The following is a 113,606-nucleotide window of genomic DNA, read 5'->3' as shown; positions in this document are numbered from 1 at the left end:
GCGGGGGCGGGAAGCCAGTCGAGGTTTGTTCCCGTCAGCTGGCGGGGTCGTACGCGAACTGCCGGACTTCTTGCGGACAGCGGCAGGCAACGGCGATCTTGGCGGCCCACTCGAGTGCCGCCTCCCGAGACGGCAACTCAAGAACTGTGTAGCCGCCATTGGGCACCAGGTGGCCCGGGTATATTTCCTCGGTGACGGTGCCGTCACCGGCGACGAGCACCGGAGCTACGCCCTCATCAATCCCGCCGCCGAAAACGTAGACGCCCGCCGCCTTGGCCTCGTCGATGACGGCGTGCGAGGCTTCGACCACCGCCTCGAACTCCTCCTCCGGGACCACCATCGCTTCACTGGGGAACGAGATCAGGTACTTCGTCATTCGAGGACTCCTCTGCTGTGGCAGTGTTATTGCTTGTCCTTGCCCCGGCGCTTCAGGTACCGCTCAAACTCCCGGGCGATGGACTCCCCGCTGGCCTCAGGCAGGTCAGCAGTGTCCTTCGCTTCCTCAAGCTGGCGCACGTAGGCCGCGATCTCCGGATCTTCGGTGGCGAGTTCATCCACGCCGCGTTCCCAGGCATCAGCTTCCTCGGCCAGTTCATGGGTGTCCAGCGGCACCTGGAGCAATTCTTCAATGCGGTGCAGGAGGGCCAGCTGCGCTTTGGGCGACGGCGCCTGGGCCACGTAGTGCGGCACGGCAGCCCACAGGGAGACTGTGGGGATCCCGGCCAGCAGCGCCACTTCGGCCAAAACTCCCACTATGCCCACGGGTCCCTCGTACTGGGAGGCCTCCAGGTTCAGCCGTTCCCGCAGCGGCGCATCGTCCGAGGACGTGCTGACCGGGATGGGGCGGCTGTGGGGCACATCAGCCAACAGGGCTCCGACCAGCACAACGTAGTCCACGTTCAGGGCTTCCGCGTGGACCAGCAGCTCGGCCGTATAGGCACGCCACTTATAGGACGGCTCGGTGCCCTGGACAAAGATGACGTCCACGTTGGAATCGGGCGCGCTGGCCTTGTAGATCCTGGTGGATGGCCACTTGATCTTCCGTTCGCCGGCCGCGTTGCGCCGTACCGTCGGCCGGGTGAACTGGAAGTCGTAATATTCGTCGGCGTCGATGGACGCAACTTTCTTGCCGCCCCAGAGCTTGTTCAGGTACCGCAGGGAATCGCTTGCCGCTTCCCCCGCGTCGTTCCAGCCCTCAAAGGCGGCCAGCATTACGGTGATGCGTTCACCCTCAGCCACTGGCTGCAGGAACCGCTCCGGCCCGGCCTCGGCACCCGGTTCGGTGGTGTCTCCGTCGAAGCTATTCATCCCATCACCCTACGTCCAAGAACCCGCGTCACGCATAGAATGAAGCGCCGAAAAATGATCGGCGCCGCGCCACGCCTGCCTGCGGGATGCCATGTATTCGCCGAGGGCGTAGCCCACAGCCCGCGTCCAGCAGGGCACCGTAGACTGAACACATGCGATCCCCAGCCACAATTTCCCCCCTCAAAGCAGTCCTCTGGGACATGGATGGCACCATTGTGGACACGGAGCCCTACTGGATTGCGGCCGAACATGCGCTGGTGGAAGCCCATGGCGGCACCTGGTCGCACGAACAGGCCATTCAGCTCGTCGGCCAGTCGCTGACCTACTCGGCTGACATCCTCCAGAACGCCGGTGTGGACCTGGAAGCCCGTGAAATCATCGACACACTCACGGCAGAAGTCATCCGTGGCGTGCAGCGCCGTGTGCCGTGGCGGCCCGGCGCCCGTGAACTCCTGGACGAGCTCCACCAGGAGGGTGTCCGGTGCGCCCTGGTCACCATGTCCGAGGGTCCACTGGCCCGGGAAATCGTTGCGAACCTCCCCAGGCCCTACTTTGAATTTGTGGTGACGGGGGACACCGTTACCCAGGGCAAGCCGCACCCGGAGGCGTACTTGACCGCGGTTGAACTGCTTCAGGGCTCTGATCCGGCCCTGACCATCGATCACTGCATCGCCCTGGAAGATTCCGCGCCCGGCGTGGCAGCTGCAGTGGCTTCCGGCGTATCCACGGTAGCCATTCCGCACATCGTGCCTATCCCAGACAGCCCCCGGCACACCACCTGGGAGTCCCTGAAGGGCCGGACGGTGGCCGAACTGGTCGCCATTGCCGCGGACCGCAACGGAACAGGCGGCACCGGGCGTCTGCTGGAAGCGGCGCAGGGGAGCCCCGCAGATGGGTGAGAAAACCACGCCGGCACGCCGCGAAGGAATCCCCCTCGGCAGGATCGCCGGCATCCCGGTCATCCTGGCCTACTCATGGTTCGTCATCGCCGCCTTCACCGTGATCGTTTACGGACCGGTCCTCCGGGAGAACAATCCGGCTCTCGGCGTGGCTGCCTACACGGTGGCCTTTGCCTATGCCATCCTGCTCCTGATTTCCGTGCTGGTGCACGAACTCGCCCACGCACTGACCGCGAAAATCTATGGCTGGCCGACGCAAAAGATCGTCCTGAACCTTTGGGGCGGGCACACCCAGTTTGAGAACTTCACAGCCACTCCGGGCCGGTCCGTGCTTGTGGCGCTTGCAGGACCAGCCGCGAACTTCGCGCTGGCCGGTGGCGCGTGGCTGGTCCTGTCCGGCTCCAGCCTTCCCAGCGTCGCGGAACTCCTGACCAACATCTTTATGTGGGCCAACCTGTTGATCGGTATTTTCAACGTCCTTCCCGGGTTGCCCCTCGACGGCGGCAGGATCGTCGAATCCGCCGTCTGGAAAGCCACGGGCAGCCAAGCCAAAGGCACGGTCGCGGCAGGCTGGGCAGGCCGCGTCATCGTCGTCGCCCTGGGCTTCTGGTTCCTGGCCCGCCCCGTCCTGGCCGGAGAAACGCCCGAACTCAGCCTGCTCATGATCACCGTCCTGGTGGGTGGATTCCTCTGGATGGGGGCATCGGCGTCTATCCAGCAGGGAACCATGCGGGGGCGGCTGCACCTCGTCAACGCTGCCGCACTGGCCAGGCCCGCCGTCGGAATTCCCAACACCTCCACGGTGTCGGACGTCCTTCGGCTGTCACCGACCGGTGTCCCTGCCGTTGTGGTCTGCGGACCGGATGGACGCCCGCAGGCCGTGGTGGACGCCCCGGCAGTGGCCGCAGTTCCGCCGCACGCCACAAGTTCCACTCCAGTAACGGCGGTGTCCTATGCCCTTGGTGCAGGCGCCTACGTGCCTGAGTGGTCAAAAGGCCAGGAGCTCATCCAGTACCTCGGCCAGTTGGAAGGCCAGGAGTATGCGGTGGTGGACCACCGCGGCACAGTGACCGGCCTGCTGGCCCAGGATGTTGTGGTGGCAGCCATCACCGGTAAGAGCGTGCGCCCCAATAGGTATCCACAGCGCCAGAACCGGTAGAGTTACCTGCCGGTCGCGTTTAGCTGCCACACGGTTTCCGTTGCGGGGCCTGGCCGGACAGGACAGCCCCCACCAAGTGCGCAGCCCCACAGTTTTACAGGAGCGAGGAAAATTCATGAGCAGCGAATCTGCCGCCACCGAAGCCGCAGCAAAACCCCAGACAGGTGTTGCCGCCAACGGAGCCCAGCCGGTGGGAGCTGCGCGGCGCCGGGGACCCTTCCGTGAGGGCGAACGCGTCCAGCTGACCGACGAGCGCGGCCGCATGAACACCATCACTCTTGAGGTGGGTGGCGCCTTCCACACCCACCGGGGATTCCTCAACCACGACGAGATCATCGGCAAGGTTGACGGCTCCGTTGTGGTGAACAACGTAGGCCAGCAGTACCAGACGCTGCGCCCCCTGCTCTCCGACTTTGTCCTGTCCATGCCCCGCGGCGCCGCCGTTGTCTACCCCAAGGACGCCGGCCAGATCGTCACCATGGCGGATATCTTCCCCGGGGCCAGGGTGGTTGAAGCGGGCGTCGGCTCGGGAGCACTGTCCATCTCCCTCCTGCGGGCGGTGGGCGACAACGGTTACCTGCACTCCTTTGAACGGCGGGAAGAATTCGCCGACATTGCCCGCGGCAACGTTGAAACAATCTTCGGCGGACCCCACCCGGCGTGGAAAGTTTCACTCGGTGACTTCCAGGAGGAAGTTGTCCGCAGCGAAGCCCCCGGATCCGTTGACCGGGTGGTTCTGGACATGCTGGCCCCGTGGGAGTGCCTCGACGCCGTAGCAACAGTGCTTGCTCCGGGCGGCGTCTGGATCAACTACGTGGCCACAGTGACCCAGCTTTCCCGTACGGCTGAAGCTATCCGCGCCGACGGCCGTTTCACCGAGCCCGACGCCTGGGAGTCCATGGTCCGCGGCTGGCACCTTGAAGGCCTCGCGGTCCGCCCCGACCACCGGATGGTTGCCCACACAGGTTTCCTGCTGGTCACACGGCGCTTGGCCGACGGCGTGACCGGGATCTCTGTCAAGCGACGCCCGTCGAAAACCGACTTTGACGAAGCCGATGTGAATGCCTGGACACCGGGAGCAGTGGGGGAGCGGCTGGTCTCAGACAAGAAGCTCCGCCGAGCCGCCCGCGACGCAATCGCGGGGACCAACGTCAAGGACGATCCGGAGATCACGAACTAGTCCAGATTTCGGGAGTCTTCAGCTGTACCTGCCAACTTGGGGCTAAGGTCTTAAGAGAAGCGCAGGAAGGGGCTGATGCATCATGGAGACTCCGAACCAGGACTCCGGGCGTACACCGGCAGAGCAGTCTGCCGTTAATGATTTGTCTGTTGCTGACAGGCAGGTCAACATCCTCCGGGACAAGCTCAGGCACATTGACCGCCAACTCGCGGCCGCAACACAGAACAACGCCAAGCTGGTCACCATGCTGGAAGCCGCGAAAGCGGAGATCCTGCGGCTCAAGAACGCCCTCGACCAGGAGGGGCAGCCGCCATACAGCTTCGGCACCATTCTCCAACTCAATCCGAAGCGCCAGCCGTCCGCCGGCAACAGCGGCCAAGCCGCCACCGAGGAATCAGCGGACATCTTCAATGCCGGCCGGAAGATGCGGGTAGGCATCAGCCCCTTGGTCAACATCAGCCAGCTGGCCGTTGGCCAGGAAGTCCTCCTCAACGAGGCCCTTCTGATTGTTGCCGGCCTTGGCTACGAACGCGCCGGCGAGCTGGCAACCCTGAAGGAGATGCTGGGCACGGACCGGGCCCTCGTCGTCGGACGCGCCGACGAAGAGCGGGTCATCAGGCTCTCAGGCGCCCTGCTGGGCGAAAAGCTCCGGGTTGGGGACGCGCTGTCCATTGATTCGCGGACAGGCTACGCGCTGGAGAAAGTCCCGCGGTCCGAGGTTGAGAACCTGGTCCTGGAGGAAGTACCCGACATCACCTACGAGGACATCGGCGGGCTGGGCCCGCAGATCGAACAGATCCGCGACGCCGTCGAATTGCCGTTCCTTCACCCCGATCTGTACCGCGAGCATGGACTGAAGGCCCCCAAAGGCATTCTGCTGTACGGCCCCCCGGGCTGCGGTAAGACCCTGATCGCGAAGGCGGTGGCAAACTCGCTGGCAGCCCGGGCAGCCGAGCGGTCCGGGAACGTCGACCTGAAGAGCTACTTCCTCAACATCAAGGGCCCCGAACTGCTGGACAAGTACGTCGGTGAAACCGAACGCCACATCCGGCTGATCTTCTCCCGTGCGCGTGAAAAGGCCTCGGACGGCAGCCCCGTTGTGGTGTTCTTCGACGAAATGGACTCCCTGTTCCGCACACGCGGTACGGGCATCTCCTCCGACGTCGAAACCACCATCGTGCCCCAGCTGTTGAGCGAGATCGACGGCGTGGAGCGCCTGGACAACGTCATCGTCATCGGCGCGTCCAACCGCGAAGACATGATCGACCCCGCGATCCTTCGTCCGGGGCGGCTGGACGTCAAGGTCAAGATCCAGCGGCCGGACGCCGAAGCAGCCGCGGACATCTTCAACAAATACATCACCACGGACCTGCCCTTCCACGAGTCTGACCTTGCCGAATACGACGGCGATGTCCAGGCCACCGTGGACGCCATGGTCCAGCGCACGGTGGAAGCCATGTACTCCACGGAGAAGTCCAACGAATACCTGGAAGTCACGTACGCCAACGGGGACACCGAGATGCTCTACTTCAAGGACTTCAACTCCGGTGCGGTGGTCCAAAACGTTGTAGACCGGGCCAAGAAGTACGCCATCAAGGACCTGTTGACCCTCCACCAGAAGGGCCTGCGGATCGAGCACCTCCTCCGGGCCGTCGTGGACGAGTTCCGCGAGCATGAGGATATGCCGAACACCACCAACCCGGATGACTGGGCCCGTATCTCGGGCAAGAAGGGCGAGCGGATCACCTATATCCGGACCATCGTCCAGGGCAAGGCCGGACAGGAACCCGGGAAGTCCATCGAAACGATGCCCAGCACAGGACAGTACCTGTGACGGCTGCTGCGGAACCCGCCAGCGGAGGATCACTCCCCGTCGGCGGGGCCATGCGGGTTATGGGCGCGGAGACGGAATACGGGATCCATGCTCCGGCTGCTCCCTCGGCTAACGCCACCATGATGTCGGCCCGGGTGGTGCAGGCATATGCGCAGGTGACACGCCAGCGCGCGGCCGGCGGAGCGGAGACGCGGTGGGACTACACGGATGAGGAGCCGCTGCACGACGCCCGCGGCTGGACCCTTGACCGGGCCTCGGCGCACCCGAGCCAGCTCACGGACCAGCCGCCGGTCCTGGATGCGGAGGCCGTCGCCCTTGCCTATGGCCGCGAAGAACTGGAACTGGACGGACAGGACGAGTCCGGGACGCTCCTGATGAACATGGTGCTCGGTAACGGTGCCCGCCTGTATGTGGACCACGCCCACCCGGAGTACTCAAGCCCCGAGGTCACCAACCCCCGCGACGCCGTGACGTGGGACGCCGCCGGAGACCTGGTGGCATTGGCCGCGGTACGCCGGCTCGCCATGGACCCCGAACTGCCGGCGGTAAACCTGTACAAGAACAATACGGACAACAAGTCCGTGTCCTATGGCTCGCACGAGAACTACCTCATGCCACGGTCCGTTCCGTTCGGGGACATCGTGCGCGGGTTGACCCCCTTCTTCGTTACGCGGCAGATCTTTTGCGGCGCGGGCAGGGTGGGCCTGGGCCAGGACAGTTCTGTTCCGGGGTACCAGATCAGCCAGCGGGCCGATTTTTTTGAGGCGGAGGTTGGCCTTGAAACCACCATCCGGCGGCCCATTATCAACACCCGCGATGAACCGCATGCCACGGCGGACAAGTACCGCCGGCTGCACGTCATCATCGGCGACGCCAACTTGAGCCAGGCGTCCAACTACCTCAAGTTCGGCACTACTGCCATGGTCCTCAGTCTCATCGAGGCGGGCCTGGCACCGAAGCTGGAAGTGCATGAACCGGTCGCCGCGCTGCAGGCCATCAGCCATGACACGTCCCTGACCACCAAGCTGCGGTTGCTGGACGGGCGCCGGGTCACTGCGCTGGACCTGCAGTGGATCTACCACGAAGCAGCGGCAAAGCTCGCCCAGGACACCGGGGTTTCCGACGCCCTCGACGGCGACGGCCACACGCACGAGGTGCTGGAGCGCTGGGCCAACACCCTGACGCAGCTCGACAGCGACAGGCCGGCAGCGGCTTCCTCGGTCGAATGGCTCTCCAAGCTCTCCCTCCTTGACGGCTACCGGGATCGGGACGGACTTGCCTGGGACGATGCCAGGCTGGGCCTCGTGGACCTCCAGTGGGCGGACATCCGGCCAGAGAAGGGCCTTTACTACCGCCTTCTGGCGAGGGCCCGGATGCAGCGGATTGTGAACGACGCCGACATCGCCGCAGCGGTCACGGAACCGCCGTCGGACACCCGGGCCTACTTCCGCGGCCGCTGCGTCAGCAGCTTCGGAAAGGACGTCGTGGGGGCCAGTTGGGACTCGGTAATCTTCGATGTGCCGGGCTACGGACGTCTCCAGCGGGTGCCCACCCGCGAGCCGCTGAGGGGGACCAAAGCACTGACAAGTGGCCTGTTTGCCCGGCACCGGGAAGCTGGTCCTTTCCTGGCGGAACTGCTCGGACATAACACCAATCCGCCGGGGGCGTAAACCACCCCGGCAGCCCCGGAGCGTGGCAATATGGGCGTATCGGATGTTCCACCCGGACCCGAGCTTTAAGGAAGAGGGAGATAACAATGGCAGGCCAGGAGCAACAGCAGCCGCAGTCGCACGACAGCCAGGTCGAAGAGGACGTGCCGGAGGCCCCTCCCGCGCCGCCCGAAGCGCAGGCATCCGCAGCGACCCAGGGCGTGGATGACCTCCTTGACGAAATCGACGGCGTCCTGGAATCCAACGCCGAAGAATTCGTCCGGGCGTTCGTCCAAAAGGGCGGTCAGTAACCGGTCCGATAAGGCGGCGGGAGCCGCGGACGGCCGCAGATCTGGCAAGACGTTGACTTACTACGTTGAAGGAGTGCATCAGTGCAGGAACCGACCGCCCACCAGGTAGCCGCCAACGCGACATCCTCGTTCACCGAGCATCTGCAGCGGGATCGGCCGGAACTGCTTCCGTACAACCGGGACTTACCCGCCGGGGCAGCCGCCACGCCGCTGCAGGTGCCGCACGCCACCACTATCGTGGCTTTGAGCTACGAAGGCGGAGTCCTGATGGCCGGAGACCGCCGGGCGACCATGGGCAACGTCATTGCCAGCCGCCACATCGAGAAGGTGTTTCCGGCCGACCACTACTCGGTGCTGGGCATTGCGGGCACGGCCGGCATCGCGATCGACCTCACCCGCTTATTCCAGGTTGAACTTGAGCACTACGAAAAAATAGAGGGCACGCTGCTCAGCCTCGAAGGTAAGGCCAACCGACTGGGGGCCATGATCCGGGGGAACCTGCCCATGGCGCTGCAGGGGCTGGCGGTGGTGCCCCTCTTCGCCGGATTTGATACTGCCGCGGGGTTGGGCCGGCTGTTTTCCTATGACGTGACCGGCGGCCGGTACGAAGAACGCGAACATCACACGGTCGGTTCCGGCTCCGTGTTTGCCCGCGGCGCCCTGAAGAAACTCTGGCGGCCCAACCTGACCGAAGCCGAAGCCGTCGCTGTCGCCGTCGAGTCCCTCTACGACGCAGCCGACGACGACTCCGCCACAGGCGGCCCCGACCCCGTCCGCCAGCTGTGGCCCGTGGTATACACAGTCAGCCGGAGCGGAGCCCGGCGAGTACCCGAGTCCGAGCTCGCTGCGGTTGCAGGCAGCATCATTGAAGCGCGGACCATCGCCCGGCGGGAGGCCTAGAAATGACCCAGCAGTTTTATGTTTCCCCCGAGCAGCTGATGAAGGACCGTGCGGACTTCGCACGGAAAGGCATTGCCCGCGGCAGGTCCGTCGTGGTGGTCAGCTGCCAGGACGGCATCGCGCTGGTGGCCGAGAACCCCTCGCCGTCCCTGCATAAGATCGGCGAAATCTACGACAAAATCGCTTTTGCCGCCGTCGGAAAGTACAACGAGTTCGAGAGCCTCCGGCAAGCCGGGGTGAGGTATGCCGACGTCCGGGGCTACTCCTACGACCGCGAGGATGTCACCGCCCGCGGACTGGCCAGTGTCTACGCCCAAAGTCTTGGCGCAGTGTTCACTGCGGAGCAGAAGCCTTTCGAGGTGGAGCTGGCGGTCGCCGAAGTCGCCCAGACCCAGGAAGAGGACCACCTCTACCGCCTTACGTTTGACGGGTCCATCGCAGACGAACAGGGGTTCATCGTGATGGGCGGCCAGGCGGACCGGGTCTCAGCCGCCATCGCGGACGGCTGGCGCGCTTCGCTGCGTTTCCCGGGAGCGATCCGCTTGGCGATGGGAGGACTCGTCACCGACGCCGAAGCCGGCGCGCTGCCGGCCACGGCGGTGGAAGTCGCTGTCCTGGACCGGCTCTCGGAGAGCTCGCGCGGGTCCCGGCGTGCATTCCGACGATTGAACGACGCCGACATCACGGCGCTGCTGGCTGAGGAGGACTGAGATGGACAAGAGGATCTTCGGTATCGAGACCGAATTCGGCATTTCGTATTCGAGCCCCGATTCGCGGCCGCTGGCCCCGGAAGAGGTGGCCCGGTACCTTTTCCGCAAGGTAGTCAGCTGGGGACGCTCGTCCAACGTCTTCCTGACCAACGGCTCACGCCTCTACCTCGACGTGGGATCGCACCCCGAGTACGCCACCGCCGAGTGCGACGACCTCGCGCAGCTGATCGCCCATGACCGGGCCGGCGAACTGATCCTCGATGACCTCGTGGACGAAGCCCAGTCCCGGCTGGCGGCAGAAGGCTTCAACGGCACCGTCTACCTGTTCAAGAACAACACCGATTCCGCCGGCAACTCCTACGGCAGCCACGAAAACTACCTGATTCCACGGCGTGGGGAATTCTCCCGGCTCGCCGAAATCCTCATTCCGTTCCTCGTGACGCGGCAGCTGATTGCCGGCGCAGGAAAAATCCTCAAGACCCCGCACGGCGCGACCTACGCCTTTTCCCAACGTGCAGACCACATCTGGGAGGGCGTGTCCTCGGCCACCACCCGGTCCCGTCCCATCATCAACACCCGGGACGAGCCGCACGCCGACGCCGAATTCTTCCGCAGGCTCCACGTGATCGTGGGCGACTCGAACATGTCCGAGACCACCGCCCTCCTCAAAGTGGGAACGGTGGACCTGATCCTCCGCATGATCGAGGCGGGTGTGATCATGCGCGACATGCGTATGGAGAACCCCATCCGGAGCATCCGGGAGATCTCCCACGACCTCAGTGGACGGGCCTTGGTCCGGCTGGCCAACGGACGCCAACTCACAGCCCTGGAGATCCAGCAGGAGTACCTGACGAAGGTCACTGCTTTCGTCCAGGAGCATGGGGCGCACAACCCGCACGTGCCGCTGATACTGGACCTGTGGGGCAGGACGTTGAGGGCCATCGAGAGTGGAGACACCAGTTCGATTGACACCGAGATCGACTGGGCCATCAAAAAGAAGCTGATGGACAACTACCGGCAACGGCACGGGCTCGGCCTTGATGCACCGCGGATCGCACAATTGGACCTCACTTACCATGACATCTCCCGGACGAGGGGGCTGTACTACCTCCTACAGTCCAGGGGCGCCGTCCGCCGCGTGGTGGACGACACCGTGGTCAAGGATGCAGTGGACGCTCCGCCGCAGACCACGCGCGCCAAACTGCGCGGCGACTTCGTCCGGCGTGCCCAGGAACTCGGCCGGGACTACACAGTGGACTGGGTGCACCTGAAACTCAATGACCGCGCCCACCAGACCATCCTCTGCAAGGATCCGTTCCGCAGCGTGGATGACCGTGTGGATGCGCTCCTGGACTCTATGGGCTGACACCCAGCTTCAGGGGCTATTCTGGATGGGGCCGTTCTTCGGTCCTGAGCTGCGCCGAGCGAAATTTTACGGTGCAGCGTCCATCCTGCCCCGACGAAAGTTCTTACGTGCGCCGACTACTAGCAATCCTTATCCCCGGTCTGCTGCTGCTTACCGCCTGTGGAGGCGGGACGCCCGCAGCACCGGAGCCCACCAGCCAGTCCGCAGGTGATACTGCCAAGTTCGACTCCCTGAAACTGACGGACAACGGGGACAAAAAAGCTCCCGGTGTTGAGTTCACCAAGCCGCTGGACGTAGCGGAGCCCACCATCAAGGTCGTCACCGAAGGCACCGGCGATTCCCTCAAGGCGAACCAGGTGGCCAACATTTCCATCCTCGCCCTGAACGGCACTGACGGGGCCACGCTCGAAGACACCTACGCAGGCGAACCCGAGCCCCTGGAACTGAACGAGGAGCTAAAGACCGGCGGCGCCGTCATCTATAACGCTTTTGTCGGTTCCAAGATCGGCTCGACCCTGGCCCTGGCCATTCCTGGCAAGGCGGCAGCCGCTGAAGGCGCCGCAGCGCAGCCCACCCAGCTGCTGCTGATTAAGGTACTTTCAGCCACGGATGTAACCCCGGTGCTCGAAAAGCCCGAGGGTGAAACAGTAACCCCGCCCGCCGGCCTCCCCACCGTCAAGGACAACGACCAGGGCGTGCCGGAAATCTCCGTTGAGGGTGTCGCAGCCCCGACTGCCCTCGTGTCCCAGGACCTGATCAAGGGCACCGGCGCGAAAGTCAAGGAAACCGACACACTGACGGTGAACTATGTGGGCGTCACCCTGGTTGGCGGCACCAAATTCGACTCCAGCTTTGACCGTGGCGAGACGGCCAGCTTCGCGCTGACCGGCGTCATTCCGGGCTGGACCAAGGGCCTTGCAGGCAAGACGGTGGGCTCCCGGGTCCTTCTGGTCATCCCCAAGGACCTCGCGTATGGTGATGCAGGCCAGGGCGAAGCCAAGGGCGACCTTGTCTTCGTCGTGGATATCCTCGGCGCCAAATAGCCCCATCGAGGGCCCCAAACCGGGCCCGGCAAGACTTCAGGCAAAACTTCACCCGCCCAACAAATAAAAGGAGCAAGCATGTCATTTGGTCAGCGCGAATTCGACCGCCAGAAGCCGGAAATTGACTTCCCGGAAGGCGATGTTCCCACGGAACTGGTCATCACCGACCTCATTGAGGGCGACGGTGCCGAAGCGAAAGCCGGCGACACCGTGTCCACCCACTACGTAGGTGTCGCCTGGTCCACGGGCGAGGAATTCGACGCCTCCTGGGGCCGGGGCGCTCCGCTGGACTTCCGGGTCGGAGTTGGCCAGGTCATCCAGGGTTGGGACCAGGGCCTGCTGGGCATGAAGGTTGGCGGCCGTCGTCGCCTCGAGATCCCCTCGGAGCTGGCTTACGGCTCACGCGGCGCCGGGGGAGCGATCAAGCCCAACGAAGCCCTGATCTTCGTGGTTGACCTCGTGGGCGTCCGCTAAGCGGAGCCCTCCAGGCCCCAGGGCGCGGTAATGATCGGATGAGCTCATCCGTTCATTACCGCGCCTTCTGCTTTCCCCCGCGGATTTTAGTAACGTAGCGAGGGTGTCCCCATCCCGTACAGAACGCCTGCTTAATCTCCTGATAGCCCTCCTGAACACCAGGTATGGCCTGCACCGCAGCGATTTGCGCGAAACGGTCTACCGTGACGTTGCCGGCAACGACGTGTCTTTCGGGCGGATGTTCGAACGGGACAAGACTGACCTGCGAAACTTCGGGTTCGACGTCGAAACCGTCACCGACCTCGGATGGAGCGAGGACGACCCCGCAACCACGCGATACCGGATCGGCAAGGAGTCCAACCGGCTTCCGGACGTCGAACTCAGCCCAGGGGAGTGGACGGTGATTCTCTTGGCCTCGCAGCTCTGGGAGCGTGCGGCCCTGGGCACCGCCGCGGCCAATGCCCTGCGAAAGCTCCAGGCGTCCAGCCGCCTCACTGACGTTGAACTGCCTCTCGGGGTCCAGCCGCGGATCAAACCCGCAGGAAAGGCCTTCGACGACCTCGTCGCAGCCATGCACGCCCAGCACCCGGTCTCCTTTTCCTACCTAGCGGGAAGTACAGGGAAAGAAGAACAGCGGACCGTTGAACCGTGGGGCCTGGGCAGTCGCTTCGGCCAGTGGTACCTTGCCGGCTACGACCGGACCCGACAGGCTCCTCGGCACTTCCGGCTGTCCCGTCTGACCAGCGCCATCACCGTCCTGGATAAAGAGCGCTACTCGCCGCCGGCGGACTTCAACATCCGGGCGGAACTGGACCGGCTGCCGGAACTGCCGCTCCGGACCGCCGAGGTGGATGTGCGGGCCGGCCGCTTGCTGGGGCTTCGCCAGCGGGCCCTGCCAGGCGACATTGGCCCATCGGGAACGCCCGATGCCGGCTACGACCGCCTGAGCGTCCAGTACCGGGACGTGGAGGTACTTGCAGAGGAACTGGCCTCCTACGGTCCGGACGCCACCGCTGTGACGCCTGATGACCTCGTCACGGCTGTCCGGCGCCGGCTGCGGGCCGCGGCCGACTTCTGTGCGGCCCCGATTCCGGTCATTGACTTTCCGAACCAGCCCCGGCCGGGCAGCGTCCGGACCCGGACTTCCGAAGACCAGCTCAAACGCATGCTCCAGCTTGTTCCGTTCCTCGTCCACAATCAGGGATTGCACATCCAGGAGGTCGCTGAACGGTTTGGCGTCACGCGCAAGGAACTTGAAGGGGACCTGCAGATCCTGATCTGCTCCGGGCTGCCCGAGGGATATCCTGACGACCTCCTGGATATCCAATGGGAGGACGACCACGTTTACATCACGCAGGACCTGGACCTCAAAAGACCGGTCAGGTTCACCGTGGAGGAAGCCTGCGCACTCCTCACGGGCTTGGAAACACTGAACGGGCTGCCGGAACTCGCTGAAGGCGGCGCTCTGGAGTCGGTCACCCTGAAACTGATGGCTGCAGCCGGAGAGGAAGGGCTGCGCGCGGGAATGTTGGCCGGGCCGGAAGTCGGCCCCGCTGATTCGGCCACGCTGGACGTCGTCCGCCAAGCAATCGAGTCCCGGTCGCAGCTTCGCCTGGTATACCTGTCACCGCTGCGGGACCGCGTTTCCGAACGGAACGTGGACCCTCTTCGGCTCTATTCGCTGGACAATACGTGGTACTTCGAAGCCTACTGCCACTCCGCCCAGGGCCTGCGGAACTTCCGTCTTGACCGCGTGCAGGAGCTGCACCCGAACGGCAACGCGGCGTCGACAAGGCTGCAGCCCAACGAAGGTTTCCCGGCCAAGTTGTTTACACCGAACGACGACGACACGACTGTGACAGTCCAGCTCACCAGGCGGGGCGCCGGGCTGGCAGAGGACTACTACGCCGAGCGGACTTCGCCCCTTCCCGACGGCGGTCTGCTGGCTGAAATCCGCTTTGGCAACACGGCGTGGCTACCAATGTTCGTGGCGCAGCACGGCGGGGCGGTGCGCATCCTGGAGCCACGGGAGCTTGCCGACCAGTCCCGCGCCTGGGTCGCGGCGGCACTTGCCCGATACGGCGGCTAGACTTCTCAGCATGCCTTGGTGGTCTTGGATCCTTATCTGGATAGCGCTTGTTGCGGTATCTGTGCTGTTTTATGTCCTGTTGGGCATCCGGTTGTTCCGCCAGTTCATGGCGACGCTCAAGGATCTGGGGGCAGCCGGTGAGAAGCTGGGTCATTTCAGCCCCGCCCCTGCGCCGGTGCAGGCTCCTCCGGCAACCCTTCCGGGTGCAGCGGTTTTTGCCTCTCCTGTGCAAATGCGACATGATTACCACACATCCAAATCAGCCCGCCGGGAAGACCGCCGCCTGAGGCGGGTCCAGCGCAGGACTGACCGTGGCCAGCGGCAGTCGCTTGGCGATCTGGACTTCACTTAGACGTAGGATGTTTTAAGAGGAAAGGAATTCCCGTGGGAAGACTCTTTGATGGCCCCTGGCCGATCGTCATTATTATCGTTGTTGCTTTGCTGCTCTTCGCCGCCCCTAAGCTTCCTGCCATGGCTCGCAGCCTTGGCCAGTCCATGCGGATCATCAAGTCCGAGGTCAAGGAAATGAAGAACGACGGCAAGACCGAAACCCCCGCTGACACGACCGGACCGGTGGAGGGCAAGATCGTCAACCACCCGCAGGCAAAGCCCGGTGACGCGACGGACGGTACTGATGTACCGCCGTCGAACCGCGCCTAACCCACGGTGGCACTGACGAGGGGCCGCAAAGCCAACCCAGAGGGCCGCATGGCCCTTTGGGACCACCTCAAGGAACTCAAGAACCGGCTGATCAAATCCGGGATCGGTGTCCTGGTCGGCGCGATCGGCGGATGGATTCTTTATAACCCGCTGCTGTCGGCGCTCAAGGAACCGGTGGACCGGATCGCACAGCAGACCGGTGGCGTATCGTCGGTCAACTTCTCGAACATCGGGTCGGCATTCGATTTCCAGCTGCAGATGTCTCTCATCATCGGCTTGGTCATTTCGAGTCCCATCTGGATCTACCAGCTGTGGGCTTTCATCACCCCGGGACTGACCAGCACTGAACGCCGTTACACCTTGGGCTACATGGCTGCCGCCGTTCCGCTCTTCCTTGCCGGCATTTGGGCAGGCTGGCTTGTGGTCCCACAGGTCGTCCGCGCCCTCACACAGTTCACCCCCGCCGGGTTCTCCAACATCATCGACGCCAGGGACTACATCGACTTTGTCACCCGGATGGTCCTTGTCCTCGGGTTTGCCTTCCTGGTCCCGGTGGTTTTGGTAGGGATCAACATGGCCGGCGTCGTCACCGGTCGGACCATCCTTAAGGCTTGGCGCATCACTGTATTCCTGGTGTTCGTCCTCGCGGCCATCGCCGCCCCGGGTGCTGACGCTATCTCCATGTTCATGCTGGCAGGGCCCTTGCTGGTGCTCTTTTTCGCAGCCATCGGCCTCTGTCTGCTGAACGACAAGCGCCGTGCCCGGCGAGTGGCCAAGCGCGAAGCCGAGACCGAGGCAACAGCCGACGTCGCGACGCCCGGAAACGAACTGAAGAACCTGTAGCCCCGCGCCCACTAGGCTGGAGTCATGTCCTCTATTTCCGGGCCGCCCCCCGCGGGTCCGTTCCCTTCCCGGCCGACCGTTCCAGAGCAGCTGTCGCCCTCTGAAAGTTACCGGGCCAGCACGGAGCGGACAGCCGAGGCCGCGAGCTATCTGGGCGGCTTCGTCCGCACCCTCGATTTTGAGCTGGACGACTTCCAGCGCCAGGCCTGCAGATCCCTGCAGGAAGGCAGGGGCGTATTGGTCGCCGCACCCACCGGCGCCGGAAAAACCATCGTGGGTGAGTTCGCGATCTATCTCGCACTCGAGCGCAACCTCAAAGCCTTCTACACCACGCCCATCAAAGCCTTGAGCAACCAGAAGTTCGCCGAGCTTTCGGAAAAGTATGGACCCGAAAACGTTGGCCTCCTGACGGGGGACACCAGCATCAACGGCGAAGCGCCGGTGGTGGTGATGACCACCGAGGTCCTCCGTAATATGCTCTACGCCGACTCCGCGTCCCTGGATGACCTTGGCTTCGTGGTGATGGATGAAGTGCACTACCTCGCGGACCGCTTTCGTGGCGCCGTCTGGGAGGAAGTCATCATCCACCTGCCCAGTGAGGTTCAGGTAGCTTCGCTGAGCGCCACGGTCTCAAACGCGGAAGAGTTCGGGGCCTGGCTGGACACCGTCCGGGGCGACACCGACATCATCGTCTCGGAGCATCGGCCCGTGCCATTGTGGCAGCACGTCATGGTGGGCAAGGAAATCGTGGACCTCTTCGCCGGCGAGACCACTTTTGACGAGATCGCCCCACCTGCAGACGCGGAGACCGGAGTACCGGCCCCTGCAGCAGTGCCGGAGGAGTTGCCCGGCCGTGGATTCGAGGTCAATCCGGACCTGTTGGCCATGGCAAGAAGCGAGAGCCAGCAAAGTTTCCGCGGACGCTTCGGCCACGGCGGCCGCAGCCAACGCCGACAACACAGGCAGCGCGGAGACGACAGGCCGGGCCAGGGCCCCCAGCCAGTCGGCGTCCGGAAGGCCAGCCGCCCCCAGGTCATTGCCAGCCTCGACCGGCAGGACCTGCTGCCGTCCATCACCTTCATCTTTTCCCGTGCCGGCTGTGATGCAGCCGTGGCACAATGCGTCTCCTCCGGGCTGTGGCTGACCACGGAGAAAGAGCAGCGCATTATTGCCCAGCGCGTTGACGAGGCCGGGCAGGACATCCCCTCCGAAGACCTTGATGTGCTTGGCTTCTGGACGTGGAGGGACGGCCTGCTCCGGGGCTTTGCGGCCCATCACGCTGGAATGCTGCCCACCTTCAAGGAGGTCGTGGAGAAACTGTTCGTTGAGGGCCTGGTCAAAGCGGTCTTCGCCACGGAAACGCTCGCCCTGGGTGTAAACATGCCAGCGCGGTCCGTAGTCCTGGAGAAACTGGACAAGTTCAACGGCGAAGCCCACGTGGATATCACAGCAGGGGAGTACACCCAGTTGACGGGCCGCGCGGGCAGGCGCGGAATCGACGTCGAAGGCCATGCGGTAGTGCTGTGGCAGCCAGGAACGGATCCGACGGCGGTGGCCGGGCTCGCATCGCGCCGGACATATCCGCTCAACTCCAGTTTCCGCCCGACTTACAACATGAGCATCAACCTGCTGGCGCAGTTCGGCCGCGCCCGGGCCCGCGAAATCCTGGAATCCTCCTTTGCACAGTTCCAGGCGGACCGCTCGGTGGTGGGCCTCGCCAGGCAAGTGCGCAGCAGGGAGGAATCGCTGGCCGGCTACGCCAAGTCGATGACCTGCCACCTGGGGGACTTCACCGAATATGCAAGGCTGCGCCGGGAGCTCTCAGACGCCGAAAACATGACCTCCCGGAGCAAGTCGCGGGCAAGAAAGTCACTCAGTGACGACTCCTTGGCGCGGCTGCTGCCGGGGGACGTTGTGGATGTACCCGGCGGACGAGCCCCAGGGCCGGCGATTGTGCTGAGTGCCGATCACAGCAGCCGGGAACCGAGGCCGGCCGTCCTGACGCTGGACAACCAGCTGCGCCGAATCGGGACCGAGGATCTGGAAGGGCCCATTGCGCCCATGACCCGGATCCGGATCCCGAAGTCCTTCAACGCCAAAGTGCCCAAGTCACGGCGTGACCTTGCCTCGTCAGCACGGAATGCCCTGCGGGAAAACCGGCCACCGGCGGCCACCAGCAGCCGGAACAATGACTTCGGCCTGGCTACGGCGCTGCCCAACCAGGAAAAGCGCATCGCTGACCTCCGGCGGGCGCTCCGCGCTCACCCCTGCCATGGCTGCAGTGAGCGTGAAGACCACGCCAGGTGGTCCGAACGCTGGTGGAAGCTGCGCCGGGAAACCGACGCCTTGGTCAGGCAGATCCAGGGCCGGACCAACACCATCGCCAAAACGTTCGACCGCGTCTGCGACGTGCTCTCGGCCTACGGCTACCTGGAAACCACGGCTGACGGACGGCAGTCCATCAGCGCGGACGGCCAGCGGCTGCGGCGCATATATGGTGAAAAGGATCTGCTGATCTCCCAGTCCCTCCGACTTGGTGCTTTCGATGACCTGGACGCCGTCGAAGTTGCGGCCCTTGCCAGCGTGCTGGTGTACCAGGCCAAGCGCGAGGACCGGGGGCTCCGGCCGCGGATGCCCAGCATCTCGCTGGAGTCATCCGTGGACGTCGTCATCCGGGAATGGTCCTCGCTTGAGGATGTGGAGGAACAGAACAAGCTTCCTTTGACCGGCGAGCCGGAACTGGGCCTGGTGTGGCCGATGTACAAGTGGGCAAAGGGCAGGCACCTGCAGGAGGTGCTTAACGGCACGGACCTTGCCGCAGGCGACTTCGTACGGTGGGTCAAGCAGGTCATCGACCTGCTTGACCAGCTCGCCAAGATTCCCGGGCTGGAACCCCGCCTTGCCCGGCTCTGCACCGAAGCCATTTCCTTGGTCCGCCGTGGCGTGGTGGCCTACTCGTCCGTCGTCTGACCTACCTGCCGCTGCCACCTCCGCGCGCGGCGCACTATCTCAAGGAGCCTTACAACACATGACCGAAGCAAAGTCTGCCACGCCGTCCCCGAACGAGCGCAAGGTGGTGCTTTACCGCAACGGTTCCGTGTACACGGCGGCGGATCCTTTTGCCACTGCCATGCTCGTGGACGGCGAAACAGTGGCGTGGGTGGGATCTGAGCAGGCGGCGTCATCCATCGCTGACAGCACCATGGAGGTCATCGACCTCCATGGTGGCCTGGTGGCGCCGGGATTTGTCGACTCGCACATCCATTTGACCGAAACGGGGATCGCCCTGGACTCCCTCCAACTTGGCCTGGTCAGATCCGCCCGGGAGTTGCTGGACGCAGTCCAGTCTGCGCCCGGGGAGGGTACCGTGCTCGGACACGGCTGGGACGAATCCACCTGGCACGATCCTTCCCTGCCCACCGCCGATGAACTTGAGCGCGCTGCGCAGGGCCGGCCTGTCTACCTGTCCAGGGTGGACGTTCACTCAGCCCTGGTGTCCCGTTCCCTCACCGCCACGGCCGGCCTGGCACAACTGGACGGATTTTCGCCGGAAGGCCACCTAAAGCGTGCGGCCCATAGCGCTGCCCGGCAAGCCACCCGGAACCTGCCGGAGGAAGCCTTGCGCAACTACCAGCGGCGCGCACTGGCTGAGGCGGCAGCGAACGGCTACGTCGCGGCCGCCGAAATGGGGGCACCCCACATTGGCGGGATGGCTGACCTTCGACTGGCTGCGTCCTGGAACCTTGGCTGGCCCGGAACAGAAGCGTTCCCGGAGGTACTCCCGTACTGGGGAGAACTGGCTCTGACCCCGGAACACGCACAGTCGATCCTCGATGAACTGGGGGTGCCCGTCCGTGGACTTGCGGGCGACTTGAACATCGATGGATCCATCGGTTCCAGGACCGCGGCGCTCCGTTCCGACTACAGCGACGCGACGGGGGAGCGGGGCAGCCTATACCTTTCGGTGGACCAGGCTGCTGCCCATCTCGCCGCGTGCTCCCTCCTTGGAATCCAGGGCGGGTTCCACGTCATAGGCGACGCCGGGCTGGACACCGCCCTCGCGGCCCTTGACCTTGCCGCCGATGAAGTGGGGGGACAACGTATCCGGTCTGCGGGCCACCGGTTTGAGCACGTCGAGATCGCAGATTCCAAGGCAGTGGAGCGGCTGGCGCATTACTCCGTCACGGTCAGTTCGCAGCCTGGATTTGACGCCGCCTGGGGCGCAGACGGAAGCCTTTACGCTCAACGCCTTGGCAGCCGCAGCAGCAGCATGAACCCCTTCGCCTCGTTCTACTCAGCCGGTGTGCCCATCACTTTCGGAAGCGACAGCCCGGTAACGCCTTTGCGCCCCTGGGCGAGTGTCCGCGCATGCCTGGAACACCACAATGCCGATCAGCGGATCTCGGCCCGCGCCGCCTTCCTTGGCCACACCCGCGCCGGCTGGCGGGCTGCGAAGTACCACAACCCCATGGCCGGGCAGTTGGTTCCGGGGGCACCGGCAAGTTTTGCTGTGTGGGACGTCGAAGAACTTATGGTCCAGGTGGCTGACGGCAGGGTCCAGTCGTGGAGCACCGACCCCCGTGCCCGCACCCCCCTCCTCCCCGCCCTGGACACGGATACGGACCCCGTTTGCCTGCAGACGGTCCGTGATGGAGCCGAGTTGTACTGCAACCCGGCCCTCCGCTCCTGAACACGGCCCACCGGGCATCACCCTATAATGGGAAGTTGCGCCTGCCAGTGCCTCCGCTGCGCACCAGGTGCTCTGACCGCTTTCATCCAGGAAAGGCTCTCCGTGCGCGTCCTCACCATCATTCCTACTTACAACGAGCTGGAATCGCTTCCCAAGACCCTCCAACGCCTTCGGGCAGCCGTGCCGGCGTCGGATGTACTGGTGGTCGATGACAACAGCCCTGATGGGACGGGGCAGTTGGCTGACGGCTTCGCTGCCGAAGACTCCCAGGTCCACGTTTTGCACCGCAAGGGTAAGGAAGGCCTTGGCGCTGCATACATTGCGGGCTTCAAATGGGGTTTGGACGCCGGCTACGACGTCCTGGTGGAAATGGACGCTGATGGCTCCCACAAGCCGGAACAGCTGCCGCTCCTTCTGGACGCCATTGACCAGGGCGCAGACCTGGCGATGGGTTCGCGGTGGGTCGCTGGCGGCAGCGTGGTCAACTGGCCGTTGTACCGCCAGGCCATTTCCCGGATCGGCAGCACTTACGCCCGCATCATGCTGGGCCTGAAGATCAAGGACGTCACCGGCGGTTACCGGGCCTTCCGCAGGACCACCCTGGAAAAGCTTAACCTCGACCAGGTGGACTCCGTGGGTTACGGTTTCCAGGTCGACCTCGCCTGGCGCGTCGCGAAGATGGGGCTAAGGATTGAGGAACGGCCCATCACCTTCGTGGAGCGTGAGCTGGGTGCGTCGAAGATGAGCGGTAACATCGTTGTGGAAGCAATGATCAACGTCACCAAGTGGGGTCTGCTGGCCCGCTGGAACAAGCTGACCGGCAAGGATTCTTCCCAGACATGACCGCCGCGCTGGGCGGCGGCCGCCGCCCGGCTTTTGGTCAAACCTGAAAAGGGCCGTCCGGCACCTGTTGGTGCGGGACGGCCCTTTCAGTATGCCGCTCGGCGGCTCTTACTGGTCTGCGGAGTTAGGCTGTGCGCCGTTCGCCACGGCGTTCGCGCAGGATTGTGAGACGGTCTTCAAGAATCTGCTCCAGCTCGGGGAGGCTCCGCCGCTCAAGCAACATGTCCCAGTGAGTGCGGACGGCCTTTTCGTTGCTGGTGTCGGGACGCTCGCCGTCAACCAGAAGCGCTTCCTTGCCGGTCTTGGAAACCCAGACCGGGGGGATTTCCGCCTCGGAGGAGAAGGTGACAAAGACCTGCTCGCCATCCTCGCACCTGTATTCGACACGCTGACGCGGAGCCGGCTCCACGCCTGACTCGGTCTCCATGCTCTGCGCGCCAAGGCGCATACCCCGCAGGCTGCGATCGCTCATGTTTTCTCCCTCTGGTCGGTTCGCGGAGCAAGGCCCCACGCTAGCCGGGGGCGGTACAGGCCGCCCGGACTACTGTGTGCACTGTGCTGCATCAATAGATTCAACGCATTGCGAAGCTTTCTTGTTCCGTCGGTTCTCACCGGACCGGACAAATATTCAATTATACGGGTTTTGGGGACCGGTCACCAAACTGATGGGGATCCGCGCCAAAGCACGGATCCCCATCAGTATGTGGTGTTTCGGGTCAGGACCCTGGCTGCTTGGCAGCCACCTCATCGAACAAACCCCCGCTGGCCTGAGGGTCGGGGTTGGTGCCGCCGAGTGCATTCCCGATTCCCTTCAGTGCTTCGCCGACTTCACTGGGGATAATCCACAGCTTGTTGGAGCTTCCCTCAGCGAGCTTAGGCAGGGTCTGAAGGTATTGGTACGCCAGGAGCTTCTGGTCGGGATTGCCCTTGTGGATGGCATCGAAGACCTTTTGAATGGCCTGCGCTTCACCGTCAGCACGGAGGATGGCCGCCTTTGCGTCACCCTCTGCGGCCAGGATGGATGCCTGGCGCTGGCCTTCGGCAGTGAGGATCGCCGACTGCTTGGTGCCTTCTGCAGTGAGGATGGCAGCGCGGCGGTCACGTTCGGCGCGCATCTGCTTTTCCATGGAGTCCTGGATGGAATGCGGCGGATCAATGGCCTTCAGCTCAACGCGCGAGACCCGGATGCCCCATCGGCCGGTTGCCTCATCCAGCACACCGCGCAGCTGTCCATTGATCTGGTCCCGGGAGGTCAGGGCCTCTTCCAGGTTCAGCCCACCGACGACGTTTCGCAGCGTGGTGGTGGTCAGCTGCTCAACGGCCTGGATGTAGTTCGCGATCTCGTATGTGGCAGCGCGTGGATCGGTGACCTGGAAATAGACCACGGTGTCGATGGATACCACCAGGTTGTCCTCGGTGATGACCGGCTGCGGCGGGAATGACACCACCTGTTCCCGAAGGTCAAGGAGGGGCAGTAGTCGGTCGACGAAGGGAATCAGGATGGTCAGGCCGGGGTTCAGCGTCCGTTGATACTTACCGAGGCGTTCTACAACACCGGCCCGCGCTTGCGGGATGATACGCACCGAGCGGACCAGAACAATTATCACGAACACGATCAGGACCACCAGCACAATGGCCACTGCGGCTCCTCCTGCGTTATCCATACATCTCCTCTTATCCCCAGTTGTTATTGAAGCTGTATCTAGGCCGGGCCGGCAGGTTCCGGCTGGGCTGTAACCACAGCGGTGGCGCCGTCGATAGCGGAAACCACTACCTTCTGGCCGGCCGCCAGAACTCCGGCTGCCGAGCGGGCGGTCCAGACGTCGCCGCCGATCTTTACGAGGCCACCGGTGGAACTGACTGGTTCCATCACCAGCGCCTGCTCGCCGATGAGCCGGTCAACGTTGGTGCGTTGTTCGCTGGGCCCTTTTTTCAGGTGCGTGAGTGCCACTGGCCGCACGAAGGCAATCATCAACAGTGACACCACGCAGAAGACCACGATCTGCAGCCAGAGGTCGGCGCCGGCGAAGTCTGCGACCAGGGCAGCGAGGGTACCGCCCCCGAGCATGATGAAGAACAGGTCAAGTGTGATCATCTCGATCACTGCAAAAGCGAGGAAGGCGGTGAGCCACAGTGCCCACCAGTTCTCGCCAAGCCACTCAAACATTCCGTCCCCCTTCGACAGCCTTCGGTCGTGCAGCGTGCAACGACGGCAGGCCCTCAGTACTGTCCTCCAATCGTAGTCCGAAGGGCAGCAGGGCGTTAGGTTGCGCCGACTTTCGCGGGGATAGTGGCCAAGTCGTTACCGGGACGGTGTCAGGCGGAAGACGCTGATGCGGAACCGCGCCGCCACAGCGGTGTTAGATTCCAGTTTGGCCAGACGTGCGGACAGCTCCGCGCGGTCCAGGTGATGACCGGCCGGACCCATGTAGGCGAGGTCGGCAACTTCCTCGGGTGAAAGGACCAGTGGAATGTCGAGGTCGTGGACGGCTTCGAGGCTGAACTGGGCAGACATCGCATCAACGAGCTTGTCGTCTTTGCCCTCTTCGATCCCGAGCATCCCCGTCTGCCCGGCTATGGCCGCGAGGTGGCCGGTCCTGGGCGTGACCACCACCAGCCGTCCGCCGGGCCGGAGGACGCGGGCGAATTCCGCCGGGTTCCGGGGCGCGAAAATCACCGTCACGACGTCGATGGCATGGTCCGCCACGGGCAGCGGCTGCCACACATCGCATACGAGATTGACGGCTTCGGGATTAAGGCGGGCCGCCCGCCTCAGGGCGAATTTTGAGATGTCCAAGCCGATGGCCGTGACATGGGAGGACGCTGCCGTGGCCGCGTCAAGCATCACCCGCAGGTAGTAGCCAGTGCCGGTGCCGGAGTCCAGCAGGGTCGCCGCTTCCGTGGGAAGGAAGGGAACGACGGCGGCAGCCACTGCCTCGGCGAGCGGACCGTAGTGGCCGGTCGCCAGGAAGCTCACTCGGGCGGCCACCATTTCGGCGGTATCGGCCTCGAATGCGGTGCCTTTCCCGACGAGGAGATTGAAGTATCCCTGTTTGGCGGCGTCGAAGCTGTGTCCCTCAGCGCAGGCCAGGACTGGCGTACCGGCGTCGCGGGTCATGTTCAGCTGCGAACGGCAGACTGTGCAGCGCAGCGCCAGTACAGGGGAGGAGAGCATGTCCACCATCTTATGGCGGCTGGCCGGGCAGACACCGCGCGCGGGGACCACCCGGCGTTCTTCTCCCGGGGAGGGGCGCAGGTTAGGCTCACGGGGTGATGCCAGAACACCTCCCGCTGTTAAACACCGTATCGGCTCCGGCCGTCCACCCTGACGGGAGCCGTGCCGTGGTTTCGGTCACCAGACCCGACTTTGATGCCGACGCCTATGTCGGACAGCTATGGACTGTCCCCCTGGATCCCGGGCTCCTGCCGCGCCGGATCACCCGGGGCTTCAAGGATTCGGCACCTTCCTTCTCCCCGGACGGCCTGGCATTGGCTTTTCTGCGCGCAACGGGGCCGTCCGCGAAGCCGCAGCTGTTTGTTGTGGAAGCAGGTGGCGGTGAACCGCGGGCGTTGACTGACCGGATCCTGGGCGTCGACGGCTTTTCCTGGTCACCGGATTCCCAGCGGATTGTCTTCAGCTCCCGGCAACCTGCCGCAGGCCGCTACGGTACCTGGGAGAACGTAGGACACGCAGCTGAGGATCCGCGGCTCGTCACCGAGTTCCAGTACCGGCTCAACGGGGTGGGGTACACGAAAGACAAACCTGCCCAGCTTTTTGTCCTGGACGTCCCGGAATTTGGCGAGGAACCGCGCGTTGTTCCGCGCGGACGTGCCCAGCAGGACCACAAGCCAGCTGGCGACGTCCCCCTCGCCACGCAGTTGACTTCCGCAGCCACCGACCATGACAGCGCGGCATTCAGTGCCGACGGTGCCTTCGTCTACTATGTTTCCGCACCCGCCGGGAGCGACGAATCGCTGGAGACGGGCATCTACCGTGTGCCGTCCGGGGGTGGAGAACCACTGCACGTGGAGCAGGACGGAGCGCCGCGGCAAACCGTTCACGCCGTCCGGCAGTCCAGGGACGGCAAGTGGCTGTTCTTTGTCGCCAGGGATGTCGGTGAATCCGGAACGGACTTCGTCGCCCGCAACGCGGCACTTTACTGCATGCCCACGGGGGGCGGCGAAGCAACAGCGCTCACAGACCCGGAGATCATGGACGTTGCCTGCCCAGGCGACCGCCTCGAACTGCGCGGGCCGGCCGGAGCCCTAGTGCTGAACAACGCCCAGGGCACCGTGGAACTGCTGGAGTTGCATGCCACAGGTGAGCATGCATTGCTGGTTCATGGGGACCAGGTTGTTACCGGGGCCGCCTGGGCCGGCGGATCCATGTTCGTCTCGTTCAGCAGCCCTTCCACCGCCGGCGATGTGGCCATCCTCGAGGACGGGCAATTGCGGCTCCTCACGGATTTTTCCGCTGCGCTTCGCCGGCAGGCGGAGCTCACCATTCCCCAGGAGCTCACGTTCCCTTCAGCGGACGGATATCCGGTACACGGCTGGCTGTTCATGCCTGCGGGCAAGGGGCCCCATCCTGTACTGCTGTCCGTTCACGGCGGGCCGTTCGCCCAGTACACGGTGGCCATTCATGACGAAGCCCAGGTTTATGCGGGTGCCGGCTATGCGGTGCTGATGTGCAACCCGCGAGGCTCCGCAGGCTACGGCCAGGACCACGGACGCGCCATCAAAGGGGCCATGGGCACCCTCGACATGCAGGATGTCCTGGCGTTCCTTGATGGGGCGCTGGAGAAATTTCCGGGCTTGGACACCGGCAGGCTTGGTATGGTGGGTGGCTCCTATGGCGGTTATCTCACCGCGCTGACCATTGCCCGCGACCACCGTTTCACAGCTGCCATCGTGGAGCGTGGATTCCTCGATCCGGTCAGTTTTGAAGGATCGGCGGACATTGGGTGGTACTTCGGTGCAGAGTACGTGGGCCGGTCGCGCTCTGCCGTGGCGGCGCAGAGCCCAATGGAACATGTGGACGAGGTCCGGACTCCCGCGCTGGTCATTCACAGCGAGGATGACCTGCGGTGCCCGGTGGAGCAGGGCCAGCGCTACTTCACTGCCCTGAAGCGGAACCGGGTCCCGACCGGGCTGCTCCTGTTCCCGGGCGAGGACCATGAACTTTCCAGGACAGGTACGCCACACCACCGTCGCCTCCGGTTCGAGCACATCCTCCGCTGGTGGTCCCGATACCTGCCGACGGCGGCGAACCCCGCTGGGACCGACGCCTGAGGGCCCGGCGGCAACAGATCTAGTGCCGTGGCAGGTCCGGGAGGCCAGGGAGGAAACCCAGCGCAGCGCGTGCCTTGCCGATGCCGGGCTCCGCCCAGTGGGCCGCATATTCGGCATTGCCACTCAGGGACCTCAGCTCGGCCCGGTCAACATACAGCGTCCCCTGGAGGTGATCGGTCTCGTGCTGGACGATCCTGGCCTGCCAGCCAGTAAATTCCCTTTCGGCCGGCAAGCCGCCGGGCTCAACGAAGTTCAGCCGGACTCGTTCTGGTCGGACCACCACGGCCTGCAGGCCGTTCAGCGAGAGGCAGCCTTCGAAAAAGGCAGCAGCTTGCGTGCCCACCGCTCGGTAGCGCGGATTCAGGACCGCGAGGAACTCAAGCGGTGTCCGGTTCCGCACGGCCGCAGCTTCCGGATCGACGTCGAACTTGTCCTCCATGACCGCGAGCTGGAGGGGGATGCCCAACTGCGGGGCGGCCAGACCAACTCCGGGGGCTTCGTGCATCACCCGCCGCATCAGATCAATGAGCTGGTCCAGTTCGCTGGACGTTATCTGGCCCTCAAAAGCGGCTGCCTGCTGCCGCAGCACTGGGTGCCCGGCCTGCACGATCGGCGGCAGCGGTCCTGCCGCAAGGATTTCCTGCACGGTCTCCTGGATGCGGGCAGGACTGAAAGGCGTCGGCAACGATGCGTGACTCATGGGGAACAGCCTAGCGGCGCAAAAGAAGCGGCTGCAGCAGCCATCGGTTAGTGTCGGTTCCATGGCTGAAAAGACGTCGTCGGAAAAACCACCGCTGGAACTGGTCCTTGATTTTGTCCGGACTTTGGAGGCGGGAGGCGTGGGTGCCGACATCCGGCCCTTCCTGGCGGACGGGTTTGTCCTCGTTGAGGCGCCGCACCTGCTGGCGCCCGAAGGTTCAACCCGGAGCCGGGATCAGGTCCTGGCGGGTGCCGATCACAGCGGCGGCGTCGTTGCCAACCAGAAGTTCGAGATCCGGCGGACCACCTGTGAACAGGGGCGCGTTGTCCTGGAGGCTGACTGGTCAGCGACTTCCCTGATGGACTTGCGGTATTGGGATGCCGGGGACACCATCCGGGCGCGCACGTCGTCTGTTTTTGAGGTCCGTGACGGACTGATCGTGAGCCAGGACAGCTACGACTGCTACTTCATCGATTCCTGAACGCCACCTTCAAACGGCCGCTCCACTCCGGCTGCGTGAGGACCTCACTGCATCGACCTCACTGCATCGTGAAACGGCGTGCCACTGCCCTGTTGAGTGGCTGCACGGAAGCGACCGCCCCCATGGCGGAGTTCCTCAGGCGGAGCCAAGGCTCCGTAAGGGGACGCCCCAGCATCATGTTGACTTCGGACTGCCGGCGCGCAATACGTGCTGCCCGGCGGCGCAGGACCTCAAAGTCCCGAAGGCGGCGCTCAACGGTCCCGCCCGCCATGCCCCCACAGATGATGGGGGCCAACGCTTCGCCGTCCAGCCATCCGAGGTTCATTCCCTGACCCCCGATCGGGCTGACCTCATGGGCGGCGTCACCAATCAGCACAGTCCTGCCGGCCACCATGCTGCGTGCCAGAGCCGAGCGGACACTGAAGCTGCTGAGCATCGTACTGCTGCCGGCATCGAGGCCTATTCCCGTCCGTTCCTGCACCAGGGAAGCAAGGTCTGCGGCGGAGGCAGTGCGGGGCTCGCCGACGCGGACGACCCAGCGCCGTAAGCCACCTGGCAGCGGGAAGGACTCCACGATCCCGCCTTCCTCCAGGAACAGGACGGCGTCCGTGCCAAAAATCCCGGCGTCGGCGAAATCTCCCATCACGTAGTGGTCCGGGTATCGTCTCGCGGTCACCGGAATCCCCAGCAGCTGGCGCACCGTGGAGTGGGTGCCGTCCGCTGCCACGGCGAGTGCGGACGCCAGGTGCGTGGAAGCCCCGCCGGAAGTCACTGCGAGAGCCAGCCTGTCGCCGTCGTCCGTTATTCCAGTGACGCGGGCGCCCCTGGCCAGCGCCGTGGGATCCAGGTCCTGTACACGGCGCTCAAGGTGCGCTTCCGTGCTGCACTGCGGCAGGGACAGCACAAAGGGGAAGTCCCTTGAGACCGATTCAAACGACATAGTGCCCACAAGTTTCCCGCCGCTGTAGGCCCGGCCGCGGCGGATCGGCACCCCGTCAGCGACCAGAGCCCGGGCAACCCCGGCGCGCTCAAGCGCAGCGAGGGCGGGCGGATGGATGCCTATAGCGCGCGAATGCCGGTCACGCTCAGACCGTTGTTCCAGGACACGCACACCCACCCCTTCCTGCAGCAACAACGCGGCCAGGTAAAGGCCCACCGGGCCGCCGCCCACTACCGCGACGTCAGTCATGGGGTTCCTTGCGGCAGACCAGCAAGTGGTGGAAGGCAGAACTGGATTCCACATGCCAACCCGGCGGAGCCAAAGCCCCAAGTTCCTGCTGCGTATAGCTGCGGCGAATGGAGGTCAGGCCGTCTTCCCGGATAAACGAACCACGGAATGGCAATGCGGCAACGGAGAACAGTGCATAGGCAGCCGGGCTGCGGCGCAGGTCGTTGTGCAGCACCTTCGTGCGCGCGAGTTCTTTCGAGTCTGACAGCAGTTGCTGCAGCTCGGCCGGTTGAAGGTGGTGAAGGACATGGTTGGAGATGACTACGTCGAAGGTCAGTCCTTCCCCGAGGAGCTCTGTGGTGTGCGCGCGCCGGAATTCGACCCCGGGAACAGGCGGGCGGGAGGACGCGAAAGCATGGGCGCGGCCGTCAGGATCTATGCCGGTGACGTGCAGCCTCAACCCGTCCTTGGCCGCCCACCGGGACAGTCGGACTGCGAGGTCGCCACCGCCGGAGCCGACGTCCAGCACGGTGGTGGTACTCCCGGCGTGTAGTAGGGGTCGAATTTCCTGCACATACAGCCGGTGCCAGCCTGATAGTGCGCCGTTGACCAGAGCGAACTGCCGGTAGGTCCGTTCAAGCCGGTTTGGATCGCAGTCAGGCAAGTCCATCTGTTCAACAGCATCGGAGGCGCGTCGGCGCATCAACCACACCTGGGGCTCAAGCCAGCGAAGATTCTGCGGCTTTTTCCCCTACGGCTGAGGCAGGTGAGGGGGTTCGTCCTGTGCCCTGCCGCAATTTGGTGAACAGGCCGGTTTCCACCGTAAGCCCCGGGCCGAAAGCCATGGAGCAGATACGCTCGCCACCTCCGTCCAACGGCTGGTCGAGGATGTATTTGAGGACGAACAGGACAGTGGCGCTGCTCATGTTGCCATAGTTCCGCAGCGTCTCCCGTGCCGGCACGAGTTGCTCATCGGTCAGTTCCAGCCTCGATTGGACCTTGTCCAGGATGCTCCGGCCGCCCGGGTGGATGCCCCAATGCTGGATTTCACGGTAGGGGAGTGCCTGCACTGACGGGTCGCGGGCGAGTAGGGGCCCCAGTGCCCCGATGATGTGGTCATCAATGATGTGGGGCACGTAGTTTCCCAGGATCATTTCGAATCCGTGATCGCCGATATTCCAGGCCATGGATTCCTCGCCCACGGGTGTCAGCACGGTTTCAAAGTGGTCCAACTGCATCAGCGCAGGGGCGTCCGGTGCTTCGCGGGCGGTGACGACGGCGGCCGCTGCGCCGTCTGCGAAGAGCGCCGACCCCATGATGGTGTCCGGATCGTTGGAGGTTCGGACGTGCAGGGAGCAGAGCTCGGCGCAGACCACAAGGACCACCGCCTCCGCATCGGCCTCACAAAAGGATTTTGCGGCACGGAGGGCAGGAAACGCTGCGTAACAGCCCATGAACCCGAGGTGGTAGCGCTGTACGGAAGGGTCCAGCCCCATCGCGCGGACGATCTTATAGTCAGGGCCAGGATTGTAGAACCCGGTGCAGGAGACCGTAATGAGGTGGGTAATCTCCTGTGCTGCCAGGTCCGGGCAGGCGTCGATGGCGGACCGTGCAGCCTCGATGAACAGCTTGGTGGCTTCGCGGCCGAATATCTCATTGCGGACTTTAGTGCTGGGGTTCAGCAACAGGCTGGTTGCCGGGTCGAAGAACTGCGGATCATCAGCCCGGAAGTCCCTCGTCATTTCCTCGACGGCGGTGTAGCGGGTGTCGATTGCCGCCGAGTCGAAGCATGTGCTCACCAGCCTCGAGCCAAGACGGGTCAGTCCAGGCTGGGCGGCGAAAACGTCACGCGCTTCTGTTTGAACCAGCATCGTTGGCGGGACAGCTGTTTCCAGGGAACGCACATAGACCGTCATTGGTTTATTCTTGGCGAGGTCCGCAGATATGACAATGGGTCGGGTCGCGGGAACGGCCTCTGAAGAGCGCAAATACCCTTCGACAGAGTGGGGGAAGCTGGTTAGATAGACCCAGGGCACGCTGCAGGGGGCTGCCGGGGCGCCGCCGCGCGAAACCGCGGTAAAACAGGGAGACAACAATGAGCATCGCCACGAGGTCGGAGAAGCAGTCGTCTGAACTGCACGTTGCCGACAGCCATGATCTGATCCGCGTCCAGGGCGCGCGGGAGAACAACCTGAAGGACATCAGCATTGAGATCCCCAAACGCCGTCTAACGGTATTCACCGGTGTCTCGGGATCCGGGAAGAGCTCGCTGGTGTTTGCTACCATCGCCGCGGAGTCGCAGCGGATGATCAACGAGACCTACAGCGCCTTCGTGCAGGGGTTTATGCCGTCGCTGGCGCGGCCCGACGTGGACTTTCTCGAAGGACTGACGACGGCGATCATCGTCGACCAGGAGAGGATGGGAGCCAACCCCCGCTCCACGGTGGGCACTGCCACTGATGCCAACGCCATGCTCCGGATCCTCTTCAGCCGCCTGGGCAAGCCGTACGTTGGGCCACCCACGGCCTTTTCCTTCAACGTCCCGACGCGGAAGGCCAGCGGCGTGATGAGCACCGAGAAGGCAGGCGGCCGGGTGGAGAAGGCCGTTGTCCAGAATGCTGTCTATCTGGGCGGCATGTGTGCTCGTTGCGAGGGCATGGGTTCGGTCTCCGACTTCGACCTCACCGCACTGTACGACGACAGCAAGTCGCTTGGCGACGGTGCACTCACCGTCCCCGGTTACAGCATGGATGGATGGTACGGCCGGCTGTTCGAGGGAATGGGCCTGCCGATGGACAAGCCGATTGCCACGTTCACGAAAAAGCAGCTTGAGACGATGCTGTACGCCGAGCCCACCAAGATCAAGGTTGAAGGCATCAACCTTACGTTCGAGGGCATCATCCCCAAGATCCAGAAGTCCATGCTGTCCAAGGACGTCGAGGCGATGCAGCCACACGTGCGGCGCTTTGTGGAGCGCGCCATCACTTTCCAGGCTTGCCCCGAGTGCGAGGGAACGCGGCTCAGCCCTGAGGCCAGGTCCTCGAGAATCCAGGGCAAGAACATCGCCGACCTCTGCGAGATGCAGATCAGCGACCTGGCCGAATGGGTCCGCGACTTCGACGAACCATCGGTGGCGCCGCTGCTCAAAGGCCTGCGGCACCTGCTCGACTCGTTCGCAGAAATCGGGCTCGGCTATTTGTCGCTGGACCGGCCGGCCGGGACGCTGTCCGGGGGAGAGGCCCAGCGCACCAAAATGATCCGCCATCTCGGGTCCTCCCTCACTGACGTTACCTATGTCTTCGACGAGCCGACCATTGGCCTGCACCCGCATGACATCGAACGGATGAACCAGCTCCTGCTGCAGCTCCGGGACAAAGGCAACACCGTACTCGTCGTGGAGCACAAGCCTGAGACCATCGCCATAGCCGACCACGTCGTCGACCTCGGTCCGGGTGCTGGAACCCAAGGTGGAAGCGTCTGCTACGAGGGAAGCCTGGAGGGGCTGCGGGGGAGCGACACCACCACCGGTCACCACCTCGACGACCGGGCGGCATTGAAGGACGCGGTCCGTTTGGCCACCAGCAAACTGGAAGTCCGCGGCGCCTCCACGCACAACCTCCAGAACGTGGACGTCGACGTCCCGCTCGGCGTGCTCTGCGTCGTGACCGGTGTCGCCGGCTCGGGAAAAAGCTCGCTCATCCATGGCTCCGTGGCGCAACGCGACGGCGTCGTGGTGATCGATCAGGGTGCCATCAAAGGCTCACGGCGCAGCAACCCGGCCACGTACACCGGACTGCTCGAGCCAATCCGCAAGGCGTTCGCTAAGGCAAACGGCGTGAAACCGGCGCTTTTCAGCTCCAACTCCGAGGGCGCCTGTCCCACGTGCAACGGCGCCGGCGTCATCTTCACCGAGTTGGGCGTCATGGCCACCGTCGAATCCACCTGCGAGGACTGCGAAGGCCGCCGGTTCCAAGCATCAGTGCTGGAGTACACGCTCGGCGGGCGAAACATCTCCGAGGTGCTGGCAATGTCCATGACGGAGGCTGAGGCCTTCTTCAGCGACGGCGAGGCGAACACGCCTGCCGCCCACAAGATCCTCGACCGGCTCGTCGACGTGGGGCTCGGTTACCTCACGCTCGGACAGCCACTCACCACGCTCTCAGGCGGTGAGCGTCAACGCGTCAAGCTGGCCACCCAGATGGCTGAGAAGGGCGACGTTTACGTACTCGACGAGCCGACCACCGGCCTCCACCTTGCCGATGTCGAGAACCTGCTGGGGCTGCTGGACAGGCTGGTTGACTCCGGCAAGTCCGTGATCGTCATAGAGCATCACCAGGCGGTCATGGCGCACGCTGACTGGATTATCGATCTCGGTCCCGGTGCAGGTCACGACGGCGGCAAGATCGTTTTCGAGGGTACGCCCGCCGAGCTGGTGGCCGCCCGTTCCACGCTGACGGGCAAGCACCTCGCGGCTTACGTCGGTTCCTAGGACTGAACAGCCAAGGGATTTTGCCGGACTGAGTTATCTCAACTTGGGCCTGTGCCCTGGCGAGCATCAGACGCGGTCGAGCTCCTCGTCGAAGCGGTCGCGTGCCGCCTCAATGCGCGGCATGTTCTGCTCCGCCCACTCCAGCAGCACGTCAACCGGGTGGCGGAGCGTCTTGCCGAGCGGGGTAATCCGGTAGGTGACCGCGACCGGTCGCGACGAGGTCACCTCACGTTCGACGATGCCGTTGCGTTCCAGCCGCCGGAGCGTCCCGGTGAGCGATTTCTGCGTGACCTCCGGGACGGCGCGGCGGAGCTCGTTGAAGCGGGAAGGCCGTTCGCACAGCTCGTTCAGGACGCTGAGCGACCACTTGTCGAGCACCTGGTCGAGGAGGTCTCGGTGCGCGGTCGCGATGCGGAGCTCAGTGGGGGTATCCATGGTGAAACCTGGTCTCGTTGAAGTGTCCTTTGGCGCCTAAGTATCTTGATGATACCTAGTTTAGGCACTATGACGATACACATTGGACGAGAAGAGGCGTTTCGATATGACGGTCCAACGCTTTACCCCTAAAGGCATGCTTCAGCCGGTCCCGTACCACCACGTCGCCGTCGGCACGGGTGCCAGGCACGTGCATGTCAGCGGGCAGGTTGCGCGCCAGGCCGATGGCACGCCCGTCGCGGTGGGCGATTTGGTGGGGCAGGTCGCGCAGGCCCTGCGGAACACAGCCACAGGCCTGTCAGGTGCCGGCGCGACGTTTGCGGACGTGCTGCGGCTAACGTTCTACGTCACGCAGTGGCGGCCCGAGCGGATCGGCGACTTCATGGCCGGCGTGGAAGCCGTCGCCGACGAGATCGGCCTCGAACTCCCGATGCCGCCCACGTCCCTCATCGGTGTCGAGGCACTGTTCGAGAAGGACGTGCTCGTGGAGGTCGAGGCCACCGCGCTCGTCGACTGAGGACGGAAAGCCCAGTCGGCGTTGGGGTGCGAGGCGGTGGGTCGTGGCCAAGATTTGCGGCGAGCTTGTGGCGGCCAGGTCCACCCTGACAGGCAACCACTCTGCGGCCTGCATCAGGTAGGCAAATAACAGGGGGGGGTGAAGCCGGGTTGAGTTATGTCAACCTGGTGCGGCCGCGAGATGGCAGTTCGAGGCAATGGTCAACGGCTGCATTGCCTCGAACTGCCATCTCGCACGCATCCCTGCGGCTCAAACCGTACGGCGCGTATTTAGAAGCGACAGATTTGAGTCGGCATTGAAGGCGAAATTAGTGCGTGGACTCTGGCTCGGTAGTGTCGACTCGCGCCTCACCGGCAGTTCTCGCAGCCACTTCCTCTCCAATGCTTTTTACGCCGATAATCTACATTATGTAAAGTAAAGGGTGATTCTCTTCGGCATCGCAGTCCTCGTAATGGGCGCCCAAATAACCAGATTCTCGCTATGGCAGAGGGACGAGTACTGGCGAGAACGAGGAAGAGATCCTAAACATCCGGAGCGGTTTCCGTCGGCCGACGCTGAATAGTTCCACCGCGTATCTCATCAGATGAATCATTCAGGCCCTGCAGCTACCCAGGTCACCCCAAAAACACGCCGCTGCCGAGCTTTGGTCCCGCTACATTGCCAAGCGACTAGGATCAGCGCGAGAGGCCGCGCTGTATCGGGCCAAGACATCGTTACAACCCGGAAGTACTAGTGATGATCAGGATAATGATACTTGTGACGTTCCTGATATTCGGATACTCGCTGGGCTGGAGCGGACGCTTCAGACTGGATCTGAAAAGTGGTTCGACAACGGAACTGGTCCTAGAGACCATCCATCTCGGGCTGATGGCGCTACTTGCGGTTTTCATGTTTGCGTTGCCACCCATGACTGACTTTCATGGTCGTCCTGAGCTTGCCTACTCCTCCGGAGCTGTACTAATAGCAGCCCTCGCGCTCTTCAATCTCAAAACGAAAAGCCTTATCCTGTCGCTCAGTCCTGCGTCGGGCTCAAGGGCGAAGCCGGCGCCAGAGCAGCGTCGGACTAAATGGCCATATTCCTTTGCGTGGGCCACAGGCTACTTTCTGGCTGCATGGTATGTGGCAACGATCTACGCAAAGTTCGTGTGAGCGTCGCGCCCGTGTGAACCCGGCGTTTCACAAGCGCACCGTCCGGCCAACCATCCCGCCAGCCCCGTATGGAGTCCTTCGCTGCGGCGTGTTTGTCTTCGAGTAGTGCCGAATTGAATATGCACACTTACCAGTAGGACTCTGCGTATCTCATCAGATGAATCAATAAGCCTGGAACATCCCCGTCTTCTCGGCTGCAGCACGGTGGGTCCGCGCACAACTAAGGTCGGTCTTGTGACGGGTGGTCTGCACAGTTTCTCCCCGGGGACGTGGCCGTGTGCAGCGCGTGTCCCGAATTCATGATCGCGATGCCCCGACGACACGCAGGAGGTGACCCGAATGGAACGGTTTCTGATACTGCTGGCCATAGTCCTAGCTTTAGTGGCAGTCTGCACAGCCGGACGCTATCGATACCCCATCAAGGAAGGATCCCGTGCAGATCACTTCTTCGAACGGCTCCAGTTGGCAGGGAACGTAGTTGCCATCGGAGTGGAACTCCTGCTTCCCGCCGTCACAGGTTTTCTTGGTCAGCCCTTGCTGGCCTACGCGGCCGCAATCCTCCAAGTTTTGGCTGTGAGCATCTTTCGAGTCCAGCTGCCTCCAATTCGGCCGCTCCGCCCCGGGACGGCCGCGAAGCACTCAGTAGGTGAACCTGGACTTCGCCGCACTCGATGGCCCTACCAAACGGCCTTCGCACTGGGATACGTCCTGCTCCTTGCTTACGTGGCGTCCATATTCGGTACGTATTTCTAATAGCCGACGGCAGCAAGGAACGATCGGGAAACCGACAGCTAAGCGGGATCTGCAGCGCCCAGCGCCCGCATAGGACTCGGCGGCTCGCATGCTCAAAGCCTGCCTCACCGGCAACATCGACACCCCGCTGGTTGCCCAAATGCTCGGCTACAGCTACCAAGTCACCCAGAAACACGCCGCAGCAGCGGCAGAACCGTGGTCGCGTTACGCAGGCGCAGAGATGGCATGGATAATGGCCGAACAGATACTCCGCTAGTATGGAGAACGCATGACGCCCGGAACAATATTCGGCTTGGCATTGGTAGGGGCAGGATTTATTCTCTTCGCTACTTCAGCTGGGCTGACGGAACGGGTGGCGAGGATCCGCGTCGAGTGGTTTCAGCCAAATCTGAACCGGCTGGCATTCAAGGGCGAAACGTCAGAATACTGCGGATCATGGCCGGGGCTTGGGTTGGGATCGGCGTCGCCATTGCGATCCTTGGGCTTGTCTCGGCCAGATAACCTCGGTGGCAGAGTTCCTCAACTAGCCATCACCGGACCGCTTGGCGGCACTATCGGCTCTACCGGTTAAATGCGGGCTCTGTAGCCAACTGAGAATAGTTCTAACGCGCCGGGCACCGTTCGCTTCACGTTCGTCGTCGACGCGGTCGCGACGTCATCAGGCAGGTTGAGGAGCTCCGCTGAACGACACTCCTGGAATCGGCATCACCGCGTGACGGCCCCCGGTCGGTGGGTGGCGCCGGCTCACCGTCGCGGTCGAACCCCGACACCGATGACGGCTCCCAAACCGGCTCCAACGCCACGCCAACAAAAGGACTGTCGAAATACGCCAGTCCAACAGCTATGCCAACGGCAGCTCCCAGCAGCGTCCCGATCCACAAAGCCTTGTTCATCGGCGCGTCACAGGAAGGCCGTTAGCCCTCATAGGCGCTTCGAAGTGCGGCAATATCCAGCTTGCGCATTCCCAGCATGGCCTGCATGGCGCGCTGTGAGCCCTCGGGATCCGGTCCGGCGATCAGGGACGACAGGACTGAGGGGACGATCTGCCACGACACGCCATAGCGGTCCTTGAGCCATCCACACTGGCTCTCCGCTCCCCCAGTCGTCAGGGCCTCCCAGTAGCGGTCCACTTCCTCCTGGTCTGCACAGTCAACAACAAACGAGACAGCCTCGGTAAAGTTGGACGCCGCTCCCCCGTTCAGAGCCAGAAACCTGCGCCCCTCGATCTCGAACTCGGCGGTGATTGCCTCCCCAGCCGGTCCGGGACCACCCTCGCCGTAGCGCGACACGTCCAGGATCCTGGAATCATCAAAGACTGAGACGTAGAACTCGGCAGCCTCTTCCGCCTGGTTCTCGAACCACAGGCAAGTGGAAATCTTCTGCATGGGTGCTCCCTTCCGGCTTGAGCCTAGTCCGGGGGCGTTTATGGCACAACGGCGGGGGGAAGCCGGCTGACCAGACCCACAGTGTTCCCTTCAGAGTCCTTGATGAAGGCCATCCATTCGTCCGTTCCGGCGGGGCCCAGTTTGTCGTCAGTATGGTGATAAATCACCTGCGGCGGGGCAATAACCTCCACTGCCCTGTCCTGGAGTGACTCGATCGTGGAGCGGACGTCGGTGACCTCCAAATAGAGCATTGACGACGGCGCCCCGCGCTCGAGGAGCAGCCTGACGCCGTCGAGATCGAAAAACAGCAGCCCGGGCGGGTCGTAGACAGCGGTTGGCTGCACCCCGAGCAATTGGGCATAGAAGGCGGAGGCGCGTTGCAGGTCCTTGGCCTGCTGGGCCACCTGAATCAAGCGCATGCTGCCTCCCTGGTGGTATGCCCACGGTCTTGTCCCTGCAATCTTCCGCAATCGGGAAGCAGGGAGCAACCATGGGTTCCCGAACGTCCTGGCCGCAACGCTAGGCTCGAAGTCATGACTTTCAAGACCTCTCCCCGCCCTATGTCCGGCAGCCGGCAGGCCGTCATCGCCGCAGCCCTGTCCGACGTGGTCCTGATCCTGGTTTTTGCGGCGATAGGGAGGGACGCGCACCAAAGGGGTGACATCGTCACAGGAGTGTTTCTCACTGCCTGGCCCTTCCTCGCCGGGGCAGCGCTCGCATGGATGTCGGGCAAGGTACGGCGGCGTCCCTTGTCACTTTCAACGGGTGTGGCCGTGTGGCTCAGCGCCGTTGCCGGCGGCATGATCCTACGGGCTCTCACTGGCCAGACAGTGGTGGTGGCCTTTGTGATCGTGGCCTTGCTGAGCCTGGGACTCTTTCTGGTGGGCTACCGGGCACTGCTGGCTTTGGTCCGCAGGATGAGGAAGTCCTGAGGCAGGCGAAACAAGGGCCTGCCGCCGGTGGCCATGTAATAGGCTGGCAGCACTGACCAGTCTTGCCGGGCACTGCTACGGCGCAACAGATCCGGAAGGATTGAAGTGATCACCGCATTCGTTCTGATCAAAACAGACGCCGCCCGCATCCCTGAAACCGCCGAGGAAATCTCCGCGATCCAGGGCATCAGTGAGGTGTATTCGGTAACTGGGGAATGGGACCTGATTGCCGTCGCCAGGGTGGCCAAGCACGAGGACCTCGCCGATGTCATCGCCGACCGGCTCTCCAAGGTCCCGGCGGTGGTTCACACCACCACGCACATCGCCTTCCGCGCGTACTCCCAACACGATCTCGACGCCGCTTTCTCTCTCGGTTTCGAACAGTAGCGTCAAAAGTTAAATGAGCAGGGCCCGGCTTCCAGCCGGGCCCTGCTCATTTCCGGGCATTTCTAGCCGTGGCTCAGCGACACCCAGCGGTCGAGGACGGCCGCCGCGGCGCCCGAGTCCACAGACGCAGCCGCACGCGCAAGCGCTGAACGCATGCGCTCCAAAAAGTCGCCGTCAGCCGAAGGGTCAAAAGCCACGAGCCCGGCGGCGGCGTTGAGCAGGACCGCGTCTCGGGCAGGCCCGGGATGGCCCGCAAGGACATCACGCACGACGGCGGCATTCACCTGCGCGTCTCCCCCGCGAAGCTCCTCCACGGTTGCGCGGCGGATACCCAGATCGGACGGCGAAAACATCAGCTCGGTCACGGCGCCGTCCCTAATTTCCCACACAGTGGACGGGCCCGTGGTGGTCAGTTCGTCAAGACCGTCATTCCCCCGGAAAACCAGGCCACGGCTGCCCCGGCGGGCCAGCACCCCTGCCACCAGCGGCGCCATCCTGGCATTTGCCACACCGACAGCCGAGGCTTGGACACCGGCAGGGTTGGTCAGCGGGCCGAGGAAGTTGAAGGCAGTGGGGATGGCCAGTTCCCTGCGCGGAACTGCCGTGTGGCGGAACGAAGGGTGGAACACCTGCGCGAAGCAGAAAGTGATTCCAGCCTCCTCGGCGTTCCGTGCAACCTGGCTGATGGGCAAGTCCAGCCGGACGCCCAGCGCCTCCAGAACATCGGCGGAACCAGAGGAGGACGACGACGCCCGGTTGCCGTGCTTGACCACCTTGGCGCCTGCCCCGGCCGCCACCAGTGCGGCCATGGTGGAGATGTTTACAGTGTTCAGCTGGTCACCGCCGGTGCCCACAATGTCCAGCTTTTCACCGGAAATGTTGACGGGATTCGCGTGGCCCAGCATGGCTTCCACCAGGCCGGACAGCTCTTCCACAGTCTCACCCTTGGCACTGAGTGCAACCAGGAACCCGGCGATCTGGGCGGGCGTCGCTTCGCCCGACATGATGGTGTCCATTGCCCACGCCGTATTGTCTGCAGTGAGGTCCGTGCCGCTGATGAGTGCCGAGATGAGCCGTGGCCAAGTATTGCCTGCCGCCGGTGCGGATGCGAGTGAAGTCACTCCCTGATGCTATCGACCGACGCCGCGCCCTGACCAATGTGAACCCCTCCGGGAACTTTTCCCAGTGATTTCGCGTCTTTGTAGAAAAAGTCCCCCCAAAAGGCGGTTTGCGTTGGGAAGTACGGACTTTTATAGACATAATGTCTATGTGACATCTGCGACCCATGCCCCCAGTACCCCGGCGCACCCCACGCTGAACCGCCCCAATATGGTTTCCGTTGGAACCGTAGTGTGGCTCTCCAGCGAGTTGATGTTCTTCGCCGGTCTTTTCGCCATGTACTTCACACTGCGCTCCACGAGCGGACAGATGTGGGCGGAAGAGACGGCCAAGCTCAACTTCCCCTTTGCGCTCGTCAACACGATCGTCCTCGTGGCCAGTTCCTTTACTTGCCAGATGGGCGTCTTCGCCGCCGAACGGCTGCAGCCCCGCAAGACCGGTGGCCCGTTCCAGTTCTCCCGCTGGGGCATGAATGAATGGTTCACGCTGACCTTCCTCATGGGCGCATTCTTCGTTGCAGGCCAGGCCACCGAATACGCAATGCTCGTCTCCGAGCACGTCTCGTTGTCGTCCAACGCCTACGGCTCCGCCTTCTACATCACGACGGGCTTCCACGGCCTCCACGTCATCGGCGGCCTGATTGCGTTCCTCTTCATCATCGGCCGCGCGTTTGCGGCCAAGAAGTTCGGCCACTTCGAGGCGACGTCAGCGATTGTCACGTCCTACTACTGGCACTTCGTGGATGTCGTGTGGATTGGCCTCTTCCTGGTCATCTACGTCCTCAAGTAGCCACGCTTTGATTCTTTTTCTACAAGAGGCAGAATTTCAAGAAGCGGCTCTCGGAGCCGGCGCACGATCGAAAAAAGGAACCACCACGTGAAGGCACTCTCGCAAAAGCGGCGTCACCCACTAGCAGCAATAGCGCTGCTCCTGATGGGGCTACTCGTCACGGGTGGGCTCTACGCCGTCGCCACTACCGTCAACGAGGCGAAGGCATCCACCACGAGCTACAGCGCCAACGACACCGCTGAGGGCGAGAAGCTCTTTGCAGCGAACTGCGCGACCTGCCACGGCATGGGTGCCAGCGGCACGCAGGATGGTCCCTCCCTCGTCGGTGTAGGTGCAGCAGCGGTTGACTTCCAGGTCGGAACCGGGCGCATGCCGATGCAGATGAACGGACCACAGGCTTACAAGAAGCCGGCCCAGTTCAACGATGAGCAGACCCACCAGCTTTCAGCATACGTAGCCTCCCTGGGAGCCGGCCCGGCAATCCCTGAAGAGCACCTGCTCGATGGCAAGGGCAATGCCGCCGAGGGTGGGGAGCTGTTCCGCGTGAACTGCGCAATGTGCCACAACGCCGCCGCAGCAGGCGGTGCCCTGACACGAGGCAAGTTCGCTCCTGCCCTCGCAGATGTTTCTGAGAAGCACATCTACGAGGCCATGGTCACCGGCCCGCAGAACATGCCAGTGTTCAGCGACGCCAACGTTTCCCCTGAAGGCAAGCGCGACATCATCACCTTCCTCAAGCAGATTGAGTCCAACGGCTCCCCCGGCGGCGCTGACCTGGGCTCCCTCGGCCCCGTCGCTGAAGGCCTGTTTGTCTGGGTTGCCGGCCTGGGCGTCATCATTGCGTTCACCATCTGGCTGACGTCCCGGACGTCCTAGGCGCTCCGCGACACATTAGAACTCCTGCTGATCCGTCAGCAGTTTGAAATTGCAAAACTAACTCGGCATAAGCCGGGACGAGAGAAGGATGAGGCGAATTATGGGCAACCATAGTGACGGCAGTCCGAACCACTCGGGCACCGTAGCTACGGCTGGTCAGAATGAGGTGGAGAAGTTCCAGGATCCTGGGCTTCCTCCGCACCGTTTGCGCCTGGCTGACACGGACCCGAAGGCCGCCAAGCGTGCAGAACGGCAGGTCGCGCTACTTTTTGGCACCTCCGTTGTCGGCACACTGATCTTCCTGGTGGCATATTTCGCCATCGACCTGGGTGAAGGCGCCGATATCGCCACCATCCGGCTACAGAACGCCCTGCTCGGCGTGGGCACCGCCTTCGCCATGCTTGGCATCGGTACGGGCATCGTGCACTGGGCGAAGGCCCTGATGCCTGACCACGAAGTCTCCGAGGAACGCCACGCGATCCGCACAGAGGACGACCGCCAGGCCGCAGTCCGCATCGTCGACGACATCGTTGACGAGACGGGCATCAAGCGCCGCCCGCTGATCCGCAACACCCTCCTGGGAGCTGTCGCACTGGCACCGCTGCCCGCCCTGGCCATCTTCGGCGACCTGGGCCCGCGCCCGGATAAGGTGCTGTCGCACACCATGTGGGCACCCGTGGAAGGCAAACTCAAGCGCCTTACCCGCGATCCTGACGGCACCCCAATCAAGGCTTCCGATGTCACCCTTGGCTCGGCCTTCCACGTTATTCCGGAAGGGCTCAACGAGCTCCATGAGGGAAAGCTCAACGAAAAGGCCAAGGCCGTTGTGCTCCTCATGCGCCTCGACCCCGCGTCGCTGAACCCGTCACCGGGCCGCGAAGACTGGGGCTACAACGGAATCGTTGCGTATTCCAAGATCTGCACCCACGTTGGCTGCCCCGTTGCTCTCTACGAGCAGCAGACGCACCACCTGCTGTGCCCGTGCCACCAGTCCACCTTTGACCTCACGAATGAGTGCAAAGTGATCTTTGGCCCCGCCAGCCGGCCACTCCCCCAGCTGCCGATCGCAGTTGATGACGAGGGCTACCTGGTCGCTACCAGCGACTTCAAAGAACCTGTTGGACCGAGTTACTGGGAGCGTGATGAGCATGAGCGCATCATCAACAGCTAAAGCCCCCGCCTTCGTCGCCACGACTAAAGCCGGACGCATCACCGATTTCGTGGATGCACGTGTGGGAGGCTCTGGAATCCTGCGGGAATTCGGACGCAAGGTCTTCCCCGACCACTGGTCGTTTATGTTCGGCGAGGTGGCGCTGTATTCCTTCGTCATCCTCTTGCTGTCGGGCACGTTCCTGACGTTCTTCTTCGATCCGTCCATGGCGGAAACGCACTACGACGGCTCGTACATTCCGCTGCAGAACGTCGAAATGTCCGTAGCGTACAGCTCATCGCTGGACATCTCCTTTGATGTTCGCGGCGGCTTGTTCATGCGCCAGGTCCACCACTGGGCAGCCCTGCTCTTCGTGGCGTCCATCGCAGTCCACATGCTGCGTGTCTTCTTCACCGGTGCTTTCCGCAAACCCCGTGAAATGAACTGGGTTGTCGGCGGCGTCCTGCTGATCCTGGCCATGGCAGCCGGCTTCACGGGCTACTCCCTCCCCGATGACCTGCTCTCCGGCAACGGCCTGCGCATCATCGACGGCGTCATCAAGTCCATCCCGGTGATCGGTACGTACACGTCGTTCTTCCTCTTCGGCGGCGAGTTCCCCGGCACTGCCGTGATCGGCCGCCTCTACATGCTGCACATCCTGCTGGTGCCTGCCCTCATCCTGCTGATGATCGTGCTGCACCTCTTTATGGTGGTTGTGCACAAGCACACCCAGTACCCCGGTCCGGGCCGCAACGACGGCAACGTCGTCGGTTACCCCCTGGGTCCTGTCTACGCGGCGAAGGCCGGTGGCTTCTTCTTCATCGTCTTCGGCGTCGTCGCCCTCATGGCGGCCTTCTTCACGATCAACCCGATCTGGAACTACGGCCCGTACGACCCCTCACCGGTGTCCGCGGGTACCCAGCCCGACTGGTACATCGGCTTCGTTGACGGCGCACTGCGACTGATGCCCGGCGTGATCGGCGATTTCCACTTCGAGTACGTCATCTTCGGCTACACGCTGACGCTGAACGTCCTGCTGCCGGCCCTGGTGCCGGCTGGCATCCTGTTCACAGTGATGTTCATGTACCCGTGGATCGAAAGCTGGATCACCAAGGACAACCGCGAACACCACGTACTGGACCGTCCGCGAAACGCCCCCACCCGCACCGCCATTGGCGTGGCAGGCTTCGTTTGGTACTGCGTGATGTGGGCAGCGGCAGGTTCGGACCTCATCGCCACGCACTTCCATGTGTCGCTGAACGATGTCACCTACTGGCTCCGCGCGCTGTTCTTCATCGGCCCCATCATCGCGTTCATTGTTGCAAAGCGCGTTGCACTGGCCCTTCAGCGCAAGGACCGCGAAATTGCACTCCACGGCCGCGAAACCGGCCGCATCGTGCGCCTCCCGCACGGTGAGTTCATTGAGGTGCACGCTCCCCTCGATGAATACAAGCGCTACAAGCTGGTCGGCTTCGAGTCGCCGGTGCCGCTGCCTGCAGTCCCCAACGACCACGGCATCGTCACCCGCAAGGAAAAGCAGCGTGCGTTCCTGTCCAGGTGGTTCTTCGAGGACCGGGTAGCCCCGGCCACCCCCGCAGAGCTGGAGGCCGCCCACGGCCACCATGCCCGCCCTGCAGTGGAAGCTGCCGAGGAAAGCAAGAGCCTCAGCCACTAAGGGACACCTTCGGTGTCAACGAGAAAGGCCCGGTCCGTTTGGACCGGGCCTTTGTCGTAGATCCCTGTTTCGTTCGGGCCGCCGCGACTAGGTGTTGCGGTAACCGGAGCCGTGATGCCTGGCAGGCCTGGCCCCCGGGCGCTGCAACGGTACCCAAAGCTTGTAACGGTCTGCCCTGTAGTAGGACACCGAATAGTCCACCATGGAACGGGCAACGAAGGCATGGCGCTGGATCTTGAGCAGCGGTGCACCGACATCGACGTTGAGGAGGCGTGCGGTAGACGGTGATGCGGCGGTAGCTTCGATCATGTCCTCCCCCCACTCCATCACCAGACCAAACTGTTCACTGAGGACGTTGTACAGCGACGTTGGCGGTTCGCCGTCCAGCAACCCGGGAACGCGGTGGGCCGGGATGAAGTTTTCGTCTACGCTCATGGGCTCACCGTCGGCAAGCAGGAGCCGGCGGAACCGGACGAGGGGCGTGCCCTCATCGAGCTGGAGTTCGCGGGCCAGGAAGGCGCTGGCGCCAATCTGTTCGAAACTGAGGACCTTGGCCGCGGGAACCATCCCGCGACGCTGCATCTCCTCGCTGTAGGAGGTCAGCTTCACCTGCAGGTCGAGCTTGGGCTTCCGCACAAAGGTGCCAAGTCCGACCACGCGTTCGATGACTTCTTCACCCACCAGGGCATCGATGGCCTGGCGTACAGTCATCCGTGCCAGCCCGAAGCGCTCCGCAAGATCCCGTTCCGACGGCAGCGCAGATCCGGGCGGACAGGAGTCCGCTATGTACTGCCTGAGAATTTCACGGAGTTGGACGTAGATTGCGGTCCCACTGCTGCGATCAATTTCACCGGCAACGGCGGCCGCGCTAGCAGCCATGATGCAGGTTCCCTGCTTGTCTCTTCACCCCTCAATCTTAAGTCAAACGCCGGCAGGTCTAGACCAGCGGCGATCCTCTATGCTTCGGTTTGGGCGCAGCCGCATGCGGACGGCTATATTGGACAGGAAATTTGTCGTCAGACGGAGGGGGCCGTCAGGGAAAAGGAGTTGCGTTGCCAGTTCACAAGGCAGTGGTTTCGGCATCGATCGGGCTGCACGCCCGTCCCGCCGCAGTGTTCGTCCGGGCAGTAACGGATACGGGACTGCCCGTCACCATCCGCAAGGCCGGTATCGAAAGCGTTGACGCCCGCTCGCTGCTGGAAGTAATGACCGCGGACTTCCACCACGGCTGCGAGGTTGAGCTGAGCATCAATGAATCGGCTGTGGACGCCTCTCATGGCCTTCTCGCCGCCGACGCAGCCCTCCAGGCCCTCGTGGAACTCTTAGAGTCGCAGGGGGCTCAGTAAGGGCCGTGCAGCCCGCGCCGAGGCAGCGCGGCGCTCCTGGCGGCTCAGTGGCGCCGCCCCTCCCCCAACGACTTAACGCATAACGACGGCGGGCCCCACCTTAAAAGGTGGGGCCCGCCGTCGTTATTGAGCCTTTGCTGCGAGTCGGGGAGGACCTAGTGTGCGTGGTCTCCGCGGCTGTACTCGTAGACCCAGCCAACGAGCGCTACCAGAGCAAGTCCGGCCGCGACGTACGTAATCCAGAAACCAATGGCCAAGCCAAGGAACCCGCCCGCGCAGGCAAGGCCGAGTACCAGGGGCCACCAGCTCCAGGGGCTGAAGTGCCCCTGCTCGCCGGCACCCTCGTGGATCTCGGCGTCGTTGCGGTCCTCAGGACGCATGCCGATCCGCTTGCCGGTGAAGCCCAGGTAGCCGCCGATCATTCCGGCGAGCCCGCCCACCAGCAGGATGCCCAGCGTGCCGACCCATTCATGCCAGTTGGTCAGGAAACCGTAAACCAGGGAGACCGGCACGAAGAAGAAGACTCCGGCTCCAAAAATCCATGATTCGATCTTCACTTGGCAGTGTCCTTCTGGTCGGCGTTACCGAGCACCGCTGCAGCCGCAGACGGGGACTCGACGGTGTGGATTTGCGCCAGCTCGGGGTGGTGCAGGTCCAATGCGGGACGTTCCGAGCGGATCCGCGGCAAGGACGTGAAGTTGTGGCGCGGCGGCGGGCACGAGGTAGCCCACTCCAGCGAAGCTCCGAAGCCCCACGGGTCATCCACCTCAACACGCTCCGAGCTGCGCCAGGTGATGTAGACGTTCCAGAAGAACGGAATCAGCGAGGCGCCCAGGACGAAGGAGGAGATGGTGGAGAACTGGTTCATCCAGGTGAAGTTGTCCTCCACGAGGTAGTCAGCGTAACGACGGGGCATGCCCTCGACGCCGAGCCAGTGCTGGATCAGGAAGGTTCCGTGGAAGCCGAGGAACAGGAGCCAGAAGTGGATCTTGCCGAGCCGCTCGTTGAGCATCTTGCCAGTCCACTTGGGCCACCAGAAGTAGAAGCCGGCGAACATCGCGAACACCACGGTGCCGAAGACGACGTAGTGGAAGTGCGCCACCACGAAGTAGGAATCAGAGACGTGGAAGTCCAACGGCGGCGAGGCCAGGATGATGCCGGTCAGGCCACCGAAAAGGAAGGTGATCAGGAAGCCAATGCTCCACAGCATCGGGGTTTCGAACGTGATAGACCCCCGCCACATGGTGCCGATCCAGTTGAAGAACTTCACTCCGGTGGGCACCGCGATCAGCATGGTCATGAAGGCGAAGAACGGCAGGAGCACCGAACCGGTCACGTACATGTGGTGCGCCCACACAGTCACGGACAGGGCGGCGATGGCGATCGTAGCGTAGACCAGGCCCTTGTAGCCGAAGATCGGTTTCCGGCTGAAGACCGGGAAAATCTCGGAGACGATGCCGAAGAACGGCAGGGCGATGATGTACACCTCGGGGTGGCCGAAGAACCAGAAGAGGTGCTGCCACAGGACGGCGCCGCCGTTCTCAGGATCGAAGATGTGGGCGCCGAACCGGCGGTCCGCACCGAGGGCGAACAGAGCCGCGGCGAGCGGCGGGAAGGCCATGAGAACCAGGATGGCCGTGACCAGCGTGTTCCAGGTGAAGATCGGCATCCGCCACATCGTCATGCCCGGGGCGCGCATGCAGATGATGGTGGTGATGAAGTTGACCGCACCGAGGATGGTGCCGAAACCGGACAGCGCCAAACCGAAGACCCAGAGGTCACCGCCGATACCCGGGCTGAACGTGGTGTTCGACAGTGGTGCGTAGGCGAACCAGCCGAAGGATGCAGCACCCTGCGGGGTGATGAAGCCCGAGACGGCGATAGTGGAGCCGAACAGGAAGAACCAGAAAGCCAGTGCGTTCAGCCGCGGGAACGCGACGTCAGGTGCACCGATCTGCAGGGGCATGATGACGTTGGCGAAGCCGGCGAACAGCGGGGTGGCGAACATCAGCAGCATCACGGTGCCGTGCATCGTGAACAGCTGGTTGTACTGCTCCTTGGTCTGCAGGATCTGCATGCCGGGCTCGAACAGCTCGGCGCGGATCAGCAGGGCCATGACGCCGCCGAGGCAGAAGAACACGAAAGAGGCGATCAGGTACATGTACCCGATGGTCTTGTGGTCTGTAGAGGTGATCCAGTTGACGACGATGCGTCCCTTGGATTTAGGAACCACGGGAGCGGTGAGCACTCCGGTGGGTGCGGATTGAGTGTATGTAGCCACGTCGCTCCCCTTACTTAATTTCGTTCAGGTTCGGGTTGCGGTCGTACTCTTCGCCGAGGAGACCCGTGTTGCCAGCATCGCGCAGTTCATCCATGTGGGCCGCGAATTCGGCCTCGGATACTACCTTCACGCGGAACAGCATTTCGGAGTGGTACTCGCCACAGAGTTCGGCGCACTTGCCGTCGTACGTGCCCTCTTTGGTGGGGGTGAACCTGATGTAGTTGGTCTTGCCCGGGATCATGTCGCGCTTCTGCAGGAAGGCGGGAACCCAGAACGAGTGGATGACATCGCGGGAGTTCAGTTCCAGGTCCACGGACTTGCCAACGGGCAGGTACAGCGTGGGGAGCTTCTCTTTATCGATGGTGTCGCCGGTGAGGTGTGCCTGCACCCCGGCCTCATAGACGTCGTCTTCGACGACGTCGCCGGCCTTGTAGTTGAAGTCCCAGGCCCACTGCTTGCCGCGGACGTCCACAACGACGTCGGCGGGCTGTGAGCGGTCATCGATGGCCTGCTGGTCGCGGTCGGTGAAGTAGAAGAACACCAAGACCATGAACAGCGGGATGGTCAGGTAGAAGACCTCAAGCGGCAGGTTGAAGCTGATCTGCTTCGGGAAGCCCTTGGTCCCCTTGCGGCGGCGGTAGGCAACCAGGCACCAGACGATCAAACCCCAAGTAATGATGCCTACAACAAGTGCGGCGATCCATGAGTTGACCCAGAGGTCCATGATCCGGTCAGTGTGATTGGTGGTGCCACGCTCGGTGGGCAGCCACCCCTTCTCTACCTCTGGCGAACATCCAGTCAAAACCAACGCGCCGGCAAGTGCCAAGCCTGAGATCGAAGTGATCGTTTTGCGTCGGCTGCCGGTTCGGTTCTGCGAACTCACAGACGGCCCTTCCTACTTGTTGCTGTTACCCGGCAACGTTGGCTGCCCGGGCACACTAAAAGTTTTACTACTCGGTGTAGAGCTTACCGCTCCGCCGGGCGTTTCGCCCACATGTCGGCACAGTGCGGCCGTGCCGTTTCGGGCACGGCCGCACGAGGTGCCGCCATCGGGCGAAAAGTCCGGGTCAGTGGAACGAATCCCCGCAGGCGCAGGAGCCGCCGGCGTTGGGGTTGTCGATGGTGAAGCCCTGCTTCGAAATGGTGTCCTCAAAGTCAATGCTGGCGCCGCTGAGGTAGGGCACGCTCATCTTGTCGACGACGACTTCAACGCCGTCGTAGTCGCGGACGGCGTCGCCATCGAGCAGGCGCTCGTCAAAGTAAAGCTGGTAAATGAGTCCCGAGCAGCCGCCCGGCTGGACAGCGACGCGGAGGCGGAGATCGGTCCGGCCCTCCTGTTCGAGGAGGCTGCGTACCTTGCCTGCGGCGACGTCAGTCAGCTTGACCTCGTGGGCGGCCAGTTCATCGCTGGCAGCGCTGGTGGTTTCGGTGCTGTTCTCATTGGTTGCGGTGCTCATTGGCCTACCTTCTTAGGACGGTCCTCGGCGGCCCCGCATCAGCGGTGCCTGCCCCTACGGAAACGGTATGGGCTATAGCTACATGCTACGTCGGTCAGACGTATAGCTCTAACTCCTGACGTAACCATGGGAGGCTGATTGTTGTTCCCGGGGCGTGGCTCGCACCCCCCGACGGCGGCAGTGGACTCCGCGGCCGCCGTCGAAAGTTCAGTCCAGCCCGTCGGCATTCAGGCGGGCAAGCAGCAGCGCCTCCGCCACGATGGCATTCCGGAAATCCTCCAGGTGGAGGGATTCGTTGGCGCTGTGCGCCCTGGAATCCGGGTCCTCCACGCCGGTGACGAGGATCTGCACGTCTGGGTACAGCTCGGTCAGGTCTGCGATGAAGGGAATGGAACCACCGATTCCCATTTCCACGGCAGGCACACCCCAGGCTTCGCGCAGTGCCCAGAGTGCCAGGGAGGCTGCTTTGGAGGACGTGTCAGTCAGGAACGAACTACCGCTCTCCCCCGGCGTAAACGCGACCTTCGCGCCAAACGGCACGTTGGCCTCGACGTGCCGACGCACGGCGTCCATCGCGTCGGCGGGAACCTGCCCCGGCGCGATCCGGAGGCTGAACTTAGCCCTTGCTCGCGGCAACAGCGTATTCGATGCCATTTCCACGGCAGGGGCATCAAATCCGATGATGGACAGCGCAGGCTTGGTCCACAGCCGCGAGGCGATGCTGCCGGAACCCGCCAATTGGACACCCTCCAGCACCGAGGCGTCCGCCCGGTATTCGGCTTCTGTGAGGTCCACGGCCACGTCGTCACGGGACACCAGGCCGTCGATGGCCACGTTGCCCTCTTCATCGTGGAAGGTGGCAATGAGGCGTGCCAGCAGCGTAGGAGCGTCCAGGACGGGGCCGCCGAACATCCCCGAGTGCACTGCGTGCTCCAGCACCTGGACTTCGATGGTGCCGTCCACCAGTCCGCGCAGGCTGGTGGTCAGGGCAGGAACGCCCACTTTCCAGTTGCTTGAGTCAGCCACCACGATCACGTCGGCGCGAAGCAGTTCCCGGTGGGCTTCGAGGAAGGACCGGAAGGTCGGTGATCCCGCCTCCTCTTCGCCCTCGAAAAAGAACGTCACGCCCAGGCCAAGATCGTCCGCGAGGACTTTAGAGACGGCCGAGTAGGCTGCCACGTGCGCCATGATTCCCGCTTTGTCGTCGGCAGCGCCGCGGCCATAGAGCCTGCCGTCCTTTTCGACCGCGGCAAACGGCTCCGTCTCCCACAACGCCGGATCTCCAGGTGGCTGAACGTCATGGTGGGCGTACAGGAGGATGGTCGGCTTGCCGTTCGAGGCCTCGCGGCGGGCGACGACAGCGGGCCCGCCCGGAGTCCCGTCTTCCTTGTCGCACCGGAGGATCCGGACGTCTTCCACGCCCGACCGCGTCAACAGATCCGCCACGGCCTGGGCGCTGCGGTCCAGGGGTTCGGGGTCGAAACTTGGCCAGGCGATGCCGGGAATGGACACCAGTTCCTTAAGTTGGGCCACGGTGGCCCCAAACGCCTGGTCTATAAAACGGCGGAGTTCCTCGGCGTGGATGGTGCCTGCAGGACTGCCGGAGTTGTGCGGGGTCGCCGCTGTGGGAGAAGTCATGGCAAAACCCTACCTGCGCCGGGCAAGGCGTGGGCCACACCACAACCCGAAGCTGTTACGCACTTTCGGCGACGGCGGGCACAAAGATATGGGACTGCCCGCGCGTGACGCCGGACCCCCGCCGTCACGGGGCCGGAGGCACCCCGCCGCAGGGTATTCTGTTGGGGTGTTCGGACGTAAAAAGGAAGCGCCCTCGGCGCAGGAAATCATAGACCAGCAGGCCGCGGAAGCAGCCGCCCGGCAGGACGCCGCGGCAGGCAAAGGTGTGCCCACTCCCAAGCGCAAAGCGCAGGAAGCAGCCCGCAAACGCCCGCTGGTGCCGGAGGACCGCAAGGCCTCCAAGGCGGCTGAACGCCAGGCAATCCAGGACCAGCGGCTGAAGATGAGGCAGGCACTGGACACCGGTGACGAAAGGTTCCTGCCGCTGCGGGACAAGGGCCCGCAGAAGCGCTTCGCCCGCGACTACGTCGATGCCCGCTTCAGCCTGGGCGAGTACTTGATGTTCGGCGCACTGGTTTTTGTCATCATTTCGCTGCTGGTGCCGTCCACCAGTGATCAGATGATTTACGTCCTGGGCGGTTTCTGGGTGATGTTCCTGGCCGTTTTCGTGGACGTCTTTGTCCTGTCCCGCAAGCTCCGTAAGCGGCTGGCCGCGAAATTCGGCGAGGTGGAGCGGGGCGTTGTCTGGTACGGCTCCATGCGGTCGCTGCAATTCCGCAAACTGCGTTTGCCCAAGCCGCTCGTCAAGCGCGGCGAATACCCCTCCTGAACTTTCCGGCCTGTGCACACGCGTCGGCCCTGAGCTACGGAAAACCCCGGCGGTGATACCGCCGGGGTTTTTTGTCTCTGCGGAGCCTCAGGCCCGGCGGTTCTTCGCGAGCTGCCGGTTGATCCGCGCCGCCCAGAAGGGCCCTTCATAAAGGAAGGCTGTGTAGCCCTGGACGAGGGTGGCACCGGCATCCAGGCGGTCCTGGACATCCTGGGCATTCTCAACGCCGCCAACGGCCACCAGTGTGAGGGCACCTCCCGTGGCTTCCCTCAGCCGGCGAAGCACTTCGAGCGAACGCTGCTTAAGTGGGGCGCCGGACAGGCCACCGGCACCGCATTTTTCAACACTCTCGGGCGGCGAGCTAAGCCCGGAGCGTCCGATGGTGGTGTTAGTGGCAATGATGCCGTCCAGTCCAAGGTCAAGCGCCAGGCGTGCGACGTCGTCGATATCTTCGTCGCTGAGGTCAGGCGCAATTTTGACCAGCAAGGGAACGTGCCGGCCTGCAGCCCTGTCAGCTTCCTCCCCCACCGCTGTCAGCAGCGGGCGAAGGCTGTCAACGTCCTGCAGCAGCCGCAGCCCCGGGGTATTGGGCGAACTGACGTTGACTACCAAGTAGTCGGCAGCGGGCGCGAGGCTCCGGGCACTGACCAGATAGTCCGCGACGGCGTCCTCGAGTTCAACGACCTTGCTCTTGCCGATATTTACGCCGATGACGGGACGGACGCCGGGGTGCCTGCGCTGAAGCGCGGCACGCGCAGTCTTCAGCCGTGGCTCAACGGTGGCAGCGCCGTCGTTATTGAAGCCCATTCTGTTGATGACCGCCCGGTCCTGGACCAACCTGAAAAGGCGGGGCTTCGGATTGCCCGGCTGCGCCTGGCCGGTGATGGTTCCTACTTCCACATGCCCAAAGCCCAGTTCGGTGAGCGCCTCTATTCCGTGGCCTTCCTTGTCAAAGCCCGCCGCGAGGCCAAACGGCGAGGGGAAGGTAATCCCGAAGGCCGTGGTCTGCAGCGACGGCGACGGTGCAGTGAACTTCTGCAGGATCCTGCCGGCACCGGAGGAATGCGCAAGCCGGATGCCTTTGAATCCGATCTTGTGGGCGCGTTCGGCGTCCATCCATGAAAAGGCCAGCTTGAAGAATGTGGGATATACGCGCATGCCTCTAGTTTTCCGTCTGCGACGGCACAGACCAAACCGGAACCGCCATACCGGCCAATACGCGGCGGCTGGGTGCCGGCGCAAGCGGCTACTCATGAGTAGGGACGCGGGACTAGCATAATTCCATGATCTGGCACCCGGATATCCTTGGTGACGACTTTGAAGCGTGCAGCTTCGAGGCGGCCGGTGATGACGGTGTGGCGCGCACCGCGACGCTCGTGAGGCACCGCCCGGCTGGTGCACCGATCGCAAAGGCTTCCAGCCGCCGTCGGGCAGTGCTCTTCCTGCACGGCTGGAGTGACTACTTTTTCAATGTGGACCTCGCCCGGTTCTGGACAGAGCGAGGCTACGAATTCTTTGCCCTGGACATGCACAACCATGGCCGGAGCCTGCGCCCGGATGCCCCCGGCGGCTATGTGGCAAACCTCGCGGACTACGACGCGGAGATCAGCAAGGCAATCGGCATCATCAGCGGCGATGGGCCGGAGCCGGAGCTCACCATGATGGGGCATTCCACCGGCGGACTGGTTGCCGCGCTGTGGGTGAGCGACCACCCTGGGGCCGCCTCGCATCTGATCCTCAACAGCCCATGGCTGGAAATGCATGGCAATTCGTTGGTCCGCCGTGCCGCCTCCACCATGGTTGGACCCATGGCCCGCTTCCGGCCCGAGGCCATATTGCGCCTTCCCGAACGGGGCTTCTACTGGCGCACGATCAGCAGTTCGGCTGAAGGCGAGTGGGCCCTGGACGACCGGTACCGGCCGCCGATGGCATTCCCGTTGCGTGCCGGTTGGCTAAGCGCCGTCCTTGCCGGGCACGCGAGGGTGGCGCGGGGCCTGGGCATTGAGATCCCCATCCTTGTCCTCCTTTCGGGAGGAAGCGCGAATGGGCCCTTCTGGACGGAAGAAATGCGGCGCACAGACGCCGTCCTCGACGTTAACATCATTGCCCTGCGGGCATTGACGTTGGGGCGCACAGTAACGGTGGAACGGATCGACGGCGCCCTGCACGATGTCTTCCTCTCGCCGGCCCGGGTCCGCGCCGATGCGTACGCCCGGCTGGAGCGATGGTTGCGCGGTTACGCCGGGGCAAGCTCCAATGACACCGCTCGGGATTCCTACCCGGGCTGACCCTTTGCAGCGCTGCCCGGCGACGCGGCATCCACCGCACCACCGTAGCGCCGGTCCCGCTGGGCGTAGATTTCGACGGCGTCCCAGAGGGTCCGCCGGTCCACATCAGGCCACAGCGTGTCCATAAAGACAAACTCGGCGTACGCAGACTGCCACAGCAGGAAGTTGGACAACCGCTGCTCCCCCGAACTCCGCAGGAACAAGTCCACGTCCGGCAGGTCCGGTTCGTCGAGATACTTCTGGATCGTCTTCTCGGTGATGGCGCCAGGCTTGAGCCGTCCCGCCGCCACCTCGGCGGCAATCGCCGATACGGCATCGGTGATCTCGGCGCGTCCGCCGTAATTAACACACATGTTCAACGTGCACGTGCTGTTGCCGGCGGTGTATTCCTCCGCCTCTTCCAGCTCTCGAATGACCGAACCCCACAGCCTGGGCCGGCGTCCCGACCAGCGGACCCGCACGCCCCAGGCGTCCAACTGGTTCCGCTGGCGTCGTAGCACATCCTTGTTAAAACCCATCAGGAACCGGACCTCTTCGGGCGAGCGGCGCCAGTTCTCGGTGGAGAAGGCGTAGACACTCACATACTCGATGCCGAGTTCGATGGCACCTGCCATGACATCCAGCAACGCTGGCTCCCCCGCTTTGTGCCCCTCAATCCGGGGCAGTCCGCGCTGGTTGGCCCAGCGGCCGTTGCCGTCCATCACGATAGCCACGTGCCGGGGAATGAATTCGGCAGGGATCGACGGCGCCACCGCACCTGAGGGGTGCGGGTACGGTGCTACCACGGGGGTAGTCCGCTTTCGGGACGGGCTGTTCTTTCTTCCCAAGGCCACAGTCAGCTACGCTCCACATGTTTGAGTGATTTCACGACACGTTCCAAGTGCCATTGCAGGTAGGCCGCTACCAGTCCGGCAGCTTCCCGTCGATGAGCGGGCAGCGATCCATCCGCCGTCGGCCAATCCCCTGTCAGCAGGGCACCCAGCAGTACAACGGTTTCCGCTGCCGGCGCGGGAGAGCCGGGCGGGCGGCAGTTGCCGCACACCATCCCGCCTACGGGGGCCGAAAACGCCGTGTGCGGTCCAGGGGCGCCGCAGCGGGCACAATCCGTAAAGCTGGGAGCCCAGCCGCCGGTGGCTAGAGCCCGCAGAAGGTAGGAATCCAGAATCAGCCCGGCGGAGTGTTCATCCCGGCTCAGCGATGCCAGCGCCCCTACGAGCAGGTTGTACTGGGCCGTCCCCGCTTCGCCGTCGACGTCGGTAAGCTTTTCGGCGGTTTCCGTCATGGCCGCGGCCACCGTGTAGCGGCCATAGTCCGCTGCGATACTTCCGCCGTAGGCGCCCTTGGCGACGGCCTGGGTGACGATGTCCAGCGTTTTCCCGGACACGAGCTGGAGGTCGGCCACCATGAACGGTTCAAGTCTGGCGCCGAAACGGCTGCTGGTCCGTCGCACACCTTTGGCGACGGCCCGGATCTGCCCGTGGTGTTTGGTCAGCAGCGTGATGATGCGGTCGGCCTCGCCCAGCTTGTGGGTGCGGAGCACCACGGCGTCATCCCGGTAGGACCGGGCAGCGAAGGATTGTTGGACCACGCTTAATCTTCCCATTGTCTGGCGAAATGCCGCCCATTGGGACGGGCAGGCGTTGCGCGCCGGGTGCCGGCGCGCAACGCGTTCCGGGTCAGGCGCGGGCGTCCCTGATGGCGCGGTTGACGGCGGAGATGACTGCCTTGAGAGAGGACATGCTGGTGTTGGCATCGATGCCGATTCCCCACAGGACCCGCTCCCCCACTGCACACTCGACGTAGGCTGCGGCCATGGCGCTGCCGCCTTCGGACAAGGCGTGCTCGCTGTAGTCGAGGACCCTGACGTCCACGCCATCCTGGCCGAGGATGTCCAGCAGTGCGGCGATGGGGCCGTTGCCGGTCCCGGTCCGGCTGACCTGGCTGCCGTCGATGCCGAGGGACGCGTGCAGCGTCATGCCGCCGTTCTCGTCAGTTTCGGTGCGGACAGTGCCAAGGGAATAGCGCCCCCACTGCCCTTCGGATTCACTCGCAGGCAAGTATTCGTCCTGGAAGACCTGCCACAGCTGGGCTCCGCTGACCTCGCCCCCCACGGTGTCGGTGCGCTTCTGGATCACTCCGGAGAATTCGATCTGGGCGCGGCGCGGCAGGTCCAGGCTGTGCTCGTTCTTGAGCAGGTAGGCCACGCCGCCTTTGCCGGACTGGGAGTTGACCCTGATGACGGCTTCGTAGCTGCGGCCCAGGTCCTTGGGATCCACCGGCAGGTACGGGACCTGCCACGTGAAGTCGGCTACGTCCTTGCCTGCGGCGGCAGCGTCCCGCTCCAGCGCTTCGAAGCCCTTCTTGATGGCGTCCTGGTGCGAGCCTGAGAACGCGGTGAAGACCAGGTCCCCGCCGTACGGGGAACGTTCGGCCACGGGCAGCTGGTTGCAGTACTCCACGGTGCGCCGGACGTCGTCGATGTCCGAGAAGTCGATCATCGGGTCAATGCCCTGGACGAAGAGGTTCAGCCCCAGCGTCACCAGGTCGACGTTGCCGGTCCGTTCGCCGTTGCCGAAGAGGCAGCCTTCAATCCTGTCAGCACCGGCCATGTAGCCCAGCTCAGCGGCAGCGACGCCGGTGCCGCGGTCGTTGTGCGGGTGCAGGGACAGGATGATGCCCTCGCGTGGGTGCAGGTGCCGGCTCATCCATTCGATGGAATCGGCGTAGATGTTAGGAGTGGCCATTTCGACCGTGGCCGGCAGGTTAATGATGACCTGGCTGTCTGCGGAAGCTTCAAAAACATCGGCGACGGCGTTGCACACGCGGACCGCATACTCCAGTTCCGTGCCGGTGAACGATTCCGGGGAGTATTCGTACGTCACGTGCGTATCGACGAGCGTTTCCTCGTACTTCTTGCACAACCGGGCGCCCTGGAGTGCGATGTCCAGGATTCCGTCTTCGTCCTGGTTGAACACCACGCGGCGCTGCAGGACGGACGTGGAGTTGTAGAGGTGGACGATGGCCTGCTTGGCGCCTACCAGGGACTCGTACGTCCGCTCGATCAGGTGTTCACGGGCCTGGGTCAGGACCTGGATCGTGACGTCGTCGGGGATGTGGTTGCCCTCGATGAGCTGGCGGACGAAGTCAAAGTCGGTCTGGGACGCTGACGGGAACCCGACCTCGATCTCCTTGTAGCCCATGCGGACCAGCAGGTCGAACATCTTCATTTTGCGGGCGGGGCTCATCGGGTCAATCAGGGCCTGGTTGCCGTCGCGCAGGTCCACTGCGCACCAGCGCGGTGCCTTGGTGATGATTTTGTCCGGCCACGTGCGGTCCGGCAGTTCAACCGTGATTTGTTCGTGGAACGGGCGGTACCGGTGGGCGGGCATTCCAGAGGGCTTCTGTGCGTTTCGCATTACTATCGGGGCCTTTTCTATGGTTCTTATCTGAAAGGTGGCCGGGCAACACAAACTCCGCGACGAGGGTGGGCCTTGCGCTAGATCGCGTCTGAGGCCTCGCCGCGGCAGATAAGAAGAAGGAGTTCTGCGCGCACCTTTTGAGGGTAGCACGCGTGCGTAAGATGAGAGTGCACCACCGTCCTTATCGTCCAGCATGCAGACGCTGCGCCAGTGCCGGCACCGGCACGGACCGTCGCACGAAGGAGCTTACGTGCCCATCTCGGGGATCGATCTGTCCAACTTTGACCACAGCGTCCGGCCGCAGGATGACCTGTACCAGCACGTGAACGGGTCCTGGCTCAAGTCCACCGAAATTCCTGATGACCGCCCACTGGAAGGAACATTCACTGCCCTGCGGGACGGAGCAGAGATCGCAGTCCGCGACATCATTGAGGAAGCCGCCGGCAAGGGCGAAACAGCCAGCGGCATTGAACGGAAGGTCGGGGACCTCTACAACAGCTTCATGGACGAAGCAACGGTGGAGGCAAAGGGCATGGAACCTATCCGCGACCGGCTGGCCCAAGTGTTCGCCACCAGCACGGCGGCGGATCTCGTGGCACTGGCCGGCAGGCTGTTTCGCGCCGATGTCTCAGGGCTTTTCTACATCTACCCCGCCCCGGATGCCGGGAACCCGGACCGAATCCTGCTGTACACCGGCCAAGGCGGCCTCGGATTGCCGGATGAGTCCTACTACCGCGAAGAGAAGTTCGCTCCGATGGTCTCGGCATACAGTGAGCACGTCCGCACGATGTTCACCCTTGCAGGCATCGACAACCCCGGGGACGCCGCCGCCCGGGTGGTAGCGCTGGAAACCCGGCTGGCTTCGCACCACTGGGACAACGTCACCCTTCGCGACCCGCAGAAGACGTACAACCTGAAGACCGCAGAGGAGGCCGCCGGACTGTTCCCCCTGCTGGGGACCTGGTTCGACGCCGCCGGAATCGATGCCGACAAACGGCAGGAAATTGTTGTCAGCACACCGGACTTCTTTACCGGGGCCAGCGGACTGATCGAGTCGGAGCCCCTCGCGGTGTGGCAGGAATGGCTCGCGATGCGGGTTATCGGTGCGGCCGCACCCTATCTTTCCCAAGCCTTCGTGGATGCCAACTTCGCGTTCTACGGAACCACCATCAGCGGCACGCCACGGAACAAGGACCGCTGGAAGCGGGGTGTCGGCGTCGTCGAGGCAGCCCTCGGTGAAGCCGTAGGCCAGATCTATGTCTCCCGGCACTTCCCTGAGACGCACAAGGCACGGATGCAGACCCTGGTGGCCAACCTCATCGAGGCCTACCGGCAAAGCATCACAGGCCTTGACTGGATGGGCGAGGACACCAAAGCCGAAGCGCTGCGGAAGCTCGCCGCGTTCCGCGCGAAGATAGGCTACCCGGACAAGTGGATTGACTACTCTGCGGTGGAGATCGATCCGAAGGATCTGTTGGGGAACATTGAGCGGGCCCACAATGCCGACGTCGACCGCCATCTCGATGAGGTAGGCAAGCCCGTGGACCTGAACAAGTGGCTGATGACCCCACAGACGGTCAATGCCTACTACCACCCGATGCTGAACGAGATCGTCTTCCCGGCAGCCATTCTCCAGCCGCCGTTCTTTACCGCGGACGCCGATGACGCCGTCAATTACGGTGGCATCGGGGCTGTCATCGGCCACGAGATCGGCCACGGTTTTGACGATCAGGGATCCCAGTTCGACGGCGGCGGCGCGCTGCGCAACTGGTGGACAGAGGAGGACCGAAAGGCGTTTGAGGAGCTAACGGCCAAGCTCGTAGCCCAGTACGATGCGTTGTCCCCATATGCCGCGCCCGGCCACAACGTTAATGGCAGGCTGACGCTTGGCGAAAACATCGGCGACCTCGGCGGTTTGACCATCGCCTACAAGGCCTACCTCATCAGCCTTGACGGCAAGGAACCGGAAGTCCTGGACGGGCTGACCGGACAGCAGCGCTTCTTCGCCTCATGGGCTGCCGGGTGGCGGCAAGTCATCAGGTCGGAGGAGGCCATCCGGAGGCTGGCCACCGATCCCCACTCCCCCAACGAGTTCCGGACCAATGCCATCGCCAAGAACCTGGATGCCTTCCATGATGCCTTTGGCGTGACCGAAGCGGACGGCATGTGGATGCCGCCCAAGGACCGCGTCAGTATCTGGTAACCACCCCTGAGCAAAGGCGGGCCTGCACGTCAGTGCGGCCCGCCTTTGCTTGTTTTTGAAGCGTCCGTCAGCCGGAGACGATGAGTTCCGGATTGGCCTGCTGGCAGACGGCGTCGCCAGCAGTCTGGTTCACGATGTCCTCAGGCAGGGCAACGGCCCCGTACGTGGCGCCGCTGGTGAAGTCGGTTCCAAGGTAAACCTCCACACCCACCAGGGCCGGGGCGGGCAGGATCTGTCCAGCAGGAATCCCAAGCAGCGCAGCCACGTCCGTGGCCACGTCCTCGAAGCCAGGTCCGTAGTACACCACAGACTGTGCCACTGCCTGGGCTTCGAGTTGTCCGGTCTGGGTGAAGCCGCCTGAGACCAGCGCCTGGACAATCTCCTGCGCGCGCCCGGGAACGCCGGTGCCGTTTGCCACCGTCACGGGCTGGAGTGTTTTGTCGTAGGGCGGCAGCGGCGTCGTCGTTTCTGTCGGTGCCGCAGTGGGCGGAGCGGTTGCCGTGTCAGTGGGTGATGGCGACGGCGTGGTGGGCGCCGTGGGATCGGTGAGGTCCACGTCCTTGCGGAGGGCCGAGAACAACTGGGCGCCTGCCGGCTCAGCGATCTCCAACCGGTTCACGTCCAGCCGCGCGGCGGTAGTAGGTACGGCCACGAAGGCGACCTTGCTGATGTCAATGTCCTTGAGCCGGTTCCCGATGGTGAGCAGTGACGGCACAGATGCCAGTCCCTCGTCCACGGTCAGGTTCTGCGTGACCACGTCAGCGATGCGAAGCATCTTGGAAGGATCGGACAGGGTGCCTTCGTCTTTGATCTTGCGCGTCAGGGAGGAGAGGAAGCCCTGCTGCGCCTTGATGCGCCCGAGGTCCCCGCCGTCGGCGAAAGCATGCCGGGTGCGCAGGAAGGCGAGGGCCATTTCGCCTTCCACAGAGGATGTGCCCTTTGGGAGCCGGAGGCGTGAATCCGGATCGTAGACGGCGTCACTAATACAGACTTCAACACCGCCCACGGTGTTGGAGAGTTCCTTGACGGCGTTGAAGTCCGCCATCATGAAGTGGTCGACTTCGAGCCCGGTGAGCTTGTTGACGGTGTCAACGGCACAGCCTATGCCCGCTTGGGCCATGGCCTCATTAATCATGACTCCGCTGCGGGCCGGGTAGACCTGGTTCGTCTTCTGGTCCTTGCACTGGGGAATGTCCACCAGCAGGTCACGGGGGAAACTGATGACATTGACGCGCTTGTTGTCGGCGGAAATGTCCATCAGCATCATCACGTCGGATTGTCCATACCCGCTGGAGTCCTCGGCCGTGCCGTATTCGGAGTTCTTGCCGTCCCTGGTGTCAGAGCCGAGGATCAGGATTTGCATCCGGTCGTTGGAGTCGCTGACAGGCTGGGCGGTGCCGTCCCCTGCGGTGAGCGGTGCTTTGGAGATGTTTGACTGCAGGCGGAAGTACCAGTAGCCGGCGAAAGCCAGGCCGCCTACCACCACAACGGTGACGAGCGCGGTGGCTACTTTCAGCCATACCGGCATCCCGCGCTCTGGCCCAAGGTGGCGGGCGGCGCCCACCGCGGCATCTTCCGCGTGACGGGAAACTGGTCCTGATCCGGCTGACAGATCAGCTCCGTACTCGCGCTTGTCGCGGCCTCGCACCACAGGATGTACCTTCCTCTAAAAATCTGAATCCGGCCCATTTTAGTAGTCCAGGCTGGGAAAAAGCCGGGTGCCGCCGTCGGGGCACCGGCCAAGACGTTCTCAGAAGCCTAGCTTGACCAGCTGTTTGGGGTCGCGCTGCCAGTCCTTGGCTACCTTCACATGGAGGTCAAGGTAGATCCGGGTGCCCAGCAGGGCCTCGATTCCCTTTCGGGCATTCGTGCCCACTTCGCGGAGCCTGCTGCCTCCCTTGCCGATAATGATTGCCTTCTGGGAGGGCCGTTCCACATAGAGGTTGACCCGCACGTCGAGCAGTTGGTTGTCCTCTGCCCGTCCTTCGCGGGGTACGATCTCGTCCACGACCACCGCCAGGGAGTGGGGCAGCTCATCGCGGACTCCCTCCAGGGCGGCCTCGCGAATCAGCTCAGCCACCATTACGGCTTCGGGCTCATCGGTAAGTTCGCCGCCGGGATACAGCGGAGGCGACGGCGGCATGTGGCTGATGAGCACATCGGCCACAGTTTCGACCTGGAAACCGTCAGCGGCTGAGACCGGAACGATGTCCTTCCAGCCTTCGTCCCCGAAGACCTCACGGCCGAGGGCGGCGACGGCGAGGAGCTGTTCCGTCAGCGCCTGGCGATCAACCAGGTCCGCTTTGGTGACGATGGCGATGACCGGCTTGTTGCCCACTGCGGCCAGCTGGGCAGCGATGTACTTGTCGCCGGGACCGATCTTTTCGTTGGCCGGGAGGCAGAACCCGATGGCGTCCACTTCGGCCAGGGTGTCTGCCACAAGATCGTTAAGGCGTTTACCCAGCAGCGTGCGGGGACGGTGCAGCCCGGGGGTATCCACCAGGATCAGCTGGGCGTCGTCACGGTGGACGATCCCGCGGATCGTGTGCCGCGTGGTCTGGGGCTTGGCCGAGGTGATGGCCACCTTCTTGCCCACCAACGCGTTGGTCAGCGTCGATTTGCCGGCGTTCGGGCGCCCCACCAGGACCGAAAAGCCGGCGCGGAAGCCACCGAAATCTTCATTGGAAGGGGCTTTACTTTTCTTGCTCACGTGGAACTCCCTGCTGGGTTGTTTCCGCCTCGTCGAGGAGGTCTTCAAGGTCAGTGTCTACTTTTGGTACGGCTGCCGCAACGATGTGGCTGACGCGGTTGCGGCGGCCTTCAAGCCGGTCGGCGCGCAGCGAGATGCCGCCCACCTCGACTGTGCTTCCCACGATCGGCACCCGGCCGAGGGCTTTTGCCAGCAGCCCGCCAACGGTGTCCACTTCGTCGTCGTCGAGTTCAATATCAAAAAGCTCACCGAGGTCATCGATGCTCATGCGGGAGCTGACCCGGTAGGAGCCATCATCCAGTGCCACGGCTTCGGCACTTTCGGTGTCGTATTCGTCCACGATTTCCCCGACGATCTCCTCGATGAGATCTTCCAGCGTGACCAGGCCCGCCGTGCCACCGTATTCGTCGATGACGATGGCCACGTGCGTGGATTCTTTCTGTAGCTCCCGAAGCAGGTCGCTGACCGGCTTGGACTCCGGAACGTACCGCACCTCACGGGCCAGGGACTCGACAGGCGGCGGTTCCTCGTCCGGCGCCAGTTCGTGCAGGGTGGCTGCGACGTCCTTCAGGTAGACGATTCCCAGGATCTGGTCCGTATTGTCCTGGATCACCGGAATCCTGGAATAGCCGGAGCGCAGGAACAAGGACATTGCCCGCCTGAGGCTGGACCCGGCGTCGATGCTGAGGATGTCAGTCCGGGGAACCATCACGGCGCGCACCAGGGTGTCGCCAAAGTCGAAGACGGACTGGATCATCTCCGCCTCGGTGTCCTCAATCATGTCCGATTCACTGGCCCGGTCCACAAGCTCGCGGAATTCCTGTTCGCTGAAAAAAGCCTCGTCCCCGCCGGGCGCACCGGGCGCCGCAGCACTGCCCAGTGCCACCAGCCATGCCGGAATGGGACCAAGGACCCAGGTGAGGAACCGGATCAGCGGGGCCGTGAACCTCACGACAGCTGCCGAATGGAGCCGTCCGAGTTGCCGGGGAGAGACGCCAACGATCACGAAACCGAGCAGGGCCATGATGCCCGTGGCTGCCAGCCCGGCGAGCCAGACGTTGTCCAGCAGGCTGTGCAGCAGGACGGCCACGGCCACGGCCGAGGCCATCTCGAACCAGATCCGCCAAAACCTCAGCGCGCGGATGTGCGCCACCGGGTGGGCCATGATGCTTTTCATGGCGTTTCCGCGGCTCCTGAGGAGAGCCTCTTCGGCGTCGTGCCGTGGAAGGAAATTGAACGCAGCCTCAGCCGCGGTCAGGATGGCGGCAATGCTGAGGAAAGCCAGGGCCATGCCAACAAGGAGCAGGGGCGTCACTGCGTGGTCTCGGCGGGAGCTTCTTTGCCGGTGAAGCCGGACAGCAGTTCACGCTGGAGCCCAAACATTTCAGCTTTTTCTTCGGGCTCTGCGTGGTCGTACCCCAAGAGGTGGAGGATACCGTGGGTGGTCAGCAGGAGCATCTCATCCTGGAGGGAGTGGCCCGCATTCTTCGCCTGGACTTTGGCAACCTGCGGGCAGACTGCAATGTCACCCAGCATTCCCTGCGGAGTGGGCCGGTCCGGAGTTCCAGGAGTCAGTTCATCCATGGGGACAGAGAGCACGTCTGTGGAACCGGGCTCGTCCATCAATTCAAGATGAAGTTTTTCCATCGCTGGTTCATCCACCAGGAGAATGGACAGTTCAGCCTGGGGGTGGATATAAAGCTGGCCAAAGATGTACCTGGACAGCGCAACCAGCTCCGCCTCGTCCACTTGGATACCGGATTCGTTGTTCACTTCAATGCTCATGCCCGCTCCCCCTGCTTTTCACGGCTCACCGAGTGCTTCACCCGGTTCCGTTGGACATCGTCCCAGACGCTGTACGCCTGCACAATGTCACCGACAAGGCGATGGCGTACGACGTCCGTCGCATCCAGGACGGAGAAATTGATGTCCTCGATACCGCGCAGGATCTCCTCCACGATCCGCAATCCGGAACGCGTCCCAAACGGCAGGTCCACCTGGGTGACGTCCCCGGTCACCACCATTTTGGAACCAAAGCCGAGCCTGGTCAGGAACATCTTCATCTGTTCGGGTGTGGTGTTCTGCGCTTCATCAAGGATGATGAACGCATCGTTGAGGGTACGTCCGCGCATATAGGCCAAGGGTGCCACTTCGATGGTGCCTGCGGCCATCAGCCGCGGGATGGACTCCGGGTCCATCATGTCGTGCAGCGCGTCGTAGAGGGGACGGAGGTAGGGGTCGATTTTGTCGCTGAGCGTGCCGGGCAGGAAACCAAGCCGCTCCCCCGCTTCGACGGCCGGCCTGGTGAGGATAATGCGGCTGACTTCCTTCTGCTGAAGCGCCTGGACGGCCTTCGCCATGGCGAGGTAAGTCTTGCCGGTTCCGGCAGGACCGATGCCGAAAATCACTGTGTTGGCGTCGATCGCGTCTACGTAGTTTTTCTGGTTCAGCGTTTTGGGCCGGATGGTCCTGCCCCGGCTGGAAAGAATGTCATGGGTCAGGACATCGACCGGGTTCTGCAGGGACTGGCTCCGCAGCAGCGCCACCAGTTGCTGCAGCACTGCGGGGCTGATCACCGTGCCACGGGCTACCAGGCCCCGGACCTCCTGTAGCAGCCGCATGATCCTGGGGACATCGGCCGCCGGGCCGCTGATGGACAGTTCGTTGCCCCGCACATGGAAATTGACGGCGGGAAACTGTTCTTCGATGAAACGCAACGCCTCATCGTGGCTACCGAGCGACTGGACCATCTGATCGGAGTTATCAAAGACAACCACCTCCGTCCGGATGCCGGGAAGGGTGTGGGGAAATTCTCCTGCGGTGCGCTCAGTGTTCAGCCGGCGCTTTCCGTTAGCTGATTCAGTCATGATGCTGGCCCGCAGGCCTATGGTCCCCTCCAGTTCAAGTACGTAATCCCGCAGACCGCCGTGGCGTGTGGTCCCGCCCGTCGGAGGTCTCCGGATTCATACCATCTTACGCCAGCGCGCCGCTGTCAGCGGCTGGGGGCAGCCTTCCGCCGGTGCCGGAACGGCCCATGACGGCGGGAAGTTGCCGTCATTAGGTATCAACTTCATATCGGCCTCATATCGTTCCCGTTGCAGTTGTACCGGGCAGCCGTCTTGCGCCACCGAGGCGACTTTCCTTATGCAATGCTGGAAATTCAAGGCCGTCCGGGGACCGGCTGCATCATCGCTGCCAGGAAGGATAGTGCCATCACCGTGCCGGGACCAGAAACGCCCCTTGCCTTGGGTGCTGCCCTGGGGCGCATCCGCTCCACCGCCCTGCTGAGCCTCCTGCCTGCCGTCCTGATCCTCACGGGCTGCATCGCCGAGCCAGGGCCGGAGCCCACTGTGGTGCAGAATTCAAGCCAGGGCACCGAAAACACCTCGCCAGGGGTGCCGGCTACCAGCGCTCCGCTCGAGACCACACAGTCATCGAACAAGGCGCCCGTCTATTGGATCGGCCGCAGCAACAGCAACGTTTTCCTGTACCGCGAGTTCAGGGACGTGCCCGAACAGGAAAACCCGGTTACAAGGGCGCTGCGGGCCATGATGTCTGACAAACCGCTGGACCCGGACTTCTTTACCCCATGGCAGAACCCCAAGAAACTGGCCACGTCCATCTCGGGTAAAAACGTCATCACAGTGGACGTCTCGGAGGATGCCTTCAACAGCAACCTCGACGCCGACATGGCCGGCCGCGCCATCCAGCAGCTCGTCTATACGGCCACGGCGGCCGGGGCGAGTTCCGGGCTCATTGACTCCGGCCAGCAGATCCAGGTGATGATCCTCGTCGACGGCCACACGGACTATCTTGCTTTTGACCACGTGCGCCTCGGCACGCTCATGTCCCGGAGCCCGGGCATGGTGGCGCCGGTCTGGATTATCGATCCGCAGGAGAACGTGGAAGTCGCCGACGGCAGCGTGAAGATTACTGGCCGCAACATCCTGGCGGGTGGCAAGCTCCGCTGGCGGATCCTGCGCGAGGAAGACAACGGCGACAAGACGCCGTACTTGACCGGGGAAACCACGGCCGCGACCGAGGCCGCCCAGTCCGGAGTTTTTACCTTGGCCTTAACCCTCACGCCCGGCAACTACGAGCTTCGCGTCGCTCAGGCGGACACCTCAGGAAACGACCAGGAGCTGAACGTTGATACGCGCAGCTTCAGCGTGCGCTAGCTCGACTGTCAGAGCTCAGGTGCGGACCAGCGGCCCAACACATCGCTGGCCAGGACGACTGCAGCGGGTCCGGCGGTGGACGACCTCAGGACGTGGTGCCCCAGAAGCGCCGTTACGGCACCGGCACTGCACAGCCTGGTCACTTCACGCGGACTGATCCCGCCTTCCGGTCCCACAATGAGCAGGATTTCGCGGGTTTCACTGCCGTTCGCAGCCGCCTGCCAATTCTCCAAAACGGACCGTAACGGCCGGACAGCGTCCTCGTGCAGGATGATTGCGAGATCGGCCGCGCCGGCAGCGGCTGCCAGTCCGGGGGTTTCGACGGCGGCGCGCACCTCAGGAATCCAGGCCCGCCGGGCCTGCTTGGCCGCCGCCGTCGCCACCGACTGCCACTTGGCATGTGCCTTGGCTGCCCGTTCGCCCTTCCACCTCACGATGGACCGTTCGGACTGCCACGGGATGACCGCGTCAATCCCCAGTTCGGTGGCAGTTTCAACTGCGAGCTCGTCTCGGTCGCCCTTGGCCAGCGCCTGCACCAGGACAAGCCGGATGGCGGGCTTTTCTTCGACCGTCAACGCCGAACACTCCACTGTCAGCTCCGACGGCGACGCCGCCACGACCGTGCCGGTCAACCGCTTGCCGGCCCCGTCTGCGATGTCCACCGACTCGCCGGGGGCAAGCCGCTTGACTGCTACCGCATGCCGCGCCTCAGCCCCTTCCAGGACAAAGTGGCGCCCTGGGACCATGTGGTCCAGCGTCCCGGGAGCGCTAAAGAAAACCGGATTGCTCACCCCTACAGGTTACCGAGCCGGTCCCGCAGCTTGGCAAAGACGCCGCCGCTGGCCGCGAGTTTGCCCTCAGTGAACTGCTCGCCGCGCAGTTTGGCCAGTTGCCGCAACAGGTCTTCCTGCGCCGAATCCAGTTTGGCCGGGGTCTCCACCTGAAGGTGTACCTTGAGGTCGCCGCGGCCATATCCGCGAAGGTGTGTCACGCCCAGGCCGCGCAGGGTGATGATCTCCCCTGACTGGGTTCCCGACTTGACGTCGATTTCCTGCAGCCCGTCGAAGGTTTCAAGGGAAAGTTCGGTTCCCAGCGCGGCAGCGGTCATGGGGATGTTGAGCGTTGCATGGAGGTCGTCGCCGTCACGTACGTACGTGGCGTCGTTGTTGACCCGGATCTCAACGTACAGGTCACCGGCCGGGCCGCCGGCCGGGCCTGCCTCGCCCTGGCCCGACAGCTGGATGCGGGTCCCGGTGGCTACGCCTGCAGGGACCTTGATGGTCATTGACCGCCGGCTACGGATCCGCCCCTGCCCGCTGCATTCGTTGCAGGGGTCCTTGATCACGGTGCCGAAGCCTTCGCAGCTGCCGCAGGGGGCGGCGGTCATGACCTGGCCAAGGATGGAGCGGACCGCTCTCTGGACCTGGCCGCTGCCGCCGCAAATGTCGCAGCGTTCCGGGTGGCTTCCCTCCCGGCAGCAGGAGCCGTTGCACGTGGGGCAAACGACGGCGGTGTCCACCTCAAGCTTTTTATTGACCCCGAACACGGCGTCGCGGAGTTCGATCCGGACACTGATGAGGGCGTCCTGGCCGCGCCGGACGCGTGAAGCCGGACCCTGCGATCCGCCAGCGCCGAAGAAGGTATCGAAGATGTCCTGGAAGGCGAAGCCCTGTCCGGCGTAACCGCCGCCGCCGAAGCCGTTGTCGGTACCGTTTTCGTTGCCGGTGGTGTCGTAGACCCTGCGTTTCTGCGGGTCGGAGAGTACCTCGTAGGCGTGGGTCACGGCCTTGAAGCGGTCCGAGGCATCCTCACCGGGGTTGACGTCCGGGTGGAGCGTGCGGGCCAGCTTGCGGTAGGCCTTCTTGATCTCTTCCCCGGTGGCTTCCGGCGAGACTCCAAGGACGTCGTAGTGGCTGCTCAAAGTTCGTATCTCTTCCTGTTTGTACTGCTGCAGTCGGACTGCTTGTACTGCTCTTGTTGCCTGGGGCCCGGCCAGTTGCTGTCAGGGGCCCAGAATCCTCGAAAGATAGCGGGCCACAGCCCTGACTGCTGCCATGGTGGTGGGGTAGTCCATTCGGGTGGGACCGAGCACCCCGATCTTGGCTGTGCTGTCCGGGCCGTAGGCCGTGGCGACCACCGACGCTTCGGTGAGCCCGTCGTACGGGTTTTCGCGGCCGATGCTGACCGTCACCCCGCGCGGATCCTGTGCCATCTCGCTCAACAGGCGCAGCATGACCACTTGTTCCTCTAGCGCTTCCAGCACCGGGCCGATACTCAGGGGAAAGTCGACGTTGGACCGTGCGAGGTTGGCGGTGCCGGCCATGACCATACGGTCTTCGCGGCTGCTGTGGGCAAGGACCTCCAGACCGTGCGCCAGGGCCTGCGCGGCCTGCCGCTGTCCTGGGCCCATGCCGGAAACAACTGCCGGCAGCGACTGGGTCAACTGGCTCAGCGGCGTCCCTGCGAGCGAACCGAGGAACCGCCCCCGGATGCCTGCCAGGGCGTCGTCGCCAAGGTCCTGCCCGACGTCGACCACTTTCTGCTCCACCTTGCCGGTGTTGGCGATCAGGACAACAAGGACCTGGCGGGGAGCCAGCAACACGAACTCGATGTGCCGGATCGTGGCGCGGCTCAAGTGCGGGTACTGGACCACTGCCACCTGGTTGGTCAGCTGCGACAGCAGCCGGACAGTGCGCTCCAGGACGTCGTCGAGATCATCCGGGCCCTCCAGGAGGGTCTGGATGGCGCGACGTTCTGCCGGTGACAGTGGCTTCATGGCCGAAATCTGGTCGACAAACAGCCGGTAGCCCTTGTCAGTGGGGATGCGCCCGGCGCTGGTATGCGGGGCGGTGATGAGGCCGTCGTCCTCGAGCGCTGCCATGTCGTTGCGGATCGTGGCGCTGGAGACGCCCAAATGGTGGCGTTCGACCAGCGCCTTCGAGCCCACAGGTTCGCGGGAGTGCACGTAGTCCTCAACGATGGCACGCAGTACTTCAAGTTTGCGCGGCTCGCTCACACTCCACCTCCATCCATGGTCACAGGCCGCCGGTTTCCCCGGCGCGTGCACCGGCCGCCGTCTTGGCGCGGCTTAGCACTCGACATGCCTAAGTGCTAACAGTCTAATATGACTCACCCCGTTGTTAGCATTGGTACCGCTCCGGGCGAAATTCCGGGCCAGGATCTAGGCAAGGCGGAACACATCCATGCAGTACCAGAACTGGGGTCCCCGGGAGATCGCCGCCCCCGTGAGGAATCAGCTCCCTGAAGTCCCGGTAGAGCGCGGGATGGTCCTGGAAGAGGTCCAGTCCGGCTGGGTAGGCGCCGTCACGCGGGTCGAGAAGTCAGGCGGAATGCATGTGGTGGCCCTTGAGGACCGGCGGGGCAAATCAAGGTCCTTCCGGCTCGGATTCGGTTTCCTCTTGGAAGGACAGCCGATCCGACTGATGCCCCCGGCGCCGCGGCAAGCCACCGCCCCGGCCGGGCGGACGGCCTCCGGCTCCGTCCGGGTAGCCGGTCAGCGCGCCCAGGTGGCCAAGGCCAGCAGGATCTGGGTGGAAGGAAAGCACGACGCCGAACTGGTGGAAAAAGTCTGGGGAGACGACCTCCGGGTGGAGGGCATCGTCGTCGAGCCTTTGCATGGAATCGATGACCTCGCTGCCGCCGTGGCAGACTTCGCGCCGGGGCCCGGCCGCAGGCTTGGAGTGCTCGTTGACCACCTGGTTCCCGATTCCAAGGAATCGCGGATTGCGGATGCCGTGATGGCATCCCCGGGCGCTGCCGGCAATGTCCTGATCGTGGGGCATCCGTACGTTGACGTGTGGCAGGCCATCCGGCCTTCCGTGCTGGGAATTGAAAGGTGGCCAGTGGTCCCACGTGGCCAGGACTGGAAGACCGGCATCCTCGCGGCGTTCGGTTGGCCGCATTCCACGAAGGAAGATATCGGCCTGGGCTGGCAGAAACTCCTGGGGGCGGTCCGCAGCTACGCAGACCTTGAAGCCTCGCTGCTGGGCAGGGTTGAAGAGGTCATCGACTTCCTCACCGTTCCCTAGCAGTATTCTTGGTACTGCAGTTGCCAGTGCGCTTGAGCCCGGCACACTGTAACTTTGAATGTTCTACCCCCCCGCACCATTGCTTTTCGAAGGAAGACACCGTGGCAGAAAACGCACACGAACACAGGGACAACCAGAGCGGCCAGGGCCGCTCCGAGTACCATGGCGTTCCGGCAAATGCGCTGCCGCTAACGGCCAGCGAAGACCGGCAGTGGGCAACCCTGGCGCATTTCGGCGGCATCCTCGGGTGCGTGCCGTCGCTGCTGATCTACCTCATCTTCCGGGAACGTGGGCCGTTTACCGCCCAGGAATCCAAGGAGGCGCTGAACTTCAGCCTGCCGCCCACCATCGCGGCCGTTGTGGCAAACCTTTTGGTGTTCATCCCTGTGGTCGGCAATATTTTCGCCGTGATTGCCACCCTCATCTGGATCGCATTGACTTGCTACTCGGTTGCTGCCGGCATCCACGTGAACCGGGGCCAGCCGCACCGCTACCAGTACAACCTGCGGTGGATCAAATAAGGGTCAGCTTCCGCTGGCTCCGCTAAGCGGCGTCAGGAGGTCCCGAGCCGGGCTTGCAGGAAACGACTCCCGCGTCAGTCCGGCAGGATCCTGCGGACCACGGCGTCAGCCAGCAGACGGCCCTTCAGCGTCAGGACGAGGCGTCCCTGAAAGGCGGAGGCAGGGTCCACCAGCCCGTCGGCGATGAGTCCGGCCACTTCTTTCCGGCCTGACTCCCCCAGCGAACTGATGCCCACACCTGAGACGAGCCGTGCCTCAAGCATGATCCGCTCCATGTCCCGGGTGCCGTCGTCGAGCGTTTCCCGCCCTGCTGCCGGCGAGAGCCCTTGAGCCAACCGGCCGGCGTAGGCGGTGGGGTGCTTGACGTTCCACCAGCGCACGCCCCCCACGTGCGAGTGGGCTCCGGGACCGATGCCCCACCAGTCGTCGCCGCGCCAATAGGCCAGGTTGTGCCGGCACGCCTGCTCCGGCGTCCGTGACCAGTTGCTGACTTCATACCAGCTCAGACCCGCTTCGCGGATCAGCTGGTCCGCGAGTTCATACTTGTCCGCGTGGTCATCGTCGTCGATTCCGGGGACTTCACCGCGGCGGATCTGGGCTGCCAGCTTGGTACCGTCCTCCACGATCAGCGCGTAGGCGCTGATGTGATCAGGCTGGTACGACAGGGCCGTCTCAAGGGAGTACCGCCAGTCGTCCAGTGACTCTCCCGGTGTGCCGTAGATCAGGTCCAGGCTCACAGCCAGTCCGGCGTCCCGCGCCCATTGCACCACTTGCGGCACGCGGCTGGGGGTATGGGTCCGGTCCAGGACCTTCAGCACATGGGGCACGGCGGACTGCATTCCGAAGGAAACCCTGGTAAATCCGGCATCCTTGAGGACGGCAAGGGATTCCGGGGTGACGGAGTCCGGGTTGGCCTCGGTAGTGACCTCAGCGCCGGGCTCCAGGCCCCACTCGCTAATGGCAGCGCCGAGAATTCGGGCCAGGTCCCCGGCCGGAAGCAGCGTCGGCGTCCCGCCGCCGAAGAACACGGTGCTCAGCGGCCGGTCCGGAATTCCTGAGTTCCGCAGCACAGCTGCTGCGAAGTCCACTTCTGAGACGGCCGTGGCGGCGTAGGCATCCTGCGACGCGCCGCCTCCCAACTCCGTGGCCGTGTAGGTGTTGAAGTCACAGTATCCGCACCGGACGGCGCAGAAGGGAATGTGCACGTACAGCCCGAACGCCCGGTCCGCCGAACCTTCCGCTGCCTGGGCCGGCAGCAGACCGTCCGACGGCGCGGGGTCGCCGAGGGGAAGGACGCTAGGCACGGGTGCGGCCTCCGGTGGTTCCGGCCACGGTCATCACTACTTCTTGGCCTTGTCCTTGGACTCGTCGGTGGTCAGCGCGGCAATGAAGGCTTCCTGCGGGACCTCTACGCGGCCCACCATCTTCATACGCTTCTTGCCTTCCTTCTGCTTTTCAAGCAGTTTGCGCTTTCGGGAAATGTCACCGCCGTAGCACTTGGCAAGTACGTCCTTGCGGATGGCCCGGATGCTCTCCCTGGCAATGATCCTGGAACCGATGGCAGCCTGGATGGGCACCTCGAACTGCTGGCGGGGAATCAGTTCGCGCAGCTTGGTGGTCATCATCACACCGTAGGCATAGGCCTTGTCGCGGTGCGTGATGGCCGAGAACGCATCCACCTGCTCGCCCTGGAGCATGATGTCCACCTTCACGAGGTCGGCCACCTGCTCGCCATCCGCCTTCCAGTCCAGTGAGCCATAGCCGCGGGTCTTGGACTTGAGGATGTCGAAGAAGTCGAAGACGATCTCGGCCAGTGGCAGGCGGTACCGGATTTCCACCCGGTCCTCGGACAGGTAGTCCATGCCGCCCATCACGCCGCGGCGGCTCTGGCACAACTCCATGATGGCGCCCACGAACTCGTTCGGAGCCAGGATGGTAGCGGAAACCATCGGCTCACGGACTTCGGCGATCTTGCCGGAGGGGTATTCGCTGGGGTTGGTCACATGGACAACCTTCTTGTCCTCCAGTGTCACCTCGTATTCCACGTTGGGGGCTGTGGAGATCAGGTCGAGGTTGTATTCGCGTTCGAGCCGTTCCCTGGTGATTTCCAGGTGGAGCAGCCCGAGGAAGCCCACGCGGAAGCCAAATCCCAGGGCGGCGGACGTTTCTGGCTCATACACCAGTGCAGCGTCGTTGAGCATCAGCTTCTCCAGCGCATCGCGGAGCACCGGGTAGTCCGTGCCATCCAGCGGATACAGGCCGGAGAAGACCATGGGCTTGGCATCCGCATAGCCGGGAAGTGAATCAGAGGCAGGCTTGGCAAGGTTGGTGACGGTGTCGCCAACCTTGGACAGCCGGACGTCCTTAACACCGGTGATGAGGTAGCCGACTTCGCCAACACCAAGGCCCTTGGAAGGGGTGGGTTCCGGGGAGCTCACGCCGATCTCGAGGAGTTCGTGCGTGGCCCTGGTGGACATCATCTGGATGCGTTCGCGGGGGTGCAGCATGCCGTCGACCACGCGGACGTAGGTGACCACGCCGCGGTAGGTGTCATAGACGGAGTCGAAGATCATGGCGCGGGCGGGGGCGTTGGCATCGCCCACGGGTGCCGGCAGGTCGCGGACGATTTTGTCCAGCAGCGCCTCGACGCCCATACCGGTTTTGCCGGAGACACGAAGCACGTCGTCGGGGTCGCCGCCGATCAGGCTGGCCAGTTCCGCGGCGTACTTTTCGGGCTGGGCAGCCGGGAGGTCGATCTTGTTCAGGACCGGGATGATGGTGAGGTTGTTTTCCATCGCCAAGTAAAGGTTGGCAAGGGTCTGGGCTTCAATGCCCTGGGCGGCATCAACAAGAAGCACCGCGCCTTCGCAGGCCGCAAGCGACCGGGAAACCTCATACGTGAAGTCCACGTGGCCGGGGGTGTCAATCATGTTCAGCGCGTAGCTGGTGCCATCGAGTTCCCAGGGCATACGGACGGCCTGGGACTTGATGGTGATGCCGCGTTCGCGCTCGATGTCCATCCGGTCCAGGTACTGGGCCTTCATGTCGCGGGACTGGACCACCCCGGTGTACTGCAGCATCCGGTCGGCCAGGGTGGACTTACCGTGGTCAATGTGCGCGATGATGCAGAAATTCCGAATAATGGCCGGATCTGTCGCGGCGGGCACCGGGGCGGTGCGGGCCATGGGAGACACGCAGGGTCCTTACTGTTGGCATTCACACGGCCACCACCAGGACACGCCGACGGCGCCCTGCGGACGGGCCGCACATTTTCAACCTCCAGTGTCCCACGTCAGTGCCTGTCGCACCGCATCCGGCCAACAACTCTCCAGCGACACAGCCGAGCCTGCGTTTCGCACGCAGCGATAGGGTTGTCCCATGGCACTGAACTTCCGCTCACTGGTCAACGCGTTCCGGACGTCTATCCGCGTTTTCGACACGATACGGCGGGACCAAGGGACCGCCGCCCCCGGCACCAAGGTCGGCAGCCCGGCGCGGACACCGGCGAAACGGGCAAAGCCTGCAGCACCGGTATCCGCTTCCGCCGGCACAGGGACCGCAGCCGATTACCCGGGCGACTTCCACGGCGCCGTAGCCGTCAAGTACGCCCCACATCCTGACGGCTCGCCCGATCCGGGTGAAGTGGTGTGGACCTGGGTGCCCTATGAAGAGGACCACACCAGGGGCAAGGATCGTCCTGTGCTGCTGATCGGGCACAACGGCCGCGACCTCCTGGGGCTTATGCTCACCAGTCGCGACCACGACCAGGAGGCCCACGCCAGCCAGGACTACGTGGATATCGGCACCGGCGCCTGGGACCGGCAGTCCAGGCCAAGCGAAGCCAAGCTTGACCGAATCCTGCAAGTCAGCCCTGACCGGATCCGCCGCGAGGGTGCAGTTCTTGACCGGCAGCGCTTCGAAGTTGTCGCGGCTGCACTCCAGAAGCGACACGCATGGGACCAGGTCCGCTAAATGGCCAGCCTTCGGGCCAATCTGCTATTCTTTATAGCTGTGTGTCCGTGCAGGTCGACGGCCACTGATGGTTGGCCGCCATAGGTATCCCCACGCCGCTCAGTCAATGGCCAATCTGAAAGCCCTCTAGACCATTTCCGCATTAAAAAGAGAGTTCACACGTGGCTAATATCAAGTCCCAGAAGAAGCGCATCCTCACCAACGAGAAGGCACGCCTGCGCAACAACGCAGTCAAGTCTGAGCTGAAGACGGCCATCCGCGCCGTCAACACCGCCGTTGAGTCCACCGACAAGGATGCAGCTGCTGTTGCCCTGGTTGCCGCCAGCCGCAAGCTGGACAAGGCTGTCAGCAAGGGTGTTCTGCACAAGAACAACGCAGCGAACCGCAAGTCGGCGATCTCCAAGAAGGTCAACGCACTGTAAGGTTTCCAGTTCCCTGAACTGATGGTTGTGGCCGGCACCCCTGGGTGCCGGCCACACCGTTTTAAGCGCTATTCAGTCTGGTCTCATATGCATTTTCAGATGCGATGACTCGCGCTCTCCTTCGATGTGCGGTTCAGGCGGAACTACCTGAGACGAGCAGGAGGGAGTTGATGATGGCGACGACGACGAAGAGAATCGCCAGGCGCCAGTTCTGGGCTCCAAGGACTGTCTTGGCAGCTGCAATGTAGATGCCGGCTGCGATGGCGCCGAACAGGATGCGCACCCAGGCTTGACCGAGGAGGCCGATCGCGTCGGGCTGCAAAAACAGTCCCATGATGAGGACAGTGGCCAAAAACGGGATTTGACCCAGAAGAACCCAAAACCAGCTGGCCCTGAGGGTGGGGCCATGTCCTTTGACGATGCCCTTGTACATAAGCCTCAGTACGAGGCCTTGTAGAAACGACGCCAGGATACTCCAGACAATGACGCCCACGCGAAGGAAGGTGACGAGCACTTCGCGGCTCGAAAACTGGTTGTGTTCGGCATTTTCTGTAACTAGCCGTTCAATGCCGGTTCCTACCGCAAATTGGGCAGCTGCACTGTATGCAAGCAGGAGGCAGATGATCCAGACGGGGTTAAGTTTCTTCAGGCTCTGCGGAGTGGGATGACTGGACGTCTCTGGGTTCGCGGAGGTCATGACTTACCTTTCAAGTAGTGCGTGTTCGGCCCACTCGGCAAGGGCCGCCAGGATGTAGAAGATGGCGGGGGCAGTGAGAACTTCGCCCATTGTCTGAGCCATGCAGCGCCAGGTGCCTTCTTTTCTGATCGTTCCGAGAAGTGTCGGCCAGAACAGACGTGCCCCTTGGATGGTGAGTGCCCACGCCACGGTCTCGAGGGGCACATGGACCACGGTGAGCGCAACGGTCTGTTGCAGGCCAACAGCGGCGGTAGCGGCAACCAGGCCCATCCCGAGCCAAAAGCCGTTGAGGATCATCATGACGATCGCACCGTAGTGGGTCAGAAATAGTGCGAGAACGGCCAAGGAAGCGTTGTGCAGAAGAATTCCTGGCGCGCTAATGGAGGTTAGGTCGCTGGTGCTGTCCCACGTGAAGAGAGAAGCAAGACCAATCCCACAGACGATAGCGATCAGAATCTTCAAGAAATCGATGCCCAGATACGGGAAGCGAGTGAGAGGAGTGCTCACCTTCGCGCTCCTGTTGGGCTCAGTTCGACCGCATCATTTTGGCGGACCACGAGATCGTAGTCGGTCCAGTGGTTTTCTTCGTGGGTAGCCACGAGGACGAGACGGCTTTTCCCTACGGTGAGAATGGACTTGCGTGCAGCTAAAGAGGCTTGCTGGTCCAATCCGTTGTTTGGCTCGTCCAGCAGTAGGACATCGACGTTCTTGAGTGCCAAGGCCACCGTCAGAACAAGTCGCTGGCGTTGTCCGAGGGATAGGTCTCCAACCTTGATTGGCATCATCTCTTCCGTCAGAAGATGACGCCAGTCATCTTCTGACGGAAGAGTCAGCGGTCTGACCATAGCCAAGTGTTCTTCGACCGTGAGGTAGTCGAGCGTAAGAAACTCCGTGTCCAGATAGACCGCCGTGAAGTCCTTTCTCCACCGCGTGATCTCCGTGCAGGATGTCGCGATCACCCCACCGAGGAGCTTGAGCAGGGTCGTTTTGCCGCATCCATTCGGCCCTCGAAGCGCAACAACGCCTCGGTCCGGAAGATCCACAGAGGCTGCGTCGAAAACGAGGTGGGATCCAAAGGCATGATCTACCCGCGACAGAGATTTCATGTGTCCTCCGTTTCGGTCGCTGATAGTTCACGCAGCCATGCAGGGGCGTCTTTGAGAACAAGAACTGTCAAGAGAACAGCCACCAGAGCAAGCGCGCCGGACGTGACGCCGAGCCAGGGACTTTGTGCTGCTTGCGGTGTGATCGTTCCCAGAATGCCTGAGAACACAACCGCAAGCCCGGCGCAAAGCGCTGCGCCTAAGCCGGCCTTGGATTTCTGCACCAATTTCGAAATGTGCGAGGCTGGCAAAACGGCCGTTCGACGCTGGACAATCAAAGCGTCGATGCTGATCTCTAAAGCGACAAGTGCAAAAAGCAAGAGTGGCACCTGAGTATATTTTCCTAAAAAGAAGAGTACGCATAGCCCCAAGGTCAAAGGTGTAGTTACGACTGTTGCGGCCACTAGGCTGTGGAAAATAATCGGCCGTACCCAGGATGGTCTAAGCCGTACGAGGAATAAGGCAAAACCCAGCGTTTCAGGCGAAGCGATCCTTGCGAAGGATGACCGGTAAAGAACCAACCCCAAGAAGAAAACAGCAAGAGCAATATACGGTGCCGTCCTCGGCCATGGGGTCTTTTCCATAATTGACAGAGCCAAGCTTGACAACAGGAAAATGCTTCCTGATTTGATTGATAAATCAGTCAGCAATCCTCGGCTACGCGGGGCGCGGGGGTCAGCGGTGGCCCTGTAAAGGGCAGGTGTAGAGGTGGCGGTAATAACGGTACCAGCCAGAATCAACAACAACGCGGAACCAAAACCGGAGCCTAGAGTTTCACCGCCCGCCAACCACGACGCATTCGCAAGAATAATAATGAGGCTGCTCGCAGATAAGACACCAATCAAAACAACGAGCACCCGGATGGTGATTCTCTTCAAAGGTGCCACGGCAAGAATTGATGAACCAAGGAGAGCCCCGAAGGCTAATAGATTACTGCCCTCGTGCCACCGCAGGTTCTGAACGATGAGCATACTGGCAAGGCCCAGATCCATCAGGACCCAACCCGCGCGCATCCCCGCCTCCAGGGGTATCGAAACGGAATTCCAGCAACGGTGGGCCTGCCTATAGCGACGCCTCGCCTGTAAAAGCGTGACTGCCAACAGCACGGCCGCAATGCTCACCACCTCAGGAGTGCGGAGCGGAATTCCCAATGTGACTAACCCAGCAGGCTGAGGTGTCCACACTAAGCCAACGCCGATGATGAGTAATGTCAACAAATGCGCGAATATCCGTACCTTATTTACCGCTGCAGCGTGAGAGGGAAAACCTAGGCTTTTCAGAAGATCCTGGAGTCGGTGGGACCTGCGCCGAAAATCGTCTATGAAGGTGGCTTTACACCCGGAGAGGACCACAGCGTATTCACACGGACGCCGTTGGTGGACGTTAGGCGATTTCATTGTGGCCCTCTCATGGGCTGGTACGAAGGTGTTAGCTGTTTACCAGGCAACGAACTGCTTCAGAGCCCATTTCTTGGCCAGGCCAAAAATGAGCCCAGCCACTGCGGCTCCAATGCCGAAAGACGCCACCACTGCTGCCGCCGCCGCGGCCCAAGACAGAGCATTGAGCGCAAAGTAGAGGTTCGTGGCAAGACCAGAAGAAATGCCTAAGGTGGCAACGGCCTGAAAAGCCACCGACATTGTGACAATGAGCGCCAAGGAGGCCCCTCCCACTTTCGCCACGTCGCCTTGGACTGAGCCGTTGGTACGATTCGGACTCTCAACGAGAGCTGACATGAATGTTCCTTTCATAGAGTGACTTTTCTTAGCCACTCATGGAAACGCGCCCGACACTTAGGGACTGACATTTCGGGCACGCCATTCGGTGGGGTCAGCTCCCACGACGAACGCTAAGGCCGAAAAATTCAGGTAGGTGGCCGTTCGCCTGAATTTGAGTGTTGATCGCCGCGAATTTGAGTGGATACGAGCCGCCTATGAGTAGGTACGCGGGGGAAACACCCGCGGCCCCCTGGCACGCCGATGACTTTCCGTGGACGGGCGAGAGCTACCCAACCATGGTCCTGTGTCGCGTTCCTGGAAAGGGGCGGAGCGGCTGGTCAGGCAGCTTCCGCGCTCCCGGACGTACGCGGCTCAAGTTGGCCAGCGGCTAGCAAATAGCCGCCCGGCATTTGGTCCTCTAGCGGCCCCGGGCCGAGGCGGCAATGACCGTGACGGCGTGCTCCACCGCGTAGACCGGATCCCGTGAGAGTCCTTTGACCTGGGCGTCCGCTTCGGCAGTGACCTGGATGGAGCGCACCAGGCCCTCGGGTGTCCAGCGCCGGACGTCCCGCTGGGCCTGTTCCACGAGCCAGGGCTGCATCCCGAGGTCACGGGCTATCTGGGTGGAAGACCCCTGGGCGCCCGCCACTTTGGCTACCGTCCGCAGCTTGGCAGCCAGCGCGGCCACGAGCGGAACGGGATCGGCTCCAGTGGCCAGGGCGTGGCGCAGCGCAGAAAGCGCTGCTGGACCGTTGCCCGCCATGGCGGCGTCGGCAACCTTGAAGGCCGTGGCCTCGATCCGGCCGCCGTAATAGCGGTCCACCAGCTCAGGGGTTACGGCCCCGGTTGCGTCCGCAATCAGTTGGTTGCAGGCCGCCGCGAGTTCGGCAAGGTTGGCGCCCACTGCGTTGACCAGTGACTGGACGGCGTCGCCGCTGATTTTGCGTCCGGCAGCCCTGAATTCTGCAGTGACGAAAGCGGTCTTGTCTGCATCTTTTTTCAGCGGCTGGCAGTCCACTACCGGCCAGCCCCCCGCCTTGACAGCATCAAGGAGCTTCTTTCCCCGGACTCCCCCGCCGTGGCGCAGGACGAGGACTGCATCAGGTTCGGGGCGGGCGACGTACGCGAGGGCATCTGCCAGGAAGGAGTCGTTCATGCTTTCAACGCCCTCGACCTCGATCAGCTTGTTCTCGCCGAAAAGGGAAGGGCTGACGTGCAAAGTGAGTGACCCGGGTTCGTAGCTTCCCGCGTTCAACCGGGTGACTTCGACATCCGGCGAAACAGCCCGCACCTGTGCCCTGACACGGTCCATGGCCCGGATCCCCAGATACTCCTCCGGACCGCCAATCAACACCACTCCGGCAGGTTCTACATCCCGCCAGGTGGCCGCGCCGGACGCCGTCGCCCTGTTTCGTGCATTCGGCGCAGCGGCCATTCTGGGTTCCTTCCGGAAGTGTTAGTGCAGTGTCTAAGCCTGCCATGACGGGGCCGTGGCTCCAAGCCATGAACCGAACCGCGGTACCTGGAAACAGTCCCAAGTGCCAAAGCCGCCGCTATGGCAGGCGCAGGCTCCGGGCCAGCAGCAGGAGGGCGCCAAGCACCAGACTGCAGTTGGCGCCCGAGTTAGTTCACAAGAGGGTGGGTGTGCTGACGTGGGCCAGTTGATCACATCAAGACTTATCGCTGTGCACATGGTTGGTGCACATCAGCGTGTCGGATCGATCATCGTCATGCCTGCGACGTTCGCGGTGTCAAGGCGTGGCAGCATATCAGCCGCGTCGTCCAATCCGACGACGCGCTCGATCAGCTTCTGAGGTTCAAATGCCCCCGATTCGATCAGGGCCAGCATCCCCTGGTAATCTGCGGCGGGCATTCCATGGCTTCCGAACACGTCCAGTTCCCATGCGATCACTCGTGCCATGGGCACGCGGGGGTGACCCTCAACGGGCGGTAGTAGGCCGACCTGGACGTGCCGGCCGCGGCGGCGAAGGCTCAGGATCGCGTCGGCGCAAGTCTGCTCGCTGCCGACGGCGTCAATGGAAACGTGGCTTCCTCCCGCGATCGCGTGGACCTGTGCCGGGATGTCTGACCCGTCCGCGACCAGGACGTGGTCGGCGCCAAGGGAAGCCGCCAAATCGAGGGCGCCTGTGTTCCGGTCGATGGCGATGACCTTGCCGCCGAGCGCCTTGGCGATCATGACGGCACTGAGACCCACACCGCCCGCCCCCACGATGGTGACCCACTCTTCGGCGACGAGGCGGGCCCGGCCGGTGAGCGCACGGTAGGCGGTCGCGAAACGGCAGCCCAGGCTGGCCGCCGCCTCGAAGCTGACGCGTTCGGGGATTGCTACAAGATTGGTGTCCGCGGCGTGGATCACGACTTTCTCAGTAAAGGAACCCCAGTGGGTGAACCCTGGCTGTTGCTGCTCCGGGCAGACCTGCGCGTTGCCCGAGAGGCACCACTCGCAGGCCCCGCAACCTTCGACAAAGGGCGCTGTCACGCGGTCACCGACAGCCCACCGCTTCACACCGGGACCGACAGCTGCGACGACGCCGGCGAACTCGTGGCCTGGGACGTGGGGCAGCACGATCTCGTCATGACCGGCCCAGGCGTGCCAATCGCTGCGGCACAGCCCGGTGGCGGCGACGGTGATCACCACGCCATCTAGCGGCACCTTTGGCTCTTCAACTTCTTGAACCGCCAGCGGCCCAGCGATCTGGTCCATGACAATCGCGCGCACATGTCCTCCACATACTTCGGTTCTCCCCGCTCCGATCGGTGGGGATCTGGCAACATCCTCGCACGCCGCGTTGACCCAGGACGCCCCGGACATAACTTCGACGTCGAGGTCAGGTACTAACGCCTCACGTCCAAACGGTCCCCTCCGGAGTGCCGGGGCCTGAGCGCAGCGCGAAGCAACTCGGGGACGAAAAACTGTGGACAGTCAGGATTCTCCGACGGAACTGCGCGATAATTCCATTCGTTGGATGTATCTTCAGTGAGGGGCGTCTATCGCCTCTCACTGGGGGGAATTTCGTCGTCCCCGAAACATTCAACGAAGGGATCGACAACGATGAGTTATCAACTTAAGGCCCTGAGCCGTGCTTTGCTGGCGGCAGGCCTGACCGCAGCGCTCTGTGCCGGAGCGACCGCTACGGCGCTGCCGGCGGCCGCCGCAGAGACGAAGCTTCGGGTCGTCCAGCACAACACGGATCAAATTCCGGAGCGCTGGAACGATGTCCTGAAGCTTGCTGGCGGCAATGATGTACTGCTCGCTGAAGAGGTGTGCGAGGCCTCGTACGAGACTGCAAAGGCGGCCCATCCCAACTGGACGTTCTCGTTCCACCGGCAGAAACAAACCACTGCGGGCAACGCTGCGGCCGTCTGTCCGACATCAGCAGACGGCACGACCTGGAAGGGGCTGGTCGCCGTTCACACCGGCGCCGGCACCGCCACAGACGTCGATTTCTTCGGCGCAGAAGTCAATAAGGCGAAGGGCCAGACCTTTGGGATGGCTTGTGTGAAGTTTCGAAAGAACGGCAACAAGGTGAATGCCTGCGCGACGCACCTGCAGGCGTACGGCGATGATGTGGATGCAGACCGCACCGAGCAGACCCAAAAAATCAAGAACATCACTAAGCGCTGGATCCACGATGGCATTTCCGTCGTCGTCGGAGGTGACTTCAACACGGGCCCTCAGACAGCGGCAATGACAAACATGTACCAGTACAACGGTGAGGGAAAGTTCGTGGAAGCGCACCAACTCCAGACCGGAAAGGCGGCTCGCGCGGGCGTAGACACGGTCGACGGTCGGAAGATCGACTATGTATTCTTCTCCGCTAAGCAGACCCCGTTGAAGTCAGGGGGGACCTTTCACGTAGATCGGGTAAAGGACGGACACGCGATCCTTACCGCGACGGCCAACATTAAATAGACCAGTGAGCGGACGGTCAGTTCAGTCGTAGGAAGACAGGACTGATCGTTCCGTTCCGCTCCGTTGACCCGCTGTTGTTTGGGGCATTTAGGCGGGGGCCATGACCGACCAGTGGAAAGATGACGAACACACCGAAATATCCAACATGCAACGAGGCTGACCTAAGGGCTATGAAAGCTGAGCTGGCCGGAAGCGGAGCCGGCCTCGCCTCATACTCGGCCGGCGCATGGATGACCGGGCTGGTAGCTTACCTCCTGGCTTGCCACCATGGCCTCAACGTCTCCAGCACGGCCAAAGGCGGTACCAGTGAACAGGGGGCGGCATGGATGTACCCATCCATTCGATCTGGATCTGGGGGCCACTGCTCCTCCTGGCCCTCATCCTTGCGGTCGTCGCCAAGGCACGGAAGAGTCGGCGCCAGTAGCTGGCCACAACCATCATTGTGCTGAGCGCTAGTTTCCCGATCCTGGCTCTGCTGGTGCTGGCAGTCGAATCCCTCATTGCCTGGGGAGCCCAGGCGTAATCATCGAGAGCGGTGCACCCGGCCGCACTACTAGACGGCTAATGACTGTCCTGTTCAGTCAGCGATTCCCGGGCCGTCGCGGGGACCCCTCTCAAATTCCCTGCCCACCGTTCGCTCGCACCGTGGCTCCAAGCCACGAGCCGGACCGCGGTACGGGGAGCGCGGCCATGCCGGCCAGCGGAGGCCTTCCGCCTTTTCCAGAATCCGCTCGATGCGGCCGTGCAGGCCCAGCAACAGGTCCGCTACCATCCGTGGGCGCAGTGCAAGCAGCACCATTGCCAGCGTCAGTACCGACAACGCCACCATGGTCATCACCCCGAAGCCTCCCTCCGGCCACGGAAGTGAGGAACCGGGCAGAGCCGCCATAAACCTGGCCGTCCCGGCAACGCCGCCGCAGAAAACGCCCGCCACCGCGATGAGCACGGTTGCAGCCCATGGGGCCAGTACCGTCAGCGGAACCGCGGCCGTGCCGAGCAACGTCACCGGGGCAACGAGCGGGGCAGCCGCGATGTTCGCCACCAATGAGTAGGTCGAGAATTGTGGCTGCAGAAGCACAATCACGGGACCGCACAGCAGCTGGGCGGACAACGGCACGGCGAACGCTGCCGCCGCCCACCGGGGCACCCAAACAGGAGCCAGGTCCACCAACCGCTGGCCAAGCACAATGATTCCCAGGGTTGCCAGGACCGACAACAGGAAGCCGAAGCTGGTTCCCAGGCCCGGATCGAACAACAGAAGCCCGATCACGGCGAGGCAAAGGAAGCTCAGTCCCCGCCCCGTACGGCCGCCAACCAGTGACGCCAGCGCGACGGAACCCATCAGGGCAGCCCGCAGGACACTGGCATCGGGGCCGACCAAGAGGACAAACAGTCCCAATCCGGACAGTGCCAAGGCCGCCGCTGGCACCCTGGGCAGGCGCAGGCTGCGGGCCAGCAGCAGGAGGGCACCAAGCACCAGACTGCAGTTGGCGCCAGTGAAAGTTAAAACAGGAGGTGGGTAGCCTTGGAACAACGTTTTCGCTGGTCAACGGCATCTTCGTGCTACCCAATGATGGAACTGGCGCGACGATCAAGCCCATCATTGGGCTTGTCAATGGGGGCCGGTCACGTCCCTGTGGGAGCCCTCCGATAGGAGGTCGACCAACGAACGTTGAATTGGGAGATGGGTGGCTCTACTCGTTATCCAAGACCCGTCCTCCTGAATCGGCCTCATGAGACCCGGCCGCGGGCGCGAACCCGGTGACCGACTCCATTCAAGGATGATTGTGATCAGTCCAATTCCTCGGGCGCTGGACGAGAGCGAACCGATGCGCGGCCGGCCGGTGGAATCGGCTCGCCGGGAGCGAGAGTCTGCTGACCTGCGTCGTTCAGGTGCGGCTCCGCGCGAAGCCGTCCGTCTCCGAGATCCGTAAGTTTTGCGGAGAGGAGCGTATTCTGGGTAGCTCCGAGTAACAGCGTTTGGTTGCGAGCTTCCACAGTCTCGCCGTTGATTTCGAACTCGAACGACTTCCACGTGCCGACAATCGTCTGCCCGTCGAGAAGGTCCGCTGCCGTTAGCACGCGCTGGGCGAGCTGCCCGGTAACCGTTGTCAGGTCGGGCACCACAATCGGCGTTGCCGTATGGGGTTGGAGCGCAGCGAGGGCCGTGATGTACCTCCCAACGAACTGTGGGAGCGGTGCTCGGCCTACCCAATAGTGGCCGGAGAGTGTCAGTCCGGTGTGCTAAACATTAGGCATGGATCGCCGCTATCAAGTTTTCATCAGCTCGACCTTCACCGACCTCATCGAGGAGCGCAAGGAAGTCATTCAGGCACTGCTGGAGCTGGACTGCCTTCCCGCCGGCATGGAGATGTTTCCCGCGGCCGACGACGACCAGTGGACGCTGATAAAAAAGGTCATCGACCAGAGCGATTTCTACGTGGTAGTCGTTGGCGGGCGGTATGGCAGCATGTCCGCTGCGGGAATCAGCTACACGGAAATGGAGTATGACTACGCGGTGACACAGGGCAAAACCATCCTCGGATTCGCCCATGCAAATCCAGGGAGCATCCCCGCGGACAAGACGGAAATGGATACTGCTGCGCGAACGAAATTAGATGAGTTCCGCGCCAAGGTGCAGACCCGACACGTGAAGTACTACAACAATTCAGAAGATCTGGGCGGCAAGGTCTCACGTGCGCTTAGCCTTGCTATGCGTGGCACTACGGCTCATGGCTGGGTTCGCGGCGAATTCGCCATGACTGCAGAAAAGCAGGCAGAATTTTCCGAGTTGAGAGCGAAGGTCAGTGAGCTGACACTGGCGCTCGAATCGGTGGCGACAGCCCAGGGAACCATCCCGGAAGACCTGGCCTCTGGTGACGACACTTTCGCAATGGAATCCATCATCGACTACTACTCGGTCGTTGGACTTCATGCACAGGAAAACTTGTTCGAACCGGCAGAGGTGGAGCAAGACACAACCACGGTGCCGGTGACGTGGAACGAAATAATGGCCGAGCTTGCACCGCGACTCGTTGACGAGGCAAGCGAGGACGAGCTTGCAACGGCGTTGAACGGCTATGCGCAGCGGCTGCTGCTCGGGGACCGCAAGGATCTCCTGCCTTCGTCACTCGGCCAGGTCATAGACGTCCAATTGTCTCGCAAGGCTTTTGACGACATCCTCTGGCAGCTCTTCTCGCTCAACATCACGGCGCATGGCTCAAAGACGCGCAGCACCGCGGATAAGGGCAAATACTGGCGACTGACGGATCTGGGTCGAGACACACTCATGAAACTGCGCGCTATCAAGAAGCCCCTTGCCGTGGAAGCTAGTCAGTAGTCTCGTACCTTTTCTTGCGCGAACCCGCTCCACCCTTCTCAAGGTAGACCTCCGCCAAGTGCTTGTGCTGAGCCTCCGCACCTCGGTGCAATGGCTATTGCCCATCCTGGCACCCTCGAGTGCCCTGGCCTCCTCGTCAAATCGGTACAGCAGGCTGCAGCCCACCATGATGCCCTGGACCGCGTTACGCCGGTTGAACTGGCGGGGATTCACTGTGTGCGCCGGGCGTTGCGGTTTGAATGTCAACGGCACCTAATCACGAGAAGTGTTCTACATGCGCAAGAGCGAGCAGCTCAAGATGACAGCCGCGAAGCGTTTTCGAGTCCTTGAGCTCGGAATCCTTCGACGTGATCTTCGCGCCGTGGGTCGAGTGGGACCAGATCGCCGTTATGATCAAGCCGTGCTGCTACGCCCAGCGAGCAAGAAGCGGGTTGCCCGAGCTCTTCACGATGGGATGCTCGAAGAAGCAGCTAATGTCAGTGGTTGGCTCTACCGTCCCTTACAACGAACGAACGGAGGAATCATGGCGCTGACGACGTCGCTCGCTGGCCGGGTGCGTAACACCACGCTACCGAAGACCCACGCCCTTCTGCCGCTGTTCGAGGCAGTGGTGAACGGCATCCAGTCGATCGACGCACGATACCCCGAGGAGCCCGGGCGGGGGCGTCTAACCGTCCGGATCCACCGCGACCCTCAGGACGCCTTCGACCTTGTTGCGACGTCCCCCGGCCGCATGCCGCTGAAGGCCATCACTGGATTCAGTATCGAGGACGATGGGGTGGGTTTCACCCCTGAGAACATGGCGTCCTTCGAGACACTCGACAGCGACTATAAAGCCGGCATCGGTTGCCGTGGAGTGGGGCGCTTGCTGTGGCTCAAGGCCTTCGACCGCGTCGAGGTCCAAAGCGCCTACTATGATGCAGACGACATCCTGCAGGAGCGGCAGTTCAGGTTCTCTGTTGCGCGCGAGGTTGAGCAAGATGGAGCGCCTGACGGCTTCTCCGATGCCGGATCAACTGTGGTACTCGACGGTTTTAAGAGGGCCTATCAACAGAGTGCTCCGAAGATGGCCGACGCTATCGCGCGCGAAATGTTCGAGCACTGCATTTGGTACTTCCTCCGGCCCGGCGGCGCGCCCGACCTATACGTGGCCGATGACGACGACTCGGTCCGCCTCCAGGACTACTTGGAGGGGCTCGAGCGCTCCGAGACGAGCTCGTCGATCATGATCAAGGGTCAAAGATTTGACATGCTCAACCTGCGCCTTAAGACCTCTGCGCGCAACGCTACTCCGCGTCTGCACTGGTGCGCCGCGAATCGTGTCGTGAAGGACGAGAGCATCGCCGGCAAAGTGCCCGGACTGTACGGACGACTCAAGGACGGGAGCTCTGACGAGTTCACCTATGTCTGCTACCTCACGTCCGGCTTCCTTGACGAGCACGTTCGCTCTGACCGCACGGACTTCGACCTCCCCGAGCGGCTTCCCGGGGACGCCCTCATTGACGAGCCCTCGCTCGACGACATCAAGAAGGGCGTGTTTGAGGAGATCGCGCGGAACCTTGCAGAGCCGTTGGCCGCTGCCCAGCAGGCTGGCAAGGAACGGGTGCATCAGTTCGTGAGCACGAAAGCGCCCAAATACCGTCCGCTGATCAATCGCATCGAGTCCTTAGGCATCACAGTCGATCCTTCGATCAAGGACCAGGACTTGGAGCTCGAGCTGCACCGGTGCCTCCAGAAGATCGAGGCCGGTGTGCTGGCCCAGGGACAGGCCGTTTTTGCGGAGTCGAGCGGCGATAAGCCCGAGGGCTATGATGAGCGCCTCGCGGAGTACCTGGAGACCGTGAAGGAGTTCAACCAGTCGGACCTGGCGAACTACGTGTCCCGGCGACGGACTACGCTAGACATCCTCAACAAGCTCATTCAGTCCGACGACGGTGGGAAGTACGCCCGCGAAGATTCTATCCACGAGCTGCTTTTCCCGATGCGGAAGGAGTCGACGGAGGTTGGGGCTGATGCCTCGAATCTGTGGATCCTCGACGAGCGACTCGTGTTTCACGACTACCTCGCCTCGGACAAGGCATTCAAGAGTATCGCCATTACGGACGACGACTCGATGAAGAGGCCCGACGTGCTCACGACGCGCGTTATTGAGCCGGACTCCCCGGTGCTCGCCGCCGAGGGCAAGAAGCTGCCGTTGCAATCGATCGTCGTCGTCGAGCTCAAGCGTCCGATGCGCGACGACGCAACCGAGGGGAAGAACCCCATCGAGCAGTGCCTGGACTACGTCGCACGGGTGCGGGCTGGCACTGCGAGGACCGCGACCGGTCGGCCCATTCCTTCTGCGGATGACCCGCCAGCCTTCTGCTACATCATTGCCGACCTCACCCCGACGATGGTGAGTAGGTGCAAGTTGTCTGGCCTGACCATGACGCACGACGGAATGGGCTACTTCGGATTCATCGAGCCGTATAAGGCCTACATCGAGGTTATGAGTTTCGACCGGCTCGTCAACGCCGCCACCGAGCGGAACCGCGCATTCTTCGACAAGCTCGGGCTGCCGTCTAGTTAGCATGAGCACTGAGGACGACGCCCGGGGCTCTCAGGTGACCGGCCTAGGTGTACTGCCCAGGGACGTTGGTTGGGTGAATGTGATGACTCGCTGGAGTCGTTGACTCATGGGTGAGGACCTCCGGTTGCACAGTGGAGTTGCTTAGACAACCGCTGCAGCGACCAGGAGGTCCTCATGTCCCACGCTAATGCCGCTTTGACTCCACGCCAACGTTTGCGCCTCGCACGTCTGGTCGTGGACCACGGCTGGCCGGTGTCCCGGGCTGCCGAACAGTTCAACTGCTCCTGGCCCACGGCCAAACGATGGGCCGAGCGCTACGCCGCGATGGGGCAGGCGGGCATGTCCGACAGATCCTCTCGCCCGCACCGGATCGCGAACCGGACTCCGCAGCGGCTCGTCCGCAAGGTCGTGCACCTTCGCTGGAAGCAAAGGCTGGGACCGGTCGCGATTGGAGCGAAGCTGGCTATACCTGCCTCGACCGTCCATTCGGTCCTGGTCCGGTGCCGGCTGAACCGGTTGCACCACGTGGATAAGCGCACCGGGGAAGTCATCCGCCGGTACGAGCACGACAGGCCCGGGGCGATGATCCACGTCGATGTGAAGAAGCTCGGCAACATCCCGGACGGTGGTGGCTGGCGCTACGTTGGCCGGCAGCGAGGCAAGCAGAATCGCAGAAGGACCCCGGAAAAGCCGCGAAGCAGCCACCACAACCCGCTGATCGGCACCGCCTACGTGCACACGGTCATCGACGATCACTCCCGGGTCGCCTACGCCGAGATCCACGGGGACGAAACAGCTGCCACCGCAGTCGGAGTGCTGAGACGGGCCGTATCCTGGTTCGCCCTTCGTGGCGTCACCGTCGAGCGGGTCCTCTCCGACAACGGCTCAGCCTACAAATCGAACCTCTGGCGGGACACCTGCCGGGAATTGAACATCAAGGCCAAGAAAACCCGCCCTTACCGCCCGCAAACAAACGGCAAGATCGAACGATTCCACCGAACCCTCGCTGACGGATGGGCATTCAAACGCTTCTACGCCACCGAATCAGCCCGCAGAAACGCCCTCCCGGCATGGCTGCACCATTACAATCACCACAGGCCCCACACAGCAATCGGAGGCCGACCGCCCATCAGCCGCTTAACCAACGTGCCTGGGCAGTACACCTAGGGCTTGACATTCACTTATTAACCGGGCTACTCGTCGACGGCGTCTCAACCATCTCCTAGATGAGACGAGGCCCGTCCACCGGCAATGCGCCGCCGGTGAACGGGTCTCGGAATGTTGTCTCAGAAGTTCCGGCGAGTTCAGGTGGTGAGGGCAACATCCCCGAAGAGGAGCTAATACGCCTCGGAGCCTCCACCTCGGCGCTGCGACCCTCGAGGTGCACAGCGACCCGCTATCGGAGCAGTGGCTGGGGCAGTCCGTCACAGACAACGGACGCCGAGCTACCAGCCATGGCAGGATTATCCGATGGCGACTAAACGCTGGAACGCGGCTCCGGAGGCGGAATGGGTTCTGATGTACCGGCGGGGGCTGAGCCGCGGGAGAATTGCCGAACTGACAGGCGCACCGCTACGGACCGTCGGCTACCACCTGACGGTGGCCCGGAAACTTCACCCCGGGCTGCAAACCGAGCATGAAGGGGCAACGCGCAAGAAACCACGACGGGAAACCGGTCAGGGCATGGAACGGCTGGCTCAACTGATCGCCACGGTCCAGGCGAGCGGCAGGTATCCCTCAACGAAATCCGTCAACCGGGATGAGCGAACGTTGGCCACCTGGTTGAATCGACGACGCCGAGAAGCCAGGGAAGGGACTCTACCGTCGGCGTTCCTGGAAGGACTCAGCGTCCTACCCGGCTGGCAGGGCCTCCCCCGCGTTATCGGCGATGAGGCCAGATGGCAGGAACGCCTTACTGCACTGGTGGAGTACCGGGGATCCGGACTCGACTGGCCCCGGCACAAGTCCGCTATTGAAGGTCCAGAGCATGACCTCGGTGTGTGGCTTCACACCCAGCGATACAAGGCCCGCCGAGGCGAGTTGGATCCGACCAAAGGGGCTACCCTGGATACCCGGCTCCCGGGCTGGCGGTCAGGGCGGGCCCGGGGCAGAAAGCCAATGGGTATTCCCGAGGCTAATTCCGGCGGTCCGGAACCAGGTGTCCAGCCGACTCGCGCTGACGCACGAACACCGGCGTGCTACCCCTTCGAAAGATAATCATGCACTGAACTCTTGCATTGGTTCCCGGCAATTCCACGGCCCGCTGAGCCTCCGTACATAATGCGCCGATTTCTACCAGTTCCCGGCCATCCAGGGCACTACCCCTGTCCAACGAGCCAAGGACAGCTCGGCGAGAGTTCAGCCATCAGTCTTCTTCGGTCCGCATCTCATCAAGCTCGCCAGCCGCAATTCGTTCTGCCGTTTTCCTGTATGCGTTGTCGATGTACTTCTGCAGATCATCGGCCCCGATCCGCCAGATGTTCCTTCCGCCCAACTGAAAGCCACGCAGTTCGCCGCTCTTCAGCAGCCCGCGCACCAGGGGTTGGCCGATGTTCAGTTCCGTCGCTACCTGATCGATGGTCAGGAAACGCGGAGACGGCTTGTTCTCTTCGGACATGGATCCATCGTATGTGTCCATACGTCCCGGTACTGGAGCCTGGAACTGCAGTATGTGGATAACCGCGCCTGTCATCGTCTGATCGCGATCGGCGACTTCCTGTCGGTGCCGCCCGCAAATCGTAATTGTGTCATTCAGCACATCAGACCCTTCCTTTTGCGTTGGGGACGGTGGGTCCCATACACCGGCTAGGCTAGGCCGTTTCAGGCACCACAAACGAGTGTCAATGACGACCACCAAGATCATCCATTGCCGGCCAGTTCCGGCCGACCTAGAGATCTTTTTATTCCTCTTGATCCGCGCGAAGCCTCCTGAGTCCCCCATTCCGGGGCTTCGCCGTTTCTGGCCCTAAGTCCGTGCCGGAAGCTGTTGGCTACTATGGGGCCATGCAACCTGATGAGCCCCTTGAATCCAGGGAACAGAAAAACCCTGCAGACCAGGCTGACGCTCGTCTGGATGATGGGGACCCTACTGTGGGACGAAGGCTACTCGCCCTGATGGCTTCCTCGCAGACCTGGGTCCACCGGCGCGTAGAATCGCTCAGATTAGATGCAGAGGGGCAGACCAGGTGGCATGTGTCTGTCGACATGACATTGCCCGAGGATAACGCGATCGCTGCGGGCAGAGGCCAGGTCGTTGTGCCGATTGCATTCATGAACAAGGGAACGCTTCGCAGGCTGGATGTGGAGTATGGCGGCAAGTCCGTTACCGTGCTCGGAAAAAAACTCAACTCGGAATACGCCCTAGCGATGCTGGCGGCCGCGATACCTCCCGAATTGCCCCTTGACGACGGCCAGCGTGCGGCTGCCCTTGAAGTTCTGCAAAGGGTGGTGGAATGCTCGACGGTCCAGGCAGGTCAAGCTGTAGAAGCCTTTGACGAATGGTATGCCCAGGCGCGGCGTGCTGCTGGGATGGACAACAAGTTAGCGGACGACCAGGACGAATTCGGTCCTTTTGTGCGCTCGTTGTCCCAACACTTCTTGTTTCTTGTTGTCCTGGACGAAGAAGTAGAGTCGAAAAGAGTCCTGCTGAAGTACTCTTGGGATCACGAACCGCCGAACGTCACGGATAAAGGGAAGAAGTGCGTATCCTTTTCGCATGAACTGGCTGATTTTGGCTTCGCGGCCAGTCACCACGTCGAGGTGGAGGTACCTCACGGTCTAGCCGTCCGTTCCCTTGAAGTAGCGGAGTTTTATCCAGATGGCTTCACCTCCCTTCCTGTGCAGGATGTACCCGAGCACACACGGAGTGTCGCACATGCCGCGATTGCGCCGTCTCACCGTTTCGCCCGCGGGGGCTTCAAGGTCAAAGTAGAGCCCGTAAAGGCTGGCATATTTGCGTTCACGCGTGTCGCTGTACTTGCGGTTGTTGCATGTGTAGTCCTGGCCCAGTTCATCAGGGCCTTCGATTCGTTCTTTCTGCTGGACGTCAGATGGATTCCCTCCCCTTCGTCTTCAATTATTTTGGTGGGACCAGCCCTGTTGGTGTCCTGGATGAGCCGTCGTACAGAACACAGTCTGCTCACTGTTCTACTCAAGCCTCTGCGGAAGGCGCTGCTCTACTGCTCCATCGCCTTACTACTCATGGCGGCACTGGCGGCAATTCCCTTCACGCCCGCAATCTGGTGGATCCTGTGGTTTATTGTCATGTTTTTCGCTTGCTGGGCCGCCCTGACATATGCGAAGTTCAGCAAGAAGCGAGCTGACACTCTCGACTCAAAGAAGTCATGAAAGAGTCAGTGCGTGCGGCTATCATGCACATAAGAGAAAGGTGGTGCATATGGGCATTCCTCAACGCCGTCGGCGCAAACCAGAGGAACGGCCAACGAACCCCCCTGCCAATAGAGTCTCGGTTGCCGATTTTCTTCGAGCGGACTTCGTCATCCCCTCGTCGGGCGGGTCGATGGCGGATAGTTATTCAGGCTCAAAGATAGAGGCTGATAGGGTTGTTGACCGCTTCGTAGGCGCTGCTTCCAAACCGAAATAGGCGATCCTTAGGCGAACTAGCGCCGAATGTAAACCATGACTACCCGCAACCGCACCCCAGGGAGTTTCCCCGGGGGCGCGGTGTTTTAATGCCATGGTTCCCCTAAGCGGCCGGAGCCTGTCGCATCCTCCACTCGGCGAGGCAGTCCCGACTCCATGCCGGATCGGACACTCATGAGCCCTCGCCGCGAGGTCGATAATCCGTTTTGCCGTCAAGCCCAGCACCGCAGTCCTCCCGATATGCTCGATAACGACGATCCGGACGGTGAGCGCGTTGAGGACGCGAGCCGCCTCACGCTCCGTCATTTGTCGTCGACGGGCAGCGCGAGAGTCTCGCCACGCTCGAGGACCTGGACTGCGTCTCGTGCGACCAGTTCGATTGCCAGTCACAACTCGCTGACCAGCAGCCAACCCCTACACGGTCGACGGGCTGACTCAGACGAGAAACACCCTGGCGAGGTCCTCCATCACATGCAGCAAGGACGTCGCCGGGCTCATTCCCTCACGCCTGCCACGGCCTGACATGAAGGCACCAACGTTACTAATGAGATGGGTCGTTACCGTGTCCAAAAGACCCCGCACTTTCCCTACACTGCCGCACCAGCAGTCCTTGACAGGCCCCTTTCTGCTTCCGACCGATTCGAGCTAGGTGGGTGTTGCTACGGGCATTTCCTTGAGTTGGGATTCAGCTTTGGCCAGCTTGCGCATCGCCAAGACGCCGGTGAGCGGGCCGGGAACCAACAGCACGAAGGCGTACTGCCATCCAAAGATCCCGGCGAGCAGTGGCACGAGCTGGATGGTGACTACTGTCAGGAGGAAGCCGATCGCGGTCTGGGTTGTGAGCGCCGTCCCGATGTATCGCGGATCGGCGTTTTCACTCAGGGATGTTGAGAAGACACCGGAATCGGCGATGACTGCCGCTCCCCAGATGAGAAGGAAGACGAGCATAGGCATGCCCTCGGCCCAAAACATCACAGGAGAAAGGAAACAGCACGTCCCGCTGACGGCCAGGGCGACGGCGGCGGACTTGGGCCGTCCCCATCGATCCGCGGCCCATCCTCCCAACATGGCCCCGGCGACCCCGCCTAAACCCATAGAGACGAAGACTGTGAGCCCTGTTTCGAGCGTCCCGTCGCGTCCGGCAGCCTGACCGGCCAGCAAATACATCGGCAGCCAGGTCCAGAGTGCGTAGAGTTCCCACATGTGCCCGAAATATCCGATATTGGCCAGCCGGGGACGCTGCTCCTTGAACATGACCAGGGCATAGCGGGGGTTCGGACTTGCACTGCTTTTTTCTGCGAACGGTCCCGGCCGAATGGCCAGGACTGCTGTCAGGCTGCCGGTCACGGCAAGGGCAGCGGCTAACGCCATAACGTCCCGCCATGGAAGATCGTCCAAGCTGCTGATCAGGTGCGGTGCGGCTGATCCCAGTGTGAGGGCTCCAATCAGGATCCCGAAGGCCCTTCCACGGAGCGCAGGCGAAGACCAGGAGGCCATCAGCTTCATACCCACGGGATACACGCCGGCCAAAAAGACTCCTGTCAGGAACCTGAACCCGATGGCCGGACCCAGATTGTCCACGAAGGCTGCCAGGGCACCGGTCGTGAGGGCCGCCCCGGCGGCACTGACACCAAGCAGGATCTGTGGCCGGAACCTGTCAGCCAGGCCCAGGAACGTAGAGGTGATCGCACCGGCAACGAAGCCAATCTGCACCGACGCTGTCAGCCAGACTCCGGCCGCGGCGCTGATGTTCCATTCCTGCTGCAGGGCCGGGCCCACTGCCGAGGCGGAGAACCAGACAGCGAGGCCCAAGATCTGCACCAGGGCGATCAGGGCCTGCTGCCGGCTCCCCCGCTTGGATGTCTGATGGTTACCCACTGCCGCCTCCCCTCTCTCTCATGAAGACCGTTCGAATGTTAATTGATAAGGGTTGAGCAGGTTCGGCCGGAGGCATTCACCCGATGGGGCATTCCGTGACGGACATTTCCTGAGGGTTGCTTTCACGGCCACCCGGTTCTTCCTCCTGCAGTGTGGTCCGCCAGCGGGTACTCCAGGTCGCTGCTATCGCCCGGTCATCGAAGCCGACGCGTTGCCGGCCGATGCTGGCGGCTCGGCCGGCAACACGCAGGCGGCTCCTATTGCCCAGCCTGCAGGGCGGTCAGAGCTGGGCCGGTGAAGCCGCGAGTTTGGCGTGGACTTCGGCCATGTCCAGCGCGCCGATGGCCTCAACGATGTTGCCCAGCTGGGGTTCACTGAGGACCCCTGAATGGGAGAACACAAGGACGTTCTCGCGGAAGCCCATGATGGTTGGGATTGAAGAGATCTTCAAGGCTGCTGAGAGTTCCCGTTCGGATTCTGTGTCGACCTTCACAAAAGCCACGTCGTCATGCTTTTCCGAGACCTTCTCAAAGATCGGGCCGAATTGGCGGCAGGGTCCGCACCAAGCGGCCCAAAAATCAACGAGAACAATATCGTTGCCCTCGATTGTCGCGGTGAACTGTTCTCCGGTGATGTTGGTTGTCGCCATGATGTTCCTTCCGTTGAATATGCAGGCCCGGGTCGGTCACGGCCGGTCTTAGCCGAGGCGGGTGATGACTGGGACCGGGTTCGCCAGAGTGTCGCGGATCGGCGAGGTCGCTTCGAGCGCGCCGATCAGGTCTTCAAGGTCCTCGCGGGACGTGTTGGGGCTGTCGATTTGGACGTCCACGGTGATCTGCTGGGCACCCTTGCGGACGCTGTCGTCAATTCCAAGGAAACCGCTCAGATCGATGTCGAAGCCCAGGGTCAACGCGACGTGCTTCAACGGGATGTTCCTGCCTGCAGCCAGGGACGCCAGGGTGACCATGTAGCAGCCAGCGAGGGCTTTGAGGATGTATTCAGCGGGGCTGACGGCTGTGTCGGTTCCCAGCAGGGAGACCGGTTCGTCGCTGTGCAGCGTGAACTTGCCGCGGCGCGATTCGTCGGCGACGCCTGCCTGGGTCAGGGGTCCGGTGACGGTCTCGGCGGTCAGGCCGCCTGCAGACTCGCTGAGCATACTGAAGCTGACCTTGCCAAGCTCACGCTGCCCTGTGACGGCTGCCACTGTCGCTTCGATGGCCGCGAGGTCGGCAAAAGCCTCTGTGCTCAGGGTATTCATTTCGGTCATGGTGTTTCCTTTCATTGGTTTGTTGATGCGGCCGATCAGGGCCTTCCACAGCTGAAGCGCGTTGCGGGTCAGCCTCTCGAGGAACGCCTTCTGAGGAGAAAGATTCCTGGTAGCGCGACAAGGGAGATGCCTCGTCGCGGGTGGTGCCTCAGGTCCTCGCACCCTTGGGCCAGAACCGTTGGTATTCGGGCGGAGCCTGGAAAACTCCACCCGCAGCGTGGGTGTGTGCTGCTGCGGCCTTCACGTGTGCTCCAATGCAGTACGCAATCAGTTGCGCGCTGCCCCCAGGTAGGGGGCGAGGCGGTCTTCAAATGCTTCTTTCGGCATGGCACCAAGGAACGAACCGACGACGTCACCGTTGTTGAATACCCGGAAGGCGGGGATTGAGGTGACGCCATACTTTTGGGCGAGCTCGGGGTTCTCGTCAACGTTCACTTTAATGACGTCGACTTTCCCGGCCTGTTCCTTGGCCAGGTCATCGAGTGCGGGCCCAACTGCACGGCACGGCGGGCACCACGGGGCCCAGAAATCCACCAGGACCGGCAGGTCGTTCTGGAGGACGTCGGCTTGGAATGCGGAAGTGGTTGTTGAGCGTGCAGACATGGGTTCCTCTTTCGTTTGTTGGTTAAGACATGGGTTTGCGGGCCCAGGTTTGGCATCAGCCCCACTGGGATGAGGGTCATGCGTCGCTGGGCAAACGAGCTCCGGAAGGATCCATCATCGATTATGTAGTGATCACTATAGAACCCATAGGATATACTGTAGCGGTCACTACAGAAAAAGCAAACCGCTGAGTTGGCGGAAATCAGGAGGGTGTGGCATGCCGGGAGGCCGTAAGCGCGGATTCGATGATCAGGCGGCCCTCCAGGCAGCCATGGAGCTGTTTTGGCGTCAGGGATACGAGGGCACTTCCATTGCCGACCTGACACAGGCGCTCGGCATTAATCCACCGAGCCTGTACGCCGCCTTCGGCAGCAAGCGGGAACTGTTCGAAAAGACGCTGGACCGATACATGTGCGAACGCACCGTCCAGCTTGAGGACGCCATGTCCAAGCCGACTGCCCACGAGGCGGTGCTGAACCTTCTGACGGGAAGAGTTGAAGTATTCACTGCCCCCGGTCAGCCCTTCGGCTGCATGACAATCCAGGCAGGACTGGCCTCCGGAGAACCTCACCACGAAATAGTCAAACTCCTGGCAGCCGCTCGTGAGCGGATGAGGAGGACCGTGCTGGATCGCTTCGAAAAGGCCCTCACCGACGGCGATCTGCCGGCCGGCACTGACTGCACCGCCCTGGCGCGGTACGTCATGTCCGCAATTTACGGATTGAGTGTTGAAGCGGCCTCCGGGGCCCCCAAGGAGGAACTCATCGCCGCTGCAATCCTCGCCGCCCAGGTGGTACCGAGAGCCCGGATGTAGTCAGGGCATCACCACCATCAAACCAGACGGCCCTGCCACTGAGTGTGGCGGGGCCGTCCAGTTATTATGTCGGCCGGCGGTTGCCAGCGCTGATGGTGCTAGTTGAGTGTGGTGGTGACATTGACGGGGTTGGCAATTGTGTCGCGGATTGGCGAGGTCGCCTCCAGTGCCTTTACGAGGTTTTGGAGTTCTTCTCGTGGGGTGCCGGGGCTTTCGAGTTCGACGTTGACCGTGATGTGTTCTGCGCCCTTTCGGACGGATTCGTCGATGCCGAGGAATCCACTCAGGTCGATATCGAATCCGAGGGTAAGGCGGATCTGTTCGAGCGTGATGTTGCGGGCTGCGGCGAGTGAGGCGAGGGTAACGATGTAGCAGCCGGCAAGTCCTTTGAGAATGTATTCAGCCGGGCTGACGGCAGTGTCTGTGCCTAGTAGTGAGATGGGCTCGTCACTGTGCAGCGTGTACTTTCCACGTCGTGAGTCGTCCGGCACGCCTGCCTGCAGCAGCGGTCCTGTTTCGGTCTTCGCTGTCAGACCGCCTGCGGACTCGCTGTTCATGGTAAAAGTGACGCGGCCGAGTTCACGCTGGGCGGTGACGGCTTCGACGGTTGCCTCGATAGCAGCGAGGTCGGCGAACGGCTTGGTGGTGGTGACGGTGTTCATTTTTTCTCCTTTTGTTTGTTTTGACGGTTGTTCAGGGAAGGTTATTGATCCAAGCCCCGACGATTTGCCCTCATGGCTTGCTTGGGGCCCGTGTGACGCTCCAGTGCCTCATTTTGGGCATGAAGGGGTAGGGAATTGTTCATCAATGGTGATCCGGCGATGATGAAGGCTTGAGCTCCAGGAATCAGGTAACGCTGGCTTCTGTCGAGGTTTAGGCTGTCTCTTCGACTTCTCCGCCGAGCTCGTTGAGGTAGTTGTAAATGGTAAACCGGGTGACTCCGAGCGCGACGGCCGCAGTCTCGGCAGCCTGCTTTACGAGGAAGAATCCACGACGTTCGAGCTCCGCCACGACCTGCACTTTGTGTTCCTTGCGCATTTGTTCAACGGGGACCCCAATGGCGGCGATCGCTGCCTCGACGAGCTTGGAGCTGAGTTCTTCCACGCTGTGCGGGAAGTACTCGCTCCCCTGGGGGCCGACCGATGTCGCTCTGTGCGAGGTAGGCGGCGCGAGCATGGAGTTCCCGTCGTGGCCGAGAACGAAGCGGTCCAAGGCCGAGCGGAGCGTGACCCAGGCCGACACGTCGGCGTTCAGACACAGGGCTGCGGCGGCCCGGCCTCCCTTGTCGATGTAAATGATCGTCGTGCTCTGGAGGATTCTCCCGTCGGGCAGCTGCGAGCGGTAGCCGATCTCATGGGAGAAGTCACCGGCTGCGACGCGTTCGAGCAGTTTGTCGGTAGGCGGGTCACCGATCTGGCGGCGGGTGACGTCTCCGGCGATAGCACGGACGGTGTTGGGGATTCGCTGCAGGTCATGCAGGACGACCTCGGTGGGCTGCGGCACCGCGGCCTGAAGGGGTGCCACCAGGAGCTCGAGGACCAGGTTGATGGACTCGGCGTCCATGCCGTGCAGCGCGTCCGGGGACGGGGCTGTTGATTCGACCGAATCAAATTGGGTCATTGCTGCAGTCCTTCCGATTAGTAGGCGATCCGGATTTCCGAAACCCCGTGAATTGTGCCTTTTGTTGAAGCGTATCCGCTATCGCCGGTGATCCATCGCCAGGCAAGTCTTTTCTTCTTCAACATGCTGTTGCAGTGCAAGGATTATGCTGGTTCTCCCTTACTGTGACTCCCACTGGTAGTTGAGCCAAACTTCGAAGCCGTCGGTCCGCTGGAACATTGCCCGCGGCTCCAATCCGCCGCCGGCGATCCAGAGAATCGAGTCGTCCAGGGTGACTGCGTCGACGATGCCTTCGCGCACGATGATGCCTCCGCGGCGCATCTGGACTCTTTGGCCGATGACAGGATGCCAGGTGTGGTGGATACGCAGGGCCATCGTGTTCTCCGTGGTCGGCGGGGATATGCAGCCAGCAGCCTGGACGCCGGGCGGGTTATTGCTAGACCCCTTGGGCGTGGGCCGATGAAGTCTGGTTCAATCGGTGTGGGCGGCTCGGCCCATCCGGGTGATGGCTTCGGTGAGGTTGGCTTGGGAAGTGGCAAAGTTGAGGCGGACATGTCCAGCGCCGCCCGTTCCGAAGACATGGCCTGAGCTCAGAGCGACCTTCGCCTTGTCGAGGAACATCCTGGCCGGCCCGGCAAGGTCGGCAACGGTGGCGAGGCCTTCGGGGCTGCCTGTCGCATCGAGGGCGAGGTGGCTGCAGTCCAGCCAGGCCAGGTATGTCCCCTCGGGAGGGGTGTACCCGACGCCGGGAAGATGTTCGGCGAGCAGCTTTCCGAGGAGAGTCCTGTTGGCGTTGAGGCCTAGGAGGAGAGCGTCCAGCCATTCTTCACCATCGCGGAACGCGGCGGTCTGGGCGATGATCCCGAGGTGGCTCGGTCCGTGGCTGACCTCTTCGGGCATGCGGTCCAGATCATCGGCCGCGTCGGGTCCGGCGATTGCGAGTGCGGCCTTGAGGCCGGCGAGGTTCCAGGCCTTTGACGCGGAGGTGAGCGCGAACGCGTTCTCGGCCCCGGGCACGCTGAGATATGGGGTGAATTTTGCTCCGGGAAGGACGAGCGGGGCGTGGATCTCGTCCGAGACGACCCGAACCCCGTAGTTGCGGGCGAGGGCCGCGACGGCTGCGAGTTCTTCAGGGCTGTGGACTACGCCGGTCGGGTTGTGTGGATCGCTGATCAGGTACGCGGCATTGCGTCCCTGCGACAGTGCGTGTTTGAAAGCTTCCTCGAGGGTGCCGAGGTCGATCCGGAGATCTTGTCCTAGCGGCGCTTCAATGATCCTGCGTGAATCATGGGTGATGAAGGCGTAAAAGGGCGCATAGACCGGTGAGTTGACGACAACGGCGTCTCCTGGATCTGTGATCAGGCGCAGGATTTCGACGACGCCCATCATCACGTCGGGCACGATGGCGGTGCGCTCGACTGCCAGCCCGTCCCAGCCCCAGCGCCGGGAAGCGAACGCACTTATCGCCTCCGCGAACTCCGTCCCAGCCGGGTATCCGGTGTCTCCGGCGTCGATGGCCTGGTGCAGCGCTTCCGAGACCGGCGGCGCGAGCCGGACGTCCATCTCAGCAACCCAGAGAGGCAGCACGTCGGAGGGATGAGTGCGCCATTTCATGCTGGTGCGCTGGCGGAGCTGTTCGAGGGAGAGCTCCTCAAGCGGGTTCCCCATTGTCGTGGAGCTGCGGGGTTGACTCTGGTCGGCTGCCCTTAACACTGGACAGTCATTTCAATCTCGACACATGCACCCAGCGGCAGCGAGGCTACTCCCATTGCCAACCGCGCATGGTGCCCTTTTTCTCCAAGAACATCGAGGGCGTGTTGGGACGCACCGTCGACCACGGCGGGCGCATCGACGAATCCTTCCCCCGCTGAGACGTACCCTCCGATCCGGACGATACCCTTGACCGCATCCAACGACCCGAGTTCGTCGCGGACGACATCCAGACAACGGCTGGCAGCGAGCACAGCAGCCTCACGCGCCTGCTCGACTGTAACTTCCTGGCCCACGCGACCGGGATAGAGCAACCCACCCTCTCCGATAGGGAGTTGGCCGGAGACAAAGAGTAGATCCCCCACCCGGACCGCGCGTTCATAGAGCGGTGTGGACGTAACAGACTCAACCATGAGAAACCTTCCAGACGATCAGGAGACGGACGCGGCACAGTAGGTACGCCACGTCGATCCACCTTCAAGAGTATTCAACATACAGTGTGGATGAAGCGGAACTTTCAACAATTGTTACACATTTCGTTTACATGCGCTAGACCGGATTTCATCGCATAGGCCCCGCCATATCGCGAGTTCCTGAGCCGCGCGCCACGAGTCAGCAAAATCTATCCAACAAAACGTTGATCTTTTGATGTGACTTGCGGCATACTCTCAACTGTGATTTGAATCTCCGATAGTCGGGGGTTCAGGTCTTTCCATCTCAGTCGTTCTGCTCATCACCGCTGACCGCGGGCGCGTCCAGAACGGCAAATCGCCTCAAATGCCTGGAAGTCCGTAAAGGGCGGGACATCCGTCCGGGCGCGGACCCCGACTCCGGCGGTTACGCCGCAGGTCATCAGGCCTCGGAATTCGAGCTTCATCTCCTTAGGAAGGCTTCCCATGTCGATTCAGCCACCCGTCACAGACTCCGGGCACGCACACGCACCCGACCAAGTCCTGCACGCCGAGGATGCCGGCTACCAGAAAGGACTTAAATCCCGACAAATCCAGATGATCGCCATCGGGGGCGCGATCGGCACCGGCCTATTCCTCGGCGCAGGTGGCCGCCTTGCCGCAGCCGGGCCATCACTCTTCGTCGCCTACGCGATCTGCGGAGCGTTCGCCTTCCTGATCCTGCGCGCCCTCGGCGAACTCGTACTGCACCGGGCATCGTCGGGCTCGTTCGTCTCCTACGCCCGAGAATTCTTCGGAGAGAAGGCAGCGTTCACCGTGGGATGGTTCTACTGGCTGGTTTGGGCCGCGACGACGATCGCCGACACGACCGCTGCCGCCCTCTACATGAGCTTCTTCGGCAGGTACGTCCTCTGGATCGCCGCGGTCCCGCAATGGGGCTGGGCCCTCATCGCCCTGGTGCTCGTCCTCGCCCTCAACCTTGTCTCCGTCAAGGTCTTCGGCGAGATGGAATTCTGGTTCGCCCTCATCAAGGTCGCCGCACTGGTCATTTTCCTCCTCGTGGGCATCTATTTCGTCCTCTTCGGCACCCCTACCGGTGACCCGGTCGGCTTCCAGCTCATCTCCGACCACGGCGGAATCTTCCCGAACGGCATCATGCCGATGATCCTGCTCATGTCGGGAATCATCTTCGCCTACGGCTCAATCGAACTCGTCGGCACCGCCGCCGGCGAAACGGAGAACCCTGAAAAGGTCATGCCGAAGGCGATCAACGCCGTCATCGCCCGCATCGCGGTCTTCTACGTCGGATCCGTCGTCTTGCTCTCACTGCTGCTGCCCTACACCGCATACGAAAAGGGCGTGAGCCCGTTCGTGACGTTCTTCAGCTCAATCGGCATCAATGGCATCGACTCCATCATGAACCTCGTCGTGCTTACAGCCGCCCTGTCTTCGCTCAACGCCGGGCTCTACTCCACCGGACGAATCCTACGCTCGATGGCCACCGCAGGCTCAGCGCCGAAATTCGCGCTCCGAATGAACAAGGCCGGCGTCCCCTACGGCGGCATTGCCATCACCGCAGCAGTCTCCTTCCTCGGCATCCCGCTGAACTACATCGTCCCCGGCGACGCGTTCGAGATCGTTCTCAACATCGCGGCCGTTGGCATCATCGTCGCGTGGGGCGCGATCGTCCTGTGCCAAATCCAGTTTCAGCGGTGGAGCAAGAAAGGCTGGACCCAACGTCCCTCGTTCCGCATGCCCGGAGCCCCGTTTACCGGCTATCTAACCATTGCCTTCCTCGCCGTGGTTCTTGTCATGATCCTTATCGAATCCCCGTTGACCATGGTCGTAACCGCAATCGCGGTCGCGCTCATGATCGCCGGCTGGTACGCATGCCGCGGGCGGATCCGCGAGATCGCCGCTGCACGCGACGGCCACACTGGAGCGGCACCCATCGTCACCCACGCGACAGCCCGGCAACCGTAAGATACCCGCACAACGGAGCGGACGACCATGACCCGGCAGTGGTCGTCCGCCCCGTCCCGATCGCTCTGCTGTTCGCCCCTCACATCAGAGCTGCGGGAGTGAGCCGATGAGTTCCGCGGACACCGCCGTGCACGGACCGATTTTGGTTGTTTCGACACTCCAAGTGCCCGAATGCGGTAGACATCACTCCCTATCAGCGCAGGTCAGCGTGTAAACGCACTGGTGGATGAGGGACGCAGACAGCCCCATGTGGACGCATCAGCGTCTGTTTGACGAACGGTCAGCTCGCAACGGCAACGATGGCACTCGTGGCAGCCGTCATCGTGTGGGCAATACTCCGCCAGCGACCCTCGCAACGACCACAGGCATGACCATCACGGTACCCACGGAGAAAACCGCACTCTGGCACGCAGTACAGCTAGCGAATCACTACAGGAAACGGCAGCAACGAGAATATCCGCGACTGTAGTACTAGTAGCCCAAGGCCCTTGGGGCGGTGCGGCGGTCATAGGAATCCCGGGCTGACAGCACGTCTTTGATGTGTTGTTCGGCCCAGCGGCCCAGCGCCGTCAACGGTTCACGCAGCGTTTGGCCCAGAGAGGTCAGTTCATACTCAACGCGTGGGGGCATTTCGTCATAGGCCGTCCGCTCTACGATCCCATCGCGCTCCAGATCCCGCAGGGTATCGGCCAGGACCTTGCCGCTGATGCCGTCCACGGCATCACGCAATTCGCCGAACCTCAGCGGACCGCCACTGAGGGCGATGATGATCATGGCAGTCCACTTGTTGGCGATTTTCGCCAGGGAAGTCCGCGAGGGGCAGGTGGCCACCATGACGTTCCAGTCGGGTGCGTTCATGAATCTGGCTCCTTAGTTACGTTGATGTAACAGGTTACCGAATGTAACCATGAGCTTCGTAACCCAAATCAAGGAGAGCAAAATGACTGATCAGACACCCGTTGCCGTAGCCGGATCCTACTTCGACGCCCTCGGCCGGGGTGATGTTCCCTCGGCAATGGCATTGTTCAGCCCCGACGTCGTTTGGCACCAGCCGGGCTCGAACCGTTTCTCCGGTGATCACAAGGGAATCGACGGTGTGGGCGCGCTGCTTGGCGGGATGATGGAGACGAGCCAGGGAACCTTCGAGCTTGCCGTCACCGGGCCCGCGATGGCGAACGGCGAATTCGTCGCTGTGCCGGTGCAGTTCTCCGGCAAGCGCGCGGATGCATCGATGGACATGTCCGGCGTCGATCTCCTCACGATCCGTGATGGGAAGATCGTGGAGGTCAGGCTCTTCTCGGCGGACGGCCAAGCGGAAGACGCCTTTTGGGGCCAGCCCTAGTACCGCGATGACGGGCGGCTGGCCGCCCGCCTGCCGCCCGTCAGCTTGCGGCCATCGCCGAATCGAAGAAGGCACTTTCCAGGCGGACAGCTTCCTTGAACGTGGCCGCCACGCGTGCGCGGATCACCGCGTCGGACGTCCGGCCCGTTGTACGCGAGGCTGATGTTGCTGGTAGTGACGACGACGCGCCGCGAGCCCCTTCAGGATCTGCGGTCGCGACGGTGGCAGAGAGCCCGGGGAGCAGGTTCTCGAGGTGGTGCCGGGCGGCTGTCATGTCAGCTGGCAGGAGCCCGGCGATCCGTGAGCAAACGCAAAAGGGTGAGAAGAAGCTGTCAAGCAAGGGAGACGAGGTCAAAGGCAGAGGGGCCAACCGGACACCAGGGCGCGATCCATGCCAAAGACCTCCAGAAGTGGGCCGCCGTTCTTCGGTAGGTTGTTTCGGTAAGGCAAGCCACAGGCAAACCAACTCATTGGAGAAGATATGAAAGCGATTGTGCACGAAGTGACAGGTATGTCCTCAGTGCTGAAGCTTCAGGACAAGCCGCTGGCTGATCCCGGCGCGGGTGAGGTCCGGGTCCGGGTGGTCGTCTCCGGGGTGAACCCCACTGATTGGAAGTCTCGGGCAGGCGGAGGAGGAAGCACCATGCTGGAAGCGCCGAAGGTCCCTAACCAGGATGGCGCGGGCGTGATCGACGCGATCGGCTCCGGAGTGACAGGATTCAGCATCGGAGACCGCGTCTGGCTCTGGGACGTTGCCTGGGGCAGCAACGAGGGCACGGCACAGGAGTATGCGGTTGTACCGGTGGCCAAGGCAGTCGCGCTTCCGGATGCTGAATCTTTCGACACAGGCGCGTCCATCGGCATACCCGCCTTAACTGCGCACCGGGCGCTGACCTCGAACGAGGACGGCCCTGTCAGGCTCTCCCCGGGGGCCCTGGCGGGACGAACGGTACTGGTCACCGGCGGCGCAGGGTCGGTGGGACATGCTGCCATTCAGCTCGCAGACTGGGCCGGAGCAACTGTCATCACCACCGTCAGCGGAGAACGGAAAGCTGAACTCGCACGCCTGGCCGGAGCCCATGCCGTCATCAACTACCGCACCGATGACGTCGTGACTGCCGTCCGTCAGGCGGCCCCCGGCGGTGTGGACACCATCGTCGATGTCAACGCTCCAGCCAATATCGTCTCCGACGTGCAGGTGCTCAAGCCAAGCGGAACCATCGCGATTTACGCGGTGAATCCTGGAGAATCGTTGACGGTTCCCGTCCGTGAAAGCATGACGAAGAACGTCCGGTACCAGTTCATCCTCACCTACACGGTCACCGATGAGCAGAAACAGCACGCCGTGGCCGCCGTCTCTGAGGCGCTGAAGGCCGGTGCGTTGCGCGTTGGCGAAGAATATGGCCTGCCGCTTACCCGTTTCCCGCTCGAAGCGACCGCCGCGGCACATGACGCCGTGGAGCAGGGCACCATCGGGAAGGTGCTCATCGACATCGCACCATCATTCTGACCCATGGCCTCCAGACCCGCCGGACCGGGGCAAGTCAGCATCCAACCACGCCGACACACACCACGTAGCCGTCATCAACGAGCATGGCACGCCACTCGCGGACAGGGAGTTCCTGGCCGTGGGATCCGGTTACCGGAAGATACCTACGCTCCGATGCTCTGCGACCTGCCAGGTGTCGGAACGGAACTAGCCAGCTCCTAGTCACCGTCGGAGACAACCCGGACCGCCTCGGAAACGAGGCTCAGTTCGCTGCCCTCGTCGGGGTCGCACCCACACCCGGCGTCCTCGGGCAAAACCACCCGTCACCGGCTCAGCAGTGGCTGCGACCGCAACGCCAACCATGCCCTGTATCAGATCGTCCTTGGTCCGTATGGCCTCGTGCCAACGGTCCAAGGACGACGTAGCCAGACGCACCGCGGAGGGCAAGAGCAATCGGGAAATAATGCGCTGTCTCAAACGGTACGGGGCCCGGGAAATCTATCGCCAAATCACTAACCCCGACCAGCCCCAGACAACACTGATCTTCGCAAGATGCGCACCAAACTCGGTTGCACCATCACGACCGCTGCCCGCGAACTTGGCCACCGGCCCTCCAAGATTTCTCTCCCGGAACGGGGCCTCCTCCGAAACGACGCCCTCGCCGCAACCTACCGCCAATGGCTGACGCAGCAAACAACCAGCATCACAAATCAATGCCCATTAACAGTTCCTGACCACACAGTCCAGCGCGGGAGCAGGCCCCAGGTCAGACTTCGGCTTTTGGTGCTGCTTTGCGGTGGCGTTGGACGGCATCGTTGTTCCCGCACCGCGCCGAGCAGTAGGACCTAAGCCCGTTACGGCTGGTGTCCAAGAAAGCGGTCCCACAGCCGATCCGTGCACAGACCCCGAGCCGGCCCCCATCAGATTCAACGGCGAAGATCGCGAGGCCGCCCGCGGTCACCGCTTTCACGCGTGCGACGACATCATCATCGTCCGAGGCGAAATGCAGATGCGGTCGCAGCTGGTCATGAGTAGTCAGATAGGCACGGGCCGTCCCGGCCTCAAGCAACCCGTTAATCGCCCTGCAGCGGGTGTCGATGTCGACGTCCTCAAACGCGGAACGTAATCGCACAGCCCAGTCCCGGAGCTGCCCGGAGGATGAAACGGTCAGGGCAGCTCTGCGGATCTGATGCTCTCGGAGGGTTTTTTGGGCGGCATCGACTGTCCACCGGGTGCCTGCGAGGTTGACGAGATCGACTGCAAGTAGCGACCCGGTCATATTGTCATGGTTGAACTGCACTAACCCATTGCATCATAGTTTCGGTTGTGAACGTCGTAACCACAGCAATCGTCCCCATCGTGCTTATCCTCGCCGCAGGTGTTCTGCTGCGTCGCCGGCTTCTTACGGAGCCAGGCTTTTGGCGTGGCCTGGAATGGATGAGCTACAGGGTGTTCACACCTGCGCTGTTCATCACCTCGATTGCGAACACGGACCTGGCTGTCCTTCCGATCGGGCCTTTGCTGTTGAGTTTGGCCGCCCCGATAGTTCTCGTCGCCGGATTGGTCGTTGCCCTTCGGCGGCCGCTGCGCGCCAACGGGCCCCAACTCACTTCCCTGGTGCAGGGCTCAATCCGCATCAACACCTACATTGGCCTGATCTTTGCGACCACGTTGCACGGACACGAAGGCGTAGCTACCTTCGCCCTGGCCAGCGCCATCGTTGTTCCACTGGTAAACGTCATCTGCGTCAGCGCCCTGGCGGCCTACGGGGAGAAGTCCTCATCTCTGCGCCACATCCCAGTCTGGCGGGAGTTCCTTGAGAACCCACTGATCCAGGGATGCGTCATCGGGCTGACACTGAACCTCGTCGGCCTGCCCTTGCCGGACTTCATTGCGGCGACCCTCTCAATGCTCGCCGCCCCAGCCCTGGCCTGCGGGACTCTCATTGCCGGCGCTGCACTTCACTTCACTCTCCGCAAACGTGATGTTCTCGACATCGGCGTGTCCACGATCCTGAAACTCATCGTCCTGCCGGCGGCCGCCGCCGCTATCGCGATCCCACTCGGCGCAACCGGCGCGACACTGACTTGCATCGTGCTGATCTGCGCCGTTCCAACAGCCCCGTCCGCCTACGTCCTGGCATCCAGAATGGGCGGCGATACCCGGCTCATGGCCTCCATCACCGGAACACAGACCATCCTCGCGGTGGTCACTTTGCCGGTCGTCCTACTGCTCGTCAATCACATTGTTGGTAATGGTTGAACCGCACTAAATCATTACTTGGCGCGGCCGGCTGTTGGGTCGGCCCTCCGGAAGACCCGGCCGCCGTCAGAGCCGTCGCAGCAACACTCCGTGACTTCCCGGTCTCGGACAGCCAGTAGACCACACAGCGGCCAGCGGGCCTGGGTACCAGCGAAGCTCATGGGATTGGGGAACGGGTTATGCCCAGTGGTGCGGTTTCAACTGATGGATTCTTGTTCGGCCAAAGTGGACGGCACCATAACCCCCGTGCCACTTCACGATGCGCACTTTGGGGATTTTCTCTGCCCCAGGGAGCTTCAAGGGAGTCTTGGTCCGACCGGCTCGATGTCAGTCGCTGAGGAGCTGTGGGTTCATGCAACAGCATCCTGCGCCCACGTTGGGCTCCTCTCCCCCAGGTTCGACTCTCAAGGCCGCGGCCCGATACTGGTCAATTCAAGTTCGCGGCCGATTGAAGAAGTCTCATAGGCGCATCGAGTACCTCAAATTGAACATTGGTGGTCACAAACTATTTGCCGGAGATGGGTAGCGCAAATGGCTTTGACCTGCGGGAACGAGCGAAATTGCCCCGATTCTTGACCCATATAAAATTGCAAATCTTCGTGCCGCTGACGGCGGTCAGATGGGTCATGCCCACCGACTGCATGGCGCCATTCAGCCCTTCATCCAGGGCGCTGGTGTCCCCGGTGACCATGCCGGGCAGGAGACCGGCGGGGTCGTGATCAAGGAACGAGGCGGCGGAGAGATAGCGGCTGCGCAGTTGGCCCGGGCCCTCCTGCCAGCCCAAGGGGCCTCCCGCCAGCAAGCCCGGAGCCGATGAGGCCGCCAGGATACCGGCCTCGGTCTGCCCCGGATCTGCGGGCTTGAGTTTTCCGGTGGTGCGGAGGCGTTGACCGGCGGCCACGGCGCCCCAGTCGCTTCCGCCCATGACCACGATGTCCGCGTGAGTCCGAAGCAGCTGGCCACCGGTGGTGACTTCGACCGTCGCGGCCGGTACGGCCCACCGCCCTGTGGTGCCGCTCTGTCCCACGGGCGAAACGGCTCGAGGCGGTCCCGTGACCTCCAGGACAGCCACCACAGATTCGCCGTCCCGCACGGCATCGGCGAAGGGACCGTCGTTGCGCTGCGAGGACGAGACCGCCGAATGCGCGGCGGTGGACACAGCCAGGAGCACGGCAAGGGCGGCAGTGACCAGGAAGCTGCGGGGAACGGCACTCCGCACGGCCTTGCCAAGGAGAAGGCCCGCGAGAACCAGTAGTCCACAGCAGAGGCCTAGAAGGGCGTCCGGCGTCAGCCAGACACCTGCGATAGCGGCACCCCAAACCAGCAGGGCAGCCGGAGCAAGACGGACGTCCGTGCGCCGCCTCGGCCCGTCTACAGCCGGAGTCTTGGGCTTCCCACGGACCTTCTCCGCAACCGCCCGGCGGACCGTTTCCCGTATAGGCCTCCCCTGCACTTTCGTGCCGGTCCTGAAGGGTTCCTCTGCCGGCTGGGTGCGGTGTGCGGTGGATTCGACAGCATCAGGCGTCCGGACTGCCGACTCCACAAACCGGTTCCACCGGCTGGGGCTACCCACGGCGGCCTGTTCCTGCTGGACACATCACTCCACGCTCACCAAAGGAAGCAGCGTTTCGAGCATTTTCGGTCCCACGCCGTCCACCGCATCGAGCTCCTCGACTGACGTGAACGGGCCGTGCTCCTTACGCCAATCCACTATCCGCTGGGCCAGCACGGGGCCTACTTTGGGCAGGGTCCCCAGCTCTTCAAGACCAGCGGAGTTGAGATTGGTCTTGCCCCCCACGGAACGTGACGCAGCACCGCCGGCAGCCGGGCCGCCCTCCTCCCCCGAAACGGCACCCGCGGAGTCGGCCGGGAGGGGTTCACCCTGCCGCGGCACATAGATCTTCTGCCCGTCCAGGACGACAGCTGCCAGGTTGAGCCGGTCAAGGTCTGCCCCAGGGGTGCCTCCGCCAGCGGCAATGAGGGCATCATTGACGCGGCTTCCCGGCGACAGTTCCACGACGCCCGGCCGGGCAACCGCTCCCGCCACATGCAGCACGGCAGGACCGGCACTCACGGGCTGCGAAGGCTCCGCAACTGTTCCCGCGGTCTGACCACCCTCCATGTCGGGGCTGGCCGACACCGAGCTTCCGGACGACGCCGCCTCACTGAGTGGCAGCACTTCGGGACGGCCGGCGGAAACCTGCCACCAGAACCAGGCACCACACAGGACAGCCACAGCTCCCACAAGCAGGGCGGATTTCAGTCCAAGCCGCCACCTCAGGACCGGCCCCCTGCGCACGGGGACCGACGGCGTGCTTGCGCGGATGGCGGGCGCGTGATCGGAGGACGCTCCCCCTCCGAAGCCTTCGGCCGACTGGGAAGACTCCCCCTGGCCGGAGCTGCCGTAGACAAAGGCCTCCTCACCGCCGGGCAACAGCCCGGCGGAGGAAGATCCGAGTGTGGCCTGCAAACGGCTTCCGGCATGGCGCGCCCCAGGACTGGCGGCTCCAGCTTCACGGCGTGACATATCCCCCACGCTAGGGAAGTCCGCCGGAACGGGACAGCGCCGGCAGCAGCTATGTGGAAAGTCCGGGGACGTCGTCGGCCAGCCCCGGGGAGTAGCCCTCCCCCACGATCACAGCCAGAACGCCCAGGCCGGCATGGGCGGCCAGCACCGCAGGAAGCGAACTGATCTGGGCGCGCGGGCAGTGAGGCAGCGCGGCGGCCAGCCTGTCGGCAAGCGCCTCAGCCTCGGCAGGATTTCCAAAGTGGTGGACGGCGAGGCTGACGCGGCCGGGAGGCCGGGAAGCTGCATCCTCGGCAGCGATCTCCTCCAACCGGGCGACCGCACGTGCGGCGGAACGGACCTTTTCCAGCGGAACGATCTTGCCGCCGTCGACCGCGAGGATGGGTTTGATGGCCAGCATGGTTCCCACCAGGGACGCGGCCGCCCCGATCCTGCCGCCCCGGCGGAGCTGCTCCAAACTGGGGACATAAAAATACACCTTGGTCCGGCCGAGCTGTTCCTGTGCGACGGCCGCCACGGCGGCTGCGTCGCCGCCCGCCGCAGCTGCGACCACAGCGGCCTGCACGCCCAGGCCAAGCGCCATTCCGACTGTCCCGGAATCGACAATTTCGACAGGGATGTCCACCCGGCTGGCCGCGAGCCGGGCCGCATCTGCGGTCCCGGACAAACCGCCGGAAATGTGGATCGAAACAACGGCTTCGTAGCCCCGCCGTCCGGCGGCACGGAACGCCTGTTCGAACTGCCCGGGTGACGGACGGGAAGTCTTGACGGATTTGCCGCTGGCGAGTGCCAGTGCAATGGTTTCGGTGATGTCGTCTTCGCCCTCGCCGTAGATTTCCTCGCCCACCATCACGGGCATGGGAATCACAGTCAGGCGCCCGTCGCCGGCGAAGGCTGCGACCCAGTCGGCTGGCAGCGTGGCTGCGGAATCGGTGACCACGGCAGTGCGGACGACGTCGGCCGGGCCGGCACCCGCTGCCCCCGGACGGGGCACGGGCCGGAAGGCCGCCAGACGGTCCCGGAGCCAAAGCCAGGCAGCGGAATCACGGTCGGGCAAGTGCGCCTCCTGGAATTTTTTGCCGGCCGCCGGAAGGATCCGGCGGCCGGTGACCCGGCTAAGCCGGGACGATGTTCACCAGTTTAGGGGCACGCACGATGACTGTGCGGATACCCCGCCCGTCGAGGGCGCGCTGAACGTTTTCCGACGCGAGGGCCAGTTCACGCAGCTCGTCT

Annotated in this window: 110 protein-coding genes and 1 pseudogene (1 of these 111 only partly in view); 51 read left to right on the top strand and 60 right to left on the bottom strand. The window is 62.9% G+C overall.

Features of this window, described 5'->3' with window-relative positions; translation table 11 throughout:
* Window positions 1-34: 34 nt before the first annotated feature.
* Window positions 35-376, bottom strand: a complete 342-nt coding sequence (locus ACLKOZ_RS07415) for a YciI family protein (RefSeq protein WP_436473964.1) — start codon at window positions 374-376, stop codon at window positions 35-37.
* Window positions 377-402: 26 nt separating this feature from the next.
* Window positions 403-1,308, bottom strand: coding sequence for a PAC2 family protein (locus tag ACLKOZ_RS07410; RefSeq protein WP_337348275.1), 906 nt, complete (start codon window positions 1,306-1,308; stop codon window positions 403-405).
* A gap of 152 nt (window positions 1,309-1,460) precedes the next feature.
* Between ACLKOZ_RS07410 and ACLKOZ_RS07405 the strand changes: the two genes are divergently transcribed.
* From ACLKOZ_RS07405 to ACLKOZ_RS07320, 18 genes are all read left to right on the top strand, one after another.
* Window positions 1,461-2,207, top strand: a complete 747-nt coding sequence (locus ACLKOZ_RS07405) for an HAD family hydrolase (RefSeq protein ID WP_436473962.1) — start codon at window positions 1,461-1,463, stop codon at window positions 2,205-2,207.
* A complete protein-coding gene (locus tag ACLKOZ_RS07400) occupies window positions 2,200-3,366 on the top strand; it encodes a site-2 protease family protein (protein WP_436473960.1) in 1,167 nt (388 codons plus the stop codon). The genes ACLKOZ_RS07405 and ACLKOZ_RS07400 overlap by 8 nt, the downstream gene beginning before the upstream one ends.
* Before the next feature lie 115 nt (window positions 3,367-3,481).
* On the top strand, window positions 3,482-4,546 hold the full coding sequence (locus ACLKOZ_RS07395) for a tRNA (adenine-N1)-methyltransferase (protein ID WP_337348272.1): 1,065 nt from the start codon (window positions 3,482-3,484) through the stop codon (window positions 4,544-4,546).
* A gap of 82 nt (window positions 4,547-4,628) precedes the next feature.
* Window positions 4,629-6,380 (top strand): proteasome ATPase, encoded by a 1,752-nt coding sequence (gene arc, locus ACLKOZ_RS07390; RefSeq protein ID WP_436473958.1) that lies wholly within the window; start codon window positions 4,629-4,631, stop codon window positions 6,378-6,380.
* A gap of 50 nt (window positions 6,381-6,430) precedes the next feature.
* Entirely contained in the window at window positions 6,431-8,050 is a 1,620-nt protein-coding gene (gene dop / locus ACLKOZ_RS07385; protein ID WP_436474263.1) for a depupylase/deamidase Dop, read from the top strand.
* An 86-nt stretch (window positions 8,051-8,136) separates the two neighbouring features.
* Window positions 8,137-8,340 carry a ubiquitin-like protein Pup gene (locus ACLKOZ_RS07380; RefSeq protein WP_337348270.1) on the top strand — a complete coding sequence of 68 codons (204 nt, stop codon included), beginning with the start codon at window positions 8,137-8,139 and terminating at the stop codon, window positions 8,338-8,340.
* A gap of 81 nt (window positions 8,341-8,421) precedes the next feature.
* Window positions 8,422-9,240 (top strand): proteasome subunit beta, encoded by an 819-nt coding sequence (gene prcB / locus ACLKOZ_RS07375; RefSeq protein ID WP_337348269.1) that lies wholly within the window; start codon window positions 8,422-8,424, stop codon window positions 9,238-9,240.
* Window positions 9,241-9,242: 2 nt separating this feature from the next.
* Window positions 9,243-9,950 (top strand): proteasome subunit alpha, encoded by a 708-nt coding sequence (prcA, locus tag ACLKOZ_RS07370; RefSeq protein ID WP_337351211.1) that lies wholly within the window; start codon window positions 9,243-9,245, stop codon window positions 9,948-9,950.
* Window position 9,951: 1 nt separating this feature from the next.
* Window positions 9,952-11,316, top strand: a complete 1,365-nt coding sequence (gene pafA, locus ACLKOZ_RS07365; RefSeq protein ID WP_337348267.1) for a Pup--protein ligase — start codon at window positions 9,952-9,954, stop codon at window positions 11,314-11,316.
* A 107-nt stretch (window positions 11,317-11,423) separates the two neighbouring features.
* Window positions 11,424-12,359 carry an FKBP-type peptidyl-prolyl cis-trans isomerase gene (locus ACLKOZ_RS07360; RefSeq protein WP_436473955.1) on the top strand — a complete coding sequence of 312 codons (936 nt, stop codon included), beginning with the start codon at window positions 11,424-11,426 and terminating at the stop codon, window positions 12,357-12,359.
* A gap of 78 nt (window positions 12,360-12,437) precedes the next feature.
* Complete coding sequence (locus tag ACLKOZ_RS07355) at window positions 12,438-12,833, top strand: FKBP-type peptidyl-prolyl cis-trans isomerase (protein ID WP_337348265.1); 396 nt, start codon at window positions 12,438-12,440, stop codon at window positions 12,831-12,833.
* A 103-nt stretch (window positions 12,834-12,936) separates the two neighbouring features.
* Window positions 12,937-14,922, top strand: coding sequence for a helix-turn-helix transcriptional regulator (locus tag ACLKOZ_RS07350; RefSeq protein ID WP_436473952.1), 1,986 nt, complete (start codon window positions 12,937-12,939; stop codon window positions 14,920-14,922).
* Between the two features lie 10 nt (window positions 14,923-14,932).
* Entirely contained in the window at window positions 14,933-15,274 is a 342-nt protein-coding gene (locus ACLKOZ_RS07345; RefSeq protein ID WP_436473950.1) for a hypothetical protein, read from the top strand.
* Between the two features lie 32 nt (window positions 15,275-15,306).
* Window positions 15,307-15,582, top strand: coding sequence for a Sec-independent protein translocase subunit TatA (tatA, locus tag ACLKOZ_RS07340; protein ID WP_337348262.1), 276 nt, complete (start codon window positions 15,307-15,309; stop codon window positions 15,580-15,582).
* 48 nt (window positions 15,583-15,630) lie between these two features.
* A complete protein-coding gene (gene tatC / locus ACLKOZ_RS07335) occupies window positions 15,631-16,425 on the top strand; it encodes a twin-arginine translocase subunit TatC (RefSeq protein ID WP_337351208.1) in 795 nt (264 codons plus the stop codon).
* 24 nt (window positions 16,426-16,449) lie between these two features.
* On the top strand, window positions 16,450-19,395 hold the full coding sequence (locus ACLKOZ_RS07330) for a DEAD/DEAH box helicase (protein ID WP_436473947.1): 2,946 nt from the start codon (window positions 16,450-16,452) through the stop codon (window positions 19,393-19,395).
* 58 nt (window positions 19,396-19,453) lie between these two features.
* A complete protein-coding gene (locus ACLKOZ_RS07325) occupies window positions 19,454-21,115 on the top strand; it encodes an amidohydrolase (protein WP_436473945.1) in 1,662 nt (553 codons plus the stop codon).
* 102 nt (window positions 21,116-21,217) lie between these two features.
* Window positions 21,218-21,958, top strand: coding sequence for a polyprenol monophosphomannose synthase (locus ACLKOZ_RS07320; RefSeq protein ID WP_337351205.1), 741 nt, complete (start codon window positions 21,218-21,220; stop codon window positions 21,956-21,958).
* A gap of 124 nt (window positions 21,959-22,082) precedes the next feature.
* Here the strand turns inward: ACLKOZ_RS07320 and ACLKOZ_RS07315 are convergent, their stop codons facing one another.
* The 4 genes from ACLKOZ_RS07315 to ACLKOZ_RS07300 form a co-directional block, all read right to left on the bottom strand.
* Window positions 22,083-22,430 (bottom strand): RNA polymerase-binding protein RbpA, encoded by a 348-nt coding sequence (locus ACLKOZ_RS07315; RefSeq protein ID WP_056627246.1) that lies wholly within the window; start codon window positions 22,428-22,430, stop codon window positions 22,083-22,085.
* A 244-nt stretch (window positions 22,431-22,674) separates the two neighbouring features.
* The gene (locus ACLKOZ_RS07310; RefSeq protein WP_337348257.1) at window positions 22,675-23,622 is read right to left on the bottom strand and encodes an SPFH domain-containing protein; all 948 of its coding nucleotides are present in this window, start codon (window positions 23,620-23,622) and stop codon (window positions 22,675-22,677) included.
* Between the two features lie 38 nt (window positions 23,623-23,660).
* Window positions 23,661-24,125, bottom strand: a complete 465-nt coding sequence (locus tag ACLKOZ_RS07305; protein WP_436473942.1) for an NfeD family protein — start codon at window positions 24,123-24,125, stop codon at window positions 23,661-23,663.
* A 135-nt stretch (window positions 24,126-24,260) separates the two neighbouring features.
* Entirely contained in the window at window positions 24,261-25,133 is an 873-nt protein-coding gene (locus ACLKOZ_RS07300; protein ID WP_436473940.1) for a methyltransferase domain-containing protein, read from the bottom strand.
* Window positions 25,134-25,231: 98 nt separating this feature from the next.
* Between ACLKOZ_RS07300 and ACLKOZ_RS07295 the strand changes: the two genes are divergently transcribed.
* Complete coding sequence (locus ACLKOZ_RS07295) at window positions 25,232-27,250, top strand: S9 family peptidase (protein WP_436473939.1); 2,019 nt, start codon at window positions 25,232-25,234, stop codon at window positions 27,248-27,250.
* Between the two features lie 19 nt (window positions 27,251-27,269).
* On the opposite strand, the gene ACLKOZ_RS07290 is transcribed toward ACLKOZ_RS07295, so the two are convergent.
* The gene (locus tag ACLKOZ_RS07290; protein ID WP_337348253.1) at window positions 27,270-27,950 is read right to left on the bottom strand and encodes a peptide deformylase; all 681 of its coding nucleotides are present in this window, start codon (window positions 27,948-27,950) and stop codon (window positions 27,270-27,272) included.
* A gap of 61 nt (window positions 27,951-28,011) precedes the next feature.
* On the opposite strand from ACLKOZ_RS07290, the gene ACLKOZ_RS07285 reads away from it, so the two are divergent.
* Window positions 28,012-28,431, top strand: coding sequence for a nuclear transport factor 2 family protein (locus tag ACLKOZ_RS07285; RefSeq protein WP_436473936.1), 420 nt, complete (start codon window positions 28,012-28,014; stop codon window positions 28,429-28,431).
* Between the two features lie 58 nt (window positions 28,432-28,489).
* Here ACLKOZ_RS07285 and ACLKOZ_RS07280 read toward each other — a convergent pair whose 3' ends face one another.
* From ACLKOZ_RS07280 to ACLKOZ_RS07270, 3 genes are read right to left on the bottom strand one after another with little or no spacing between them, the layout of a single operon-like run.
* Window positions 28,490-29,620 (bottom strand): FAD-dependent oxidoreductase, encoded by a 1,131-nt coding sequence (locus ACLKOZ_RS07280; RefSeq protein WP_436473934.1) that lies wholly within the window; start codon window positions 29,618-29,620, stop codon window positions 28,490-28,492.
* Window positions 29,613-30,302, bottom strand: a complete 690-nt coding sequence (locus ACLKOZ_RS07275; RefSeq protein ID WP_436473932.1) for a class I SAM-dependent methyltransferase — start codon at window positions 30,300-30,302, stop codon at window positions 29,613-29,615. Before ACLKOZ_RS07275 ends, ACLKOZ_RS07280 begins: the two co-directional genes overlap by 8 nt.
* A gap of 16 nt (window positions 30,303-30,318) precedes the next feature.
* Entirely contained in the window at window positions 30,319-31,515 is a 1,197-nt protein-coding gene (locus tag ACLKOZ_RS07270; protein ID WP_436473930.1) for a type III polyketide synthase, read from the bottom strand.
* A 179-nt stretch (window positions 31,516-31,694) separates the two neighbouring features.
* Between ACLKOZ_RS07270 and ACLKOZ_RS07265 the strand changes: the two genes are divergently transcribed.
* On the top strand, window positions 31,695-34,088 hold the full coding sequence (locus tag ACLKOZ_RS07265) for an ATP-binding cassette domain-containing protein (RefSeq protein ID WP_376049127.1): 2,394 nt from the start codon (window positions 31,695-31,697) through the stop codon (window positions 34,086-34,088).
* A 66-nt stretch (window positions 34,089-34,154) separates the two neighbouring features.
* Here ACLKOZ_RS07265 and ACLKOZ_RS07260 read toward each other — a convergent pair whose 3' ends face one another.
* Window positions 34,155-34,523: a winged helix-turn-helix transcriptional regulator gene (locus tag ACLKOZ_RS07260; RefSeq protein ID WP_436473928.1), complete on the bottom strand. Its 369-nt coding sequence runs from the start codon at window positions 34,521-34,523 to the stop codon at window positions 34,155-34,157.
* A gap of 106 nt (window positions 34,524-34,629) precedes the next feature.
* On the opposite strand from ACLKOZ_RS07260, the gene ACLKOZ_RS07255 reads away from it, so the two are divergent.
* The 3 genes from ACLKOZ_RS07255 to ACLKOZ_RS07245 all read left to right on the top strand — a co-directional run bounded on the left by ACLKOZ_RS07255 (window position 34,630) and on the right by ACLKOZ_RS07245 (window position 37,198).
* Window positions 34,630-35,040 carry a RidA family protein gene (locus ACLKOZ_RS07255; protein WP_436473926.1) on the top strand — a complete coding sequence of 137 codons (411 nt, stop codon included), beginning with the start codon at window positions 34,630-34,632 and terminating at the stop codon, window positions 35,038-35,040.
* A 735-nt stretch (window positions 35,041-35,775) separates the two neighbouring features.
* On the top strand, window positions 35,776-36,189 hold the full coding sequence (locus tag ACLKOZ_RS07250) for a hypothetical protein (protein ID WP_436473924.1): 414 nt from the start codon (window positions 35,776-35,778) through the stop codon (window positions 36,187-36,189).
* Window positions 36,190-37,030: 841 nt separating this feature from the next.
* Window positions 37,031-37,198 (top strand): hypothetical protein, encoded by a 168-nt coding sequence (locus ACLKOZ_RS07245; RefSeq protein ID WP_436473922.1) that lies wholly within the window; start codon window positions 37,031-37,033, stop codon window positions 37,196-37,198.
* 658 nt (window positions 37,199-37,856) lie between these two features.
* On the opposite strand, the gene ACLKOZ_RS07240 is transcribed toward ACLKOZ_RS07245, so the two are convergent.
* Window positions 37,857-38,327 (bottom strand): VOC family protein, encoded by a 471-nt coding sequence (locus tag ACLKOZ_RS07240; RefSeq protein ID WP_337348242.1) that lies wholly within the window; start codon window positions 38,325-38,327, stop codon window positions 37,857-37,859.
* Window positions 38,328-38,365: 38 nt separating this feature from the next.
* Entirely contained in the window at window positions 38,366-38,746 is a 381-nt protein-coding gene (locus tag ACLKOZ_RS07235; protein WP_436473919.1) for a VOC family protein, read from the bottom strand.
* 114 nt (window positions 38,747-38,860) lie between these two features.
* Between ACLKOZ_RS07235 and ACLKOZ_RS07230 the strand changes: the two genes are divergently transcribed.
* Entirely contained in the window at window positions 38,861-39,259 is a 399-nt protein-coding gene (locus ACLKOZ_RS07230; protein ID WP_337351193.1) for a DUF3054 domain-containing protein, read from the top strand.
* Window positions 39,260-39,364: 105 nt separating this feature from the next.
* Window positions 39,365-39,646: an Lrp/AsnC family transcriptional regulator gene (locus ACLKOZ_RS07225; RefSeq protein ID WP_337348239.1), complete on the top strand. Its 282-nt coding sequence runs from the start codon at window positions 39,365-39,367 to the stop codon at window positions 39,644-39,646.
* A 62-nt stretch (window positions 39,647-39,708) separates the two neighbouring features.
* Here the strand turns inward: ACLKOZ_RS07225 and trpD are convergent, their stop codons facing one another.
* On the bottom strand, window positions 39,709-40,767 hold the full coding sequence (trpD, locus tag ACLKOZ_RS07220) for an anthranilate phosphoribosyltransferase (RefSeq protein ID WP_337348238.1): 1,059 nt from the start codon (window positions 40,765-40,767) through the stop codon (window positions 39,709-39,711).
* Between the two features lie 148 nt (window positions 40,768-40,915).
* Between trpD and ctaE the strand changes: the two genes are divergently transcribed.
* The 4 genes from ctaE (at window position 40,916) to qcrB (ending at window position 45,255) form a co-directional block, all read left to right on the top strand.
* On the top strand, window positions 40,916-41,554 hold the full coding sequence (gene ctaE / locus ACLKOZ_RS07215; protein WP_436473916.1) for an aa3-type cytochrome oxidase subunit III: 639 nt from the start codon (window positions 40,916-40,918) through the stop codon (window positions 41,552-41,554).
* 87 nt (window positions 41,555-41,641) lie between these two features.
* Window positions 41,642-42,430, top strand: a complete 789-nt coding sequence (gene qcrC / locus ACLKOZ_RS07210; protein ID WP_337348236.1) for a cytochrome bc1 complex diheme cytochrome c subunit — start codon at window positions 41,642-41,644, stop codon at window positions 42,428-42,430.
* Window positions 42,431-42,530: 100 nt separating this feature from the next.
* Window positions 42,531-43,601: a cytochrome bc1 complex Rieske iron-sulfur subunit gene (gene qcrA / locus ACLKOZ_RS07205; protein ID WP_436473914.1), complete on the top strand. Its 1,071-nt coding sequence runs from the start codon at window positions 42,531-42,533 to the stop codon at window positions 43,599-43,601.
* On the top strand, window positions 43,579-45,255 hold the full coding sequence (gene qcrB / locus ACLKOZ_RS07200; RefSeq protein WP_436473912.1) for a cytochrome bc1 complex cytochrome b subunit: 1,677 nt from the start codon (window positions 43,579-43,581) through the stop codon (window positions 45,253-45,255). The genes qcrA and qcrB overlap by 23 nt, the downstream gene beginning before the upstream one ends.
* Before the next feature lie 87 nt (window positions 45,256-45,342).
* On the opposite strand, the gene ACLKOZ_RS07195 is transcribed toward qcrB, so the two are convergent.
* Window positions 45,343-46,134, bottom strand: coding sequence for a GntR family transcriptional regulator (locus ACLKOZ_RS07195; protein WP_376048694.1), 792 nt, complete (start codon window positions 46,132-46,134; stop codon window positions 45,343-45,345).
* A gap of 173 nt (window positions 46,135-46,307) precedes the next feature.
* Between ACLKOZ_RS07195 and ACLKOZ_RS07190 the strand changes: the two genes are divergently transcribed.
* Complete coding sequence (locus tag ACLKOZ_RS07190) at window positions 46,308-46,601, top strand: HPr family phosphocarrier protein (protein WP_337348232.1); 294 nt, start codon at window positions 46,308-46,310, stop codon at window positions 46,599-46,601.
* 155 nt (window positions 46,602-46,756) lie between these two features.
* Here the strand turns inward: ACLKOZ_RS07190 and ACLKOZ_RS07185 are convergent, their stop codons facing one another.
* From ACLKOZ_RS07185 to ACLKOZ_RS07165, 5 genes are all read right to left on the bottom strand, one after another.
* Window positions 46,757-47,158, bottom strand: coding sequence for a cytochrome c oxidase subunit 4 (locus ACLKOZ_RS07185; protein ID WP_436473909.1), 402 nt, complete (start codon window positions 47,156-47,158; stop codon window positions 46,757-46,759).
* Entirely contained in the window at window positions 47,155-48,882 is a 1,728-nt protein-coding gene (ctaD, locus tag ACLKOZ_RS07180; RefSeq protein WP_337351191.1) for an aa3-type cytochrome oxidase subunit I, read from the bottom strand. The genes ACLKOZ_RS07185 and ctaD overlap by 4 nt, the downstream gene beginning before the upstream one ends.
* 10 nt (window positions 48,883-48,892) lie before the next feature.
* Window positions 48,893-49,765 (bottom strand): aa3-type cytochrome oxidase subunit II, encoded by an 873-nt coding sequence (gene ctaC / locus ACLKOZ_RS07175; protein WP_436473907.1) that lies wholly within the window; start codon window positions 49,763-49,765, stop codon window positions 48,893-48,895.
* A 184-nt stretch (window positions 49,766-49,949) separates the two neighbouring features.
* Window positions 49,950-50,339: a HesB/IscA family protein gene (locus ACLKOZ_RS07170; RefSeq protein ID WP_066291471.1), complete on the bottom strand. Its 390-nt coding sequence runs from the start codon at window positions 50,337-50,339 to the stop codon at window positions 49,950-49,952.
* A gap of 207 nt (window positions 50,340-50,546) precedes the next feature.
* A complete protein-coding gene (locus ACLKOZ_RS07165; protein WP_436473905.1) occupies window positions 50,547-51,977 on the bottom strand; it encodes a dipeptidase in 1,431 nt (476 codons plus the stop codon).
* Window positions 51,978-52,143: 166 nt separating this feature from the next.
* Here ACLKOZ_RS07165 and ACLKOZ_RS07160 point away from each other — a divergent pair, with 166 nt between their 5' ends.
* A complete protein-coding gene (locus ACLKOZ_RS07160; protein WP_436473904.1) occupies window positions 52,144-52,746 on the top strand; it encodes a DUF3043 domain-containing protein in 603 nt (200 codons plus the stop codon).
* Between the two features lie 87 nt (window positions 52,747-52,833).
* Here ACLKOZ_RS07160 and ACLKOZ_RS07155 read toward each other — a convergent pair whose 3' ends face one another.
* The gene (locus ACLKOZ_RS07155) at window positions 52,834-53,904 is read right to left on the bottom strand and encodes a quinone-dependent dihydroorotate dehydrogenase (protein WP_436473902.1); all 1,071 of its coding nucleotides are present in this window, start codon (window positions 53,902-53,904) and stop codon (window positions 52,834-52,836) included.
* 125 nt (window positions 53,905-54,029) lie between these two features.
* Here ACLKOZ_RS07155 and ACLKOZ_RS07150 point away from each other — a divergent pair, with 125 nt between their 5' ends.
* Complete coding sequence (locus tag ACLKOZ_RS07150) at window positions 54,030-55,034, top strand: alpha/beta hydrolase (RefSeq protein WP_436473900.1); 1,005 nt, start codon at window positions 54,030-54,032, stop codon at window positions 55,032-55,034.
* On the opposite strand, the gene ACLKOZ_RS07145 is transcribed toward ACLKOZ_RS07150, so the two are convergent.
* From ACLKOZ_RS07145 to leuA, 3 genes are all read right to left on the bottom strand, one after another.
* Window positions 55,022-55,867, bottom strand: coding sequence for an isoprenyl transferase (locus ACLKOZ_RS07145; RefSeq protein WP_337351187.1), 846 nt, complete (start codon window positions 55,865-55,867; stop codon window positions 55,022-55,024). The genes ACLKOZ_RS07150 and ACLKOZ_RS07145 overlap by 13 nt on opposite strands.
* A gap of 2 nt (window positions 55,868-55,869) precedes the next feature.
* Window positions 55,870-56,622, bottom strand: coding sequence for a DNA repair protein RecO (recO, locus tag ACLKOZ_RS07140; protein ID WP_436473898.1), 753 nt, complete (start codon window positions 56,620-56,622; stop codon window positions 55,870-55,872).
* Window positions 56,623-56,710: 88 nt separating this feature from the next.
* The gene (gene leuA / locus ACLKOZ_RS07135; protein ID WP_436473896.1) at window positions 56,711-58,450 is read right to left on the bottom strand and encodes a 2-isopropylmalate synthase; all 1,740 of its coding nucleotides are present in this window, start codon (window positions 58,448-58,450) and stop codon (window positions 56,711-56,713) included.
* 253 nt (window positions 58,451-58,703) lie between these two features.
* Between leuA and ACLKOZ_RS07130 the strand changes: the two genes are divergently transcribed.
* Entirely contained in the window at window positions 58,704-60,656 is a 1,953-nt protein-coding gene (locus ACLKOZ_RS07130; protein ID WP_436473894.1) for a M13 family metallopeptidase, read from the top strand.
* Window positions 60,657-60,723: 67 nt separating this feature from the next.
* On the opposite strand, the gene ACLKOZ_RS07125 is transcribed toward ACLKOZ_RS07130, so the two are convergent.
* The 5 genes from ACLKOZ_RS07125 to ACLKOZ_RS07105 all read right to left on the bottom strand — a co-directional run bounded on the left by ACLKOZ_RS07125 (window position 60,724) and on the right by ACLKOZ_RS07105 (window position 66,233).
* A complete protein-coding gene (locus tag ACLKOZ_RS07125; RefSeq protein WP_436474261.1) occupies window positions 60,724-62,184 on the bottom strand; it encodes an LCP family protein in 1,461 nt (486 codons plus the stop codon).
* Window positions 62,185-62,406: 222 nt separating this feature from the next.
* Window positions 62,407-63,366 (bottom strand): GTPase Era, encoded by a 960-nt coding sequence (gene era, locus ACLKOZ_RS07120; protein ID WP_337348546.1) that lies wholly within the window; start codon window positions 63,364-63,366, stop codon window positions 62,407-62,409.
* Complete coding sequence (locus ACLKOZ_RS07115) at window positions 63,350-64,681, bottom strand: hemolysin family protein (RefSeq protein ID WP_436473892.1); 1,332 nt, start codon at window positions 64,679-64,681, stop codon at window positions 63,350-63,352. The genes era and ACLKOZ_RS07115 overlap by 17 nt, the downstream gene beginning before the upstream one ends.
* The gene (gene ybeY / locus ACLKOZ_RS07110; RefSeq protein ID WP_337348548.1) at window positions 64,678-65,151 is read right to left on the bottom strand and encodes an rRNA maturation RNase YbeY; all 474 of its coding nucleotides are present in this window, start codon (window positions 65,149-65,151) and stop codon (window positions 64,678-64,680) included. The genes ACLKOZ_RS07115 and ybeY overlap by 4 nt, the downstream gene beginning before the upstream one ends.
* A complete protein-coding gene (locus tag ACLKOZ_RS07105) occupies window positions 65,148-66,233 on the bottom strand; it encodes a PhoH family protein (RefSeq protein WP_376048665.1) in 1,086 nt (361 codons plus the stop codon). Before ACLKOZ_RS07105 ends, ybeY begins: the two co-directional genes overlap by 4 nt.
* Window positions 66,234-66,623: 390 nt before the next feature.
* Here ACLKOZ_RS07105 and ACLKOZ_RS07100 point away from each other — a divergent pair, with 390 nt between their 5' ends.
* Window positions 66,624-67,544, top strand: a complete 921-nt coding sequence (locus tag ACLKOZ_RS07100) for a GerMN domain-containing protein (protein WP_436474259.1) — start codon at window positions 66,624-66,626, stop codon at window positions 67,542-67,544.
* Between the two features lie 8 nt (window positions 67,545-67,552).
* Here the strand turns inward: ACLKOZ_RS07100 and ACLKOZ_RS07095 are convergent, their stop codons facing one another.
* From ACLKOZ_RS07095 to hrcA, 3 genes are all read right to left on the bottom strand, one after another.
* Entirely contained in the window at window positions 67,553-68,335 is a 783-nt protein-coding gene (locus tag ACLKOZ_RS07095) for a 16S rRNA (uracil(1498)-N(3))-methyltransferase (protein ID WP_436473889.1), read from the bottom strand.
* Between the two features lie 2 nt (window positions 68,336-68,337).
* Window positions 68,338-69,465: a molecular chaperone DnaJ gene (dnaJ, locus tag ACLKOZ_RS07090; RefSeq protein ID WP_337348551.1), complete on the bottom strand. Its 1,128-nt coding sequence runs from the start codon at window positions 69,463-69,465 to the stop codon at window positions 68,338-68,340.
* An 81-nt stretch (window positions 69,466-69,546) separates the two neighbouring features.
* Window positions 69,547-70,560: a heat-inducible transcriptional repressor HrcA gene (gene hrcA, locus ACLKOZ_RS07085; protein ID WP_436473888.1), complete on the bottom strand. Its 1,014-nt coding sequence runs from the start codon at window positions 70,558-70,560 to the stop codon at window positions 69,547-69,549.
* Between the two features lie 187 nt (window positions 70,561-70,747).
* Between hrcA and ACLKOZ_RS07080 the strand changes: the two genes are divergently transcribed.
* Window positions 70,748-71,593 carry a DUF3097 domain-containing protein gene (locus tag ACLKOZ_RS07080; RefSeq protein ID WP_376048658.1) on the top strand — a complete coding sequence of 282 codons (846 nt, stop codon included), beginning with the start codon at window positions 70,748-70,750 and terminating at the stop codon, window positions 71,591-71,593.
* A gap of 101 nt (window positions 71,594-71,694) precedes the next feature.
* Window positions 71,695-72,114: a DUF4870 domain-containing protein gene (locus tag ACLKOZ_RS07075; RefSeq protein ID WP_337348554.1), complete on the top strand. Its 420-nt coding sequence runs from the start codon at window positions 71,695-71,697 to the stop codon at window positions 72,112-72,114.
* A 74-nt stretch (window positions 72,115-72,188) separates the two neighbouring features.
* Here the strand turns inward: ACLKOZ_RS07075 and hemW are convergent, their stop codons facing one another.
* Both hemW and lepA read right to left on the bottom strand, forming a co-directional pair.
* Window positions 72,189-73,418: a radical SAM family heme chaperone HemW gene (gene hemW, locus ACLKOZ_RS07070; protein ID WP_436473886.1), complete on the bottom strand. Its 1,230-nt coding sequence runs from the start codon at window positions 73,416-73,418 to the stop codon at window positions 72,189-72,191.
* Between the two features lie 36 nt (window positions 73,419-73,454).
* Window positions 73,455-75,308 carry a translation elongation factor 4 gene (lepA, locus tag ACLKOZ_RS07065; RefSeq protein ID WP_337348556.1) on the bottom strand — a complete coding sequence of 618 codons (1,854 nt, stop codon included), beginning with the start codon at window positions 75,306-75,308 and terminating at the stop codon, window positions 73,455-73,457.
* Between the two features lie 184 nt (window positions 75,309-75,492).
* Here lepA and ACLKOZ_RS07060 point away from each other — a divergent pair, with 184 nt between their 5' ends.
* Entirely contained in the window at window positions 75,493-76,086 is a 594-nt protein-coding gene (locus tag ACLKOZ_RS07060; protein ID WP_436473884.1) for a type II toxin-antitoxin system PemK/MazF family toxin, read from the top strand.
* A gap of 161 nt (window positions 76,087-76,247) precedes the next feature.
* The gene (gene rpsT / locus ACLKOZ_RS07055) at window positions 76,248-76,508 is read left to right on the top strand and encodes a 30S ribosomal protein S20 (RefSeq protein ID WP_066291556.1); all 261 of its coding nucleotides are present in this window, start codon (window positions 76,248-76,250) and stop codon (window positions 76,506-76,508) included.
* A 133-nt stretch (window positions 76,509-76,641) separates the two neighbouring features.
* Here the strand turns inward: rpsT and ACLKOZ_RS07050 are convergent, their stop codons facing one another.
* The 7 genes from ACLKOZ_RS07050 to ACLKOZ_RS07020 form a co-directional block, all read right to left on the bottom strand.
* Complete coding sequence (locus ACLKOZ_RS07050) at window positions 76,642-77,205, bottom strand: hypothetical protein (protein ID WP_337348558.1); 564 nt, start codon at window positions 77,203-77,205, stop codon at window positions 76,642-76,644.
* A gap of 3 nt (window positions 77,206-77,208) precedes the next feature.
* Window positions 77,209-77,712 carry a hypothetical protein gene (locus tag ACLKOZ_RS07045; RefSeq protein ID WP_337348559.1) on the bottom strand — a complete coding sequence of 168 codons (504 nt, stop codon included), beginning with the start codon at window positions 77,710-77,712 and terminating at the stop codon, window positions 77,209-77,211.
* On the bottom strand, window positions 77,709-78,311 hold the full coding sequence (locus tag ACLKOZ_RS07040; protein ID WP_436473880.1) for an ATP-binding cassette domain-containing protein: 603 nt from the start codon (window positions 78,309-78,311) through the stop codon (window positions 77,709-77,711). Before ACLKOZ_RS07040 ends, ACLKOZ_RS07045 begins: the two co-directional genes overlap by 4 nt.
* On the bottom strand, window positions 78,308-79,429 hold the full coding sequence (locus ACLKOZ_RS07035; protein ID WP_436473878.1) for a hypothetical protein: 1,122 nt from the start codon (window positions 79,427-79,429) through the stop codon (window positions 78,308-78,310). Before ACLKOZ_RS07035 ends, ACLKOZ_RS07040 begins: the two co-directional genes overlap by 4 nt.
* 315 nt (window positions 79,430-79,744) lie before the next feature.
* Window positions 79,745-80,041 (bottom strand): hypothetical protein, encoded by a 297-nt coding sequence (locus ACLKOZ_RS07030; protein WP_436473876.1) that lies wholly within the window; start codon window positions 80,039-80,041, stop codon window positions 79,745-79,747.
* A gap of 400 nt (window positions 80,042-80,441) precedes the next feature.
* Window positions 80,442-81,458: a DNA polymerase III subunit delta gene (gene holA, locus ACLKOZ_RS07025; RefSeq protein WP_436473874.1), complete on the bottom strand. Its 1,017-nt coding sequence runs from the start codon at window positions 81,456-81,458 to the stop codon at window positions 80,442-80,444.
* Window positions 81,459-81,728: 270 nt separating this feature from the next.
* Window positions 81,729-82,763, bottom strand: coding sequence for a zinc-dependent alcohol dehydrogenase family protein (locus ACLKOZ_RS07020; RefSeq protein ID WP_436473872.1), 1,035 nt, complete (start codon window positions 82,761-82,763; stop codon window positions 81,729-81,731).
* A 333-nt stretch (window positions 82,764-83,096) separates the two neighbouring features.
* On the opposite strand from ACLKOZ_RS07020, the gene ACLKOZ_RS07015 reads away from it, so the two are divergent.
* A complete protein-coding gene (locus ACLKOZ_RS07015; RefSeq protein ID WP_436473870.1) occupies window positions 83,097-83,957 on the top strand; it encodes a hypothetical protein in 861 nt (286 codons plus the stop codon).
* Window positions 83,958-84,534: 577 nt separating this feature from the next.
* Here the strand turns inward: ACLKOZ_RS07015 and ACLKOZ_RS07010 are convergent.
* Window positions 84,535-85,491: a ComEC/Rec2 family competence protein gene (locus ACLKOZ_RS07010; protein ID WP_436473868.1), complete on the bottom strand. Its 957-nt coding sequence runs from the start codon at window positions 85,489-85,491 to the stop codon at window positions 84,535-84,537.
* Window positions 85,492-86,214: 723 nt separating this feature from the next.
* On the opposite strand from ACLKOZ_RS07010, the gene ACLKOZ_RS07005 reads away from it, so the two are divergent.
* The 4 genes from ACLKOZ_RS07005 (at window position 86,215) to ACLKOZ_RS06990 (ending at window position 92,083) form a co-directional block, all read left to right on the top strand.
* Window positions 86,215-87,297 carry a DUF4062 domain-containing protein gene (locus tag ACLKOZ_RS07005; RefSeq protein ID WP_436473866.1) on the top strand — a complete coding sequence of 361 codons (1,083 nt, stop codon included), beginning with the start codon at window positions 86,215-86,217 and terminating at the stop codon, window positions 87,295-87,297.
* 523 nt (window positions 87,298-87,820) lie between these two features.
* Window positions 87,821-89,866 carry an ATP-binding protein gene (locus tag ACLKOZ_RS07000; protein WP_436473864.1) on the top strand — a complete coding sequence of 682 codons (2,046 nt, stop codon included), beginning with the start codon at window positions 87,821-87,823 and terminating at the stop codon, window positions 89,864-89,866.
* Between the two features lie 174 nt (window positions 89,867-90,040).
* Window positions 90,041-91,033, top strand: coding sequence for an IS481 family transposase (locus ACLKOZ_RS06995; protein ID WP_436473862.1), 993 nt, complete (start codon window positions 90,041-90,043; stop codon window positions 91,031-91,033).
* Window positions 91,034-91,336: 303 nt separating this feature from the next.
* The gene (locus ACLKOZ_RS06990) at window positions 91,337-92,083 is read left to right on the top strand and encodes a helicase associated domain-containing protein (RefSeq protein WP_436473860.1); all 747 of its coding nucleotides are present in this window, start codon (window positions 91,337-91,339) and stop codon (window positions 92,081-92,083) included.
* 148 nt (window positions 92,084-92,231) lie between these two features.
* Here the strand turns inward: ACLKOZ_RS06990 and ACLKOZ_RS06985 are convergent, their stop codons facing one another.
* On the bottom strand, window positions 92,232-92,483 hold the full coding sequence (locus tag ACLKOZ_RS06985) for a helix-turn-helix domain-containing protein (RefSeq protein ID WP_436473858.1): 252 nt from the start codon (window positions 92,481-92,483) through the stop codon (window positions 92,232-92,234).
* 575 nt (window positions 92,484-93,058) lie between these two features.
* Between ACLKOZ_RS06985 and ACLKOZ_RS06980 the strand changes: the two genes are divergently transcribed.
* Window positions 93,059-94,213 carry a hypothetical protein gene (locus ACLKOZ_RS06980; protein WP_436473856.1) on the top strand — a complete coding sequence of 385 codons (1,155 nt, stop codon included), beginning with the start codon at window positions 93,059-93,061 and terminating at the stop codon, window positions 94,211-94,213.
* 183 nt (window positions 94,214-94,396) lie between these two features.
* On the opposite strand, the gene ACLKOZ_RS06975 is transcribed toward ACLKOZ_RS06980, so the two are convergent.
* The 5 genes from ACLKOZ_RS06975 to trxA (ACLKOZ_RS06955) all read right to left on the bottom strand — a co-directional run bounded on the left by ACLKOZ_RS06975 (window position 94,397) and on the right by trxA (ACLKOZ_RS06955) (window position 98,216).
* The gene (locus tag ACLKOZ_RS06975) at window positions 94,397-94,774 is read right to left on the bottom strand and encodes a GrpB family protein (RefSeq protein WP_436473854.1); all 378 of its coding nucleotides are present in this window, start codon (window positions 94,772-94,774) and stop codon (window positions 94,397-94,399) included.
* A gap of 339 nt (window positions 94,775-95,113) precedes the next feature.
* On the bottom strand, window positions 95,114-96,346 hold the full coding sequence (locus ACLKOZ_RS06970; RefSeq protein ID WP_436473852.1) for an MFS transporter: 1,233 nt from the start codon (window positions 96,344-96,346) through the stop codon (window positions 95,114-95,116).
* A gap of 280 nt (window positions 96,347-96,626) precedes the next feature.
* Window positions 96,627-96,995: a thioredoxin gene (gene trxA, locus ACLKOZ_RS06965; protein ID WP_436473850.1), complete on the bottom strand. Its 369-nt coding sequence runs from the start codon at window positions 96,993-96,995 to the stop codon at window positions 96,627-96,629.
* 48 nt (window positions 96,996-97,043) lie between these two features.
* Window positions 97,044-97,613, bottom strand: coding sequence for an OsmC family protein (locus ACLKOZ_RS06960; RefSeq protein WP_436473848.1), 570 nt, complete (start codon window positions 97,611-97,613; stop codon window positions 97,044-97,046).
* A 267-nt stretch (window positions 97,614-97,880) separates the two neighbouring features.
* Entirely contained in the window at window positions 97,881-98,216 is a 336-nt protein-coding gene (gene trxA, locus ACLKOZ_RS06955; RefSeq protein ID WP_436473846.1) for a thioredoxin, read from the bottom strand.
* Between the two features lie 217 nt (window positions 98,217-98,433).
* Here trxA (ACLKOZ_RS06955) and ACLKOZ_RS06950 point away from each other — a divergent pair, with 217 nt between their 5' ends.
* Entirely contained in the window at window positions 98,434-99,030 is a 597-nt protein-coding gene (locus ACLKOZ_RS06950) for a TetR/AcrR family transcriptional regulator (protein WP_436473844.1), read from the top strand.
* 98 nt (window positions 99,031-99,128) lie between these two features.
* Here ACLKOZ_RS06950 and ACLKOZ_RS06945 read toward each other — a convergent pair whose 3' ends face one another.
* From ACLKOZ_RS06945 to ACLKOZ_RS06925, 5 genes are all read right to left on the bottom strand, one after another.
* On the bottom strand, window positions 99,129-99,692 hold the full coding sequence (locus ACLKOZ_RS06945; protein ID WP_436473842.1) for an OsmC family protein: 564 nt from the start codon (window positions 99,690-99,692) through the stop codon (window positions 99,129-99,131).
* A 211-nt stretch (window positions 99,693-99,903) separates the two neighbouring features.
* Window positions 99,904-100,650: a helix-turn-helix transcriptional regulator gene (locus tag ACLKOZ_RS06940; protein WP_436473840.1), complete on the bottom strand. Its 747-nt coding sequence runs from the start codon at window positions 100,648-100,650 to the stop codon at window positions 99,904-99,906.
* Window positions 100,651-100,809: 159 nt separating this feature from the next.
* The gene (locus ACLKOZ_RS06935; protein ID WP_436473838.1) at window positions 100,810-101,025 is read right to left on the bottom strand and encodes a hypothetical protein; all 216 of its coding nucleotides are present in this window, start codon (window positions 101,023-101,025) and stop codon (window positions 100,810-100,812) included.
* A gap of 96 nt (window positions 101,026-101,121) precedes the next feature.
* Window positions 101,122-102,318: a MalY/PatB family protein gene (locus ACLKOZ_RS06930; RefSeq protein WP_436473836.1), complete on the bottom strand. Its 1,197-nt coding sequence runs from the start codon at window positions 102,316-102,318 to the stop codon at window positions 101,122-101,124.
* Between the two features lie 38 nt (window positions 102,319-102,356).
* Entirely contained in the window at window positions 102,357-102,773 is a 417-nt protein-coding gene (locus tag ACLKOZ_RS06925; protein WP_436473834.1) for a RidA family protein, read from the bottom strand.
* A 483-nt stretch (window positions 102,774-103,256) separates the two neighbouring features.
* On the opposite strand from ACLKOZ_RS06925, the gene ACLKOZ_RS06920 reads away from it, so the two are divergent.
* On the top strand, window positions 103,257-104,753 hold the full coding sequence (locus ACLKOZ_RS06920) for an amino acid permease (protein ID WP_436473832.1): 1,497 nt from the start codon (window positions 103,257-103,259) through the stop codon (window positions 104,751-104,753).
* A 471-nt stretch (window positions 104,754-105,224) separates the two neighbouring features.
* Here the strand turns inward: ACLKOZ_RS06920 and ACLKOZ_RS06915 are convergent, their stop codons facing one another.
* Window positions 105,225-105,611 (bottom strand): winged helix-turn-helix transcriptional regulator, encoded by a 387-nt coding sequence (locus ACLKOZ_RS06915; RefSeq protein ID WP_436473830.1) that lies wholly within the window; start codon window positions 105,609-105,611, stop codon window positions 105,225-105,227.
* An 82-nt stretch (window positions 105,612-105,693) separates the two neighbouring features.
* Between ACLKOZ_RS06915 and ACLKOZ_RS06910 the strand changes: the two genes are divergently transcribed.
* Window positions 105,694-106,095, top strand: coding sequence for a nuclear transport factor 2 family protein (locus ACLKOZ_RS06910; RefSeq protein ID WP_436473828.1), 402 nt, complete (start codon window positions 105,694-105,696; stop codon window positions 106,093-106,095).
* A 40-nt stretch (window positions 106,096-106,135) separates the two neighbouring features.
* On the opposite strand, the gene ACLKOZ_RS06905 is transcribed toward ACLKOZ_RS06910, so the two are convergent.
* Window positions 106,136-106,369, bottom strand: coding sequence for a hypothetical protein (locus ACLKOZ_RS06905; RefSeq protein ID WP_436473826.1), 234 nt, complete (start codon window positions 106,367-106,369; stop codon window positions 106,136-106,138).
* A 207-nt stretch (window positions 106,370-106,576) separates the two neighbouring features.
* Between ACLKOZ_RS06905 and ACLKOZ_RS06900 the strand changes: the two genes are divergently transcribed.
* On the top strand, window positions 106,577-107,605 hold the full coding sequence (locus tag ACLKOZ_RS06900; RefSeq protein WP_436473824.1) for an NADPH:quinone reductase: 1,029 nt from the start codon (window positions 106,577-106,579) through the stop codon (window positions 107,603-107,605).
* Between the two features lie 176 nt (window positions 107,606-107,781).
* Window positions 107,782-108,098, top strand: a pseudogene (locus tag ACLKOZ_RS06895) (transposase); the annotation flags it as partial.
* A gap of 252 nt (window positions 108,099-108,350) precedes the next feature.
* On the opposite strand, the gene ACLKOZ_RS06890 reads toward ACLKOZ_RS06895, so the two are convergent.
* On the bottom strand, window positions 108,351-108,863 hold the full coding sequence (locus tag ACLKOZ_RS06890) for a CGNR zinc finger domain-containing protein (protein ID WP_436473822.1): 513 nt from the start codon (window positions 108,861-108,863) through the stop codon (window positions 108,351-108,353).
* 47 nt (window positions 108,864-108,910) lie between these two features.
* On the opposite strand from ACLKOZ_RS06890, the gene ACLKOZ_RS06885 reads away from it, so the two are divergent.
* Window positions 108,911-109,846 (top strand): AEC family transporter, encoded by a 936-nt coding sequence (locus tag ACLKOZ_RS06885; protein ID WP_436473820.1) that lies wholly within the window; start codon window positions 108,911-108,913, stop codon window positions 109,844-109,846.
* 505 nt (window positions 109,847-110,351) lie between these two features.
* Here the strand turns inward: ACLKOZ_RS06885 and ACLKOZ_RS06880 are convergent.
* The 4 genes in view from ACLKOZ_RS06880 to leuS are tightly spaced (at most 58 nt apart) and all read right to left on the bottom strand, a layout consistent with a single transcriptional unit that may run on beyond the window.
* Complete coding sequence (locus ACLKOZ_RS06880) at window positions 110,352-111,419, bottom strand: hypothetical protein (protein WP_436473818.1); 1,068 nt, start codon at window positions 111,417-111,419, stop codon at window positions 110,352-110,354.
* Window positions 111,420-111,443: 24 nt separating this feature from the next.
* Complete coding sequence (locus ACLKOZ_RS06875; RefSeq protein WP_436473816.1) at window positions 111,444-112,373, bottom strand: helix-hairpin-helix domain-containing protein; 930 nt, start codon at window positions 112,371-112,373, stop codon at window positions 111,444-111,446.
* 49 nt (window positions 112,374-112,422) lie between these two features.
* Window positions 112,423-113,430 (bottom strand): DegV family protein, encoded by a 1,008-nt coding sequence (locus ACLKOZ_RS06870; RefSeq protein ID WP_436473814.1) that lies wholly within the window; start codon window positions 113,428-113,430, stop codon window positions 112,423-112,425.
* A 58-nt stretch (window positions 113,431-113,488) separates the two neighbouring features.
* On the bottom strand, window positions 113,489-113,606 hold the end of the coding sequence (leuS, locus tag ACLKOZ_RS06865) for a leucine--tRNA ligase (RefSeq protein ID WP_436473812.1). 2,414 nt of this gene lie beyond the right edge of the window; the window shows 118 of its 2,532 coding nt (coding positions 2,415-2,532); the start codon falls outside the window, past its right edge; the stop codon is at window positions 113,489-113,491.

This window comes from Arthrobacter sp. R4, assembly GCF_051365025.1.
GTDB lineage: Bacteria > Actinomycetota > Actinomycetes > Actinomycetales > Micrococcaceae > Arthrobacter.
The sequence above is the reverse complement of the archived record's forward strand: the minus strand, read 5'-3'. Positions and strand labels throughout refer to the sequence as shown.

Coding starts and splice junctions, on each gene's coding strand:
- ACLKOZ_RS07415 (WP_436473964.1), bottom strand. CDS start 376: ATGACGAAGTACCTGATCTCGTTCCCCAGTGAAGCGATGGTGGTCCCG.
- ACLKOZ_RS07410 (WP_337348275.1), bottom strand. CDS start 1,308: ATGAATAGCTTCGACGGAGACACCACCGAACCGGGTGCCGAGGCCGGG.
- ACLKOZ_RS07405 (WP_436473962.1), top strand. CDS start 1,461: ATGCGATCCCCAGCCACAATTTCCCCCCTCAAAGCAGTCCTCTGGGAC.
- ACLKOZ_RS07400 (WP_436473960.1), top strand. CDS start 2,200: ATGGGTGAGAAAACCACGCCGGCACGCCGCGAAGGAATCCCCCTCGGC.
- ACLKOZ_RS07395 (WP_337348272.1), top strand. CDS start 3,482: ATGAGCAGCGAATCTGCCGCCACCGAAGCCGCAGCAAAACCCCAGACA.
- arc (WP_436473958.1), top strand. CDS start 4,629: ATGGAGACTCCGAACCAGGACTCCGGGCGTACACCGGCAGAGCAGTCT.
- dop (WP_436474263.1), top strand. CDS start 6,431: ATGCGGGTTATGGGCGCGGAGACGGAATACGGGATCCATGCTCCGGCT.
- ACLKOZ_RS07380 (WP_337348270.1), top strand. CDS start 8,137: ATGGCAGGCCAGGAGCAACAGCAGCCGCAGTCGCACGACAGCCAGGTC.
- prcA (WP_337351211.1), top strand. CDS start 9,243: ATGACCCAGCAGTTTTATGTTTCCCCCGAGCAGCTGATGAAGGACCGT.
- pafA (WP_337348267.1), top strand. CDS start 9,952: ATGGACAAGAGGATCTTCGGTATCGAGACCGAATTCGGCATTTCGTAT.
- ACLKOZ_RS07355 (WP_337348265.1), top strand. CDS start 12,438: ATGTCATTTGGTCAGCGCGAATTCGACCGCCAGAAGCCGGAAATTGAC.
- ACLKOZ_RS07345 (WP_436473950.1), top strand. CDS start 14,933: ATGCCTTGGTGGTCTTGGATCCTTATCTGGATAGCGCTTGTTGCGGTA.
- tatC (WP_337351208.1), top strand. CDS start 15,631: ATGGCCCTTTGGGACCACCTCAAGGAACTCAAGAACCGGCTGATCAAA.
- ACLKOZ_RS07330 (WP_436473947.1), top strand. CDS start 16,450: ATGTCCTCTATTTCCGGGCCGCCCCCCGCGGGTCCGTTCCCTTCCCGG.
- ACLKOZ_RS07325 (WP_436473945.1), top strand. CDS start 19,454: ATGACCGAAGCAAAGTCTGCCACGCCGTCCCCGAACGAGCGCAAGGTG.
- ACLKOZ_RS07315 (WP_056627246.1), bottom strand. CDS start 22,430: ATGAGCGATCGCAGCCTGCGGGGTATGCGCCTTGGCGCGCAGAGCATG.
- ACLKOZ_RS07310 (WP_337348257.1), bottom strand. CDS start 23,622: ATGGATAACGCAGGAGGAGCCGCAGTGGCCATTGTGCTGGTGGTCCTG.
- ACLKOZ_RS07305 (WP_436473942.1), bottom strand. CDS start 24,125: ATGTTTGAGTGGCTTGGCGAGAACTGGTGGGCACTGTGGCTCACCGCC.
- ACLKOZ_RS07300 (WP_436473940.1), bottom strand. CDS start 25,133: ATGCTCTCCTCCCCTGTACTGGCGCTGCGCTGCACAGTCTGCCGTTCG.
- ACLKOZ_RS07295 (WP_436473939.1), top strand. CDS start 25,232: ATGCCAGAACACCTCCCGCTGTTAAACACCGTATCGGCTCCGGCCGTC.
- ACLKOZ_RS07290 (WP_337348253.1), bottom strand. CDS start 27,950: ATGAGTCACGCATCGTTGCCGACGCCTTTCAGTCCTGCCCGCATCCAG.
- ACLKOZ_RS07285 (WP_436473936.1), top strand. CDS start 28,012: ATGGCTGAAAAGACGTCGTCGGAAAAACCACCGCTGGAACTGGTCCTT.
- ACLKOZ_RS07280 (WP_436473934.1), bottom strand. CDS start 29,620: ATGACTGACGTCGCGGTAGTGGGCGGCGGCCCGGTGGGCCTTTACCTG.
- ACLKOZ_RS07275 (WP_436473932.1), bottom strand. CDS start 30,302: ATGCGCCGACGCGCCTCCGATGCTGTTGAACAGATGGACTTGCCTGAC.
- ACLKOZ_RS07270 (WP_436473930.1), bottom strand. CDS start 31,515: ATGACGGTCTATGTGCGTTCCCTGGAAACAGCTGTCCCGCCAACGATG.
- ACLKOZ_RS07265 (WP_376049127.1), top strand. CDS start 31,695: ATGAGCATCGCCACGAGGTCGGAGAAGCAGTCGTCTGAACTGCACGTT.
- ACLKOZ_RS07260 (WP_436473928.1), bottom strand. CDS start 34,523: ATGGATACCCCCACTGAGCTCCGCATCGCGACCGCGCACCGAGACCTC.
- ACLKOZ_RS07255 (WP_436473926.1), top strand. CDS start 34,630: ATGACGGTCCAACGCTTTACCCCTAAAGGCATGCTTCAGCCGGTCCCG.
- ACLKOZ_RS07250 (WP_436473924.1), top strand. CDS start 35,776: ATGATCAGGATAATGATACTTGTGACGTTCCTGATATTCGGATACTCG.
- ACLKOZ_RS07245 (WP_436473922.1), top strand. CDS start 37,031: ATGCTCAAAGCCTGCCTCACCGGCAACATCGACACCCCGCTGGTTGCC.
- ACLKOZ_RS07240 (WP_337348242.1), bottom strand. CDS start 38,327: ATGCAGAAGATTTCCACTTGCCTGTGGTTCGAGAACCAGGCGGAAGAG.
- ACLKOZ_RS07235 (WP_436473919.1), bottom strand. CDS start 38,746: ATGCGCTTGATTCAGGTGGCCCAGCAGGCCAAGGACCTGCAACGCGCC.
- ACLKOZ_RS07230 (WP_337351193.1), top strand. CDS start 38,861: ATGACTTTCAAGACCTCTCCCCGCCCTATGTCCGGCAGCCGGCAGGCC.
- qcrA (WP_436473914.1), top strand. CDS start 42,531: ATGGGCAACCATAGTGACGGCAGTCCGAACCACTCGGGCACCGTAGCT.
- qcrB (WP_436473912.1), top strand. CDS start 43,579: ATGAGCGCATCATCAACAGCTAAAGCCCCCGCCTTCGTCGCCACGACT.
- ACLKOZ_RS07195 (WP_376048694.1), bottom strand. CDS start 46,134: ATGGCTGCTAGCGCGGCCGCCGTTGCCGGTGAAATTGATCGCAGCAGT.
- ACLKOZ_RS07170 (WP_066291471.1), bottom strand. CDS start 50,339: ATGAGCACCGCAACCAATGAGAACAGCACCGAAACCACCAGCGCTGCC.
- ACLKOZ_RS07165 (WP_436473905.1), bottom strand. CDS start 51,977: ATGACTTCTCCCACAGCGGCGACCCCGCACAACTCCGGCAGTCCTGCA.
- ACLKOZ_RS07155 (WP_436473902.1), bottom strand. CDS start 53,904: ATGCGCGTATATCCCACATTCTTCAAGCTGGCCTTTTCATGGATGGAC.
- ACLKOZ_RS07150 (WP_436473900.1), top strand. CDS start 54,030: ATGATCTGGCACCCGGATATCCTTGGTGACGACTTTGAAGCGTGCAGC.
- leuA (WP_436473896.1), bottom strand. CDS start 58,450: ATGCGAAACGCACAGAAGCCCTCTGGAATGCCCGCCCACCGGTACCGC.
- ACLKOZ_RS07125 (WP_436474261.1), bottom strand. CDS start 62,184: ATGCCGGTATGGCTGAAAGTAGCCACCGCGCTCGTCACCGTTGTGGTG.
- ybeY (WP_337348548.1), bottom strand. CDS start 65,151: ATGAGCATTGAAGTGAACAACGAATCCGGTATCCAAGTGGACGAGGCG.
- ACLKOZ_RS07105 (WP_376048665.1), bottom strand. CDS start 66,233: ATGACTGAATCAGCTAACGGAAAGCGCCGGCTGAACACTGAGCGCACC.
- ACLKOZ_RS07080 (WP_376048658.1), top strand. CDS start 70,748: ATGCAGTACCAGAACTGGGGTCCCCGGGAGATCGCCGCCCCCGTGAGG.
- ACLKOZ_RS07060 (WP_436473884.1), top strand. CDS start 75,493: ATGGCACTGAACTTCCGCTCACTGGTCAACGCGTTCCGGACGTCTATC.
- ACLKOZ_RS07050 (WP_337348558.1), bottom strand. CDS start 77,205: ATGACCTCCGCGAACCCAGAGACGTCCAGTCATCCCACTCCGCAGAGC.
- ACLKOZ_RS07040 (WP_436473880.1), bottom strand. CDS start 78,311: ATGAAATCTCTGTCGCGGGTAGATCATGCCTTTGGATCCCACCTCGTT.
- ACLKOZ_RS07030 (WP_436473876.1), bottom strand. CDS start 80,041: ATGTCAGCTCTCGTTGAGAGTCCGAATCGTACCAACGGCTCAGTCCAA.
- holA (WP_436473874.1), bottom strand. CDS start 81,458: ATGGCCGCTGCGCCGAATGCACGAAACAGGGCGACGGCGTCCGGCGCG.
- ACLKOZ_RS07015 (WP_436473870.1), top strand. CDS start 83,097: ATGAGTTATCAACTTAAGGCCCTGAGCCGTGCTTTGCTGGCGGCAGGC.
- ACLKOZ_RS07005 (WP_436473866.1), top strand. CDS start 86,215: ATGGATCGCCGCTATCAAGTTTTCATCAGCTCGACCTTCACCGACCTC.
- ACLKOZ_RS07000 (WP_436473864.1), top strand. CDS start 87,821: ATGGCGCTGACGACGTCGCTCGCTGGCCGGGTGCGTAACACCACGCTA.
- ACLKOZ_RS06995 (WP_436473862.1), top strand. CDS start 90,041: ATGTCCCACGCTAATGCCGCTTTGACTCCACGCCAACGTTTGCGCCTC.
- ACLKOZ_RS06990 (WP_436473860.1), top strand. CDS start 91,337: ATGGCGACTAAACGCTGGAACGCGGCTCCGGAGGCGGAATGGGTTCTG.
- ACLKOZ_RS06985 (WP_436473858.1), bottom strand. CDS start 92,483: ATGTCCGAAGAGAACAAGCCGTCTCCGCGTTTCCTGACCATCGATCAG.
- ACLKOZ_RS06975 (WP_436473854.1), bottom strand. CDS start 94,774: ATGACGGAGCGTGAGGCGGCTCGCGTCCTCAACGCGCTCACCGTCCGG.
- trxA (WP_436473850.1), bottom strand. CDS start 96,995: ATGGCGACAACCAACATCACCGGAGAACAGTTCACCGCGACAATCGAG.
- ACLKOZ_RS06960 (WP_436473848.1), bottom strand. CDS start 97,613: ATGACCGAAATGAATACCCTGAGCACAGAGGCTTTTGCCGACCTCGCG.
- trxA (WP_436473846.1), bottom strand. CDS start 98,216: ATGTCTGCACGCTCAACAACCACTTCCGCATTCCAAGCCGACGTCCTC.
- ACLKOZ_RS06950 (WP_436473844.1), top strand. CDS start 98,434: ATGCCGGGAGGCCGTAAGCGCGGATTCGATGATCAGGCGGCCCTCCAG.
- ACLKOZ_RS06945 (WP_436473842.1), bottom strand. CDS start 99,692: ATGAACACCGTCACCACCACCAAGCCGTTCGCCGACCTCGCTGCTATC.
- ACLKOZ_RS06940 (WP_436473840.1), bottom strand. CDS start 100,650: ATGACCCAATTTGATTCGGTCGAATCAACAGCCCCGTCCCCGGACGCG.
- ACLKOZ_RS06935 (WP_436473838.1), bottom strand. CDS start 101,025: ATGGCCCTGCGTATCCACCACACCTGGCATCCTGTCATCGGCCAAAGA.
- ACLKOZ_RS06930 (WP_436473836.1), bottom strand. CDS start 102,318: ATGGGGAACCCGCTTGAGGAGCTCTCCCTCGAACAGCTCCGCCAGCGC.
- ACLKOZ_RS06925 (WP_436473834.1), bottom strand. CDS start 102,773: ATGGTTGAGTCTGTTACGTCCACACCGCTCTATGAACGCGCGGTCCGG.
- ACLKOZ_RS06920 (WP_436473832.1), top strand. CDS start 103,257: ATGTCGATTCAGCCACCCGTCACAGACTCCGGGCACGCACACGCACCC.
- ACLKOZ_RS06915 (WP_436473830.1), bottom strand. CDS start 105,611: ATGAACGCACCCGACTGGAACGTCATGGTGGCCACCTGCCCCTCGCGG.
- ACLKOZ_RS06910 (WP_436473828.1), top strand. CDS start 105,694: ATGACTGATCAGACACCCGTTGCCGTAGCCGGATCCTACTTCGACGCC.
- ACLKOZ_RS06905 (WP_436473826.1), bottom strand. CDS start 106,369: ATGACAGCCGCCCGGCACCACCTCGAGAACCTGCTCCCCGGGCTCTCT.
- ACLKOZ_RS06900 (WP_436473824.1), top strand. CDS start 106,577: ATGAAAGCGATTGTGCACGAAGTGACAGGTATGTCCTCAGTGCTGAAG.
- ACLKOZ_RS06890 (WP_436473822.1), bottom strand. CDS start 108,863: ATGACCGGGTCGCTACTTGCAGTCGATCTCGTCAACCTCGCAGGCACC.
- ACLKOZ_RS06875 (WP_436473816.1), bottom strand. CDS start 112,373: ATGTCACGCCGTGAAGCTGGAGCCGCCAGTCCTGGGGCGCGCCATGCC.